The organism is Nostoc sp., from assembly GCF_036917095.1.
Lineage (GTDB): Bacteria > Cyanobacteriota > Cyanobacteriia > Cyanobacteriales > Nostocaceae > Nostoc.
In genome coordinates this window covers 57,672-141,584 of the sequence record NZ_JBALFH010000055.1, presented here as the reverse complement: position 1 = coordinate 141,584, position 83,913 = coordinate 57,672, and the positions used below count along the sequence as shown (strand labels likewise).

Below are 83,913 nucleotides of genomic sequence, written 5' to 3'. Positions count from 1 at the left end.
ACCTTCTATACCAAAAACATTTTGCTGAACGAGGGTATCCGCGCTTGGATGGCTCCTCAAGATCAACCCCACGAACAATTTGTATTCCCTGAGGAGGTATTACCACGTGGTAACGCTCTCTAATAGACCAAATATATTAGGCGGCACTGGACGCGACCAAGAATCTACTGGATTTGCCTGGTGGTCTGGTAACGCACGTTTAATCAATTTATCTGGCAAACTACTGGGTGCTCACGTTGCCCATTCTGGTTTGATTGTATTCTGGGCTGGAGCGATGACCTTGTTTGAAGTCGCTCACTTCATTCCTGAAAAGCCCATGTACGAGCAGGGCTTGATCCTGTTACCTCACCTCGCCAGTCAGGGTTGGGGTGTTGGTGCTGGTGGTGAAGTTATCGACACCTTCCCCTACTTTGTTGTCGGTGTACTCCACCTAATTTCCTCAGCCGTCCTTGGCTTTGGCGGTATCTATCATGCCGTTCGTGGCCCAGAAACCTTAGAAGAATACTCAGCTTTCTTTGGTTACGACTGGAAAGACAAGAACAAGATGACCAACATCATCGGATTCCACCTGATTATTTTGGGAATCGGTGCACTGCTGTTGGTAGCAAAGGCAATGTTCTTTGGTGGGTTATATGACACCTGGGCACCAGGCGGTGGTGATGTTCGGATTATTACCAATCCGACATTGAACCCAGCCGTTATCTTCGGTTATGTACTCAAATCTCCCTTCGGTGGTGAAGGTTGGATTGTCAGCGTCGATAACTTAGAAGATGTGGTCGGTGGTCACATCTGGATTGCCTTTATCTTAATTTCTGGTGGTATTTTCCACATTCTTACCAAGCCTTTTGCTTGGTCGCGTCGTGCATCCATCTGGTCTGGTGAGGCTTACCTTTCCTACAGCTTGGGCGCTCTGTCGTTGATGGGCTTCATTGCCTCCATCTATGTTTGGTTTAATAACACCGTTTACCCCAGCGAATTTTACGGTCCTACCGGTCCAGAAGCTTCTCAAGCTCAAGCTTTGACCTTCTTGATTCGTGACCAACGCTTGGGTGCTAACGTCGGTTCTGCCCAAGGCCCCACTGGTCTAGGTAAATACCTGATGCGCTCTCCAACTGGTGAAATCATCTTCGGTGGTGAAACCATGCGCTTCTGGGATTTCCGCGGCCCTTGGTTGGAGCCTCTACGTGGCCCCAATGGTCTTGACTTGGAAAAAATCAAGAATGATATTCAGCCTTGGCAAGCTCGTCGCGCCGCTGAATACATGACCCACGCTCCTCTGGGTTCTCTGAACTCCGTGGGTGGTGTGGCTACTGAAATTAACTCCTTCAACTACGTATCTCCTCGCGCTTGGTTGGCGACTTCTCACTTCGTACTAGGATTCTTCTTCCTAGTTGGTCACTTGTGGCACGCTGGTCGCGCACGGGCTGCGGCTGGTGGTTTTGAGAAAGGAATTAACCGTGATACTGAGCCAGTGATGTTCATGGACGACCTAGATTAGGTTGTAAGGTTTATTTCATCACTGACAGCTAAATAATTTAAAAGCTCTTGCGTAAAAGCAAGGGCTTTTTTTGTAGGAAAATTAGTAAACCTATTGATTAAACTGAACGACTTGCCAAGGTCATTAATATCATGAGCGATTCCAATTTTATAGATGCTTTACGATGGACATCTGAAGCTAAAGAAAAATTACAAAATATTCCCTTTTTTGTCCGCTCTCAAGCTAAAGCCAGAATTGAACAACTAGCTCGTGAAGCAGGACAAGAGATTGTGACAGCCGATTTGGTAGAACAGGCTAGGCTTGAGTTTGGACAATAAAAGATTCTGGAGGTTGTAACAATGACAGTCGGCAAAAATCGAGCAGACCGAGTAATGCTTTACGACATTACCTGGTAACAGTTTGAAAATCTTCTAAAAGACTTGGGACATCGGGCAGATGGCAGACGCGCAATTCGTCAGGCGGTGCGCGAATGGGTCAGAGAAGGCGGAAAAGGTGAACTATCTAGTCAATATAATTCATAATTACGAATTACGAACTTGTACTGAGCTTGTCCTGAGCGTAGTCGTTCGCGGTAACATTTCCGAAGGAGAAGGGCGTAGCCGAAGTATTACGAATTACGAATTACGAATTACGATCAACTTCCTCCCACATTCATTGCTGCTAAAAAAGCCTTCTGGCTCACATCTCTGTAAATTGTATTCAAATACTTCATTACCACATCACTTGAAGTTGAACTTACTGCATTTTCCTCTTCCTTGGCTAGTGGGATTGCTCCTAATACATCTAATACCATCTCATTAGTGGACGGCGCAATTACTACCAATGATGACTCTAATGGCTCATTGTATTGCCAGAAAGAATCGATGTTTACCGAGTATTTATTATTAGAAATTAATTCTTTAATATCGGGCGTTTTTGTGGTATTGGGTTGAATCTTGGCACTACGTAATTGGCGTAAATCGCTGATAATTTGCTCTTTGGTGCGTCCGCGCAATTGAAATAGTACAAAGGGGTCTTCACTGAAGCGATCGCCTAACTGATAGTACAGCGCACCAATGTGTTTACAGGGATTTGCTTTATCAGGACAAGAGCATTTACTCTGGACATCAGCAAGGGTAAATGGAAATATCGAAAGACCATTAGCTGTGAACACTTCTTCTATATTTTGTGGCATTTCTCCTGCTAGTAATTTGGCAGCAAAAATTGCCTTTTGGGACATGCTTTCAATTACATAACCCCACTGTTCATCGGTAAATGGTTCAAGGGAAAGGGAAACTTTATAAGGCTCTACTTCACTACCTTGCACCCTAGCCAATACTTTTGCACCTTTAAATTCGATGCTCAAAACATTTCCTTGACGAGCATAATTTCTGGCACGTTCTAAACGTTTTTTAAAACGATAAGAATCTAGCAAATCTAGCCATTGTTGTGACCACCATTCTCGACTTGCTTGTAATGTGTAATTAGTCATAAATCAATTTAAAATTCAAAATTATGGAATAGATGGGTTGATCTCGTTTTGTGACAGTTAAGTAGGACGGCGTAAATAATTAAAGGTTTGTAGTGAGGGCTTCAGCCCTCAAAGTAGGGCTGAAGCCCTCACTACAAACTAATTCCAAAAATTTTTACATTAGTTAATATAGTTTGAATTATTCTCACCGACTTACTTACTTCAGACTATAGCGTTTATAGTTGGGAGCATATCAGTTTCGCAAATATACCCTTGGTGGGAAATGTAGTTTTAACTTTATCAACACTTCAGTTTTTCAGCAAAACTTTATTCACATTAATTACTGCATTGCCGCATTTGTCCTGAGTTGAAACCACTTTTTGGTATCGTATATGATGATGCTCCTCAGTTAAAATTGATCGCTAAAGTCATGCTTTTGAAAAAGTTCACGGGATGATTGAAGTCAATTCGACCGATAATGTCTTGGATGTTGCGATCGTGGGAGCCGGGCCAGGTGGACTCTGTGCCGCTCATGCTTTAGCACGACTTGGCTTCTCGATCGGGGTTTTTGAGCAAGCCCGCCTGTTGCGACCAATTGGTGCTGCTCTGGGGATGGGCGATCCCGGCTATGCTGCCCTAGCCGAGATCGATGCCGAACTGGCGCAGCAGGTGCGGCTGTTGGCGGTGAATCCCAAACAGCAGATGTTGATGCGGCCAGATGGTGAGGTTCTTTTCGCTGATGAATCCCCGCTTGCCTGGACAGGCTTTACCTGGCTATGCTGGTATAACCTACAGACCTGTCTTTATAAAGCACTGCCCGCGACGGTATCACTTCATCTCAACCATACCCTCATCGGTTTCACTCGGACTTCAGTCCAGGGACAAGAGCAATTGCATTTGAAATTCCGTCAACAGGAAGATGTCTGTGCCCGACTTCTAATTGGTGCCGACGGTTACAACTCTGTCGTGAGAAGCATTACCGTTGCAGATGGTGCCCCTCTTTATACAGGAACCATGACTTGGAGGGGGATTGTAAAGCGGAAAAACTTGCCTCCACTTGCCACTCCCTTCGTTGAATCTGCTGGATTTCAACTTGTGGTTGGAGAAAAAAAGAACTTCTGGATAATGGATGCGGGTACGGAATTGCTTGCCTGGGGTGGCACAGCCCTACGTTTGAATCACTCGAAAAGTTCATCAGCGCTAGAGACGGTACTCCAAATATTTGAGCAATGGCCCCCTCTGGTTGAAAGTTTGATTAGAGCCACTGAGCCTGAGTCCATCATCGAAACTGGTGTCTTCGACAGGGACCCAGTGTCGCAGTGGGGGGACTTGAAACGTGTGACCCTTCTGGGTGATGCGGCCCACCCGATGCGGCCATCGTTGGGATTGGGTACAACTATGGCTATACAGGATGTGGTAGCCTTAGCTAAAGTTCTAGCCCGTACCGATTTAGGTGATGGGGAACAACTCGGCGTTGCTCTACGCACTTACGAGCAGGAGAGGATTGCCATTTCGGCCCCCTTACAGCGCATTGCCCGACAGGAGGGTGCTAATTCCCATGCTGAAGATCAGGCAGAGCAGCTCAAAGAAAGATTTTCAGCCGCCCTGGCAGCACGCAGACGGGCATCCCAGAAGCACTAAAGAAAAGTAACCAAAGCTCAAACCCTTTTTCTCCCTGCCCCCTGCCTTATCCCAATGGTAATTATTTACACCAACAGACTTAGTCTGTCACATTAAATATAATGGCTTTATAGTGGGTGGCTTTAGCCCTGAATTCAAGGACTAAAGTCCTTACTACGAATTTATTCTGCATCGTCGTCAATTACTGCACTGCGGTCAAGTAGTAGTAAGTTGCGAAGTTGGTCTGTATCCATTTCAGTTAACCATTCTTCACCTGCACCTACAACTTGTTCAGCTAGTTGTTTCTTACTTTCAATCATGTCATGAATTTTTTCTTCTAAAGTACCAGTGCAAACAAATTTATGTACTTGCACATTCCGGGTTTGACCAATCCGAAATACTCTATCTGTAGCTTGATTTTCCACGGCTGGATTCCACCATCTATCAAAGTGGAATACATGATTTGCGCGTGTTAAATTCAGTCCTACACCACCAGCTTTCAGAGAAAGAATCATAATCGGTGGCCCTTGAGGATCGTGTTGGAAACGATCGATCATTTCCTCACGTTGTTTTTTACTGGTGCTGCCATATAAAAAGAATATTTCTCGCCCAAGCTGTTTTTCTAAATAGGGTTTAAGTAATTTACCCCACTCAGCAAATTGTGTGAAAATTAAAGCGCGATCGCTTTCTGCTAAAACTTCTTCTAACATTTCTTCCAGGCGCAGAAGTTTGGCTGAATTATGTTGCTCTAATGTCGCCTGTTTCAAGTATTGTGCTGGGTGATTGCAGATTTGTTTGAGTTTGATTAGTAAAGCCAAAATCATCCCCCGGCGTTGCAATCCTTCAGCAGATTCTATCTCTACTAAAGATTGTTCTACAACTTGTTGATAAAGTGCGGCTTGTTCGCCAGTTAAACCACAAAATACCGTCATTTCTTGCTTATCTGGTAAGTCTTGAATGATGTCGCGATCGCTTTTCAATCGCCGCAGTATAAATGGTTGCACTAATGAACGTAATTGAGTCAAAGAAGCAGTATCACCATACTTTTCTATTGGCATGGCAAACCGCCGCTGAAAAAATTGCTTATTGCCTAAATAGCCAGGATTGAGAAAATCCAAAATAGACCAGAGTTCTTGCAGCCTATTTTCTACTGGTGTCCCCGTTAATGCAATGCGAAACGTTGCTTCTAATTCCCGCACTGCTTTTGACTGCTTCGCATCTGGGTTTTTCACATTCTGGGCTTCGTCTAAAACAATTATCTGCCAAGAAACACTTTGCAATGACTTGATATCTCGATGAAGAAGTGAGTAGCTGGTAACGATTAAATCGTGATTTTTCACTGCTTCTAAAAACGCTTTCCCTTTTGGGCGTTTGTCACCGTGATATTGCAAAATTTTCAGGCTTGGTGCAAATTTATTTACTTCCCTTTCCCAGTTACCTAAAACAGAAGTTGGACAAACTAATAGTGTTGGATTTTCTAGTGCATCCTGTTCTTTCAAGTGCAGCATAAAAGCAATGAATTGGACAGTGTTATGGCAAATAATATTGTTAGCAACAAAATTATGATGTTCGCTAACTTCAAAGTCATAAACCCATCCAGCATAATCTATGTCCTCTATTGATTCTATCCGGCAATAAAATACCTCTTGGTTGAGAAGACATTGCAAAGACTGTCTTGTTAAGCTCAACTGGTCTACATCTAGGTTGCTATAGGCTGTTAGGGTTTGAGTTGTCCACTTGGAAGGTTTTAGTAGCTGATACTGTTCTTGGGCTTCTCCACTAATAATGCGGCTCATCCCAACTATTACTCGCTGTAAACTATCTCTAGAAAATTGCTGGTAACCATTAATGTAAACAGTGTTGTGCATCCCAAAATGCCGCAATGGTAGTCCCCTTGCTATGACTGTTTTGGCAATCATATCAGAAGCAGGAATTCCTTCAATATTTGTGTTGCTGACCAGTTGACAAATTTGTTCTAATTTACTCTGTTTCTCTGAGTTATTAAAACCAATTTCTTGGATAAATCTGCGGGCAGAATTTCCTCCAATCACACCAATATAGTAAGTGCGTAAAGTGCGAGTTCCATTAGTAGCACACTTCAGTTTGGGCGATATTCGCAACCAAATACCGAAACGCCGCAGTAGTGCAGAAAGTTGCTGAATTAGTAAAGCTGAAGCTGTAGCAATTTCAATACTCCCCATACTCAAAACAACAGCAGATTCAGCATCAAAATAGTTTTGTAAAAATATCCGCACACTATCCAAGTCTGCCTGCATAATGAAGGGCGGAATAGATTTTTCTGCCGATAGTTTACCCCAAACATAACCTTTAGCTTCTAAGAATCGCCGATAGGCTTGGCTGTTAACTCGAAGAGCAGAAACTCTATTAGGGAAGGTAGAGATATTAGGGCTGTTAATTTTGAGGTTATAGCGCTTTTGAATCCGTTGGCAAGTCTGGAGTAGATCCTCTAATACTCTGGTATCTTTTTGGGATATTGTAACTCTTCCCACATCGGGTAGTTCATGTCCTTCAGCAATCTGCCAAGCAAGAAACTTGACTAAATCAGGGTCTTGTGGTTTTCCATTCCAGAGCGTTTTACCTGGGACACAAACGTAATCACCCACCTGTAAGTTATTTGTCCAACCTTTACTTGTCAGTAACTTATGACGATGAGTGATAGTGATATTACTACCGTCTTCTAGCGTGATTTTCCGTAATTTCTCGTGGACTTGCTGGCGATACAACCGTCTAACATTAGCCTGGACAATTTTGCCAGTTTTTTCATCTATAGAATTAACTAGTAATTGCTCTGTGGGGTTAGTCCAAAATCCTTCGCCGTCAAACTCTGTTTCTCCGGCGTGAGTTGTCCAGATTGTCTCGGCTGTGCTTAACAGTCCATTTACATTTACTAGAGTATCATTGGCTACACATTTACCCAATCCCATATCGTCGGCGAGACATGCACCCAAGCCCCAACGTTCCAAGAAGGACAGCCAAGCAGCACCACGTTCTTGATAGGGCCGCAACTGTCCTTTAAAGCCTGCTGGTGTAGGCAAAGGTGCGATCGCTTGATTATTACTTAACGCCCCAATCAACTCTTGCAATGCCCCAGATGCCTCAAAGCTGACCACTGGTAATTTTTCAATTACTTGAGTATCGCCTGTACTGAAACGCAAGGCATCTTCCAAGGAAAGCGCCATTTGGTCTTTGCGAGTGGTAAAAAATGTTTGGGCTGTCTTGATGTCCTGGGGGCGCAATTCCACCCACTCGCCGTTAATTTCTACTAGCGGACTATTTAAAGCCACAAGTTTATCAAACTCAGCTTTAGAAATAGTTTGTCCGCCAATTGCCAATTGCCATTGGAAATTTAGTAGACTTTGCAATCCTAAACGTCCCTGCTTTTTCTTTGGGGTTTCGGCAGTAATTTTCAAACCCAAACGGTTCGCCCATCCTTCGCGGTTCGCTAAACTGGGAGGCAAAATTACTCCCAAACCACTGTCTTCTAACCTCCAAGCTACAGCTTTGATAAACTCATAAGCTTGCATGGGGGTGAGACGAGAAGATTGGGGATATTCGGTTTCAAAACTGGGTGCGATCGCTGGATATAATCGGGAAGCTAACCCCAAACCTCGCAAAAATGTTTCCTGTGGTTGCTCAATTGTCCGATTTTCATAAACCAATCGTTCAACTGGATTGTTCCAAATAGTTGCCGCATCCACCAAAAACTCAGGATCGTCTGCCGCTTGCAGGAAATACGCCAATGTCCAATCTGTTTCGTCAGACTGCGGAGAACGCAGTTGAAAACAGGTACGAAATTGAGTTTTAAGAGTTAATTGATATTGTAGCGGCATAGTCCAAGCCTTCAGTGCCGCTTCCAGTCGTTCCACTTCAATGGCATCTGCATTCACTGTATGAGATGCGCTAGTTAAGGCTTGCAACCACTGTCGCACCCCAGATGGTAAAGATGCGATCGCTTTAGCTTCCATTGGAGGTTGGGAACCCACCAATCCTCGCACTTGGGCATCTATTGTGCTGTTAAGAAATCCCAAAAGTAATTCTTGAGGTTCGGCAGGAAAGTCTACATAGATTGAAGATTGAGAAGAGGCAGAGGGGCCAGGCGCAGGGGGCAGAGGGGAAAATTCTCCCTTGCTCCCTGCTCCCTGCTCCCCTGCCTCTTCGCCACTCCCCACTCCCTCTTGATAAGTACGACAAACCAACGGCATATCCGCAGAAAATTTTTCTAGGCGAGTTCCATCTACAGCACTGTCTAGAAGTACTTGCCATTTAGCAGCAAATGCACCATCTGATTGTCGAGCAATTTTTGGTAAAAACTTACACCGGGAGATTAAATCTAAACTCCATCGGGCAACCTGCGACCAAAAGCGTAAGTCTCCACCTAAAAAGGCATCTTCCTCTTTAGCAGCATTTAGGGGAACAGCAGCGAGAAATTTTACCGCCTCGCTGGGGTTAAGACAAAAACCCTCAACTCGCCACGGTTGCAAATATTGCGGGGAGTCTGTGTCTAGCCCCAAGCTGGCAGAATGCACGGGGAAAATCGCAGATGTTCCTTCTTTGCTGTCTTCAGGAATATAAGTTGGTAAAGCAATTATTTGCGAATGCGTTGGTAAACTAATCTCAGTGGTATTGGCTGCTTTGCGCGTTCGCCCAGTAGTAGCGATTGCAACTTGAGGTTGCTGGATGAAGTTGGTAATCGCCATTTTTTGGGAAGGCAACCACTCATTCAACTCAACTGATGTCATTGCCAATGGATGTAGTGCTATCTCTCCAGATCCATTAGGCTCAAAATTTACTCGTGGCGATCGCCAAGTTTCTCCCCAAATAAATAAACAACCCTTTTGACTTTTTAGTAACCAATTACCGTGTAAAATCGCCATTTGCTAATTACTCAGATTTTCGCAAAATTAAAGAATTCAAATCGTCAATATTCTAATTTTCCATTTTCACCGAATATCTTTCCGGCAATATTGCATATAATAAATAACTCAGTAATTAATCCGCATAAACATTATTAATTAATGGATTTTCCCTTTATTCAAGTTTTAAAAAGCGGGATAATAGTTGAACTAGATTATATGCATCCTCAAGAACAGGAGGTTGTAAGAGCATTACTCAATGTTGTAATTATTGAAGGTAAAACTTATCCCCAAAAGCAAGCTCTATCTCAGGCAGAATTTACAGCTTACTGGTTGAGTAAGGATGCCTTTGTTGTCAGGGCATCTGTTCGGGATGCTACACACAAGCCAAAAGAAATATTAGGGGCGTTTTATTTAAAACCAAACTTCCCCGGTCGGTGTTGCCATATTTGCAACGCTGGTTTTATTGTACAACCTGAGTTACGCGGTCAGGGTATCGGGAGGTTCATGGGAGAGGCAATGCTCTTGATAGCAGCAAACCTTGGCTATGAAGCAGTAATGTTCAATTTGGTCTTTGAAACTAATATACCTTCAATTAGACTTTGGCAGTCGTTAGGATTTGAAATCATTGGGCGCATTCCGCGTGCGGCGAAGCTAGGGGATGAACAAGTGGTAGATGCACTGATGATGTATCGCCCTTTAGGTTGAACTACTTATCTATCTTTGTATGTACTAGAAGTCAGTCATAGTGCATAAATGTTAGGATTGCCACAGAAAGAGAATAGCGAAAGAGAAGGAAAAAAAACTGAATGGCAGAAGTTGACAAGTCAATATCCTTCGATGGAAGGGATATTCGACTGAAAGTAGGCCTACTAGCTCCCCAGGCTGGTGGGTCGGTTTTGATAGAATCAGGGGATACATCCGTTTTAGTGACGGCTACGCGATCGCAAGCCAGAGAAGGCATTGATTTTCTTCCGCTCACAGTAGATTACGAAGAAAGGCTGTACGCCGCTGGTAGGATTCCCGGAGGGATCATGCGCCGAGAAGGCCGTCCACCAGAAAAAACAATTCTCACCAGCCGTCTTATAGACCGTCCCATGCGTCCCCTGTTCCCCTCATGGCTACGGGATGATCTGCAAATTATTGCCTTAACGCTGTCGATGGACGAGTTAGTTCCACCCGATGTGTTAGCAGTTACAGGCGCTTCAATCGCTACCCTAATTGCCCAAATTCCTTTTAATGGGCCAATGGCAGCAGTACGGGTTGGTTTAGTGGGAGATGATTTCATTATTAACCCCACCTATGCAGAAATTGAAGCCGGAGACTTGGATCTGGTAGTAGCAGGTTCTCCACATGGCGTGATCATGGTGGAGGCGGGAGCCAATCAGTTGCCAGAGCGAGATATTATCGAGGCGATTGACTTTGGTTATGAAGCAGTGCGGGACTTAATCAAAGCGCAGCAAGATTTAGTAGCAGAACTGGGTCTAGTAATAGTGCAAGAAGCACCACCAGAAGTAGACCAAACGCTGGAAAACTATATCCGCGATCGCGCTAGCAGCCAGATTAAGAAAATCCTGTCTCAATTTACTTTCACCAAACCCGAACGCGATGCAGCTTTAGATGTCGTCAAGGATGAAATTGCCACGACGATTAAGGAACTGCCAGAAGAAGACCCAATTCGAGTTGCTGCAACTGCAAATAACAAGGCACTTGGTAACACTTTTAAAGATATTACCAAATACTTCATGCGGCGGCAAATTATCGAAGATGATGTTCGCGTTGATGGTCGTAAACTCGATGAAGTGCGTCGTGTTTCTTGTTTAGTTGGTGTCTTACCAAAACGAGTCCACGGTAGCGGTTTATTTAACCGGGAGCTAACTCAGGTATTATCCACTTGTACTCTAGGTACACCTGGGGATGCCCAAAACCTCAACGATGATATGCAGCTAGACCAACATAAGCGTTATCTGCATCATTACAACTTCCCGCCGTTCTCAGTCGGGGAAACCAAGCCAATGCGTTCTCCAGGAAGGCGCGAAATTGGCCACGGGGCATTAGCAGAGCGATCGCTAATTCCTGTGTTACCTTCAAAAGAACAATTTCCCTACGTGATTCGCATCGTATCGGAAGTACTTTCCTCCAACGGTTCCACCTCAATGGGTTCAGTCTGCGGTTCCACCCTCGCCCTCATGGATGCTGGTGTACCAATTCTCAAACCCGTCAGTGGCGCAGCAATGGGGCTGATTAAGGATGGGGATGAAGTGCGAATCCTCACCGACATTCAGGGCATTGAAGACTTTTTGGGCGATATGGACTTCAAAGTTGCTGGGACGGATACCGGGATTACCGCCTTGCAAATGGATATGAAAATCCCTGGTCTGTCGTTGGACGTTATTTCCCAAGCCGTCCACCAAGCCAAAGCAGCCCGGTTGCACATTCTGGAGAAAATGCTCGCCTGTATTGATACACCGCGGACTGAAACCTCTCCCTATGCCCCACGTCTGTTAACAATCAAGATTGATTCAGACATGATTGGTCTGGTCATCGGGCCTGGAGGCAAGACTATTAAGGGCATTACAGAGGAAACTGGTGCAAAAATTGACATCGAAGATGATGGCACCGTGACAATTTCCGCTGTGGATGAGAACAAGGCGAAGAGAGCTAGAAACATCATCCAAGGCATGACCCGCAAGCTGCACGAAGGGGATGTCTACGCAGGGCGCATCACTCGGATTATACCGATAGGTGCATTTGTGGAATTTCTGCCTGGAAAAGAAGGGATGATCCACATCTCACAACTAGCTGACTACCGCGTTGGCAAAGTTGAGGATGAAGTAGCGGTGGGCGATGAAGTGATTATCAAAGTGCGCGAAATTGATAACAAAGGTCGGATTAATCTCACCCGCTTGGGTATCCATCCAGATCAAGCAGCAGCAGCAAGAGAAGCTGCGGCGGTGAATCGGTAACTCGATTTGGGATTTTAGATTAGATAAAATCTAAAATCCGCGATGCCTACTGTGAAGGCATCGCCGTATGCTTCTCTAATTAATTGCAAAACTATTAACTTGATACCACTAAGACAGTTAATAAATTTTTTAACCTTGCCTATACTTTTTGAAAATAAATATATTACGAATACATTATTTATATTATTTTGACAACTCGTAATTTGAGTATTTTTAACTACACCTTTTATCTATTTACAAATTTAGCAGATTGCCCGATCATAACGACATAAGGAAAAATGTGATAAACAACACTTTTTTGTAAAAAGTCGTAGTTTATGTAAATTGTCCTATGAATATTCTGTTAAAAATATCATGGTTTTAGTTCAAACGATAAATAAACTGACATCAACTCAAGTCCCCACACTCAATGATTGCAGTTCGCAAAGCCTACTCAACTACTTTGAGAATGCTTGGGAACTTGAAGAAATACTCATGAAAAGTTTGGTTGGGGAAGAAACTTTTTATTTTAACCCCGATCCTTTAAGAAACCGTCTAATTTTTTATCTTGGCCACTCAGCAGTTTTTTTCATCAACAAGTTAATTGCTGTTGGTTTAATAAAAACTCGAATTAATTCACAATACGAAACCCTATTTGAAATCGGAGTCGATCCAGAAACACCGACAGAACTTGACGAAGCTATCCAGGGGGTTAGTTGGCCTGATGTAGAAAAAGTTTGGCAATATCGGGACAAGGCACGAGAGGCGATCGCAAAAGTTATTCAAAATACTTCCCTGGATCTCCCGATTCATCAACAGCATCCCCTCTGGGCTTTGTTGATGGGAATAGAACATAGTCGGATTCACTTTGAAACCTCTTCGATGCTGGTGCGTCAATTGCCTATTGAGCGCTTAAAACGTCCCCAAGGCTGGAATTATGCACCTAGCAACAGTAATATTCCCAACAATGAAATGCGCCAGGTTCCAGGTGGTGTGGTGAAACTAGGAAAAGCCAAGGACGATCTTACCTATGGTTGGGATAGCGAATATGGCGATCGCACTGTTGAAGTGAAACCATTTTTAGCTAGTCAATATCTAATTACTAACGGAGAATATCTGAAATTTGTTCAAGCTGGTGGTTACAATAATCCAGACTACTGGGATAGTGAATCTTGGAATTGGAAGCAACTCTACAACGTCCAGCATCCCAAATTCTGGATACCCTTCCAAGATGGCTACCGCTATCGAGCCACATTCGACGAAATAGACTTACCCCTAGACTGGCCTGTAGAAGTCAATTACTACGAAGCGATCGCATTTTGTCGTTCTCAAGCCCCAGAAATGCGCTTGATGACTGAAGCCGAATGGAATCAAGCCTTACTTACCTCTGAGGATAAGCAGTTATCAAGCAACTATAATCTCAACTTACAATTCATTTCCCCCAGCCCAGTGGGAATGTTCAAAGCAGCTAATAGTGCTTCTGGACTTTACGATCTCAGAGGAAACGTCTGGGAATGGTTAGGAGACACATTCAACGCCCTACCAGGATTTGAACCTCACCCCCTTTACGAAGACCAAGCAGCACCCTTTTTTGATGACAAACATCAGATGATGCTCGGCGGTTCTTGGGCTACTAATGGTTCAATGGCATTACCAAGCTATCGTAACTGGTTTCGTCCTTACTTTTATCAACACGCTGGTTTTAGAATTGCTCAAGATTTGGAAGCTGTGTCATGAACTGAATGTATTGAATATTGAATATAGCGATCGCAAAATAAACTCAAGACATTTAAAAGCAAATTACTCAGGGCTAAGGGACTTCCAACTAAAAAAATGAGCCTAAATCAAGGAGTCTAAGCCAATTGAATCCCAATGACAGCACCATTGACAAACCATCTCTAGAAATCAACGCTTCTCGCCAGTTTAGCGCTTGGCTGTACGAGCAAAACCTCAGTTTGTCCTTTACTACCTATCAAGCGGGAAAGTTGTTCTTCATTGGCTTGCAACCAAACGGCAAATTATCTGTATTTGAACGCAGCTTTGAGCGGTGTATGGGGTTGTATGCCAATGGCAACAGCCTCTACATGAGTTCCCTGTACCAACTGTGGCGATTTGAAAACATTATCCAACCCGGACAAAACCACCAAGGCTACGATGCTCTCTATTTGCCCCAGATGAGTTATGTGACAGGAGATTTGGATATTCACGATATCGCTTTGAGTAAAGCAGAAGAGAAAGATTTAGAATCACAGAAATTATTATTTGTCAATACTTTATTTAGTTGTTTGGGAACAGTCAGCGAAACCCACAGTTTCGTACCCCTATGGCAACCAACTTTTATCAGCAAGCTGGCGGCAGAAGATAGATGTCACTTGAATGGGTTGGCAATGCAGTCAGGAAAAGCCAAATACGTCACTGCTGTCAGCCAATCGGACGTAGCAGAAGGCTGGCGGGAGCATCGGGCAAATGGCGGCTGTGTCATTGACGTAGAAAGCAATGAAATCGTGTTGCAAGGGCTATCTATGCCCCACTCCCCCCGGTGGCATCAAGACAAACTCTGGCTGCTCAACTCAGGCACGGGAGAGTTTGGGTTTGCTGACTTAAAGCGAGGAGTATTTGAACCAGTCGCCTTCTGTCCGGGATATCTGCGCGGTTGTGCATTTTATGGCAACTTTGCAGTAGTGGGAATTTCCCAACCCAGGCATAACAAGACCTTCAGCGGTTTGCCCCTAGATGAGAAATTACGCCAGAAAAACGTTGAGCCTCGCTGTGGATTACTAGCGATCGATCTAAGAAGCGGCGATATTGTCCATTCCCTGCGAATAGAAGGGGTGGTGCTGGAATTATACGATGTGGTGGCACTTTTGGGGGTACGTCGTCCAATGGCGATCGGGTTTCGCAGCGACGAAATTCGGCGGGTGATAACGATGGGATGAGAACAATTAAAAAAAGGCAGGGGAGGCAGGGGGAGAAATCAAAGTTTAACCCAAGCGTATTGCCGTTAAGTAATCAAGCGGACATGATATAACTCCTCGGCCTCAATAGGTTTAGCTAAATGCATCTGATAACCTTCTTGTATAGCTCGCATCTTATCTTGTGCCCTAGCATCATCTGTTGCGGGAATATTTCCCCCTAGTTCGCTAAAGGGGCGAATGGGTAAAGGGGGGACTCTTCAGAAGTGGGAGCTTGACTGTAAACGTCGCTCCTTGTTCTTTACCCGGACTATTTGCGTGGACAGTACCGCCATGTAATTCTACTAAATGACGCACGATCGCTAATCCTAGCCCTAATCCACCATAGGTTCTAGTGCTAGAACTATCAGCTTGACGAAAGCGATCGAACACGTAAGGCAGAAAGTTTGGACTGATACCAATGCCTGTGTCACTCACTTCAATTTGGGCATATTTATCCGTTGTCTGTTCTCTTTCTTGACCAGTGACTATTGACAATTGCACCTCTACCCGTCCTCCTACGGGTGTGAATTTAATGGCATTAGATAGCAGATTCCAGATGATTTGCTGCAAGCGATCGAAATCCCCGGAAACTAAGAATTGAGAATTTTCGCCAAGCTTGCTGTCCTCTAAGTGTTGATTAGTTTGGGATTGTGCTTCTGGAAATTCTAGATTTTCGCGATTGATTTCTAATCCCAAATCTGAATTTGGCGTTTCTTTCGAGGGAGTGAGGGAAAATCTTAAATCGATTTCCTTCGACTGGGCGGCTAGACTAACAGTCTCGATCGCTGATTCAATTATGGAAACCAAATTACAAGTACAGATATTGAGGCGTAACTTCCCTCTAATCATCCGCGATATATCCAGCAGGTCTTCAATTAGCTGGGTTTGGGCTTTGGCGTTGCGCTCAATTGTCTCCGTAGCCCTAGCCATTAGGGTTTCACTGAGCTTGCTTCGTTGCAGTAATTGCGCCCAGCCAAGGATGGCATTGAGGGGCGATCGCAATTCGTGGGACAATACCCCCAGAAACTCATCCTTCATCCGGTTGGCTTCTTGCAACTGCTCGGTTTGTTGTTGCAAAGAAGCAATTAAACTAGCCCGTTCCATTGCGATCGCGATTTGGTCGCATACTGCTTGCATCATCCCCTTTTGATTATCGGTGAAGCTTAACCGAGTACGACTGCCAAAAGAAAGAGTACCCAACAGCCGTTCTTGGGCAATCAATGGGTATGCATAATAAGCAGTAATGCCTAAAGAGCGAATCAATTCTGTTTGCGAGTCAGTGGATTGCTGCACATTCTCTAGAGCAATTGCACAACGCTTTTGGGCGACAGTTCCACAAACCGCTTCACCAAATTCCAAGGACTTGATTTGGTTTGCCAGTTCTGGGGAAAAGCCGTTGTAAGACTCTAGCCGCATTACCTGAGAGTTATCCTCAACCAAATAGTTAAAGTAAATATCTAAACCAATTTGATCTGAAAGTTTTTGGTAGACGCTATCGATTAGTACTACTGGTTGCTGACTCGATAATAAATCGTTGGCTGTGTCAAATAGTAGCTTTAGCCTTTTGTAACTTAATGAGAGGGCTTTTTGTGCATCCTTGAGGTTGCTGATTTCTTGAAACACTAAGATACAGGTAGCCGGATGACCGTGCATTGCTGGCAAGGTATCAGCAAATACTAGTAGAGAGCGCACGCCAGTGGGAGTGTGCCAGTCCACCTCCAATCCATTCAGGCGTTCGCCACGGGCAACCCGCACTCCTGGCATTTGCTCATTGGGAATGCGATCGCCAGCTGCATCTGTATAGTAGTAAACTGTGTGATAATCTTCAGCGGGTATACCTTTGGGAAATTCACCCCCAGCTAATTCGTTCGCAGAGCGATTGGCAAAAGTTACCCGCGCCGTTCCTGGTTCGATAAACAGCAACGGTCTTGGCATCAGATTTAATACATCCTCCAGCCATTTTTGCTGATTTAGGAGTGCTTCCTCTGCCTGTTTGCGTTCCGTAATATCTAAAAATGCACCAACGCTGCCTCTGGTTTTACCCTCTTCGTCAAACAAGGGTGCAACGTACTCCAACAGTTTGACGATTTTTCCATCTTCATGGACGACATCAAGTTCACAATCCAGAACTTCAACACCACGAGCAGCAGAGTACTGCATTGGAAGTTCCTCTGTTGACAGTTCCCTTCCCTCGCGGTAAATTTTAAAGCTTGTCGGTCTTTCATCTAAGGGAGCGTTGAGGGAAGCATTTGTATCTGAGGATATTCCCAACTGCTTGGCAAAAGAAGGGTTGACCTTGATATTTTGGCATTCTGGATCTTCGGCAATGCCAATTCCAATGGGAATTACCTCCAACAAAGTTTGTAACTCAGTAATGCGGCGCTGTAGATCCCTGTTTAGTTGTAAGATTTTTTCCTTGGCCTGCTTTTGTTCGCTAATGTTGCGAGTCACAGTTGCTAAGGCAATTGGCTGACCTGTATTGTTATCAGTAACAGTAAAGATGTTGCAATCAACTGGTATCGGTTGACCTGTTTGGAGGTGGCAAAAGCAGAACTCTCCCTGCCAGCGCCCTTCTGATAGCACCGTTGGCAGTATATATTTTTGAAAATAGGCTTTGTCTTTGGGCATGACGTAATCTAAGACTACTTTTTGCCTGATTTCATCAAGGCTGGCAAGCCCTACCAGCTTTTGACCTGCATCATTTATATAGAGTAATTGACCTTCAAGAGTAGCGATGCCAATAAAGTCAGAGCTATTTTCTACCAGCGAGACTAATTTTTGTTGCTCTGCTTGTGCTTGCTTGCGTTCGCTCAAGTCGAGGATAAAGGCTACTGACTCTTCCCGGTTTTCTCCTAGTAGCACGTAACCAATTAAAACCGGGATGCGGCTACCATCCTTACAAATATATTCTTTTTCGTAGGGCGTACAAGCGGCGTTGGTGTTTCCTTGTGCTTCGGCGACACCTCGCTCATCCAAGTATAGATACTCTGGTGGTGTGATATTGCTCCAACTTAACCTACCTGCTAACAAATCCTCTCGCGTGTAACCAATCATCCTCAGAAATTCGTCGTTTGCCTGCTGGATACCGCCATACACGTCGCCAAACAGAATGCCGATGACGTTAGCATCTACGAAACTTCCTAGTTTAGCTTCGTAGGTTCTTAGCGCTTCTTGGGCAAGATCGCGTTGATGGCTGAGACGTTCAATAACTGCCGCACTTTGCCAAATTAAAATAGTAAAAATTACAATCAGGACGATCGCAAACACCGATACTGCAAACGCCGGATCGTATTGTCCTGCCCGTTGGCCTTCAACAATTATCCACCCCAATCCAAAAGGTACTGCGATCGCAGCAATTAATAAACGTCGTGCAAGTAAGCCGCCGTAGGTATCACTTGTAACTACCCTCATTAACCCCTGTTCTGCCCGCACCCAGAGAATGCCCATACTTAGTAAGAGGAACAACACCGCCGTGTGTAACGCCATTGATGTTGTATAAGGGGCAAGTCCGTAGAGCACCTTCACTTTGTAGGCATAGCCCATGAGCGCCTGAAAGGAAATTAAAGTAGCGATCAGAGCGATAATCTGGGCATACCAATAACTGCGGTGGGTTTTTGGATGAATCAAAATTTGTAGGGGGACGCTGACTAGTATAAAGTTCAGTGCTGTGTTCACCCCCATTCGCCCCGGATGCGATGTCGCTATACTAGTTCGCGAATCACGAAACAGTAACTCGTCAATGCCGAAATTCCAGCCAAACAGATATTGACAAAGTGTGAGCGCAGCAATTGTGGTGACAGCTATTGCACAGACCCTGGAAATTAGAAGAGCAGAAGAGAGGGTGCTGTGGGGAGAATTTTGAATTGTTCTGTTCCCCTTGCTTTGGGTTCGCTCCTCCCTGCCTTCTCCTTTTACAAATAGCCACAGCGACACACCACACAGCCCAAAACACAGCGCTGTGTTGGCTTTCATTGTGGCAGGACTACCGGGGAAGCCGCGCTTAAGAACTTCAATGCCAAAGCACCAGCCAACTAGTACCAAGCCGCTAACAAAAACAGCGATCGCACTTGCGACTTTTGCCACAAGTGAATTTGTAGGGATTTTAGATAAATCTTGCAGCCGCAAGCGGTTAATATTTAACATTTATTGTTCTCTAACCGCATCTATCTAGGGTAGTAAATTTACTTATCTCTTACGGTTTAACCATTTATATCTTTTGTATTTTATGTTACCCCTTGACTTTTTTTTCATCTATCTCTATGCATATTTTTTCTTGCACAATTTACAGTAGGAAATAATCGTGGTTGGACTGGGGACTAGGGAAAAGTTTTCCAAAGTCCAATTCCTAGTAAGTACCCAATTCGTATTTCAAAATTGCAGAGTATGCCGCTTATCATCATCTTGGAAACGTTGCTCTCCAACATCAACAAGTTCTACAATCGCTTCACGCGGTGCAGGTGTACATTTCCCAACTCTTGCTCCAATTTCCACTACTGTTTGGTTTGTCTCTGTAAATACCCTTGTATTTGTTAGCGAAAAATTCTTATCTTGATACTTCTTTGTCTGCCCATCATCTTCAAATAGCTGATATTCGTTATTACTAGACCAAATCCGTAATCGGATCTTATTGAGTGGCGCTCGAATGACGTATTGTCTAACAGGTTGCATGGGAGCGATCGCACCGCTACGGACATACAGTGGCATTGTTTCTACTGGTTCATATTTCAGACCAGGGTCAATGATGCTACATTTATTTTTATGCCGTTGAATTACGATAAAAAATCAGTGATAATTTTTGCAATTTCAGCAACATGACTATAACCCAACCCATGTCCAGCTTCTTTAATAATTTTAAGTTCTGAACCAGAAATTTTGTTATTCAAAATATTACTATTGACAGGAGGAATTACCAAATCGCTATCTCCAGTCATGATTAAGGTAGGTGCTTTGATGCCTTGCAATAAATTACATATATCGTGAGCATGGTGCGCCTGTAATTGCCTTATATAACCATCTGATTGACTGTGATAGGGTAAGGTTTTTCTGAAAAAATCTTCTGCATTTTTCCGGTTATTAGATATAGCTAAGTATGATGCTGGAAAAAGAAGATCCAATAAATTTCCTTGAAGATTTGGGTTAAAATCGCTACAATCTCCACCTGCCATTGTGCAGGTCAATATCAATTTATCATACTCTAAGGCTGGTGTCGCTTCAGCTTCAACATCAACTTTTCTGCTGCTAATTCTCCAAGTTTTTGCTGTACCGCTGAACGATTTTTTTGTACTACATCTCTAGATATTTCTTCTGTTTTATTTGCTAACTGTAGAACTTCAGCTAATAGTAGTGATTGATCGCGCTCAGTTACATCTTTAGATAACTTTATTTTTTCTATTTTCTCTTTTTCTTTTCCTAATTCTTGTGTGGCTCTTTTCAATGTTTGTTCAGCATATTTATTTGGTACAACATCGCGTATCCAAGCATCACCAACCATATTTGCTGTTGCTAGCCAAGAAGAGATATTTTGTGTTTCTTTGTCCATATCTTCTACGGACGTTTTACCACTGTAAGAAGCTAACAATGTCAGTATTAATAAACAATTAATTACAGATCCTAATTTACCAGGCTCTGCCATTTTTAGACTCTCCATCGCCAACACAAATATATTTTTTTAATTACATTGGCAACAATGTACATCTCTCTAGGGGAATATTTTGTAAGTAATTATTTAAACTCTAATTTTATTTGTTTTCTAAATTGCATTGTATTAACGTAGATTAACTTGAAAAGTTAAAATAATGATTTGCTTTTTAGTAATTTCTAGTAATATATTACGACTCCAAAGTCAAAAGTTTTACAAAATCATCTATTTTTTTTAACCTATACAAAAAATTGATAATTTTATCCCCTATTTAGCAGATTTTTATGTCTATCATGATGCAGATACGTTATTTACAATTAATAGTCTAGGCTTATACAATAACAAGCTGGAATAAACATCTTAGCTTGGTTGTGGCAAGGTTGAAAGACACATAAAGGCACAATCATAGAAGGGAAAATATCAAAATGTTTTTCCTTCTTACTTTATCATTACTCTTACCTCCATAATCTTCTTTCCAGCAGAAATAAGTTAGGCTTGAGACTCTAAAAAAATATGCGAAACGACTCTGGTAAAACTATTTCTATTTGGATGACAACGGCAGAAGTCCCAGATCAACCCCTGCTTACCGAAAATACTCATGCAGATGTGTGCGTTGTCGGTGCTGGGATAGCAGGGATGTCAACTGCCTATATGTTAACCCGCGAAGGTAAGTCAGTAGTAGTGCTAGATGATGGCCCCATTGGTGGTGGTCAAACGGCAAGAACAACGGCACACTTATCGAATGTGCTGACTTATCGCTACCACGAGCTTGAGCAAATGCACGGTAAAGAGGGCGCAAAACTGGTTGCTCAAAGTCATACAACAGCAATTAATACTATAGAGGCGATCGCTACCCAAGAAAACATTAACTGTGACTTTGAGCGACTTGACGGCTATCTCTTTCCCCCAGACCTAAAATCAATAGATGAGATTCAGCAGGAGTTAGAAGCAGTACACCAGGTTGGACTCACTAATGTTGAAATGGTAAAGAAAGCACCGTTGACTGGCTTTGATACAGGAGTGTGTCTACGCTTTCCCCAACAAGGGCAATTTGACCCGCTTAAGTATCTAGCTGGACTTACAGAAGCAATTGAACGCCGTGGCGGGAGAATTTATACGGGGGCGCATGTAGAAAAAATCAAAGGTGGTTTACCTGCCCGCGTTGAGACAAGCAGTGGTAAAGTTGTAACAGCTGATGCTGTGGTAGTAGCGACCAACTCTCCCATCAGTAACTTAGCTACTATGCACTTCAAGCAGGCTCCATACATCACTTTTGTCATCGGTGCAAAAGTACCTCGTGGTTCTGTTCCCAAAGCACTTTACTGGGATACCCTCGACCCTTACCATTACGTAAGATTACAAAGCTTTGACGAACAATATGATGTATTAATTGTTGGTGGCGAAGACCACAAAACCGGACAAGCTGACGATGCCTCTTCACGGTATGCCAAACTCCAAACGTGGACGCAAGAACGTTTCCCGATGGCAGAGGAGATTATATTCCGTTGGTCGGGTCAGGTAATGAATTCTGATGATGGTATTGCCTATATTGGCAAAAACCCCTTTGATGAAGAAAACGTCTACATCGTCACCGGTGATACAGGCATAGGAATGACCCACGGCACGATCGCGGGGATACTCTTAACTGACTTGATTTTAGGGCGAAAGAATACTTGGGCAGAGCTTTATGACCCATCGCGTGTGAGAATTGGTGGAGTAGGTGATTTTATCTCTGAAAATCTCAACGTTGCTGCCCAGTATTTAGAGTGGGTGACACCAGGCGATGTTGATTCCGTGGAAAAAGTTCCTCCCGGTACAGGTGCAGTTGTGCGGCATGGTTTGACAAAAGTCGCAGCTTACCGAGATGAAAACGGCATACTGCACGAACATTCTGCAATCTGTACTCACCTCAACTGTATCGTCGCCTGGAATTCCTCAGAAAACACCTGGGATTGCCCCTGTCACGGTTCGCGGTTTGATACGCAGGGAGAGGTAATCAACGGCCCAGCGATTAATGGGCTGACATCAGCGGAAAACAAGTAAAAAGTGCAGGCTATAGCTTTATTCTGACTCGAAAGAACTGCTTAAATTTCCATATATTTGAGATCGGTGATATCATGTCCGCATAAATAATTATGCTAATCCAGTCATTACTCACCTCCCCGCAAGTAGCTACGGTGTACACACAAGTCTTACCGCAGCCATATCTTTGTTAATAAATCTCGCACTGCGTTTCTATTCCGCCTCAGAATGAATTCCGAGTCTCAGAGCTACTGTCCACTAAGCGTGGACTGGATTAATCATTTAGTCCACGCTTAGTGGACTTTAGCTATGAGCCGCTGAACTTCAGTTCTGGGCGGGATATCGGTGAGTGTGACAGTTTCACTTTGACAAAAATGTGGGTAGAGGACGACTTATATATACACGGTCGCCTTTACAAGGGGGGTAATCCGACTTGTGTGTACACCGTAGCCGCAAGTAGGGAGGGCAGACAAAGCATAGCTTTGGCGAGGTGGGGTTCTTCGGGTTTAATAAGCAATCAAGCGGACATGATATTAGAGGTCAAATATTCATAAATATTTTGTTGAGTGGGCTGTTTGCCCACTTTTTTATTGTCAATCTCGTAAATATACGGGAACTTCTTATTCTCAGTTATGGTCACCTTATGTCACCTTGAACAGTAAGCAGGTTCCCACTGTAACCGATCGAGCGCGGACGTAACCTAACGCAGGCATCGCAGCCCTCTATGTCTAATTTAACTTACCCTAACTCTTCGATAAGCCACCGTTCGCATCTAAAGCTGCGTACACTTACTATTATCCATTACCAGCTTTTCTTGCATTGTCTTTATATATACAATAATTATAATTTCTTAGTCAAATTAACGCAGACTTAAAACACTTTCAAATCTTGACAATGGATGTCCGCTCATGGAAAAATTTGGCGCTAATCAACCAAATATTAGCATAACTCTTTATATATACACTAAAACTTTATGATAGCTATATCAAACGGCATACTACAGATTTTTGCGACCAAAACCCTATATACTAAATTAGACTTTGAGAAATTTGAGAGTTTTGTTAATTGCAACACCAAAAACTATTAATTTTTAGATGAAATACTAGCGTATCTTATAGTCTATAGTTTTTAAGGTTTAGTCAAAACTATATCCAGTAACATCAAAAAGCTGCAAACTTCATGTGGTGTAAAATCAAGCGGGGAGTGAAAACATGAATTTACGTAGAGATGCATTGCAAATCCTTAAAGAAACTAGCCGAACTTTTTATATCCCAATTAATCTTTTACCGCCAGGATTGCAAGAAGCAGTAGCATCAGCATATTTGTGTATGCGTGCCATTGATGAAATTGAAGATCATCCCGAATTAGATAACGCTACTAAAGTAAAGCTGTTAAGAACGATTAGCCTGACATTACAGGCAGGAGTTGATGGCTTTGCGACAGATGCTTTCTTTGCAGGATTTAATGGGTATGAGAATACCTTAGAAGAAGTCACTGTGAGGATTAGAGAATGGTCGCTGTTAGCACCAGATACCATTGCACCTCGAATTTGGGATGCCACTGCTGCAATGGCAGACCGGATGGCTTACTGGGCAGAAAGAAACTGGAAAATTTACACAGAATCTGATTTGGATCGTTATACCTTTGGGGTTGCAGGTGCAGTGGGATTGTTACTATCGGACTTATGGAGTTGGTACGATGGAACGCAAACTAACCGTATGCAGGCAATTGGGTTTGGTCGGGGTTTACAAGCAGTTAATATCTTGCGTAATCATACTGAAGATTTAGGGCGTGGGGTAGACTTTTTCCCAGAGGGTTGGAGTGCAGAAAATATGCAAGAGTATGCGCGGCGCAATCTAGCCCTGGCAGAAGCTTATACCAAAAACCTTCCTACGGGCCCAGCCTTAGATTTTTGCCAAATTCCCTTAACCTTGGCTAATGGCACTCTTGACGCCCTTGCTAGCGGTAAAGAGAAACTTAGCCGCAGTGATGTTTTTGCACTTATCGAACAGATGATTAGTGTAAACATGAAAGCCAGCTAATAGTCTCTTAACGACTAATGGAGATGATTCTAAATTACCTCCAAATTTGGGCATCCAAAATCCTACAGCGATTTTCTGTAGGAGAACCAGTCCAGTGAGGCTGCGCGGTCTTACGCCAAGGGCGATCGCGTAGCCTCTTCTCTATGAGAGGCTGCGCTAACAAGCCCGCGAAGGATATCATTATGAATTAGGAATTGCTATAAAGTAGCCTAGATACTATTTAACAGCCCAAGTATAATAAACATTTGGTTTTGGCGATCGCCTTACGTAATTTTAGGTAAACTTTAGAAACTCTTCAAAGGATCTCCAGCAAAAATTACCTGGCAATAGTTGATTAATATCTAAATAATTGAAAGAGAGTATAACACTCACCGTGATTATTCGTGCAGCGAGTTGACAGTGCATGAGCTACTGCTTAAATCCTACCTGTCCCAATCCAGAAAATTTGGTATATAACCAAAGGTGTCAGTCTTGTGGCTCGCAACTACTGTTGCGCGATCGCTATCAGGTGATCAAACCATTAGGTCAGGGTGGCTTTGGAGCAACCTTCTTAGCCAACGATCAAGGCCTACCAGGAGAACCGAGTTGCGTAATCAAGCAATTACGCCCATCAGGAAGCGCCCCCCACGTTTTACAGATGGCTAGAGAACTCTTTGAGCGAGAAGCCAAAACTCTAGGTAAGATTGGCAATCATCCCCAAGTACCAAGATTATTAGACTATTTTGAAGATCATGAACAATTCTACTTAGTTCAAGAATATATCAGTGGTGATACCTTGCAAGAAGAGGTCAAACTTAACGGCATCTTGAGCGAGACTGGAGTCAAGCAATTTTTGAGCGAGACTTTGCCACTGTTGCAATACATCCACGATCAAAAGGTGATTCACCGTGATATCAAGCCAGCCAACTTAATTCGCCGCACTCAAGATGCCAGAATGGTACTCATCGACTTTGGTGCCGTCAAAAACCAAATCAGCCAAAGTGGGACAAGTCCATCAGGACAGACAGCATTAACTGCATATGCCATTGGGACTCCAGGTTTTGCGCCTCCAGAACAAATGGCTATGCGGCCAGTCTACGCCAGTGATATTTATGCACTGGGGGTGACATGCATTTATTTATTGACTAGCAAAACTCCTAAAGATTTAGATTACAATCCCAACACTGGCGAGATGATGTGGGAGCAACTTGTGCAAGTGAGTGACCACTTGAGCAATGTATTGCGAAAAATGTTAGACGTATCTGTACGTAATCGCTATCAGTCTGCGGCAGAAGTTCTCAGAGCATTGGAAATAGAACCATACTTAGATAGTTTAGCAAAGGGTTTACTGATTAAATCTGATAGCGGATCTAAAGAGCGAACACACAACCACCTGGAAAATTCTGCTGTTTTGTCTAATAACCCTTCTACTGCTGTTACTAGTGCAGGAGTGGCACAGGTAGCGGCAGCAATTCGTGCTAGACGAGCCAAGGCAGCAGAAGCGGGTGGATTACACCAGGGTTCTGGGATAGCCAAATCAACCACTTTAGCTAACAGCAACAGTAATGGTTCGCAAGTTCAAAATTCTAAAATTGAACGTAAGTTAGATACCCAAAGTTTATTAACAGCTTATCTGAAGGGAAGACGGGATTTTGCCCTTCATAATTTAAGTTTGCTGAATTTGCAAGGTGCTGACTTATCTCAAACAAATTTCCATTCCGCTCAATTGCAAAAAACCAATCTCCAGGGAGCTAATCTCTACAATAGTGACTTTGGCAGAGCCAGTCTCACTCGAGCAAATCTTAAGGACGCTAATTTGAGCAAAGCATACTTTAACCATGCTGATTTAGAAGGGGCAGACCTGCGAGGTGCAGACCTCAGCAATGCTTATCTCAGCAACGCTAACCTTCGAGGAGCTAATCTGTGTGGTGCTAATCTCACCAATGCCAAAATTTCTGATGAGCAGCTAGCACTAGCAAAAACAAATTGGATGACCATCCGTCCTAATGGTAAACGAGGTTTGTTGTAAGTTAAAAGTTTCAATTTGGGAGCCACTTGCTTGCTCTGGTGAAGAGAGTTAAGCGAAGTGGCGTGATTTTTAGATTGGGTGACTTAATTTTGGATATTAGATTTTAGGCTATTTTTATGGATGAATAGTTTTTCTTGAAACTGATTATTTAGATTAGGCTTTTTAAACTATCTATTAGTTATATCAATTCTGTATGAAGATGCGCTAAATCATATTAGGGCTGAAGCATAAGAAAGAAAAATGTAGACGTAAAGCGGCTTGCCGCAGGCTACCGCAAAGGACACAAACAAAGAAGAAGCCAAGGAGATTTAGCGCAGCCTCACAAAGAAATGGTCTTATATTTTTCTTAATATTTTAAAACATTTGTTTTATAAGAATAACAAAGCTTATATTTCCTCGCTAGCTTGGAAAATTAGCCCTGATTATTCTCGATAAAACTCAGATGTATTTATAATTAACTAAATAAATATACATAGCTTGCTTTTGTATTAAGTATAAAGCTACGGGTTTAGAGGCAGGAGGCAGAAAGTATTTATATTTGATGCGTGAGTGCTGCATTTTCTACCTCACTCATAAAAAGAAAACTGCTGTAATCGTTAGGTTGAGCGATAGACATCGCTCTCGCAAATGTTAATAAAGATCCAGCTATATAGCGAAAATACGCAGATGCTTAGTAACTTTTCATCAAATCTTCATGGTTTTTATGTGTTACAAATATCAAATGATTATTTACAATAAACAATAAAGGATAATAATACTTTTTTAAATCATTTCTATGCTTTTCATGGCTACAAAGAACAGGGAATCTCGCACCTAAAACTTGTAAAACCTAACGCTTTTAAGCCACTGAAATTTTTAGATGGCAGCAGAAAGTGAAAAATCAATTATCCCTGATTGTATGGTAAAGCAGAATATTCATAACCGAAATCAGGTAATACAAGGTTTACGTATAATGGCTGACTTTGCACAAACGGAAATAGAACGGCGATTAACTTTATATCAGGTATTCCTCAAGTTGTATGAACATCACAGCAGCCTTCTAGATGAAATTCTTCAGCTAGAAAATCTATCTCAACCGTCGTTGACGAGAGTAAAGGGATGTTACGTACATGGTGTAGTGGATACTTCTGCTGTTTATTTGATGACTAATTTGTGCGACAATCAGACCCAAAGTTTACGGCAGGCACAGCAAATCTGGACGATAGGTCGTAGTAGCAGCAGTGGTATTTGCATTACTGATAGTCATATGTCTCGTCGCCACGCTGCTATTCAACATATTGACGATCGAGGTTTCTACTTAATTGATTTCAACAGCACCAATGGCTCGTTTGTGAATGGCGATCGCGCTTTTGAACCGATCAAGCTCAAAGATGGCGATCGCATCCGTCTAGGGAGTCTGACTTTTAGCTTTTTCGCGAATTATTCGTGCCGCGTTTTGCCAACTGTAGCAATGGAGTTATTGATGCAACTTACGCATCGAAAGAGCGATAATCAAGTAGAAATACTTGATTATCTTCGGGACAGACCAAAACCTTTGACTGAAAAACCAGATGATAATTCAGAGATTTTCAGAAATCCTGAGCTAGTTGAGAAGTTTGAACATTGGTATGACAACTTCAGTTCAGAACAAAAATCAGAAATTTTAGACCGCTTTTTTAGCAGACCAATACCATAGAATCCCAGCTAAAAAATTGGAAATTATAGCAATCTTTCAATTGCATTAAATATACACAACTCGTAGGGCACAACATTTTGTGCGCCTTCTTTTAACTGATTCCAATAACAAAAGCCATAAAAATAAAATGATTGCTCGTCATATAGCGGCAATCATTTTCTTAGGCTTGCTATAACTCATCAATACTTTGCAAAAGGTGGGTTAGCTGTCTATGTAACCCACTACATATTAAAAGTTGCAGATAAATCCGCATTCCTTATTCTTCTGGCTCTAAATCGACGTCTTCCTCTTCATCTTCTTCACTGGCTTTAGCTACAGAGTTAGCAGAAACAACAGCACCTTTATCTAGCTTTTCTCGCACCAGTTTCTTAATTTCTTCAGCAAATTCAGGCTTTTCTTCTAGATACTTAATGGCGTTATCTCGTCCTTGGGAGATATTATCGCCGTTGTAACTATACCAAGCTCCTTTGCGGACAATAATGCCAGTTTCTTCTGCTAAGTCAACAACACAACCCAAGGTAGAAATACCTTTACCAAAAATAATGTCAAATTCCGCTATTCTGAAAGGCGGCGCTACTTTATTTTTGGCGACTTTGACTTTAACGCGATTACCATATTCATCTGTACCTTTTTTCAAGGTTTGAATTCGGCGAATATCCAAGCGCACCGAAGCGTAAAATTTCAATGCGTTACCGCCAGTAGTCGTTTCTGGGCTACCGTAAGTAACACCGATTTTTTGCCGCAACTGGTTGATGAAAATTACTGTACAACCAGATTTACCAATATTGCCAGTAATTTTACGTAGGGCTTGGCTCATTAACCGTGCTTGCAGACCAACGTGGGCATCACCCATATCGCCTTCAATTTCAGCACGGGGAACCAGTGCTGCTACTGAGTCAATTACTACAATATCAACAGCAGCAGAGCGAACAAGCTGATCGACAATTTCCAAAGCTGATTCGCCAGTGTCAGGTTGGGAAATCAGCAAATTGTCAATATCTACACCCAATGCCGCAGCATAAGTAGGGTCAAGGGCGTGTTCAGCATCAACAAAGGCAGCAATACCGCCATTTCTTTGCACTTCAGCGAGCGCATGTAGCGCTACTGTTGTCTTACCGGAACTTTCCGGCCCATAAATTTCAATTACCCGACCCTTGGGTAAACCACCACCCAATGCTAAATCTAGGGTAAGCGCCCCACTGGAAATGGTCTCCACCCGCATCCGGGTAGCATCGCCCAGGCGCATGATTGCTCCTTTACCAAAGCTGCGCTCAATCTGGTTGAGCACCATAGTCAGTGCTTTTTGCTTGCCTGAAGTATCGGTGTTGATAGCCATTTCTGCCTCTAATGCCTCTAAATATATGGTTTTAAGGAGTGTTGCTCTGGGAGTTTGAGTAGAACAGATATACTATTTTAACCAGAAAATTCTGGAATAGGACTTCTCAAATCAAAAAAGGGATATGACAAGATCGTAACCCGATCGCTACCAAATTAGGGTAGTCTTGCACAATGATACCAACTTGCATTCAGAGATAGCCTTTTTTGGCTGGGTAAGCAAGGGATTTTAAAGAAAAAATTACCTAAACAACTGACCTTACGCAGTGTACATAGTTAGACTGCTTGATTTTGGAGTATTATATTGAGCCAAAATTGAGATGAGAAGAGTTATCTGCTAAAATATAGTCAAAATGTCTAAAATAGTCAAAATTGCTATGCAGACCTACACTCTCACAGATGCTCGTAACAAACACGGTGAGGTTTTTGATAAGGCTGCTACTGAGCCAGTTCTACTAACCAAGCAATCACGGCCTAGCCATGTGATTATTTCAGCAGAGAGCTACCAAAAATTAATTAATCGGTTGGAAGAATTAGAGGATATGGTTTTCGGTCAAGCTGCTGAAGTTGCTCTGAGTCAGTCCAAAATGATTGGTACAGAGGCTTTTACATCTGCATTAGAGCATTTAGCTAATGGCGAAGCTTGATGGTCTAGCAACTGTTCTTGATTTTCTCAACGGTTTACAGCCTAAAATAGCAACACAGATTGCAAAAAAGGTTTTGGCTTTGAATGTTGAGCCTTTACCCGCTGATAGTGAGCAGCTATCTGGTTATCAGGGTTTATATCGAGTTGATAGTGGTGAATATCGAATTATTTATAGGTATTTTCCCGATCGCGATTTAATAGAAGTGATTTTAGTCGGTAAGCGCAATGATGATGATGTCTACAAAAGATTGAAGCGTTTACTGGGTTAACCTTTGGTTTTCATTAAAATGCTAGAATCTCTCCAGCACAAATGCTTTCAGCCATGTTTGATGACTTTTGACTTTCCCGACTCTCTCATTCTCGATACAGCACTTTCAGTATCTGGATTAACTGACTATATCCGCTTGCTGTTAGAGCAAGACGAACAATTGCGGCAAGTTTGGGTAACTGGCGAAGTTTCCAGCGCTAACCACCATCGCAGTGGTTTATTTTTTACGCTGCAAGATACCGATCGCACCGCCGGAATTAAATGTGTGGTATGGAATAGCCAATTACCAAAACTCGCCCAAATACCCGTTCCTGGCGAGCAAATAATCATTTTGGGCAGTATTCGCGTCTATCCGCAACGGGGAGAGTATCAGTTATCAGTTTGGCAGACTCTACCTGCTGGTGTTGGTTTACAGGCGTTGCGCTATCAACAACTAAAAAATCGTTTGCTGGCTGAGGGGTTGTTCGATGCTCAAAGAAAGCGATCGCTCCCCACTCACCCCCAAACGATCGCTGTTGTCACTTCAGCAACGGCGGCTGCTTGGGGTGATATTCAAAAAACTCTCAAGCAAAGGTATCCAGGTTTACACGTTCTATTTTCTCCGGCTACAGTACAAGGCGAGCAAGCACCGGAATCCATCGTTAAAGCAATTGAGCGGGTGGAAAGAGATGGACGCGCCGAAGTGCTAATTTTATCGCGGGGTGGTGGCGCGGTTGAGGAGTTGGCTTGTTTTAATGATGAACGAGTGGTGCGATCGCTGGCTACTTGTTCTATTCCTGTAATTACTGGTATCGGGCATCAACGAGATGAATCTTTGGCAGATTTAGTTGCAGATGCTTGTGTACATACACCGACTGCGGCAGCGGAAATGGTTGTGCCAGCACTTTCAGAATTGTATACTGAGCATCGGGGGCGAGTTGTAGCTTTAAATGAGGCGGTGCATGACTTTGGGGAAACTGCTGAGAATAAACTGCAAGTATTGCGGAATCGTTTGCGACGTTTGCGGTTAGATCGGCAAGTGCAGCAGGAAGTGGAAAAGCTCGCTTGGAAGCGTCAGCAATTGGTGCAAATTACGACGGGGCGATCGCAGCAAGCAACCCAGCATCTAGAATTGTTGCGGCAAAAGTTGGCAAGTCTTGACCCGAAAGCGGTGTTACAGCGTGGTTATGCGGTGGTGAGAAAGGAAGATGGAGCGATCGCTCGTTCTGCGGCTCAGTTGGCTGTGGGGCAAGAGTTAGTGATTCAGTTGGGGCTAGGTGGGGTTAAAGTGAAGGTTGTGGAAGTAAACGAACCGCAGAGGCACAGAGGGCACAGAGAGGTTGATGGTTAAACGTAAAAATGCTTCTAGTTCTGATTCGATGGAGGGTTGGAATTATGAGGCAAAGGTTATTGAAATAGAGGGAATCATCGCTCGGATTGAATCGGGTGAGTTGGAATTGGAAGCGGTGTTTGAGCAATTTGCAAGTGCTGTTGAGTATTTGCGTCAGTGCGAAAGTTTTTTGCAGCAGCGACAGCAACAGGTAGATTTGTTGATTGAAACTTTAAGTGATGAATGAACCACTATGTTTTTCTAAAAGAATTCGATCGGCGATCGCTTGAGCAAACAAACAGTCTGCTCAGGATTGGCAAATTGGAATTATGATGATGAATGTAGCTCCCTGCCCCGGTTTGGAAACACACTGCAATGTTCCTTTGTGTTTTTCAACCACAATCTGATAACTTATGGAAAGTCCCATACCTGTGCCTTTACCGACAGGTTTTGTAGTAAAGAATGGATCGAACAATCTTTGCTTAATATCAGCAGGAATTCCGGGGCCATTATCTGTGATTTTAATGACAACTTGTTTGCTTTCTACCAAAGCAGTGCAAATCGTAATGGTAGGAGTTAAAAGTTGGTGTTGAGTATTCGCTTCTTCTAGCGCATCAATAGCATTGCTCAATAGATTCATAAACACTTGGTTGAGTTGTCCGGCATAGCACTCGACTAACGGTAACTCTCCATAAGCTTTGACAATCTCAATGCCAAGAGAGTCAGGTTTCGCTTTCAGCCGATGTTGCAGAATCATCAATGTGCTATCAATACCCTCATGAATATTGACTTCTTTCATCTCGGCTTCATCCATGCGGGAGAAAGTGCGTAGAGAGACAACAATTTTTTGAATGCGTTCTGCTCCAACTCGCATGGAATAAATAAGTTTGGGTAAATCTTCTACTATAAACTCCAAGTCCATTGCGTTGGCTTCTTCTTGAATCTCATAATGGGGGTTTGGGTAATGTTTCTGATAAAGTTCTAGGAGTCTGATTATATTTTTGGTATATTCATTTGCATGGCTAAGATTGCCGAAAATAAAGTTAACTGGGTTGTTTATTTCATGGGCAACACCTGCCACCAGTTGCCCCAATCCTGACATTTTCTCCGATTGAATCATCTGGGTTTGGGTGTGCTGGAGTTGTTGCAGGATTTGCTCTAGTTCTGCTGTGCGCTGGTACAATTGGGCTTCGGCGCGTTTGCGTTCGCTAATATCGTGGATATTGGCAAGAATCACCTTTTTACCATCCAGAATAATTCTGGTAAGTGTGATGTCGGTATCAAAAACTTTACCATCCCTGAATGTTTTGCTTTTCCACTCAAAGTTAACGGTTTCTCCAGTTAATGCCCTTGCCCAAAAGTCTGGAGTAAGGTGAAAGGGATTATCGGGAGCAGAACAGTGTTCCAAGACAGAGATTTGTGTAATTTTCTCTTTGTCTAGTTCATAGAGCTTTAAGGTCGAATCGTTAGCATTCAAAATCACACCATTCAAGTCGTGAACAAGGATGGCATTATTAACGCTATTAAAAATAGTGCGGAGATTTTTCTCAGAAGTTTGCAGAGCAGCTTTGGCAGCTTGACGTTCGACTTCGGCGCGTTTGCGATCGCTAATATCAATCACCACCCCATCCCATACAACCAAGCCATCAGCTTGCAGTTCTGGGCGAGAAACACATTGAATCCATTTGATCTTGCCGGAAGGAGTCACAATTCGCCACTCGTGATTAAAAGGCGTTAACATTCGAGCAGAATCAGCAACTAACTGTTCTAGCGTTGAGCGTTCGTCTGGATGCGCCATGAGGTGAATGTTGTGTACCCCTGCCATCACAGCCTTTGGATCGACCTCATATAGGTCATAGCAACCCGAACTGACGTAGGGTGTTGAGGAAGAGCCATCGGCAGTCAGAAGGAATTGGAATACCAAGCCTGGAATATTATCAGCCACCTTCTGGAAGCGGGCTTCACTGGCACGCAGTTCTGTCAGTGTTTGTTGTGTCTGCTCATAGAGGCGAGCATTTTCTAGAGAAATGGCGGCTTGAGCACATAACAGGTTAAGCAGTTCGATGCGATCGCTAGTAAATGCCCCAGTTGTCAAGTTATTCTCCAAATAGAGGATACCTGCGAATTCACCTCGATGGAGAATCGGACTACACAAGATGCTTTTTGGCTGTTGGTTCAAAATGTAACTATCGCTGGCAAAGGCTGGATGAGTTGTTGCATCTGACAACACCAGAGGTTGTAAGGAATGTTTGACGCGATCGATTACTCTCAGAGGAATTTCCTCGCTTTCCTCCACTGGAATTCTTTGCAGAACGATGGGTTGAGTATTAGCGCTGACACTGCCTTGAATCAGCAAGCGTTCGCCTTTGGTGTCGCGTAGCGAATCGCTCCACAGCAGCATTAACACGCATTTTTCTGCCCCAGCATTTTCAATCACTATCTGAAGCAGCATCATTAGGAGTTTTTCTAATTCAATTTCACCAGAAAGAGTTTGAGAGGCTTTGAGAACAGTTGTCAGATCGAGTAATTCTGAAATACTGCTTGAGCTAGAGGTTTGGGTAGAATTAAAAGATGGGGCAAAAATTGTGTCAGATAGTCTAAGTAAAGGTTGCGGTTGTTGCACAATTGCGGCTAAAAGCTGAGGATAGCGCTGTTCCAAATCGGCAACTTTAGCTTTAGATCCCCAACGGGCGTAACAGTAGTACGCTTCTTGCATATATGCTTTGGCGAGTTTTTCTTTGCCCCAGTCGAGGTAGAATTTGCCTGCAAGTTCATTGCTTAGTGCTTCTTCTTGGATATATGCATTTGCTTTGGCGGAGGCGATCGCGCGATCGTAGTAATCCATTGCTTCATACTTCTGCCCCAATACCCGATACTGCTCTGCTTCAACCAAATAAAATTTGTGTAAATGGTTTGTAGGGGCGTGGTTTGCCCATTCTTTCAGCTTCTTCTGGTTGCCAACAACTTCCTGGGGTAAGCGATCGCATTCCTTACCTTGGGCATTGGGTAACATTGCCAGATGGGTCAAAGAATCGTAAAAGTGAAATACCGGAATCATGAAACAGCCGGATACACCATTCAAATATTGTTTGGCATCAACTGCTACTTTTGTTGCTTGCTCCCACTCATTGAACAAGTAACAAAGAATTAGTTTGTTGATATACAGTGTTCCCATTGCATACAGATCGTTAGCCTGCTGATGTTTGGGCAACATCATTTGTTCGTCATAGACTACACCTTGAATTTCCCAAGCACACTTACTCTGTCCCAGTAGATTTAAAACGGATTGGTAAAAGACTCTCAGATAATTGTGAGCAACTTCCTGTTTGAGTTGAGCCAATGCCTGAGTATAAACCTTCATCTCCGGTTCTAAGATTGACAAATCTTTTCCGAGAAAATAGGACAACGAACAATAATTGTAGGCACAGTAGGCAGCATATTCTAAAGTACCGATCTCCAGACCGCTATGATATCCGTCGAGCAAAGGAGCGAGTGAATCTTGAATATGATGTTTCCAGGGCTTGACGAAGGGATAAACCATGTTAATCGTGCTGGCTTTAAATTCTCTACTCTCGAAGCGTGATAGTAGTTCCATTGCCAGTTGACCAACGCGATCGCCTAAATCTATTTCTCCTATACCACACAAAATTACTCCATACCAAGCATAAGCCTGTGCTGATACCGCAGCATTACCATATTCAACTGATAACCTAACCTGCTTGCACACGATTAACGGCAGTAATTCTGGAACCGCTTGATAGACTGCTGCTGTCACAGTCGCTAAAATTCGGATTGTTGCCAGAGCTTGCAAGTCTTTCATCTCTGGCAGTTCCAAGAAATCTTCTAAATGTTTTCCTTTTAATACATCTTGAGTCTGTTGCAAACTTTCAGTTATATCTGCGTCAGTCGGCTGCTCTGAAAACGACACTCCAAATAATTTCAAAGCAGAAAGAGCGGTTTTAATAGCTTTGGGCTGTTGACTCTGGGCTACATCAGCCAAAATTCTCACTTCATAGACCTTTACTTTATCTAGTAATTGACGAGCATTTTGCACTACCTCGTCAACTATCCGCTCCATTTGCTTAAAATCACCGCTGAGACAGGCTACTTCTGCGGCTAAATCATGGAGAGCTAACGTTAAATCATAGCATTGCCGCCAACAATTTACCGTGAGAAGTTCTATGCCTTTAGTAGCGTATTCAATTGCGGCGACGTAAGCGGTTGCAGATTTCGCTCTTTGTGCAGCAGCTAGATTTAGCCTTGCTAATCTCTCGCGTTCTGTTTCTAAGACAATTAAATCGGCTCCTTTATTTAATTGATTAACAATCTCGAAGATTTTTTCCTCTTTTTCCGTTTCGCTCATTACACTTAAAAGCAATCGGCCAATTTTTAAGTGCGTCAGTTGTTTTTGGTTATCGGGAATCAGAGAATAAGCAGCTTGTTGGACGCGATCGTGCAGAAATTTGTAAAAAACGATCGCTTTATTATCTGCTTTGCTCTGTTTATTCTCCTCAATCAACAACTCTGATTTGGACTGATAAAACTTGTAAATATTATTGCTGGGAATCACTACTCCTTCCTGAAGGGCTTTCCACAAGTCAGTAGCAGTTTCAGCTTGCGACTTCTCATAGACAATTGCCAGCCTTGCTAAATCAAAAGAGTTACCAATGCACGCTGCCAGTTTCAGGACATTTTGAGTGGTAACTGGCAACTTCTGCAACTGCACTGCCATGAACTCTACCACGTCATCTCTTAAAGAGAGCGATCGCACATAACCAATATCACACTGCCAATGCCCAACTTGAGGATCGAACTCAATGGCTCCGTCTTCATGTAGTGCCTTGAGAAACTGCGTGCTGAAAAATGGATTCCCTTGGGTTTTTTGATAGACTAGCTGGGTTAAAGGTTGAGCGATCGCTGCTGGACATTGCAATGTATCTGTAACTAGCGAATTTAAACTTTCTTGACTCAAGGGAGCCAGTGTGATTGTATTGACTGTAGTCCCAGCTTTCTTGATTTCTTCTAACTTCAAGGTCAACGGATGAGCCGGCGACACCTCATTATCGCGATATGCACCAATCAATAACATGAAACCGCGTTCTCTTTGTGCAATCAACACCTGAATCAAGTTCAGCGATGCTGAATCTGCCCATTGCAAATCATCTAAAAATATCACCAAGGGATGTGTAACTGTGGTAAATACTTGAATAAATTTTTGGAACAACAGATTAAAACGGTTCTGGGAAGCATTACCTGAAAGTTGCACAACTGGAGATTGTTGCCCGATAATCTGCTCTAATTCAGGAATTACTTCGATAATTACTTGAGCATTTTTCCCCAACGCTGTCAGAATCTCCCTCTTCCATTGCTTTAATTGGGTATCACTTTCGCCTAACAACTGCGCCATCAAGTCACGGAAGGCTTGTACAAAGGCACTGAGGGGAATGTTGCGGTTGAACTGGTCATACTTGCCTTTGATAAAGTAGCCTCGTTGCCGGACAATCGGCTTATGTACTTCATTCACTACTGCCGTTTTACCAATGCCGGAGAATCCCGCTACTAATATGAACTCCGATGTTCCATTGGCAACCCGCTCGAATCCTTCTAGTAATATTTTGACTTCTTGCTCCCTGCCATAGAGTTTTTCTGCGATTACAAAGCGATCGCTTATATCTCGCTCTCCAATCGGGAAATGCTCAATCTTCCCTATTTCGTTCAGTTGTTTTATGCACAGATGCAAATCATGTTTTAGTCCCAACGCACTCTGGTAGCGGTCTTCGGCATTTTTCGCCATCAGCTTGCGAACGATCTCTCCCACAACCAAAGGGATCTCAGAGTTGATATCGCACACGCTAGGAGGAACTTTTGCAATATGACAATGCACTAACTCCATCGGGTCTTGAGAATCAAAAGGCACTTTTCCTGTCAGTAGCTCAAAGAAACTTACTCCCAATGAATAGAAGTCACTGCGGTAGTCAATTCCCCGGTTCATGCGTCCTGTCTGTTCTGGTGACAGATAAGCTAGAGTCCCTTGCAGGACATTGGGATTTTGGATTTCGGTGGTTTCTCTCGGTAACAAGGAGGAAATGCTGAAGTCTATCAGCTTTAATAGCTTGGTATCCGGGTGAATTAGAATGTTAGCGGGTTTAATGTCTTTATGAATTACCCGTTGTTGATGTAACTGGTGGAGAATATCTGTCAGTTGTAGGGCTATAAGTAGAAATTGGTCTAAGTGTTGCGGCTGTTCTTTTGTAAATTGCCGCAGTGATACACCACCAAAATCTTCCATTACCAAAGCATACCCATTATTATAAGGTTCTAGGCTGTAGGGCTTAATAATCCCAGGACTGTCTAAGTTTTTGGTCAGCGCATATTGGTTACAAAACTGTACTAGTTCGCTGAAGCTGGGGTATTCCCGTTTTAAGAGCTTGAGCGCAACTGCTTGGTTATCTGCTTCTCTGACTGCCCGATACACAAGTGTGCGCGAACCTGAGTATAGTTGCTCTCTAATTTGGTAGCCTACCAGTCTCACAGTTATATCCACTTTTGCGCTCATCACTTTTTCAGGGAATTCTTTTATTCAAGTTAGAATTCCCCACATGGCATTTTGTGTAACAAATTTTGGCAATTCTTTACTTTTTAGATGTATCGCTTGTATGAGAAACTGCACGTTAGCGTAGGCGCAGCCCGCCGCAGGCATCGCTCTGCGGCGGAGTTGGCTGTGGAACCAATACGGTTTGGCAGGAAAGAGGATTAGGGAACTCCAAAAAATAAATTATCCAATTTCTGGACTTCACTACGACCTTCCCTCCCCCTGCTCCCTGCTCCCTGCCCCCCTTGCCTCTATAGCGATGGTATATTTTTTTATTTAGAAGTCCCTTATTGTTCAGTATCAGCACCTGTGTTTGCATTGTCCTTTAAGAGCACTTCTCGAATAATGGCAGAGCGCTCCCAGGCAGACTGCGCCTCCTCTTTCAATCTTTGTGCCGCCAAGGTTTGGTTGTGAGCCTCCATCCTTGAAGCCATACGATGTGATAAAGAAGCTTTCTCTTCCAATGCCCTCAAAGCGATCCATAGCGCCTCCTCTATGGCATCAGACTGCGTGGCCAGCAAAGTTTTTGCTGAATATGCATGACCCGTGCGGCACCGGAAGCGCAACAAATTTCCCTCTTCGACTTCCCAGAGGATACCACCGCAGTCAGGACAGCCAAAGGTTGATGGTTTACCAGGTCGATCGCTTTCGTTTTCTACTGCTTTTAAATTCAATTGCGCTATTTCAGTTTCAAACTCTATCTTGCTAGGTATGGGATTTTCTGGTTCTATTTCCATTGGTATATTAACTAAACCTATCAAAATAGAAGGAATATCTGAAAGTGGCGCGATATGGTCAATATCCTCTACATTTTCGATCGCATTCCGTGGCATATCAGGATACAAAGCATCGTCGGGATTTTGGACAATTGCCACACCACCCCGCATTTTTACAGCCAGTAATCCCGCTGTGCCGTCGTCAAGCATACCTGTTAGCAGCACAGCAATTACTCGCTGCCCATAGGTTCGCGCTGCACTGCGAAACAATGTATCTATAGCGGGACGACTACGGTTTTCTTTTGCTCCCCGCGTCAAACGCAAATATCCTCGTTCTACCAGTAAGTGGTAGTCAGGCAAAGCAACATAAATCCGACCACGAACGATAGCTTCGCCGTCCTGAGCGTGAGACACTGGTAAGTTACCAGCGCGACTTAATATTTTTGGCAGAACACTCGTGCTGTGACTGGATACATGAAGAACTATAATCACAGCAGCATTGAGATCGGGTGGCAAGTGCTTGACTAGATAAGTTAGCGCCTCAACTCCGCCTGCTGATGTTCCAACGACAATAATATTGTATTCAAGCATTAATGTAATGATTTCACCAACATAGCAGCGTGGGCAACAAAAGCACATTTACTGCCAGTATTGAGAATAACGCAGCCAAAGAATTTGCTCACCTAGCTTTCAGAGGATTTATTTTGCATTTGAGGAATATAACTTTAGACGAATAGCACGAAATGCAATTTTGCGTGTCTACAAGGGTTTTAAAATCGCGCAAAATTATTTTCATCCCGCCATTATGCAAAGTCTGTTTTCTTTAGGCATTGCCAAGAAACAGGACTATCGCAAAATCTTTACATAAATGAGGATTTTAGCACTATTTTAAAAATAGTAATATCTCTATGATAACCTGCGGAATGTGGGCTTTAACTCTATCCTCTTAATTCACGATGTCTCAGCAACAGCGCACTCTCTTAATTGTCGATGATTCCTCAGAAGATCGAGAACTCTATCGGCGGTATTTGCTGCGCGATCGCGAATATTCTTACACTATCCTAGAAGCAAGGCTGGGACAACTTGGGCTAGAACTTTGGCAGCAACATCAGCCTGATGCTGTGTTGCTTGATTATCGACTGCCCGACATGGACGGACTGGAATTTCTAGCACAATTGCAACCCTCAATACTACAGCCTTGCCTACCTGTGATTGTCGTCGCTGGGCAGGGCAATGAGGCGATCGCAGTTAAGGCGATCAAAGCGGGCGCACAAGATTATCTTGTCAAAGAGCAAATTACCCCAGAAGGGCTGCAAATAGCAGTCAATGGGGCAATTGAAACAGTGCGGCTACACACCCAACTACAACTGCGGATTGAACGAGAGCGCGTAGTCGTACATATTACCCAGAAAATTCACCAATCGCTGAATCTGGATGAAATTCTCCAGACAACCGTAGGCGAAGTACGAGAATTTCTGCACACCGATCGCGTCTTGGTTTTTCAGTTAAAACCTGACGGGGATGGCACAGTAATCGCAGAATCAGTTGGTGCAGAATGGCGAGCGCTGCTCTCCCACACTATGTACGATCCCTGCCTCGCTAAGAACTACCTTGCATGGAATCCACAGGAAACTGTCAGCTACGATACCGCCTTTGTCGAGAATTATATCCAACGCTATCGTCAGGGTTACGTAACGGCAATATTTGACATTCAGGATAGCACTATCGATCCCTGCCACGTTGAATTGTTGGCTCAGTTTCAAGTGAAAGCTAATCTGGTCGTACCGATTATTTACGATGACTACTTTTGGGGGTTGCTAATTGCTCATAACTGTGCAAATCCTCGAAGGTGGCAACCCCTAGAGATTGACTTGCTCAAAGAACTGGCGATTCAAGTTGGCATTGGAATTCGGCAGGCGGAACTCTATCAGCAGGCACAGAATGAACTGAGCGATCGCAGACGAGTAGAAGCAGAATTACGGGAGAGCGAAGAATGGCTACGATTGGCACTATCAGCTTCTCGGATGGGAACATGGAACTGGAATATCCAAACCGGAAAAATTTCCTGGTCGGATAACCTGGAAGCCTTATTCGGACTGGAACCAGGAGAGTTTGATGGCTCATTCGAGATGTTTGTGGCGCGGTTGCACCCTGACGATCGCGATCGCTTGCTGGCAGCCGTTGATCGTGCGATCGCCACCGGAGAAGACTATGACATTGAATTTCGGGTAGTATATCCCAACGGTACGATTCGGTGGGCACTAAGCCAGGGCAAGGTATTTTACGACCAACACGGACAACCGATGCAGATGGCGGGTATCGATCTAGATATCACCGAACGCAAACAGTCAGCCGAAACTCTGCGCGAGAGTGAGGAACGTTTTCGGCAGCTTGCAGAAAATATTGATGCGGTGTTCTGGATCAAAGAAGTACCGGAAAATCGAGTCAGCTATGTTAGTCCTGCATATAAACGCCTGTGGGGATTGAACCCGCAGGAATTGTATCAAGGACAACAAGCGTGGGTCGAGCGTATCCATCCAGAAGATCGAGAAGCAACAGACAGAGCGTTTCATGAAAAAGCTGTCGTCGGTCAATTTGATCAAGAATACCGGATTATTTTACCCGATGGTAGTATTCGCTGGGTTCACGATCGCTGCTTTCCCCTGCGAGATGAAACAGGAGAAATTTATCGGTTTGCCGGGATTGCCGAAGACATTAGCGAACGCAAACAGACAGAGCAAACCCTGCGAGACAGTGAAGAACGCTTCCGCACCTCAGTTGAAAATATGCTGGACTGCTTTGGCGTATACCGTGCTGTGAGGAATGAGCAGGGAAAGATTGTCGATTTTCTGACTGAATATGTCAATGATGCGGCTTGTTTCAACAATCAAATGACTTATGAGCAGCAGATTGGGCGGGGGTTGTGTGAATTACTACCAGGGCATCGTGAAAGTGGACTATTTGATGAGTACTGCCAGGTAGTAAAAACAGGGCAACCGCTCGTTAAAGACAGCCTAGTTTATGAGGATGAGTACGGAGAACAACGCTTAGTTAAAGCGTTTGATATCCGCGTAGCTAAATTTGGAGATGGATTTGTTGCCACCTGGCGAGATATCACCGTTCGCCAACAAACCGAAGAAGCCTTGCGCCAGAGTGAAGAATTTAAAAACCGTATTTTGGATAGTAGTTCTGACTGCATCAAGGTATTAAGCCTCGATGGGCGGCTGCTATATATGAATACAGGTGGACTGTGTTTGATGGAAATTGACGACTTAAATTCCTATCTGAATATTGAATGGCTCTGTTTCTGGGAAGGCAGCTATCGGCAACAGGCAGAGCAGGCACTCGCTGCCGCGAAAACAGGTGAAGTCAGCATTTTTCGCGGATACTGCCCAACCGCAAAAGGCACTCCCAAATGGTGGGAAGTGGTCGTTAGCCCAATTCTGGATGCTTCCGGGCAACTAGAACGAATCTTATTGATTTCACGAGATATCACAGAACGTAAAAAGACAGAACTCCTATTGCAGGAGAGCGAAGCCCGGTTGAAACTGGCGTACAAAGCTACGCAATCGGGAGTATGGGATTGGGACATTATCCGCAACAGCGCTCATGTATCTGAAGAGTACTGCAATCTATTCGGGTTTGACCCAACCACAGAGGAAGTCAGCTTTGAACAGTGGTTAAGTCGCCTGCATCCAGACGATCGCAACTTTGCCAATGAAATAGTGAGTCGTACCATCCAGCAACAGCAAGAGTACTATGAAACTGACTACCGCATTTTACATCCTGATGGTATTCGCTGGTTAGCAGCTAGAGCTAAGGTTTTTTATGATGCTGCGGGCAATGCAGTACGGATGCTGGGCAACGTGCAAGATATCACCGATCGCAAACAGGTAGAGGAAGCATTACGCCAAAGCGAGGAACGCTATCGCTGCTTGGCAGAATTAATTCCACAATTAGTCTGGACAGCCAACACAGAAGGAGCGTTACTCGATGCCAATCAGCGTTGGTTAGAATACACAGGATTAACGCCAGAACAAGCCCACACAGTCGGCTGGAAAGAGGTTGTGCATCCAGAAGATGTACTTATTCTGGCTCAAAAGTGGAGCGAGGCAGTAGAACAGGGTACTTCTTATCAAGCTGAAGGTCGTATGCGGCGCTCAGATGGTGTCTATCGCTGGCATCTACACCAAGCAATTCCGCAAAAGGATAAGCAAGGTCAAATTGTCAAATGGTTTGGCAGTGCAACTGATATCGAAGCGCAAAAACAACTCGAAGCCGAACGCGATCGCCTATTCCAGCTAGAGCAAGCCGCGCGGGCGGAAGCAGAACGTGCCAATCGCATCAAAGATGAGTTTCTTGCCATTCTCTCCCACGAATTGCGATCGCCTCTCAACCCCATTCTTGGCTGGACAAAACTACTGCAAACTCGCAAATTTAGTGAAACGAAAACAGCCGAAGCCTTAGCCACCATCGAACGCAACGCTAAACTGCAAACTCAACTGATTGATGATTTGCTCGATGTCGCCAAGATTCTGCGCGGCAAACTCAGCATCGATGCGACTCCTGTAAATTTGGCATTTGTGATTGAATCTGCGATCGACACGGTAAGAACCGCAGCTGTTGCTAAATCAATTTTGTTGCATCCGGTGCTGCCGAATATTGGGCAAGTCTCTGGAGATTCCAACCGCCTGCAACAGATCGTTTGGAATTTACTTTCTAACGCGATCAAGTTTACCCCTAACGGAGGACGGGTAGAAATCCGACTACAGCAACTCGATAATCAGGCAAAGATTATTGTCAGTGACACTGGCAAAGGCATTAATCCTGAGTTTCTCCCATATATTTTTGAATCATTTCGTCAAGAAGATGTCTCAATTACTCGCAAGTATGGGGGGTTAGGATTGGGGTTAGCGATCGTTCGGCAGTTAGTTGAGGCTCATGGCGGCACGATCGCGGCTGATAGTCCAGGTGAAGGCTTTGGAGCCACCTTTACAGTCCAGTTGCCACTGCTGAATGTTGAACCGGAAATCAAGCAGACAGATAAGTTGTCACAACAAGCACTAGAACTTACGGGGATTCGAGTCCTGACAGTTGATGATGACCCTGATGCCCGCGAGCTATTAACAGTATTGCTTACTGAATACGGAGCGCAAGTCCTGACTGTTTCCTCTGCGGCAGAAGTCTTGGCAAACCTGGAGTCCTTTCAACCCGATGTTTTAGTTAGTGATATTGGGATGCCCGAAGTTGATGGTTATTCCTTGATTCAACAAATCCGAACTTTAACCCCCGAAAAAGGGGGACACATTCCCGCGATCGCTTTGACTGCTTATGCCAGAGTTGATGATTACCAGCAAGCTATAACCAGTGGCTATCAACGGCATGTTACCAAGCCCCTCGATCCAGAAGAGTTAGTTCAAGCTGTGGTGGCACTTGCACACAGTAAACCATCCCATTCCTTAAAATAATTCCGTTTAAGTACTTATTTGCTGAATAAACTTGCGTAAGGCGATCGCCACTCTCAACAGGCGGAATGTTGTGGAGAGGTGTTGACTGCGATCGCAACCAGTAGAGGAGTTTAAATTGATTGTATTCTTGTAGAGACGGCGATTCATCGCGTCTCTTGCCTGCAATTCATCGCGTCTCTTGCCTTAACCCAACAGTTTCCCACATCTCTACATTATTTTTCGGTGTTACGTCTCTGTAAACATCGCTCAAATTTAAATATTAGTTATTAAAGTTTGAACGTTTGCAGCTAATGCTCTTCCATATATAAGAAACGCTTAAACATTTGTAGCAAAGGTATAATACTTTACAAAAAATTCTCTTCCATATATAAGAAACCTTTAAGCATTTGCATGAATCATTGTAATGTACTTATAAATCTATTTATTACCTGAAATATAACAGTGAAAGCAGTTTTTGCAGGAAGGAGTATTTCTCCTATATATTTGCTGGCTGATTTTTTTATTAAAGCAGACTACATCTATGCTTTCTTTAAATAAGTGCAAATTTGATGTTAAAGCAAAGCATAAGAGATGATTATGGCTAAATTCCTTTTTATAACAGATTTGGATGACACCCTCGTGTATCGCACAGTGGGCGATGACAGCGCCTTAGCAGAACTAAATCAACTGCTAAGTCAACATCGCCAAGAATACGGGACTAAAATCGTTTATTCTACCGGGCGATCGCCTGTACTTTACAAAGAACTCCAAGCTCAAAAAAATCTTTTGCAACCCGATGCCCTCGTTCTTTCTGTAGGTACAGAAATTTACCTGGATGGTACTGATACTCCAGACTCAGGTTGGTCAGAAATCCTCTCTCCGGGATGGGAACGAGAAGCTGTATTATCTATTACCCAGAAATATCGTGAGTTAGTTCGGCAACCAGATTCAGAACAGCGTCCCTTCAAAGTGAGTTTTTTTCTAGAACAAGATTCATCTGCGAATGTTCTACCACAACTTGAAGCCCAGTTGCAGAAATCTAAATTAAATGTAAAGTTAATCTACAGTAGCGGTATTGACCTTGACATTGTACCCCATAGCAGCGATAAAGGTCAGGCAATGCAGTTTTTACAACAGAAGTGGAAATTTGCAGCAGAACAAACAGTTGTCTGTGGTGATTCAGGTAATGATATTGCTTTATTTGCTGTAGGCAACGCACGAGGGATTATTGTGGGGAATGCCCGAAAAGAGTTACTCCAATGGCACAATGAGCATCCCTCTGAACACCGCTACCTGGCAAAAGGTTTTTGTGCAGGTGGAATTATTGAAGGCTTAAATTATTTTGGTCTCTTGTAATGATTAGTTATTTAAAAGGTATAGTCGCTGGTATCCAAACAATTGGCGCTAATCGCGTGATTCTAACTCTGGAAGTGAATGGCTTGGGGTATGATTTGCAAGTTCCTCAACGGCTAGCAAACCAGTTACCAGAGTCAGGAGGAGTAACGCAAATTTTTACCCATTTCCAAATTCGTGAAGAAGTGCCCTTTTTATATGGCTTTGCTTCACCAGCCGAACGCGATTTATTTCGTCACTTGCTGACTGTCACCGGCATTGGTGCAGCCTTAGCGATCGCCCTCTTGGACACTTTGGAACTACCAGATTTAGTCCAAGCAATTATCGCCGGCAATACACAAATCTTAATTCAGGCTCCCGGTGTCGGTAAAAAAATCGCTGAACGCATCTGTTTGGAACTAAAAAGCAAATTAGTCGAATGGCGCAAATCAGCCGGGTTCTTCGTCGCCACAGGCGGGCCAGCTCCAGGAATTCTCGAAGAGGTGCAAATGACCCTCTTCGCCTTGGGATATACTGCCCATGAAGTAAGTCACGCCCTGCATGTAGTAAGCGAAGACATCGGACTACCCAAAGATGCTTATGTCGAAGATTGGATTAAACAAGCGATCGCTCATCTCAGCAGCGAACAAGTTTAATAGTCATTAGTCATTGGTCATTAGTCATTGGTCATTTGTCATTAGTTATTAGTCATTAGTCATTAGTTATTAGTTATTTTCCCCCTGCTCCCCTGCTCCCCTGCCCCCCTGCCCCCCTGCCCCCCTGCTCCCCTGCTCCCCTGCTCCCCTGCTCCCCTGCCCCCCTGCCTCCCAATGACTGACCCTTATGCTTGGCTAGAACATTCCTTAGCAACAATTCATCGGGCAGACTGGTATCGTTCGGTACAAACAATCGACGGTCGTCCGGGTGCAACGGTGGTTTTAGCTGGGCAAGAGGTAATTAATTTTGCCAGCAATGACTATTTGGGATTGGCTGGGGATGAGCGGTTAATAGCAGCTGCAACTGCTGCGATCGCAGAATTTGGAACTGGTAGTACTGGTTCTAGATTACTCAGCGGGCATCGGGAATTGCACAGGGAATTAGAGGAGGCGATCGCATCTACCAAACAAACCGAAGATGCCTTGGTATTTAGTTCCGGGTATCTAGCCAATTTGGGTACAATTACTGCCCTTGTTGGCAAGCGTGATTTAATTTTATCTGACCAGTACAATCATTCCAGCCTGAAAAATGGAGCGATTCTCAGCGGTGCAGTATTTGTGGAATACCCGCACTGCGATCTTGCAGTATTAAAAACTCAGTTGAGTCAACAGCGACAAAACTACCGACGCTGTTTGATTCTTACTGATAGCGTCTTCAGTATGGATGGCGATTTATGTCCGTTGCCAGCACTGTTGGATCTGGCTGATGAATTTAACTGTATGCTGCTAGTTGATGAAGCTCATGCCACTGGGGTACTAGGAAAAACTGGCGCTGGGTGTGTCGAACATTTTGGATGTACGGGAAAGCCGTTAATTCAAGTTGGCACTTTGAGTAAAGCTTTGGGTAGTCTAGGCGGGTATGTGGCAGGAAGTAGTGCCCTAATTGACTTCTTGCGGAACCGCGCACCTACTTGGATTTATACCACTGGACTTTCACCTGCTGATACGGCGGCGGCTTTAGCAGCAATCAAGATAGTGCAACAAGAACCGCAACGCCGTGCCCAATTGTGGCAAAATGTACATCACTTGAAAAAGTTACTGCAACAACAGTTACCCAATCTAAAACTATTACCTTCGGAATCACCTATACTATGTTTTCAATTGCCTAGTGCAATAGATGCCCTTAAAGCTGGAAAACAGCTAAGAGATGCTGGCATTTTTGCCCCAGCAATTCGTCCCCCCACAGTGCCGACAAGTCGGATTAGAATCTCTTTAATGGCAACTCATGAAGCAGCACATATTGAGAAATTGGTAGCAGTGCTGAAGGATGTCATTGCCGCAGGCTAGGCAGACGAGAGTTTGTGAGCCAGCGACTTCTAGTCTGAGGGCAATTCGCCAAAACGGGATGCTCCCCTATTATGTTCCCGGACGAGAGCGAATACCATCGGGTATATGATAGCGATCGCCTAATATTTCTAACAAAGGGCCATGAACGTCAAATTTAACCATACTTACCGACGCGACCAAAATATTCACCCGATAGCGATAGCGTCCCAAATCAATTCCCAGTAAACTGCAAAGCATAATCCGAATCGTGGCTTTATGGGAAACTACTAAAACATTCCCTTGGGGATGTTTTTCTTGAATTTCAGCAATTACAGGCATAGAACGGTTAGCAATATCTACCGCAGTTTCTCCACCAATGGGTGCATTCCAAGCCGGTTCTGTCAACCATTTTACATAGTTTTCTGCGTAATTCTCTTGGGTAAACGATTTACTTTTCCTTTCCCATTCGCCGTAACTACCTTCTCTAAGTCCGTCACGCAACTGCATATCCATACCGATAGCATCACAAAATGGCTTGGCAGTTGCAATTGTGCGCTTCATCGGGCTAACATAAACCCCCTCCCACTTCAATTTTTGATAAACATCGGCAAAACCGGATGCCATCTGCATACCTTCAGAAGTCAACTCCGCATCAGTTTCACCGCAGAAATTACCACTTTGACTAAAAGTAGTTTCTCCATGTCGCAGTAAATATAAATTGAGTGTCATAGCTTGTATAGCGATTGGAATAAAAGAGTTTGTGCAAAAATAAAATAGCATCAATCTCGCAATCGAGTATGTGACACCAGGACAAAGTAATCAACCAAAAAAGTCAATCAACCACAAACTTTTGTCAACGAGATCAAAAGTAGCGGTTTCAGCTAGTACTCTAGTTTGAGCCGGGATACGGATACCGTTAGCGAATTCCTCAAACAGCTAAACTGAACCGATTGAGACCTTTCTGAGCAATTTTATACCCAGATGCCTAGTGTAACTGTCTCCCAAAATAGCATCTGACTTTTCACGGTATCTGGAAAACCTCACTTCAAAGTCTCTCTCCTAAAAGGAGAGAGACTTTGAATTTTCCCCCTTCCCGCATCGGGAAGGGGGTTAGGGGGTTAGGTTTTTCGTGCACTTTTCCACATAACGTGAAAAGTCAGAAAATAGCATCGGCTCTTTAGACAAGATTTTTGGAGCCAATGATAATTTGCTTTTCGCTATGCCGATTGAGTTTTGCCGAGTTAACTCTATTCCTAAACCCTCCTTCACATTAGGAATATTCGCTCTAGGTATCTGGAGTACAAGCAAAACAATTTTACGCAAACACAAACAGAAATAGACAGTCAAGTAAGAGTCTCTGTTTGATTGCGATTAATTTTAATTCAGCTCTCAAAGTCAGATTTGATGTTTGAGATAGAACTAGAAGACATATCGGATATTTAAAATCATTTTTATTTTGGCATTTGTTATAAATTTCGGTTACTGCATTTCTTAGAATTGAGTATTTACGAGCAGCAAACCGATGTTATGGATATAGAATATTGTTGTTAAATTCTGACTTTGATTACTATATTAACGGGGAATTAACCTCTCACAAAAGAAGTTTTCTAAATAAAAATCTATCTGGAGATAAATTACTAAAATTTGGAAACTAGCTTAGGCTATATACAGCCTTTGCAATAAGTATTGGTTGTTCCAAAACATTTTCATGCCCCATATTCATTCTTCCCTGTTACTGCGTTATGGCACTACTGTATTAATTGTTGCAATTACATTAGTGCTAATGCTGATACTAAACCCCTGGTTAAGTATGAGTGAAACTCCTTTTTTGCTGTTTTTTAGCGCTGTAATGGTAAGTAGTTGGTATGGTGGTTTGAAGTCAGGGTTGTTAGCAACGGGCTTGTCTGCGTTACTGAGCAATTACTTCTTTCTCCCTCCAGCTTACGATCTCAGTTTGGACTTATCCAATTTTGTGCGAATTGGGTTGTTTGCATTACAAGGATTCCTCTTTAGTATCTTATGTGAGAGATTAAAGACTGCTAAAAAACGGGCTGATGAAAATCTCCAAAAGCTGAGAGTTAGTGAGGAGCGATTTCGATTAGCATTAAGTACTTCAGATATCGCCATCTGTCAGCACGATCGCGATTTACGATATCAGTGGATTTATAATCCTCAAAATCTAGACACTATTGAGGAAATTTTAGGTAAGTCTGATGATGAAGTATTTCCAGCTTCAGTAGCAGAGCAATTGAGGGCAATTAAGCAGAAGGTACTAGAGACTGGTGTTTCAACCCGTGAAGAAGTTTATTTAACAATTTGTGGAGAAGACCGTTACTACGATTTGCTGGTTGAACCACTAAGGGATGTAGACAATAGCATTCAGGGTATTACCTGTGCAGGTGTGAATATTACTGAGCGCAAGCAGGCAGAACTAGAAAAAGCCACGTTGCACCAGGAACTTCAGCAAGCGATTCACCAAAAAAACGAATCTCTGGCGTTACTCAATGCTTGGGTTACTAGTTCGCCAGTGGGGCTGGCTTTTCTCGATACTGAACTTCGCTACATTCATGCTAATGAAGCATTGGCAGCTACCAATGGTGTACCGCAAAGTCAACATATTGGTCGTACCTTTAGAGAAGTACTACCGGAATGGGCAGCGCAAATTGAGCCTGTTTTTGAGCAAGTGATGGAATCTAGGCAGCCCTTGCTTAATCAGGAAGTAAGCGGTGAAACATATCCACTTGGAGTATATCGTTATGGTCTTGTCAGCTATTATCCGGTGTGTTTACCGGATGGGCAGTTATTAGGAGTAGGCATTAGTTCAATTGATATTACTCAACTGAAACAAACTGAGCAAGCACTGCAAGAAAGCGAAGCGAAGTTTCGCAGTGTGGTTGAGTCTAATATGATTGGTATTGGCTTCTGGGATAGAGACGGTAGGATTACAGATGCTAACGATGCCTTGCTAAACATGGTGGGTTATACCCGTGAAGAATTACTTGCCGGAGAACTTCGTTGGCAAGACCTAACTCCTAAAGAATACCTGCCACTCGATAAGCAAGCACTAACTCAATTTCAAGACAATTCCTTTTGCACCCCCTTTGAAAAAGAATATATTCGTAAAGACGGTTCGCGCTTCCCGATTTTGGCGGGTGGTAGCCACTTTGAAGGGACTATAGATCGAGGAGCTTTTTTTGTTCTTGATATTACAGAGCGCAAGCAGGCTGAAGAAAGACTTCGCCATATCGCCCAAATTAGTAGTTTACTCTCTACTTCGCTAGATTACGAAGAAACCTTAGAACAGATTGCCAAAATCTCAGTTCCCCAGCTAGCTGATTGGTGTAGCGTTGATATTTTAAATGAAGATGGTTCTATTCGCCGCCTACCCATTGCCCATGCAGACCCATCCAAAACGGAGTTAGCGCGTAAACTTCAGGAGTATGCCACAGATTACAAGGGTGCAAGTGCAATTACTAGAGTACTGCAAACCGGGCAAAGTGAATTAATCTCAGAGATACCTGACTCGCTATTAGTGGCAAGTACTCAGAATGAAGAACACTTAGAACTTGTTCGGCAATTGGGGATGAAGTCTGTGATGATTGTGCCGTTAATCGCACAAGGGCGAGTCCTCGGCACTATTAGCTTTGTCAGCACCCAATCAAACCGTCGCTACGATCGCACTGACCTAACTTTAGCAACAGATATTAGCGATCGTGCTGCTTTAGCAGTGGAAAATGCCCGACTTTATCGAGATATGCACCTGGCTTTAGTCCATTATGCGGAATCTCTATCTCTTCTAGATGCGCTCTTAGGTGCTGCTCCCGTTGCTGTATGCTTTTTGGATCGGGAACTGCGATATATCCGAATTAATCAAGTTTTCGCTGACATTAACGGTTTGACCATAGAAGAACATCTAGGACGCAAATTTGGGGAAGTGTTGCCAGCAATGGCGGCTGAGTTGGAGCAACAGTTACAGCGCGTTTTAGATACTGGAGAACCCCTGCTGAATGTAGAAATCAGTGGAAACACAAGGGAACAACCAGAACGTTACGGTTACTGGCTGGGCAACTATTACCCAGTCAACAACGCAATGGGAGAAACGGTAGGAATTGGGATTATTTTGGCAGATGTGACAGCAGCAAAGCAAACAGAAGTTGCCTTACGGGAAAGCGAAGAAAGGTTCCGGGCAATGTTTAACCAGGCAGCTGTTGGCATTAGTTTAATAGCGTTGGATGGACGATTTCTTCAGGTTAATCCTGCCCTATGTGAAATTACTGGATACAGCCATGAAGAGTTAATTCAATTAAACTTTCAGGAAATTACCCACCCTGACGATTTAGAAATTGATTGCGAAAATGCTCGGCGAGTTTTAGCAAAAGAAATTAGTGGTTATTCTCTAGAGAAGCGTTACATCCGCAAAGATGGTTCCATTGTTTGGGTAAACCTAACTTCATCAGTAGTATGGGATGCTAACGGACAACCAAAGTATGCATTGGGCATTATTGAAGATATTAGCGAACGGCTTGCCGCGCTGGTCGAACAGCAAGCTGCGCTGCGCGAACGCCAACGAGTTGAAGCCACACAACAGTTTTTAGTTGAAGCCAGCACCTTACTAGCTGCCTCATTCGATTATGAAATCGCTTTGAAAAGTGTGGCTAATCTAGCAGTTCCCACCCTAGCTGACTGGTGTATTGTAGATGTTTTCCAGAAAGATTGGTCAAGTAAACAAATTGCGATCGCAATTGCCGATCCCACAAAACAAAATATATTAGACGAAATTCGACGGCGTTATCCACCCAAAGCTAGAACAAAACAGCTTGTGGAGCAGCTAGGATTGGGAATCTCTATCTTTTATCCCGAATTATCTGACTATAATTTTGTCCAGATGGCTCAAAATGAGGAACATCTGCAATTGTTGCGAAGCCTGGGTATTCGTTCTCTAATGGTGATTCCAGTTCGTTCCCGCGGGCAATTATTTGGAGCAATCTCTTTTTTTACAGCCGAGTCAGGCCGACACTACAAACAAACAGACTTGGCTTTAGCAGAGGATATTGCTCGTCGGGCGGCAATAGCGATCGACAACGCCAGACTTTACCAGGAAACTGAACGGTCTGTCAATCGCACCATACTTTTGCAAAGAATAACTGCTGCCTTTTCGGAAGCCTTAACTCCCCAACAGGTAGCCAATGTAGTGGTGAACCAAGGCATTGCCGCCTTGGAAGCGACTGGTGGTTCCGTTGTCTTACTTACTGAGGGAGGTACTACCCTAAAAGTTGTGCAAGCAATTGGCTATCCGCAAACGCTTATAAATACTTGGGCAACTTTTCCCATCACAGCACCTAACCAAATAGCAGAAACAGTCAGAACTGGGCAGCCGGTTTTTTTAGAAAATTTAGCAGCCATGATTGCTAGATATCCCGACTTAGCAGATGTTGTGACTGTTATAGCGAATAATGCCTGGGCTTCTATTCCCTTGGTAGCAGAAGGTAAAGTAATTGGGGCTTTGGGATTAAGCTTTACTCCTGGACAAATATTTAATGAAGAAGACCGGGGATTTATGTTGACACTAGGACAACAGTGTGCTCAAGCGATCGCCCGCGCTCAACTTTACGAAGCCGAAAAAACTGCAAGGGCACAAGCCGAGACAGCCAACCGGATTAAGGATGAATTCCTCGCTGTCCTTTCTCACGAACTTAGAACTCCCCTGAATCCGATTTTAGGGTGGGCGAAGTTACTCAGAACCCGCAATTTTGATGAAGCCACGAGAATCCGGGCATTGGAAACAATCGAGCGTAATGCCAAATTACAAACCCAACTTATTGGAGATTTACTTGATGTTTCGCGGATTTTACAAGGTAAAGTCAGGTTAAATCTCTATGCAGTGGATTTGAAAGTAGCGATCGCAGCTGCACTAGAAACGGTGCGTTTAGCAGCCGAAGCCAAATCAATTGAAATTAAAACGGTGCTAAGTCCTGATATCGGCAAAGTTTTGGGTGATGGCGATCGCTTGCAACAAGTAATGTGGAATCTCCTCTCCAATGCCGTTAAATTCACACCCACAGAAGGACGAGTAGAAGTGCGTTTAGAGCAAGTTGGGTTAGAAGCCCAAATTCAGGTGATTGATACAGGTAAAGGAATCAACCCAGAATTTTTGCCCTACGTCTTTGATTACTTCCGACAAGCAGATGCCAAAACAACCAGAGTATTTGGTGGATTGGGATTAGGACTGGCAATTGTGCGCCATCTCGTAGAACTTCACGGTGGTACAGTTCAGGCAGATAGTCCCGGAGAAGGACAAGGGGCTACCTTTACAGTCAGACTGCCTTTGCTCAAAAATTCTGAATTGCGAGTCAGTAGTGCTGAGGCTTCTCAACCAGAACTTAGTACTGACGACACATTACTTGCTGGAGTAAAAATTCTGCTTGTAGACGATCAAGCTGATGTGCGAGAGTTTTTTAGCTTTGCGCTAGAACAATATGGCGCAACTGTAACAGCAGTTGAATCAGCAAGTGAAGCGCTGGAAATACTAACTCAATCAAAGCCAGATATTCTGTTAAGCGATATTGGAATGCCCTTGATGGATGGCTATATGTTGCTGCGCGAAGTGAGAAAATTACCGCCAGAACAAGGTGGGCAAATTCCCGCGATCGCTTTGACTGCTTATGCTGGAGAAATTAACTACAACCAAGCAATGGCAGCAGGATTTCAAAAACACCTACCGAAACCCGTCGATCCCGTGGATTTAGCTAGTGCGATCGTTAATCTCATCGAACAAAATCAATCTTGAAGCAGGCAGGAGGCTTGCTCAAAGAAGAGGAAAAGGGGCAGGGGAGAAAGATACTGGAATTCATCTACAAGAAGGGTTTCAGAGCAAATAAATTTATTTATGAGGTTTTCCCCCTGCCCCCTGCCTCTTCAGTCAACCAATGGGGCGATTACCAGGATTGACTGCATGAATATATTCACTACCCGATCGCGGTCTTCCTCTTTTATAATCAGCTTCTTCTGGTTTACCCCATCCTAGCTGCAAAATCATTTCCAAAAAGCTAGAATTTTCCCACTTGCACAAACGTGCCCATTCTGTTCTTTGAACAATTCTCTCTACATCAGATGTGACTATTTGTTGATACTGTTTACTATTATTGAAACTCAAATATAAATCCATCCCTTTAGAGACTTCATGCCAAAATTCTACGATGGAATTTTTAGCAGATTTCAATATCTCTAAGTCACTGGCGAGGGCGATTAACTCGGTGTCTACTTCGGGATAGTTCAAGTTTTTACCTTTGACTGTTACCTCCCGCCAGATAATACCTGAAACTTGATTTTCCCTTTGATAGTCATGAATTGCAGTTTTGAAATCTTGATAGGCAGTAAACTGTTGCAGCCCATCAGTTTTGAGAAACTGGTCAATTACAGGATTGCCAGAGACTGTTATTTCTAATTTTAGGCGTTTTCCCTTGAGGCAGGCTTGGCGTTCAGCTGCCAAAATTTGAATTAGCTCTTGGGTTGTGTAAACCTTTGACATCAGAATACACTCTAGTTAGTCATTGGTCATTGGTCATTAGTCATTAGTCATTAGTCATTTGTTACGGACTATAGACTATGGATTAACTTTTTAATCTGTTAACACAGATATTTCAATATTATGCTTTGACCTCGGCAGAAATGTAGTAACAAGCACTAAAAATTAGGGCAGACCAATTTGGTCTACCCCATAAGTTATCTAGCTAACTCACTACTGAATTCATTGAAGGCTCGCCGCTTTAGCAGTGCTGTTTCGGTGCGTGGTAACAAATCAAAGATTTTGCGAAATTGATCGTCTATCTCTTCAAAAGCTACTTGACCTTTCTTATTCAAAACTACCTCACCTGATTTATTAAACACCACGACTTGAGGAACACTCCCAGAATAGTAATATCCTGGTTCTGTAGGGTCGTAAGTCTGTTTAGGCGGGATAGAATCTACATTAATCGGCATAATTTCTGCCACCCGGCCATAGAATTCCTGTACTCGTGATATGGAAATGGCGTATCTTTTGGAATCGCTGCTGTCATCCAAATAAAAAGCCAAAAATATAGGTTTATGTTCCGCTAAAGTCTGTGCAAGTGTCTGTCTGGGAGGAACCAATGAACCATTGCCAGCATAAACGACAAAGATGTTGCCATCATATAAATCATTATTGAGACCAGCAGATGCAGGTTGCATACTTATAATGAAAAGACTTACAAGCAACAACAGGCATTTGGACAACCACCTTCGCCAGCCAGTAATTCGTTTATGTAAAAAAAGAAACTTTGTGCTATTCATCAAAAGGAACCTTGCAAGCTACTACTTGTCGTGAGTTTGTGCTGAATTCGGCAAACTGGGCTGGATATGTAATTACGCCCACGCTCTATTTTTTAAGATAACGCCTACTGAGATTATCTCTTGTAAGTGGATGATGGAGATGAACGGAGTTCTGAAGTGGATGAATCCAGTTCTGAAGTGGATGAACTAGATTCTAACTCTCCCCTGCCCCCTGCCCCCTGCCCCCTGCCCCCTACCTCCACTCCCATTTCCTGCAACTTAATTTTGAGACTGGCTTTTTCAGCCAGGATTCGCTAAACTCACAAGATTAAATTTGCAATTAAATACTTTCAATTAGCAACTGCCAGAAGACTAGGATACTGATGTGGGAAACAAAATACAATTCATAGATAGGCTGCGACTGGGTTTCGCGGTGTCAGTGGCAAAAAGTGTGACCTTTATAGTGCGATCGCTGCGTCTGGGTGCTGCTAGTGTATTACCAGGCTCGATTGCTCGTCGCATTGAACCCCGACTCTTACAATTATTGAGTCAGCAAGTTAAAAACGGGGTGATTTTAATTGCTGGTACTAACGGCAAAACCACTACAGCGCTGCTTTTATGCACGATATTAGAACGCAAGGGTTTTCGGGTCACTCATAATTCTACAGGTGCAAATCTGGAAAATGGCTTGATGACGGCGCTGTTAGAAAGCACCAACTTACTAGGTACGCTAAATACTGATTACGCCATTTTGGAAGTTGACGAAAATATTGTACCAAGAGTATTAGCGCCACTCCAACCGCGAATCATTCTCTGTTTAAACTTGTTCCGCGACCAACTCGATCGGTACGGCGAAGTAGATACAATTAGTAAGCGTTGGACAAAAGTTATTTCTACGCTACCACCAGAAACGGTAGTAATTCCCAATGCTGACGACCCAACTTTATCTAACCTGGGTCAGCAGTTACCTCAACGGGTGTTATTCTTTGGCTTGAATGAACCAGAACATTATTTAGAAGCAATTCCTCACGCTGTTGATTCTATTTATTGTCCCAAATGTGGGCATTCTCTAGATTACAAGGGTGTTTATTTGTCTCATTTGGGAGATTTTACTTGTCCCAAGTGTGGTTTTAGTAAAAGTAAACCGACTCTCGAAAGTAGTGAATGGTCGCAAATTCTAGTTGGTTTGTACAACAAATACAATACATTAGCGGCTGCTACTGCGGCTATTGAGTTAGGAGTTGATGAAGTAACAATCAGAGATACTATTAATACCTTCCAAGCTGCCTTTGGTCGGGCTGAAGATTTGGTAATTAATGGTAAAAGGGTGCGAATATTGTTATCAAAAAATCCTGTGGGAACGAATGAAACCATTCGCGTAGTTACTCAAAGCACAGATAAAACCACACTGATAGTTTTGAACGATCGCACACCCGATGGCACTGATGTATCCTGGATTTGGGACGTGGATACCGAGAAATTAGTCGAACGTGGCGGGACTTTAGTAGTGAGTGGCGATCGCGTCTATGATATGGCACTACGTCTACGTTACAGCCAAAAGTCGCCTGAGAGTAACTTAAATTTAATTGTGGAAGAAGATTTGCGACAAGCGATCGCAACTGCATTAGAGCATACACCAGAGAATGAAACTCTGCATATTCTGCCCACTTACTCAGCCATGCTAGAAGTGCGAGAAGTTTTAACTGGTCGTAAAATTCTTTAAATTTGTCATTGGTCATTTGTCATTTGTCATTTGTCATTTGCGATCGTCCCATTCCCCATTCCCTAAATTTATGAGTTCTCAAAATTTAGAATTAACAATAGGTTGGCTTTATCCGACGCTGATGAGTACTTATGGCGATCGCGGTAATGTAATTACTATAGAACGTCGCGCTCAATGGCGGGGATACGATGTTAAAGTATTACCCCTGGATCAAAATGCCACAGCCGCAGATATTAAAACTGTAGATGTAATCGTTGGTGGTGGCGCACAAGACCGTCAGCAAGAAATTGTCATGCGTGATTTGCAAGGTGCGAAAGCTGACGCGATGCGCGAGAAAATCGAAAATGGAACTCCGGGAGTATTTACCTGTGGTTCACCCCAATTACTGGGACATTATTATGAACCAGGCTTAGGACAACGGATTGATGGTTTAGGAATACTCGATTTAGTTTCCGTGCATCCCGGCGAAAATACTAAACGCTGTATTGGTAACTTGGTAATTGAAGTGACAGCTTCACGCCTAGCGCAAGATTTAAAAGAGATGACGGGTAGCACGCCGTATTTGGTAGGCTTTGAGAATCACGGCGGACGTACCAAACTGGGGAAAGTGGAAGCATTGGGGCGAGTAGTGTATGGCTTGGGAAATAATGGTGAAGATGGGACAGAAGGAGCATTTTATCAGAATGCGATCGCTACTTATTCCCACGGCCCTTTGTTGCCGAAAAATCCTTTTGTTGCCGATTGGTTAATTCAAACAGCACTGCGGCTAAAGTATCAGCAGGAAATTACCTTAAAACCTTTTGACGATAGCCTTGCTGCACAAGCACGAGAAGCGATGTTTAAGCGATTGAAAGTGAGTTTACCAAATACTGCTGCGGCGAAAGTTTAACCTAAGTTTGCTGATTAAGCCTCTCTCCGAGTCGGGGAGAGGTTTGGAGAGGGGTCAAATTTGACATCAAGCAAGAGGGCAAAGTATGACTCAAGCCTTAACCAAACAAGTAACATTTGATGAATTTATCGCCTGGTATCCCGAATCTTCAGACAGGCATTATGAACTACATGATGGGGTAATTGTTGAAATGCCTAAGCCAACAGGGAAGCACTCAGAGATAGCCGGGTTTATCAATGGTTCTTTGTTTATTGAAATCACCCGTTTGTCCAGCCCTTGGTTTATCCCTAAAGAATGCGTCATCAAGTCACTTAACACTGATTCAGGTTATGAACCAGATGTCATCGTTCTTGATAGACAAGCTGTCAGGAATGAACCTCGTTGGAAAAAAGAATCTATCATTACGCGTGGTAGTTCCGTCAAGTTGGTTGTAGAAGTTGTTTCAACCAACTGGAGTGATGATTATGCTTTGAAGCTAGAAGATTACGAGTCTTTGGGCATTCCTGAATATTGGATTGTAGACTATCTAGGTTTAGGTGGTAGGCGCTTTATTGGCAATCCTAAACAACCAACAATCTCGATTTACCAACTAATTGAAGGTGAGTATCAAGTTAGGCAATTTCGGGGAAATGACCGCATTCAGTCGCTAGCTTTCTCAGAGTTGAATTTAACTGCTGAACAGATTTTTCGGGCTGGAGAAGCCGCGTAAAAAACGGCTAAAGAAGTAATAGAACCATTAAAGACTCGTCCGCGAGTATCAAAGACTCGTTTACAAGCCAATCTAAGCTATTGGTAATGATAAATTATTTTTAGAATCAGTAAAAATTATTAGCGCTCGTTTCATATTACACAGGTTAGTAGATTGCTTTGATATCTTGCAGCATTCTTAATTAGTAGCCGCGATCGCCTGAAACTCGAAGTTCTAGGAACCAATAGCCAAAGCCACTCAAGTGGACTAAAACCTAAGTCTACAAAAAATCTAGTCCTTTTAAGACGACTTTTGCTATCAACTAGAGGTTTCTAAGCTGTGGCGGTTGTTGGGATTAGTGCAAAATATTAGTGGTTGCGAAATTGTCCAACGAATCAGGGGCATTACATATAATTTTCGTTAATAGGTGAACCTCAGTATGGCAGACACGCCTCGACGTTTCCTTAAAAAAATTCGAGAAGCCAAAGAGAAACAGTTTAAAAAATTAAATTTAAGCAATGATTGGCGTACTGATGACAAGGAAAAATTAACAGAGATTCCGACTGAGGTGTTTGAACTGGAATGGTTAGAGGTTTTGGATTTAAGCGACAACCAATTTACGATGCTGCCAGAAACCATTGACCGCCTGCAACACCTCACTTCCCTGTATTTAAGGAACAACCAAATAACAACGCTGCCAGAAGCGTTCGCCCACCTGCCACAACTCACTTCTCTGGATTTAAGGTTCAATCAATTAACGACACTGCCAGAAACCATTGACCACCTGCAACAACTCACCTACCTGGATTTAGGTCACAACCAATTAACGACACTGCCAGAAGAGATCGCCTGCTTGCAACAACTCACTTCCCTGAATTTAAGGAACAACCAAATAACAACGCTGCCAGAAGCGCTCGCCCGTCTGCCACAACTCACCTACCTGGATTTAAGCCGTAACCAATTAACGACACTGCCAGAAGCGATCGTCCACCTGCAACAACTCACCTACCTGGATTTAAGCCGTAACCAATTAACGACACTGCCAGAAGCGATCGTCCACCTGCAACAACTCACCTCCCTCTATTTAAGCGACAACCAATTAACGATACTGCCAGAAGTGATCGCCCGCTTGCAACAACTCACCTCTCTGGATTTAAGGAACAACCAAATAATGACGTTGCCAGAAGCGATTGCCCGCTTGCAACAACTTACCTCCCTAGATTTAAGGAACAACCAAATAACGACGCTGCCAGAAGCGATCGTCCACCTGCAACAACTTACCTCCTTGAATTTACGCTTCAACCAAATAATAACGCTGCCAGAAACGATTGCCCGCCTAAAACAACTCACCTACCTGGATTTAGGTCATAACCAAATAAGGACACTGCCAGAAACAATCGCCCGCCTGCAACAACTCATTTTCTTGGATTTAGGCCACAACCAAATAACGACGTTGCCAGAAGAGATCGCTTGCCTGCAACAACTCACTTCCCTGAATTTAAGCCACAACCAAATAACGACGTTGCCAGAAGAGATCGCCTGCTTGCAACAACTCACTTCCCTGGATTTTAGCTTCAACAAATTAACGACGTTGCCAGAAGAGATCGCCTGCCTGCAACAACTCACTTTCCTGGATTTTAGTTACAACAAATTAACGACGCTGCTAGAAGCGATCGCCCGCTTGCAGCAACTTACCTCTCTGAATTTAAGCAGTAACCAATTAACGACGTTGCCAGAAGAGATCGCCTGCCTGCCACAACTGACTTCCCTGGATTTAAGCCACAATCAAATAACGACGTTGCCAGAAGCGATCGCCCGCCTGCAACAACTCACTTCCCTGTATTTAAGCTTCAACCCCATCGAGAAGCCACCGCCAGAAATTGTTGCACAAGGTATTGAGGCAATTAAGGATTATTTCCGACAACTAGAAGTAGAAGGTAGAGATTATCTGTGTGAAGCAAAGTTAGTAATTATCGGCGAAGCAGGAGCAGGGAAGACAACACTGGCGAACAAAATTGAAGACCAAAATTATCAACTTCGAGAGGAAGACACTACAAAGGGAATTAAGGTCATCGAGTGGGGTTTCCCAATGGAAAACGAGCGAGAATTTCGAGTCAATATTTGGGACTTTGGGGGGCAAGAGATTTACCATGAGACTCACCAGTTTTTCCTAACCAAGCGTTCCCTCTACGTTTTAGTGGCAGATAATCGCAAGGAAGACACGGATTTTTATTACTGGTTGAATGTAGTAGAACTGTTGAGTGATAACAGTCCGTTGCTAATCATCAAAAATGAGAAGCAAAACCGCCACCGTGAAATTAATGAACTCCAGTTACGGGGTCAGTTTACTAACTTGAAGGAGACTTTATCAACAAACCTTGCTACCAACAGAGGTTTAGAACTAGTTTTAGAAAAAATCAAGCATTACGTTAAAAGCCTGCCCCATATTGGCAGTCCGCTCCCCAAAACCTGGGTTAGAGTCCGGGAAGCTTTGGAAAGTGACGCACGCAATTACATTAGCTTGGATGAATACCTGAGCATCTGCCAACAAAATGGGTTCACCCAAAGAAATGATAAGTTGCAGTTGAGTGGCTATTTGCACGATTTGGGAGTATGCTTGCACTTCCAGGAAGACCCACTTTTGAACAAGATCGTCATCCTCAAGCCAAAGTGGGGAACTGATGCAGTCTACAAAGTGCTGGATAATGAAAAGGTGATTCGCAACCTGGGCAGTTTCACACGGTCTGACTTGGCAAACATCTGGTGTGAAGACGAATACGCTACGATGCATGATGAACTATTGCGCTTGATGATCAACTTCAAACTGTGCTACGAAATTCCTAGAAGCAAAGGAAAATATATTGCCCCACAACTCCTATCTGCTAATCAACCCCCCTATAACTGGGATGAAACCAACAACCTGATTCTGCGTTACACCTACGAGTTCATGCCCAAGGGGATCATCAGCCAATTCATCGTCGCCATCCATGAGTTGATAAATGAACAACAATGTGTCTGGAAAAGTGGCGTTGTTCTCAGCAAAGATCAGACGAAGGCAGAGGTGATTGAATATTACGGCAAGCGGGAGATTAAGATTCGAGTTTCAGGTCGTCACAAAAGAGATTTGATGACCATAGTTACACATGAACTCGATAAAATTCATGATTCGTATAAGCGACTGAAGTACAACAAGTTAATTCCCTGTAATTGTGTCACTTGCAAAGATAGCCAAGAGCCACACTTTTACCAATTTGAAATATTGCGACAGTTTGTAGCCGATAAACAAGAACGCATTCAATGTCAAAAAAGCTATCAAATGGTTGATGTCTTAGGCTTAATTGATGATGTGATGGACAGAAGGGAGTTACTTCAAGCAGAACAGCAGATGAGTAGCGATTTTCTACCTAATTCCTCAAAGACAAGAAGGGAAAATGTCCTTGTAACAATTAATAATGTAATTCAGCCATCAAAGCAAGAGAATAATTTTATGACAGAACCATCTAAACAGGAAGAAAATTCTCAGCCAGAAGACATAGTTAAACTTCCGTTTGCGTTTAGAAATGGAATGTTCTATTTATTTGTATTTGTAGTTGTATTTTGTCTAATTGCATTTTTTGGTGGTTCGCTACCGTTTCATTATCTAGCTTTAGCAATTATTGGTACAGCAATATTTATCGTCTTAATAGGCGTTCTGCAACTCCGCCAAGATGACCGCCTTTCTGAAAAATCTTTTGTAGATTTAACAAAAATAGTACTGGAACAGTTGCCTTTAATTAGTAATATTATTAAGCAGTTTCAAGGCAATAAATAAAAGTCCCGGCGAATGGAATTCGCGGCTATACAAACGAAGTCCACCTCTGCGGACTAAGAAAGAATTGAGAATTTGAAACCCACGGAGGTGGGTTTTGCCTGTGTAGACGCGGTTTTTAACCGCCCTTTTCACTGGCAACGAGTCAAGAATTATTCTTCACCTTTCTCCTGAAGGAGCGATCGCCAATCTTCAATCGCCTTCTCCGTCCACAACCAATTTTTACCTAGTTCATCTACCTGGAAATTTACTGGATCGGACTTGAGAACCATTTGCCGCAACTTGATCGCTTCATTCAGATATTGTGTCTGCTTACCATTAGATTGACTAAGTGCAGATTTATACAATCCAAGAGCTAAACCAGCATAGGAAGTTAAAGCATCTTGGGGTACTGTTGTCTTTGTGGATGTTGAGCCTGTGTTCTGTTCTTTGAGGGCTAAATTCAAAGCTTTGAACCAAGAATCATTGGCTCGATTTAGATTTCCTTCTGTGTAGTAGGCAAATCCCAGAGCGTTATTATACAAAAGCGATTCTGGTTTAGCTTTTGCAGCAGTTTCCCAGTAACGACGGGCATCATCGACGCTATAGTTAGCATCTCTAGTTTGGATAGACTGCCACGCTAATCGTCCCTTGTAAAAATTGACAGATGGATCGTCAGCTTGTTTATTGGGAATTAGTTTAAGGGCAGTTTCAGCCGCAGCCAGTGCGCCACGATTGAGTAGTTCTTCTACAGCTAATAACCCACCTTGCAAGTCGCCCTGACTCAATTTTCCCGTAGCGGTGGCGGTGACAATTCCAGTAGGTGCAATCTGTAAGTCAATATTTGGCTGCTTTTGATTGGGTAGAGACTGGGCGGGAATTACTGGTATTTTAGGGATTGCTTGGGGCCGATTTTGCCACCACCAATTTAAACCGATCGCAGCTGCTACACTGATTCCTACAATTCCCACAATTGGCCACAGCTTGCGGCGTCGGGTACGAGGTGTTGGTGGGGCTGGTTGCGAGCGCAAAAAATCAGCAGAATTTTGCCAATTTCCCTCAACGTTTCCAGCAACTTGAGGTGGCGGTGCTGGGGCTTCTCCCCACAAATTTGCTTCCCCTTGCAAAGAAGTCATTTCCTCGGAAACCTGCATTTGCTGAAGACTATTTTCGTCAATTTGTCGATCGACTTCAGTTGGAGGTTTTTGGTTATCTAGCTGACGAAACAAATCCGAAACTATAGCAGAATCTTCTGCATAGCTTGGGTCATCATACTCAATTTCATCAACAAGATCGCCCCAAGTATCTTCACCTAGCCAGTCCAACCCAGAATCACGCGCCAAACCAGAAGGAATCATTTCCTCCATTCCTAAAGGCATCTCGGTATCATCGCCCATAGCGGAATACATCGTGGAAGTTGTCCCTAAAGGCGAACTGTACTGATTCAGCGACTTTGCATTTTCGGATAACTCAGTTTCCTGGCTCAAGAAACCGTCAGATTCTGGCTGGAGATATAAAATTGGTAATGCCCAGTACATCTGGTGAGAACCATAGGCAGAAATTAATCCTTGGCGCACCCGACTGACGCACAAATCTACTGGATATCCCTGGCTCAAGTTGCGGTAAAACAATTGTGTAAGCGTCAACGCCACTTCATCAGGAATCCGTTCTGACATAGCCAAAACGCTTCTGATTCCGCGCTTCACCAGGCTTTCTGCGAGATTTCGTTCGCCAGTATCTCCAGAGGGATCGGACGCAGCTGTGTACGCTCCCAAGCAGGAGTTAAATACTGCCATTTGGATGTTATTGTTGACAAGCAAACCTGCCAGATCGTCGCCAGTCAAGATTTCCGTTAAGCCAGTTCTGCGACTAGCAAGATAAATTTCTCCGCCATTAGCACCTAAATTACTATGACCAGAGTAGTGGAGAACGTGGTATCTGCCTTGTTCTAGGGCTTGCGTCAGTTCTTCCCGTCCTGGTTGGTCTAACACAGTCAGTTCAATTTGTGGAAAACGATTGCTACCTTCAGCAATCCGTGGTATGCGATGAAGTTCTGCTTGCAGTTTGATAGCTTCCTGTTTCTGTAAGTCAAGACGGACTTGATCTGAAGGGGAAGCAATTACCATCAATACTTTTACACCACCTTGTTCTAGTGGCGTGGGCATATTTTGCGATCGCAAAGGGGAAGCCCCTAAAATTCCACTTTGGAAGCGAGAAAAAGCCACATAAGGGCCAGTAGCCAAAGGGCGATCGCCTGCGTGCATCACTTCCCAAGGCAGACGAGCTAATCTAGTCTCTTTTAGCCCCAAGCGCAAGCGTAGTACTTGTTGATGGTTCTGGGCAATACCTTGGGCAGTAATCCAACTATCTCTGAGAGTGCCTTGAAATAGGGCGTTATAAAATTGTTGACCTAACGCCACCAAATTAACAGAGTTTCTGGCAATATTGCTTTCGTGCCCACCAGAGGCAAATATATCTCCCTGCAACACCGACTTCAACGGGTCATTCATCAAATGCCCAGCAGCTACCAACCAATCAGCTACAGGCCAAGTCACCAGTTCTTCTGCCAATGGCACCCCAGGCGCGACTTGTTCTGTCCGCACCAAGTAATCATCTTGCCCTACAGGAGTTACCGAAATGTGGAATTCCTGGGTCACAGTTTCTCCTGTCCGCCTCCTAAATCTGGTTTGAAACGCGAAAGTTTCAAGTCGATTTTTCGCTCCTTCTGATAACTTAGATGCATCCTACCCCTGAATGTTTCTGATTCTAGTTGTTTTGCTTTTTCTGCCTTTACAACTTTATCCGGATCGGATTACTTGGGCCTAGAACACTTAATTGGTAGATGCACCTTGATCTTCAACTCCCCTAGTTGGCTAACACCCACTGGGGGTTTTTTTCAATTTTGGCAAACAACAGCAACTTTTGACGCAGATATTCTCTACCAGAAAATAGTACTTAACCCTAGAATACTTGATTAATAGATGGATGTACCTCGATCTTTCACTCCCTTAATTCGGTTAATATCCACTCTTGTTTTTTTTGACACACGACAACAATCAAGTTTCTAATAAATTTATCCGGAGCATGGTGGTTAAACCTAGAACATTTAATTGGTAGATGCACCCTGATAACTAGCTCCCCTGGTTGGCTAAAACCCACTGGGGGTTTTTTTATGAAGGAAGTAAGTACAAAACTTACGCACTAAAGGCCTGAAACCTATATCTAAATGAGCTTACGCCAGTTGATTCTCCTGTTCAAAGACGCTCTTGTTAGCAAGCTTTAAGAGTCGGGGAACCCTTTCAGTAGTTCATACTCTACGCTTTCCTACCTTGCTACCGCTACGCTAAGACCAAGGTACTGGCTCCCCTAGAAAAAGAGGGAACTCTAAAAGCCAACTTTTTCAGGGGTTTGGGGGATCTCTTGTGCATAAGTCCTAAAACAGCAATCATCCCCCACACACCCATTTTTTAAGGCAGCGCACCGATCGTGTAATTGGTAGGTCTGTCCTGATAACTAACCCCTCTGAGGTTTTTTTTCTGATAAACAAACAGTAACAACTTTAACCTCTGCTAATTTATCCGGTAGCGACCCATTTACTTTAGAAAAGATTATTGGTAGATGCACCCTGATAACTCACTCCCCTAGTTGGCTAACACCCACTGGGGGTTTTTTTCTAGTTACGTAGGCGTAGCCCATGCTATACATTGCCATCAACCCTAATTTAGTTCATTTTCTCCGGAAGATGCTGGCTGCCCCTAGAAAAGATTATTGGTAGATGCACCCTGATAACTCACTCCCCTAGTAGGTTAACACCAACTGGGGTTTTTTTATTTAAAAAAATAATTGACCTTTGTACAAATTTATCCGGAGTAGGGTGTTCAACCTGAGAACAGTTAATTGGTAGATGCACCCTGATAACTAACTCCCCTGGTCGGCTAACGCTCGCTGGGGGTTTTTTTTGGCTTAGATGCGTAGCGATCGTTAGACATCACCCTAGAATTTCCTGCCCACATAACTGCAATGCACCACAACTCATGTTGCTACTGCTGGTAGACCTTGACTATCCTCCTGTTGCCAGGATAGATCGTAACCCGCTCGCGCAATCCCTGAATCGCTTTCTTTTTATTGTGAGTTAGAGATGCCACTTAAAAATGATTGCTATGATATTTAATCATATTCTTAATTTTTTTTCTACATTTTGACCCTTAACTCTTTGTCTGCCAGCAATTATGCTGTCAACTTCACCTCATAACTTCCTGGCCAACTACATAATATTTTTCGTTAAGAGCCTTAGCCTTCCAAAAAATTGCCCTCCCTACTAGAAGCAGGGAAGGAGGAAAAAATACTAGTAGTCTGGCAAGTCAACTTTGCATGGTGGTTAGCAGAGGGGCAGAGGGGTAGAGGGGAAAGAACTTGGTATTTGCCTCTCCTCTGCTCCCCTGCTCCCCTGCTCCCCTGCTCCCCTGCCGACCTCCACCCAGCAATTTTGGGTTGGCGAACTACTAGTTAAGGGTTTCAGCCTGAAGTTGACACTAATGACCAGCTATATGGTAATATTTCATGGCATTATGCTAAAAAACTTTGCCTAAAATCAAAGAGTCGCCAACCCATGAGTTTAGCTGTAATTAAGTTCTCTTCAGAAGAGTGCGGCATTTGCCACAAAATGTCTTTTTATGACAAAAAGGTGGCACAAGAACTGGGTTTAGAATTTATCGATGTCAAAATGCAGGATACGACTGCTTACCGCAAGTATCGCAAGATTTTATTAACTCAGTATCCCGATAAATCAGAAATGGGATGGCCTACTTACATCATCTGCAATTCTCCAGAAGGGGAATTTCAGATTGTGGGTGAAGTAAAAGGAGGTCATCCCAAAGGGGAGTTTAGAAGCCGTCTTCAAGAGGTTCTGAATTCCACAGCTAATCAGAACTAATTACCTCAAAAGATTTGACCTCTAGGACAGGGCCAATCATGGCAGTAGTCATGATATCTTCACGCACCTGTCCTTTTACTTTTGCTTTTTGTCCGGCTTTGAGTAAGTCTTTGTCAGCCCCTCTGAGGATTTCGTAAGTAACGCCCTCTTCTGTAACTAACGCCCATGCGCCTGTGCCAATATCACGGCGTTCGATTGTACCTTTAAGTGTAATGCTCATAAGAGTGCTGAGTGCTGAGTGGGGGAGACGCGATTAATCGCGTCTGTACAAGAGTTAGGAGTAAAGACGCGATTGAATCGCGTCTGTAAAAGAGTAGGAGTTATAAAAATTTATTCCCCATTCTCCATTTACGCAATTTTTTCTTCATTTTTCAATGCTAAACGAGCAAGTCCATAACAGACTAGGGCATTAGCAATGAGGAAGAAGCGTGCTAAGTAACCACTTCCCAAACCCCAAACTGCTGGGTCGTAAAGCGCACTTACTGTCAAGCACGCTGCTACACCTAAAGTTGAACCAATGGCAAACCATTTCCAACTAGGATGTCCCAGCAGCAATGCCATTAACACAATGGGAATCAGTACGCTAGCAAATAGGGGATTCAACGCATCAGTTCCCTGGAGGGTATTGCCTAGTTCGGGAATTGAACTGCCCAAAACCCGGAAAGGCCATTGGGGAAGATCAAAAATATACATTCCCTTGAGGAAGAATAACCCAGAACTGCCAGCAATTAAGCCACTGGATAAAGACCAACTCCAAGTGAAGGGGAAATAAACCCGTAAGAACCAAGCCAGCAAATAGGAACCAACTACCATTAAAATCTTGGGTAACAGTGCTATTGCACCACCATCAATCCAAAAGCCGGGGTTAAGATAGCCGCTATCCCGTAACCATCGGAAAAAATCTGGAAAACTGATTTGTCCGCTAAAGGCTAGTTTGACTGCTGCTTCTGCATTGAGTTGTCCAGCGCCATAATAGTTCAAACCATCATCTTGGATAACTCGTGCCGACTGCTTGAGGACTTTTAACACTTCATCTGGTTCTTTGATGCCAGCAGCTTTGATTAATGCCGCAACACCAGCAACGTGGGGAGAAGCCATGCTTGTACCCTGGAAGCCCAGAAATACCCCTTCGCCCTTTTCATCGATAGTTTCTTGGAGAATCTTACCAGCTTCACTACCACCGGGAGCAGAGATATCTACCCCAGCACCAAAGTTAGAATAGGGCGCTCTTTCGCCATCTGGGCCAATTGCCGAAACACCGATGACGTAGGGATAGCGGGCTGGATAGCTTGCCCCATTGGCGTTTTCATTTCCGGCTGCGGCGATGATAACTACACCTTTTCTATGGGCATACTCGATCGCTTCTTTCATCAACTTGCTTTCACCGCCACCGCCTAAGCTCATATTAATCACATCTGCGCCTTTATCAGCAGCAAATTTAATCGCTTCGGCAATATCGGCGACAGTACCGCCACCATATGAACTGAGTACCTTTAGTGGCATCAGACTGGCTTCGTAGGCAATTCCAGCTACGCCATATTTGTTATTGGTGGCTTGGGCAATAGTTCCGGCAACATGGGTACCGTGACCATTATCGTCTTTGGCTTCTTCTCGGTCGTTAACAAAATCATAGCCTTTGACGAATTTTGTCTCATACAAGTCGCGCACTTTGGTAATCCCGGTGTCAATAACCGCAACTGTGATGCCGCTACCTTTGGTTTGACTCCATGCGCCTTCAATGCCGATTTTGTGCAAGTTCCACTGCTTGCTGTAATATTGGTCATTGGGGCCAGTTAATGAAGGACTTGCTTCTTCATCTTCTTGGGGGTTTAAAAATTCTCCAAGCCAAGCTGCTTTACCTGGTTGTGGAATCTTCCTGTAGATATAATTTGGTTCAATGAATTCTGTAGCTTTGGCAAACTGAGATTTTTTCAGTTCTTGGAGTCGCTGGCGATCGCCTTTGACAATATACACATTATCTTTTTTGGAAAACTTGTTGTCTAATTGGGGTGTAACGTTATATTGTTTGGCGATCGCTTGCAGATCCTGTTCCACCACAAGAGATGGAATATCTTCCCGAAAATCAAGCAAAATCGTCTCAAACTCTCCTTTAGCTGCCAATCCCTGAAAATTCAGGAAACCAAATATGGCAGATCCCAGCCCAATGACAAACAAGCACAATAATATAAGCTTTCTCATATTAACTCATCACCGCTTTTTGCCAGTTTGCTCACTACCATAACTTATCTCCATCCTTTATTGGTAGATTTTGCACTTTTAGTTACAAGTTTCACTCAAGATTCAGGACTTTTTTAAACGATGGAACGTGGTCTTTTGTGGTTGCCCCTATTAGTAATTTTTTTCTGGTTGGCTTGGCAAGGCTCGAAGGAGTATCAAAAAGTCGAAGCCTATCGCGCTTGGGCAGAGCAATTTGAACGGGCTAAGTACGATATTTATTCTGTATTAGGTCAAAAAGGCAACAATCTAACTTGGGGAAAACCCACGCCTAAAGGGCCTATTCAACTAGAAACATTCTCTTTGCTTGATGTTAAACAAATCCACCTTTTAGTAGACGACAAATCAGTAGATGTGGATAATATACCAGATAAAGGTCGTTCTATAGAGTTAGAATTTCAGTTTACCGAATCTAGTAACTCAGTGCGGGTTCCGTTTACAGAAATCCCTTTGGCAGCGGAATGGGGTAAGTTTTTGCTCTCTGTATTACAAGATTTGCGATCGCAACAAAATCAGTAGTTATTTGGGAACTCCAAAAAATAAATTATCTTTCTTTATGCACTCTACGCAACTAGTTTCCCTTGTTCCTTGGGAATAGGATGTTTTTTATTTGGAAGTTCCTTTAACCAGTTGTGTAGGGGTACGGCATTGGAAATCTTTACTTTTAGTTCATCAGTTACTTTGAGCCACAACGTAGCTGAAGCATGTATTGTCTTGATAAGTTACAAAGCGAACTAAAAGTGACTTCAAGAATAATCAGCGTTTCCAGTGGAGCGATCGTCGATGAAAACCTGTATTGTTTGGAGTATTATGTGTGCGCTCATGGGTAATGGCTGTTTGAGTGGCTGTTACTAGTCGTCATATCTGCGATCTCCAGAAGCAAATCCGTCTCCTCAAGGTGGACTATAGCAGATGATGACTTCAAATTATTAGCTTGGAGTTTCGAGTTCTCAGATCGAATGAATAGAAGTTGCGCTTACCTTGACAGGAATTAAAGTGTAGAGAAAGCTTATAAAATGAACTTAGTTGCTCAATACCAAATCTTTCCTCTCTACTTATACTCGCTGTGACGAGCCTTGGTCATCGGAAAACACAATTAAATTGTCATAAAAGTCGTAGAAGCCTGAGCCAAGAGCGTTGTGGCACTAATCCCATCCAACTTTGCTAACACTTGGTTGTCAGAACTATTTAAAATGAAGGTTTGACTTCCTTCGTTCTGTATCAACAATTGACCAAACTTAAGACCACCTGATAAGGCAAGCTTGTCTTTACCTATTTCAAAGTCAGTAATGGAGTCCGTACCCTCGCCAGAAGCCAATACAAAGGTGTCAGGATTGTAACCGCCGGTAAGCACATCGTTGCCTTTACCACCGTAAAGCCAGTCGATGCCTGCACCCCCGTAGAGTTGGTCATTGCCAACACCACCGAACAGGGTATCGTTACCGTTATCACCGTAAAGCAGGTCTTTGCCACCATTGCCATAAAGTTGGTCATTACCATCTTTTCCCCAGATGCGATCGTCTGGTTCGCCTCCCGAAAGTTTGTTATTTCCTGCATCACCGTTAATGCCAGTAGCAGGTCTAATTGTGCCGCTAATAGCAAAATTAAAGGGGCTTTCGTCACTATCGTTGTTGTTTAAACTGAAGCTACCACTATAGTCACCAGGTGTGATGGTCTTGAGTACCACCGATATGTTGGTCGAAGCATTAGCAGCCACGCTCTTCGGAAGAGTACCGACCAAACTAAATCCGTCGGGAAGTTCGAGATTACTCAGATTGAGTGCGGCTGTACCGATGTTCTGAATAGTAAAGGTTTTGGTCAGGGTATTACCAGCGCTGGTGTTGCCAAAGGAAATAGCACCAGTGCTGCCATCTGCAATCTTATATGCGCCATTGAGAACTTGAATTTCTGGAGCAGGAGCGGGTTTAACTGTGCCACTAATCGCAAAGTTAAAGGGACTTTCGTTACTATCGTTGTTGTTTAAACTGAAGCTGCCACTATATACGCCGACTGTAGTGGTATTGAGTACCACCGATATGCTGGTGGAAGCATTAACAGCCACGCTCTTCGGAAGAGTACCGACCAAACTAAATCCGTCGGGAAGTTCGAGATTACTCAGGTTGAGTGTGGCTATACCGGTGTTCTTAATAGTAAAGGTTTTTGTCAGGGTGTTACCAACAGTGGTTTCGCCAAAGTTAATTGCGGTGGTGCTTTCATCTGCAATATCAACTGTGCCATTGAGAACTTGAATTTCTGGAGTAGCGATGGTGGTTCGGGGGGCTTCGTATGCACCAACATCAATCACTGCAATGCCATTACCATCGCCATCTTGGGGAACGTTCTTAGTGACGCTATTGAGGGCATTGGAACCAGTATCAATTGCAGGACTTCCAGATTTGAGCCTAAAGTCACCATCCGCGACATTAACAAACAAGGGATCTTTACCCAAAATAAAATTAGTTCCTGCTTTGTTGTACGGATCGGTGTTGTAAATCAAATTAGAATCAGCCTTGATTCCTGTTGACGAAGAAGTGACAACATATGAAGAACCATCTTCTTTGGCGTACATCAGGTTATTCAAGACTTGTGTTGCGCTTGATTTATTGATAAAAATCTCGCCAGTACCTGCTAAGTCAGGATGTTGTGAGTTTTGGTAAGTTGTATTGTTCACCACATCGACATTAGCACTGTTATATACCTGGATACCCGCTCCACCATTCTTGTAGGATATGTTATTGGTAATTAATGTTTTCCCCTTATAAGCCTCTCCATCTAAACCTGCAACATTTCCATTATCAATCATAATGCCATGTCCTTCGGTGACTTCTCCCGCTCCAACCCAAGGAATGTAATTGTAATTGTTGTGCGTAATGTTTCCTCGAATAATATTTTTATAAATGCTTGTATTGTCATCTGAATTATAGTTTTTAAGTAACGAAATTCCTTGTGTCCCATAGAAGGAATACCACCCACATTCAGATACGACGTTATTCTCAATAGTGATATAATCTGCTTCTACTGTTGTGATTCCTCCGCCGGAAAATTTGGAGACATTATTATTTCGAAAAACAAGGTGAGTGGAATGCTGACCTGAAGAGTCGGTTGATACGTGAATGCCGTTTCCATTTGTCAGTACATTGTCTTCGTTATTATTCGAGGATTGAGCTTCCGCTAGAGTAACTCGATCGTTAGCTCCAATAAGTGTTAGACCTTCGATGACGATGTAGGAAGAGCCTGTGATATCGATAGCATTGAAATTGGCCGATTTGAGTACGGGATTGTGACCAGGATAGGCAGTGAATGTGATGGGTGCCGACTGTGTACCGTGTTTTTTATTGATACTAAGGATTGCTTTGGTAGGGTAGTTTTTCTCTTCGTAAGTACCATTCATAACGTAGACGGTATCACCTGCCTGCACGAGGTTGGCGGCTGCTTGAAGGGTGCGAAATGCTTGACCCTCTTTTAAACCATCATTTTTATCACTGCCTGTTCCAGAAACGTAGTATGTTTTGCCAGCCATAGTTTTACTCCGAATGTGTGTGTGTAAGGGAAATTGGTAGTACGCTCTCAGCAACTTTCTTCAGTTGCTAATTGAATGGGTCATTTATCTCGACTTTTCAGGGCAGTCAAATCTGTGCGATCGCGGCTTGAAATCGCATCGGTTATAGAAATGCTGTTGTAAGACTGAAAATTTTTGTCCTGTCAACCGTCGATGCTTAAACCAGGGATGTCGATACCGTCAATCGTTAGTATTTTATTGAGGGCGATTGGACGATTTGCACGCAGAGAAGGCAGCGCAATATCTGCTATATTCGATAGGATGATTGCAAATTCGCATAGTAATCCCTCGAAACTTTAGCCGTTGTCTTAAGTCAGAAGGTTGCCAAATCGGCATGATAAAATTCACCCCTGACTGATAATTAGGGACTTAAAGTTACAGTGGTCAAAGTTGAATTGGTTGAAACTTTAGTAAGTTGACCTCTTAACTTGAGGGAACTAATGTAACAACTTAGTTGAACCTGTTGTAATCGGTGTAACTGAGCCTTGTGAACTTAGTTAAAAGTAACCTTTACAAATAGTGATTGATATCAGTAAATACCCAGAACTTGGTTCGTTTTTTTACAAAAAAAGCGAAAAAACTATGGAGCGTCGTGCTGGAGTCCTGTTAATTTCCAGAGTGATATGGGTATGGAGAGCGCTTTGTGCGAGGATTTGATGAAGTTTATCTCAATGTTTTTTGGAAGCGATGTCTTCTTTATGAGACGCTACGCGTAGCTTGCTTCCTTGTAGGGGTAGCCCGCTCTACAAGGAAGCAAGCACAATCTCGCCAGTAAGTAGATTGTTTTCAGGAGGCAGAAGATAAGCTGTTAAGCATTTAATTTGCACATTGAGATCGCAGGGGGCAGGGGGCAGGGGAGAGGGTTTGCAGCTTTTATTACCATGAGAATGGTGCAATTTAAATGACGATTAGCTTAGAAGGGAAGAGGGTGTTAGGGACTTCCAGAAATTAAATTATTCAATTTTGGGAACGACTATTAATCGTTAGATTCTTCCTCCCCTGCAACGCCAGCTCGCCAAAGCGATGGGATATTTTTTTAGTTGGAAGTCCCTTAACCTAGTTCATCAATCTTTGAGATAGTTTGGTTTGATTGCCCCAACTTACTTAATCTTCATAACTATGAACGCTGAAATAAACTCCAGAATACCTGTTGCTTTAACCATTGCTGGTTCCGATAGCGGTGGCGGTGCAGGAATTCAAGCTGATTTACGTACCTTTGCTTTTCACTGTGTCCACGGTACTAGCGCTATAACCTGCGTCACGGCACAAAACACTTTAGAAGTGAAAAGAGTCGATGCCATGCCAACAGAGGCTGTTGTGGCGCAAATTCAGGCAGTAGTTGAGGATATTGGCGTGCAAGCTGCCAAAACGGGAATGTTGCTCAATCAGGAAATTATCTTTGCTGTTGCCCAGCAGGTGGAAACTTTACAAATCGATAATCTAGTAGTCGATCCAGTAATGGTGTCACGTACGGGCGCACAATTGATTGATGATGATGCTGTGAAGACTCTATGCCATGCCCTTATTCCCAAGGCGGTTATAATTACGCCGAATCGCTACGAAGCCCAGATTTTAAGCGGTTTACAAATTAATTCCTTGGAGGATATGCAAGCCGCTGCTGAAATTATTCACAAGACTTTACGGACTAAAGCTGTTTTAGTCAAGGGCGGAGGTATGCAGGGAGATTTGCGTGGCGTTGATATCTGGTTTGATGGGGACAAGTTGGAAATTTTGACTTGCCAGCAAATAGAGACAAAAAATACCCACGGTACTGGTTGTACACTTTCGGCTGCGATCGCTGCTAATCTGGCTAAGGGAAAAGATTTGTGGCAGGCAGTGCAAGAGGCAAAGGAGTATGTAACTACTGCGCTCACTTACGCCCTAGATATTGGCGAAGGGCAAGGTCCTGTAGGACATTTCTTCCCATTGTTACGAAATTAACCTCATGGTCAGTTATTCAAGGGGGCTGGGGAAGAAATATGCCCAGTAGGGGCGGTGTTTTAACCTTCTTTAAGATTGAAGAAATCTGCCCACAAGAAGCGGGGTTTCAGCCCAATCCCCAATCCTTAATCCCCAATTCCTAATCCTTAATAAGAAATCTTTGCCCTTTCGGCATTTTTCTATTATTCTTGGGCATAGTTTCAGGGCTGACTATCTCTGTTAGCATCTCTGTACGACCTACTTACCTTGATTTTTAATACCAAGCCCCCGATGCGAACAACCATAGGTTCTGTTCACAGGAATTCGCCAACACCGACTACTCAAGCCTACCCTCCCTCTGTACCACTATCTGTATACAGGGAATTGTCAACAGAGTTGCAAGCAGCACAGGTGAAGCTACATGCACTTACCACCCAAAATCAGCAACTAGCACAAGAAAATCAACTGCTACGCCAAGAAATTAACAGAGTCGTTGAGTCTTTTTCTCACTTGCAAAATTTTGTGGGTTCCCATTCTACACCTAGTTATCACAAAGCTACCCAAGCTTCTGGCGACGTTAAAAGTGCCGCCAAACAGCCAGTAACCCAAGCGCGTCCGCGTCAGCAGGTTTCTCGCCATCCATCTGTTGCCCCCAAAGCCCCGCCCCAAAAAAGCCGCCACCAAGACTTTTCTACACCTGTAATGGAAATGAATTTCCCGATACCAGAACCAATTTTTATAGAAGAGCAACAAGTAAGTTATTATTCCACTACTGAGCCAGATGCCAAGGGACTTAATGGTTGGTGGTTAATTATCACCATCTTGTTAATCATGCTTACTGCCTTTAGTGCTGGATATTTTATTGTGCGTCCCTTGTTTGAACATCAGAAACGCTAGTTGACACTCCCACAGTCAGCAGCAGCTTTGCAGGCTACTGAGCAATTTCTCTGCAATGACTCTCTAAATATCTGAGCATCTCTGCTAAATGGCGGAGTTAATCTATTTTTAGGTTATAAAAGCTACATAAAATGCTAACTTGACAGTAACTTGTTTATCTTAGAACCTCAAAGATTATCTAATTAATAAATCCTTGCTGGTTCTCATATCCCAAACCCTCAAGCAAAGCATCTACACTTCAAAAAAGTGGTAATTATTACATATGTTTTAGGAAAAGCACTGCTAGTTACAGCTTCAGACAGCGGATCTGGTTAGATATATAAACGAAGCTAGTAGAAATCAGGAATCAAGAAGATGAAAAAAGTAGAAGCTATTATCCGCCCATTTAAGCTAGATGAAGTGAAAATTGCCTTGGTTAATGCTGGTATTGTTGGCATGACCGTTTCTGAAGTCCGGGGGTTCGGACGGCAGAAGGGTCAAACTGAACGGTATCGTGGTTCTGAATACACCGTTGAGTTTCTGCAAAAACTCAAAGTGGAAATTGTAGTTGACGACAATCAGGTTGATATGGTAGTAGACAAAATTATTGCCGCTGCCCGCACTGGTGAAATCGGCGATGGGAAAATTTTCATCTCGCCTGTTGAGCAAGTGATTCGGATTCGTACCGGCGAAAAGAACACAGAAGCAGTTTAAAAAAGTTATGAGTTAAGAGTTAAAAGTTATGAGTTGTGAGTCAGGACTAATGAATGAAGATTTAGCAGAATTCATAAATCCTAACTCTTGTACAGACGCGATTAATGAGCCAGCGCGTTGCGGTGAGGGGGTCGCAGTCTTGGCGGTTCCCGTCGATTGCGAACCCCCGAACCCGAAGGGGGGTTCCCCCCGTTGTAGCGACTGGCGTCGCGTCTCTCCTAACTCTTAACTCTCTCTAGTTGCGGAAGTAAAGCTGTAAAAGCCTTGCCTCGATGGCTAATTGACCTCTTCAACTCCCGTGTCATCTCAGCAAAGGTCAATTGCAACTCTTGCACATAAAAAATAGGGTCGTAGCCGAAACCACCATCACCACGCGGTGTATGGAGAATTTCACCGCGACAAATACCTTCAGATTGTAATGCGATCGCACCATCAGGACGAGCGATCGCTACTGCACAAACAAATTGAGCTTGCCGATTTACCTCATCTCCTAATTCCCTCAATAGCCTAGCAATGCGTTCTGAGTCGGTTTTCGCGTAACGTGCAGAATACACCCCTGGTGCGCCATTTAGGGCATCTACTTGCAAGCCAGAATCATCAGCAATTGCCCAGTTCCCTGTGGCTTTAGCGATTTGTGATGCTTTCAAACAAGCGTTAGCAGCAAAAGTTTCGCCTGTCTCTTCAATTTCCAATTCTTCCGGTTTGAGGGTTAATTCCCAACCAGAATTTTCTAGGTAAGCTTGCATTTCCTGCAACTTACCAGGATTTCCTGTGGCTACTACAAGTAATTTAGTCATTGGTAAGTAAGTCATTGGTAATTAGTCATTGGTCATTTACCAAGGACAAAGGACTAATGACTAATGACTAATAATTAATTTTACTCCGCCCACTGTTTCGCCCAAGCAAGAGTTTGATGGACTTGCTCAATTGTCGCGGCTTCGCAGTAGAGGCGTAAAACTGGCTCAGTCCCGCTAAACCGAATCATTAACCAGCTTTTATCAGCTAGGCGATACTTGTAGCCGTCAATTGTTTGGCAATCAATTACTGCTTTCCCTACAATTTCCGTTAAAGGTTGGGTTTGCAGTTGTTGCAAAAGACGCGATCGCACTTCCATATTTGCTAAGGGTAAATCAATGCGATCGTATGCTGAGGTAAACCCTGTTTGTTTCTGCAAGTAGCGATAATACTCACCTAAATCCAAACCAGATTCTACAATCGCCTCTAGGACGTATAAAGCTGACAGCAGGGCATCGCGTTCGGGAATATGGCTGCCATAGCCAATTCCGCCTGACTCTTCGCCACCCAGCAACACTTTGGCTGCTAACATTCTGTCAGCGATGTATTTATAACCAACTGCCGTCTCAAATACTGACAGGTTATGTAGTGCTGCCACAAGGGGCATCAAGTCGGAACCACTAACCGTTTTGACTATTTCACCACTAAAGCCGCGCCGCAGGGTTAAGTGGTCGATTAATATCGGGATTAAGGCTTGGGAACTTAGGAAGTTGGCTTCTCCATCTACTGCTGCAATGCGATCGCAGTCTCCATCAAATACCAACCCCACTGTTAAACCTGATTTATCGGTTTCTCGGTGAGTCTTGATGACTTCAAATAGCTTTGAAAGGTATTTAGGCAAGGGTTCCGGCGCACCGCCACCAAATAGGGGATCGCGATCGCTATTGATTTCTTTAACCTGATTGCCTAGTAGTTTCGCCAATCCGCCAGCCGCAGCGCCATGCATGACATCGGCAAATAACGTTAATTTACCAGATGCGATCGCTTCTCGAAGTTTGGCGATATCAACTTTACGTTCTAGCGCTTGGGTATAACTAGGCCAAGGATCGAATTTCTCTTGCTTGCCTGGGGTAGCTGCTAGAGGTACTCCCACCGCCAACTGATCTTCTATCTCTTTGGTGACTTCTGGCGGTACCGATCCACCAAAATAACCCTTGACTTTTAAACCCAAATATTTACCAGGATTATGGCTGGCTGTAATTACCAGTGCCCCTAAAGCATTAAGTTCTTTTGCCGCCCAACTATAAGCTGGGGTTGGGGCATAGCTCTCGCTCAGTAGCACATCAAATCCCACAGCACTGACAGTATCGGCAACAGCACGAGCAAAGTCTTCAGCCATGAATCGGCGATCGTAACCGACAATTATTGTCCGGCTACCTACCGTAGAAAAATACGTATCATATAATACTTTTGCGGCAACTGGCGCGACCAGGGCTAGGCGTTCAAAGGTGAACTCATCACCAATAATGCCCCGCCAGCCGTCTGTACCAAACTTGATTGAGTTAGTTACAACTGGCATCTAAGTATCCTAACTGTCTACTTGAGGATTCTAGCATTTCTACAGTGTACAGAGTAAAAAAAGAATCTAGTAAAAATATGTACTAATAATATTCGGCTGTTTCAACACAAAAATGAGCGAATTTGTGAAATGGAGTGCGTAGACGCGCAGTGATTTGTCTTCAGACAGCGCCTTTTGGCTCACAAATCTGCCTTTGTAGACTTTTCATATAGTACGCAGGCTTGTTTATCTAGGGGCGAATTCTAATCGCTAAATATTCAAGTATTATCCAGATTTGAATGCATTAGCTGCTCTACCTCGGCAGCTTTTTCGCTTAAATCAAGCTTTCTGTAGATTTGCAGACTTTCTGTTAAAAACTGGGTAGCAGTTACCTTAGTACCTGATTGATGATGTTGGGAGCGGTTCAGGTATATTTCGCCCAAGAGTTTACGAGATGAAGCTTCTAGTTCCCGGCGATTGTACTCCTGAAAAACTTGGAGGGATTCTTGGGCTAGTTCTTCGGCTCGGTCAAGATTTTTTAAGATGCTGACTTCCTGATAAACACGGGCGATATCAAGAGCTTCATCTGCTCGATTTACTGTCTGCCCCAATTCGGCAAGATATGTCAAGCCAGTATTATAATATTCTTCAAATTGGGTAATTTGTTCTTGGAGTGACGAGTCATCAAAAGACAACAGGCGTAAGCGTTCTGACCAGATTAAGCTCAAGATAATGTAGTCGTAAGCAAGATTTTCTTTATAGTCTCCTGTGGTATTGATTTGGATTGCTTGACAGATATTTTGTTCAGCTTGCGTCAGTAATTCAAAAGCTACTGCTCTATCTGAGGTATTTTTTGCTAACAAGCATTGACTGTTACCAAGTTGCCTATAACGTTGAGCTACACTCTCATCATGACCTAAGTGCTGATGAAGATTTCGACTTTGCTGGTAATATTCAATCGCCTTCGTGTAATCCTTTAAATTGCGGTAGCAACTAGCGATCCAAGATAGTTGATTAGCTACATTCTCCTCTAGACCCAATTGCTCATAAAGGTCATGGCTTTGTTGGTGGTAGGTGATCGCTTGTTCATATTTACCCCAAGATTGATAGATTCGACCTAATTGACGGTAAGTTACAGCTATCAATGATGTATCATTTAATCTCTGGCGTATGATCAAACATTGCTGCTGACACTCTAATGCCTGTTTATATTTGCCCCATTCTCGATAGCAAGTAGCTAGCCAAGACGACAAGTTAGCCACATCCTTCTCTTTGCCCAATTGCTCATAGAAGTCACGGCTTTGTTGGAAGTAAGCGATCGCTTCTTCATACTTACCCCAAGCTTGATAGATTTGACCTAATTGACGGTAAGTTACAGCTATCAATGATGTGTCATTTAATGACTGGCGTATGAGTAAACAATGCTGCTGACACTCTAATGCCTGTTCATATTTGCCCCAGTCGCTATAACAATCAGCCAGCCAATACCACTGGTTAGCGACATTCTCCTCTAGACTTAATTGCTCATAGATGTCACGGCTTTGTTGGTGGTAGGCGATCGCTTCTTCATATTTGCCCCATGCTTGATATATACGTCCTAGCTGATAATGAGCAAGAGCTATTCCGGTTTGGTCATCTAACTGCTGGCAAATTGCCAAATCCTTTTGCTCACACTCTACGGCTTGGTGATATTTACCCCAATCATGATAGCAATCAGCTAGCCGACACCACTGGTTAGCTATATCTTTGTCTTGATCTAATTGCTCGTAAAGGTCACGGCTTTGTTGAAAGTAGGCGATCGCTTCTTCGTATTTGCCCCAAGCTTGATAGATTTGACCTAATTGATGGTAAGTTACAGCCATCAATGATGTGTCATTTAATGTGTGGCGTATGATCAAACATTGCTGCTGAAACTCTAATGCCTGTTTATATTTGCCCCAATTAGCATTAGAAGCAGCTAGGCAGTACCACAAGTTAGCCACATCCTTCTCTTTGCCTAATTGCTCATAGAGGTTACGGCTTTCTTGGAAATAGGCGATTGCTTGTTCGTATTTTCCCCAACTTTGATGAATCCAGCCTAGTTGAAAGTAGTCCCTAGCTATACCTGTTTCATCTTCTAACTTTTGACGTTTTGCCAGACACTTTTGCTGAAACTCAAGTGCTTGCTCATATTTACCCCATTCCCCATAACAACCTGCTAAGTTGTACCACAGGTCAGCTACATCCTTCTCTTTACCTAATTGCTCATAGAGGTCACGGCTTTGTTGATAGTGGGCGATCGCTTGTTCATATTTACCCCATGCTTGATATATACGTCCTAGCTGATAATGAGCAAGAGCTATTCTGGTTTGATCATCTAACTGCTGACGAATTGCCAAATCTTTTTGTTCACACTCTACGGCTTGGTGATATTTACCCCAATCACGATAGCAATCAGCTAGCCGATACCACTGGTTAGCTATATCTTTCTCTTTACTTAATTGCTCATAGAGGTCACGGCTTTGTTGATAGTGGGCGATCGCTTGTTCATATTTACCCCATGCTTGATATATACGTCCTAGCTGATAATGAGCAAGAGCTATTCTGGTTTGATCATCTAACTGCTGACGAATTGCCAAATCTTTTTGTTCACACTCTACGGCTTGGTGATATTTACCCCAATCACGATAGCAATCAGCTAGCCGATACCACTGGTTAGCTATATCTTTCTCTTTACCCAATTGCTCATAGAGGTCACGGCTTTGTTGGTAGTGAGCGATCGCTTGTTCATACTTACCCCATGTTTGATATATACGTCCTAGCTGATAATGAGCAAGAGCTATTCCGGTTTGGTCATCTAACTGCTGGCAAATTGCCAAATCCTTTTGCTCACACTCTACGGCTTGGTGATATTTACCCCAATCACGATAGCAATCAGCTAACCAATACCACTGGTTAGCTATATCTTTCTCTTTACCTAATTGCTCATAGAGGTCACGGCTTTGTTGATAGTGGGCGATCGCTTGTTCATATTTACCCCACTCTTGATAGATGCGACCTAGCTGATAGTATCCTAAAGCTACATCTGATTGGTTTTCTAACTTCTGCCGTTTTGCTATATACTGTTGCTGAAATTCAACCGCCTGTTCATATTTACCCCATTCTCGGTAGCATCCAGCCAAGTTGTACCATTGGTTTGCTACATTCTTCTCTAAACCTAATTGCTCATAGAGATCACGGCTTTGTTGGTGGTGGGCGATCGCTTGTTCGTACTTGCCCCAACTTTGATAGATGCGACCTAGCTGATAGTATCCTAAAGCTACATCTGATTGGTTTTCTAACTTCTGCCGTTTTGCTAGACACTGTTGCTGAAATTCAACCGCCTGTTCATATTTACCCCATTCTCGATAGCAATTACCTAACCAATACAATTGGTTTGCTACATTCTTATCTAAACTCAATTGCTCATAGAGATCACGGCTTTGTTGGTAGTGGGCGATCGCTTGTTCATATTTGCCCCAAGCTTGATAAATTCGACCTAGTTCAAAGTAGGCACTAGCTATACCTGCTTGGTCTTCTAAGCGTTGACGTTGTACCAAGCACTTTTCCTGACACTCAAGTGCTTGTTCATACTTACCCCATTCTCGATAGCAACTAGCTAGCCAGTACCACATA

Annotated in this window: 50 protein-coding genes and 1 pseudogene (1 of these 51 cut by a window edge); 31 read left to right on the top strand and 20 right to left on the bottom strand. The window is 43.4% G+C overall.

Annotation, left to right across the window (positions count from 1 at the left end):
- The 3 genes and pseudogenes from V7L01_RS32800 to V7L01_RS32790 form a co-directional block, all read left to right on the top strand.
- Window positions 1-123, top strand: a pseudogene (locus V7L01_RS32800) (photosystem II D2 protein (photosystem q(a) protein)); the annotation flags it as partial.
- On the top strand, window positions 107-1,498 hold the full coding sequence (psbC, locus tag V7L01_RS32795) for a photosystem II reaction center protein CP43 (RefSeq protein WP_335042468.1): 1,392 nt from the start codon (window positions 107-109) through the stop codon (window positions 1,496-1,498). The pseudogene V7L01_RS32800 and the gene psbC, both read left to right, overlap by 17 nt.
- Window positions 1,499-1,629: 131 nt before the next feature.
- Window positions 1,630-1,815, top strand: coding sequence for a PCP reductase family protein (locus V7L01_RS32790; protein WP_190731868.1), 186 nt, complete (start codon window positions 1,630-1,632; stop codon window positions 1,813-1,815).
- Window positions 1,816-2,132: 317 nt separating this feature from the next.
- On the opposite strand, the gene V7L01_RS32785 is transcribed toward V7L01_RS32790, so the two are convergent.
- Window positions 2,133-2,969, bottom strand: a complete 837-nt coding sequence (locus V7L01_RS32785) for an SWIM zinc finger family protein (RefSeq protein WP_335042461.1) — start codon at window positions 2,967-2,969, stop codon at window positions 2,133-2,135.
- A 432-nt stretch (window positions 2,970-3,401) separates the two neighbouring features.
- Here V7L01_RS32785 and V7L01_RS32780 point away from each other — a divergent pair, with 432 nt between their 5' ends.
- Complete coding sequence (locus V7L01_RS32780) at window positions 3,402-4,589, top strand: FAD-dependent oxidoreductase (protein ID WP_335042459.1); 1,188 nt, start codon at window positions 3,402-3,404, stop codon at window positions 4,587-4,589.
- A 161-nt stretch (window positions 4,590-4,750) separates the two neighbouring features.
- On the opposite strand, the gene V7L01_RS32775 is transcribed toward V7L01_RS32780, so the two are convergent.
- Window positions 4,751-9,463, bottom strand: a complete 4,713-nt coding sequence (locus tag V7L01_RS32775; protein WP_335042457.1) for an SNF2-related protein — start codon at window positions 9,461-9,463, stop codon at window positions 4,751-4,753.
- A 141-nt stretch (window positions 9,464-9,604) separates the two neighbouring features.
- On the opposite strand from V7L01_RS32775, the gene V7L01_RS32770 reads away from it, so the two are divergent.
- From V7L01_RS32770 to V7L01_RS32755, 4 genes are all read left to right on the top strand, one after another.
- On the top strand, window positions 9,605-10,150 hold the full coding sequence (locus tag V7L01_RS32770; protein WP_335042455.1) for a GNAT family N-acetyltransferase: 546 nt from the start codon (window positions 9,605-9,607) through the stop codon (window positions 10,148-10,150).
- A gap of 101 nt (window positions 10,151-10,251) precedes the next feature.
- Window positions 10,252-12,408, top strand: coding sequence for a polyribonucleotide nucleotidyltransferase (locus V7L01_RS32765; protein ID WP_335042453.1), 2,157 nt, complete (start codon window positions 10,252-10,254; stop codon window positions 12,406-12,408).
- A gap of 354 nt (window positions 12,409-12,762) precedes the next feature.
- Window positions 12,763-14,124 carry a 5-histidylcysteine sulfoxide synthase gene (ovoA, locus tag V7L01_RS32760; protein WP_335042451.1) on the top strand — a complete coding sequence of 454 codons (1,362 nt, stop codon included), beginning with the start codon at window positions 12,763-12,765 and terminating at the stop codon, window positions 14,122-14,124.
- 125 nt (window positions 14,125-14,249) lie between these two features.
- Window positions 14,250-15,323 (top strand): TIGR03032 family protein, encoded by a 1,074-nt coding sequence (locus V7L01_RS32755; RefSeq protein WP_335042449.1) that lies wholly within the window; start codon window positions 14,250-14,252, stop codon window positions 15,321-15,323.
- Between the two features lie 204 nt (window positions 15,324-15,527).
- Here the strand turns inward: V7L01_RS32755 and V7L01_RS32750 are convergent, their stop codons facing one another.
- The 4 genes from V7L01_RS32750 to V7L01_RS32735 all read right to left on the bottom strand — a co-directional run bounded on the left by V7L01_RS32750 (window position 15,528) and on the right by V7L01_RS32735 (window position 20,973).
- Window positions 15,528-19,484, bottom strand: a complete 3,957-nt coding sequence (locus tag V7L01_RS32750) for a PAS domain S-box protein (RefSeq protein ID WP_442937061.1) — start codon at window positions 19,482-19,484, stop codon at window positions 15,528-15,530.
- A gap of 225 nt (window positions 19,485-19,709) precedes the next feature.
- Window positions 19,710-20,045, bottom strand: a complete 336-nt coding sequence (locus V7L01_RS32745) for a DUF5110 domain-containing protein (protein WP_335042446.1) — start codon at window positions 20,043-20,045, stop codon at window positions 19,710-19,712.
- A 65-nt stretch (window positions 20,046-20,110) separates the two neighbouring features.
- Complete coding sequence (locus tag V7L01_RS32740) at window positions 20,111-20,506, bottom strand: alpha/beta fold hydrolase (RefSeq protein ID WP_335042443.1); 396 nt, start codon at window positions 20,504-20,506, stop codon at window positions 20,111-20,113.
- 29 nt (window positions 20,507-20,535) lie between these two features.
- Window positions 20,536-20,973, bottom strand: a complete 438-nt coding sequence (locus tag V7L01_RS32735) for a hypothetical protein (RefSeq protein WP_335042441.1) — start codon at window positions 20,971-20,973, stop codon at window positions 20,536-20,538.
- Between the two features lie 519 nt (window positions 20,974-21,492).
- On the opposite strand from V7L01_RS32735, the gene V7L01_RS32730 reads away from it, so the two are divergent.
- The 4 genes from V7L01_RS32730 (at window position 21,493) to V7L01_RS32715 (ending at window position 28,726) form a co-directional block, all read left to right on the top strand.
- Window positions 21,493-23,022 carry an FAD-dependent oxidoreductase gene (locus V7L01_RS32730; protein WP_335042438.1) on the top strand — a complete coding sequence of 510 codons (1,530 nt, stop codon included), beginning with the start codon at window positions 21,493-21,495 and terminating at the stop codon, window positions 23,020-23,022.
- 1,190 nt (window positions 23,023-24,212) lie between these two features.
- On the top strand, window positions 24,213-25,043 hold the full coding sequence (locus tag V7L01_RS32725) for a phytoene/squalene synthase family protein (RefSeq protein WP_335042436.1): 831 nt from the start codon (window positions 24,213-24,215) through the stop codon (window positions 25,041-25,043).
- Between the two features lie 403 nt (window positions 25,044-25,446).
- The gene (locus V7L01_RS32720) at window positions 25,447-27,051 is read left to right on the top strand and encodes a serine/threonine-protein kinase (protein ID WP_335042434.1); all 1,605 of its coding nucleotides are present in this window, start codon (window positions 25,447-25,449) and stop codon (window positions 27,049-27,051) included.
- Between the two features lie 952 nt (window positions 27,052-28,003).
- Entirely contained in the window at window positions 28,004-28,726 is a 723-nt protein-coding gene (locus V7L01_RS32715) for an FHA domain-containing protein (protein ID WP_335042476.1), read from the top strand.
- A 256-nt stretch (window positions 28,727-28,982) separates the two neighbouring features.
- Here V7L01_RS32715 and recA read toward each other — a convergent pair whose 3' ends face one another.
- Window positions 28,983-30,062: a recombinase RecA gene (gene recA / locus V7L01_RS32710; RefSeq protein ID WP_335042431.1), complete on the bottom strand. Its 1,080-nt coding sequence runs from the start codon at window positions 30,060-30,062 to the stop codon at window positions 28,983-28,985.
- 352 nt (window positions 30,063-30,414) lie between these two features.
- Here recA and V7L01_RS32705 point away from each other — a divergent pair, with 352 nt between their 5' ends.
- From V7L01_RS32705 to xseB, 4 genes are read left to right on the top strand one after another with little or no spacing between them, the layout of a single operon-like run.
- Complete coding sequence (locus V7L01_RS32705) at window positions 30,415-30,708, top strand: type II toxin-antitoxin system Phd/YefM family antitoxin (protein ID WP_334721689.1); 294 nt, start codon at window positions 30,415-30,417, stop codon at window positions 30,706-30,708.
- Entirely contained in the window at window positions 30,695-30,976 is a 282-nt protein-coding gene (locus tag V7L01_RS32700; protein ID WP_335042428.1) for a type II toxin-antitoxin system RelE family toxin, read from the top strand. The genes V7L01_RS32705 and V7L01_RS32700 overlap by 14 nt, the downstream gene beginning before the upstream one ends.
- Window positions 30,977-31,036: 60 nt before the next feature.
- The gene (gene xseA, locus V7L01_RS32695) at window positions 31,037-32,305 is read left to right on the top strand and encodes an exodeoxyribonuclease VII large subunit (RefSeq protein ID WP_335042426.1); all 1,269 of its coding nucleotides are present in this window, start codon (window positions 31,037-31,039) and stop codon (window positions 32,303-32,305) included.
- Window positions 32,298-32,531, top strand: a complete 234-nt coding sequence (xseB, locus tag V7L01_RS32690) for an exodeoxyribonuclease VII small subunit (RefSeq protein ID WP_335042424.1) — start codon at window positions 32,298-32,300, stop codon at window positions 32,529-32,531. Before xseA ends, xseB begins: the two co-directional genes overlap by 8 nt.
- A gap of 60 nt (window positions 32,532-32,591) precedes the next feature.
- Here xseB and V7L01_RS32685 read toward each other — a convergent pair whose 3' ends face one another.
- Both V7L01_RS32685 and V7L01_RS32680 read right to left on the bottom strand, forming a co-directional pair.
- Window positions 32,592-38,840 carry an ATP-binding sensor histidine kinase gene (locus V7L01_RS32685; RefSeq protein ID WP_335042422.1) on the bottom strand — a complete coding sequence of 2,083 codons (6,249 nt, stop codon included), beginning with the start codon at window positions 38,838-38,840 and terminating at the stop codon, window positions 32,592-32,594.
- Window positions 38,841-39,163: 323 nt separating this feature from the next.
- Window positions 39,164-40,183 (bottom strand): chemotaxis protein CheB, encoded by a 1,020-nt coding sequence (locus tag V7L01_RS32680; RefSeq protein WP_335042419.1) that lies wholly within the window; start codon window positions 40,181-40,183, stop codon window positions 39,164-39,166.
- Window positions 40,184-40,548: 365 nt separating this feature from the next.
- On the opposite strand from V7L01_RS32680, the gene V7L01_RS32675 reads away from it, so the two are divergent.
- Window positions 40,549-45,060, top strand: coding sequence for a PAS domain-containing protein (locus V7L01_RS32675; RefSeq protein ID WP_335042414.1), 4,512 nt, complete (start codon window positions 40,549-40,551; stop codon window positions 45,058-45,060).
- Between the two features lie 6 nt (window positions 45,061-45,066).
- Here V7L01_RS32675 and V7L01_RS32670 read toward each other — a convergent pair whose 3' ends face one another.
- Complete coding sequence (locus V7L01_RS32670) at window positions 45,067-45,207, bottom strand: hypothetical protein (protein WP_335042411.1); 141 nt, start codon at window positions 45,205-45,207, stop codon at window positions 45,067-45,069.
- Between the two features lie 429 nt (window positions 45,208-45,636).
- Here V7L01_RS32670 and V7L01_RS32665 point away from each other — a divergent pair, with 429 nt between their 5' ends.
- The 3 genes from V7L01_RS32665 (at window position 45,637) to bioF (ending at window position 48,374) form a co-directional block, all read left to right on the top strand.
- Entirely contained in the window at window positions 45,637-46,395 is a 759-nt protein-coding gene (locus V7L01_RS32665) for a sucrose-phosphate phosphatase (RefSeq protein WP_335042409.1), read from the top strand.
- Window positions 46,395-47,027 carry a Holliday junction branch migration protein RuvA gene (ruvA, locus tag V7L01_RS32660; protein WP_229469791.1) on the top strand — a complete coding sequence of 211 codons (633 nt, stop codon included), beginning with the start codon at window positions 46,395-46,397 and terminating at the stop codon, window positions 47,025-47,027. Before V7L01_RS32665 ends, ruvA begins: the two co-directional genes overlap by 1 nt.
- Before the next feature lie 174 nt (window positions 47,028-47,201).
- Window positions 47,202-48,374 carry an 8-amino-7-oxononanoate synthase gene (gene bioF / locus V7L01_RS32655; protein WP_335042407.1) on the top strand — a complete coding sequence of 391 codons (1,173 nt, stop codon included), beginning with the start codon at window positions 47,202-47,204 and terminating at the stop codon, window positions 48,372-48,374.
- 69 nt (window positions 48,375-48,443) lie between these two features.
- Here bioF and V7L01_RS32650 read toward each other — a convergent pair whose 3' ends face one another.
- Window positions 48,444-49,082, bottom strand: coding sequence for a histidine phosphatase family protein (locus tag V7L01_RS32650; RefSeq protein WP_335042405.1), 639 nt, complete (start codon window positions 49,080-49,082; stop codon window positions 48,444-48,446).
- A 979-nt stretch (window positions 49,083-50,061) separates the two neighbouring features.
- On the opposite strand from V7L01_RS32650, the gene V7L01_RS32645 reads away from it, so the two are divergent.
- Window positions 50,062-55,140, top strand: a complete 5,079-nt coding sequence (locus tag V7L01_RS32645) for a PAS domain S-box protein (RefSeq protein WP_335042403.1) — start codon at window positions 50,062-50,064, stop codon at window positions 55,138-55,140.
- Between the two features lie 132 nt (window positions 55,141-55,272).
- On the opposite strand, the gene V7L01_RS32640 is transcribed toward V7L01_RS32645, so the two are convergent.
- Both V7L01_RS32640 and V7L01_RS32635 read right to left on the bottom strand, forming a co-directional pair.
- Window positions 55,273-55,881, bottom strand: a complete 609-nt coding sequence (locus V7L01_RS32640) for a hypothetical protein (RefSeq protein ID WP_335042401.1) — start codon at window positions 55,879-55,881, stop codon at window positions 55,273-55,275.
- A 194-nt stretch (window positions 55,882-56,075) separates the two neighbouring features.
- Complete coding sequence (locus V7L01_RS32635; protein WP_335042399.1) at window positions 56,076-56,663, bottom strand: thylakoid membrane photosystem I accumulation factor; 588 nt, start codon at window positions 56,661-56,663, stop codon at window positions 56,076-56,078.
- Between the two features lie 364 nt (window positions 56,664-57,027).
- Between V7L01_RS32635 and V7L01_RS32630 the strand changes: the two genes are divergently transcribed.
- From V7L01_RS32630 to V7L01_RS32615, 4 genes are all read left to right on the top strand, one after another.
- Window positions 57,028-58,365 carry a Mur ligase family protein gene (locus V7L01_RS32630; RefSeq protein WP_335042397.1) on the top strand — a complete coding sequence of 446 codons (1,338 nt, stop codon included), beginning with the start codon at window positions 57,028-57,030 and terminating at the stop codon, window positions 58,363-58,365.
- A gap of 70 nt (window positions 58,366-58,435) precedes the next feature.
- Complete coding sequence (locus V7L01_RS32625) at window positions 58,436-59,254, top strand: type 1 glutamine amidotransferase (protein WP_335042394.1); 819 nt, start codon at window positions 58,436-58,438, stop codon at window positions 59,252-59,254.
- Between the two features lie 85 nt (window positions 59,255-59,339).
- Window positions 59,340-59,963 (top strand): Uma2 family endonuclease, encoded by a 624-nt coding sequence (locus tag V7L01_RS32620; protein ID WP_335042392.1) that lies wholly within the window; start codon window positions 59,340-59,342, stop codon window positions 59,961-59,963.
- Window positions 59,964-60,381: 418 nt separating this feature from the next.
- Window positions 60,382-63,753, top strand: a complete 3,372-nt coding sequence (locus tag V7L01_RS32615) for a leucine-rich repeat domain-containing protein (protein WP_335042390.1) — start codon at window positions 60,382-60,384, stop codon at window positions 63,751-63,753.
- 149 nt (window positions 63,754-63,902) lie between these two features.
- On the opposite strand, the gene hetF is transcribed toward V7L01_RS32615, so the two are convergent.
- Entirely contained in the window at window positions 63,903-66,386 is a 2,484-nt protein-coding gene (gene hetF / locus V7L01_RS32610; protein ID WP_335042388.1) for a cell division protein HetF, read from the bottom strand.
- A gap of 1,952 nt (window positions 66,387-68,338) precedes the next feature.
- Between hetF and V7L01_RS32605 the strand changes: the two genes are divergently transcribed.
- Window positions 68,339-68,662 carry a thioredoxin family protein gene (locus V7L01_RS32605; protein ID WP_335042386.1) on the top strand — a complete coding sequence of 108 codons (324 nt, stop codon included), beginning with the start codon at window positions 68,339-68,341 and terminating at the stop codon, window positions 68,660-68,662.
- On the opposite strand, the gene V7L01_RS32600 is transcribed toward V7L01_RS32605, so the two are convergent.
- Window positions 68,649-68,882, bottom strand: a complete 234-nt coding sequence (locus V7L01_RS32600; protein ID WP_334689528.1) for a hypothetical protein — start codon at window positions 68,880-68,882, stop codon at window positions 68,649-68,651. The two genes, V7L01_RS32605 and V7L01_RS32600, sit on opposite strands and share 14 nt — an antisense overlap.
- A gap of 128 nt (window positions 68,883-69,010) precedes the next feature.
- On the bottom strand, window positions 69,011-70,861 hold the full coding sequence (locus V7L01_RS32595) for a S8 family peptidase (RefSeq protein ID WP_335042383.1): 1,851 nt from the start codon (window positions 70,859-70,861) through the stop codon (window positions 69,011-69,013).
- A 120-nt stretch (window positions 70,862-70,981) separates the two neighbouring features.
- Here V7L01_RS32595 and V7L01_RS32590 point away from each other — a divergent pair, with 120 nt between their 5' ends.
- Window positions 70,982-71,416, top strand: coding sequence for a hypothetical protein (locus V7L01_RS32590; protein WP_335042381.1), 435 nt, complete (start codon window positions 70,982-70,984; stop codon window positions 71,414-71,416).
- A gap of 577 nt (window positions 71,417-71,993) precedes the next feature.
- Here the strand turns inward: V7L01_RS32590 and V7L01_RS32585 are convergent.
- Entirely contained in the window at window positions 71,994-74,417 is a 2,424-nt protein-coding gene (locus tag V7L01_RS32585) for a choice-of-anchor D domain-containing protein (RefSeq protein ID WP_335042379.1), read from the bottom strand.
- A 1,158-nt stretch (window positions 74,418-75,575) separates the two neighbouring features.
- Here V7L01_RS32585 and thiD point away from each other — a divergent pair.
- From thiD to V7L01_RS32565, 4 genes are all read left to right on the top strand, one after another.
- A complete protein-coding gene (gene thiD, locus V7L01_RS32580; protein WP_335042377.1) occupies window positions 75,576-76,397 on the top strand; it encodes a bifunctional hydroxymethylpyrimidine kinase/phosphomethylpyrimidine kinase in 822 nt (273 codons plus the stop codon).
- 270 nt (window positions 76,398-76,667) lie between these two features.
- Window positions 76,668-77,273, top strand: a complete 606-nt coding sequence (locus tag V7L01_RS32575) for a hypothetical protein (RefSeq protein WP_335042375.1) — start codon at window positions 76,668-76,670, stop codon at window positions 77,271-77,273.
- Window positions 77,274-77,627: 354 nt separating this feature from the next.
- Complete coding sequence (locus V7L01_RS32570; RefSeq protein WP_012410794.1) at window positions 77,628-77,966, top strand: P-II family nitrogen regulator; 339 nt, start codon at window positions 77,628-77,630, stop codon at window positions 77,964-77,966.
- Between the two features lie 49 nt (window positions 77,967-78,015).
- Window positions 78,016-78,195, top strand: coding sequence for a hypothetical protein (locus tag V7L01_RS32565; protein ID WP_335042373.1), 180 nt, complete (start codon window positions 78,016-78,018; stop codon window positions 78,193-78,195).
- Here the strand turns inward: V7L01_RS32565 and rdgB are convergent.
- From rdgB to V7L01_RS32550, 3 genes are all read right to left on the bottom strand, one after another.
- Window positions 78,185-78,763 carry an RdgB/HAM1 family non-canonical purine NTP pyrophosphatase gene (gene rdgB, locus V7L01_RS32560; protein ID WP_335042474.1) on the bottom strand — a complete coding sequence of 193 codons (579 nt, stop codon included), beginning with the start codon at window positions 78,761-78,763 and terminating at the stop codon, window positions 78,185-78,187. The two genes, V7L01_RS32565 and rdgB, sit on opposite strands and share 11 nt — an antisense overlap.
- Window positions 78,764-78,843: 80 nt before the next feature.
- Window positions 78,844-80,280, bottom strand: a complete 1,437-nt coding sequence (locus tag V7L01_RS32555) for a phosphoglucomutase/phosphomannomutase family protein (RefSeq protein ID WP_335042371.1) — start codon at window positions 80,278-80,280, stop codon at window positions 78,844-78,846.
- Window positions 80,281-80,537: 257 nt separating this feature from the next.
- Window positions 80,538-83,913, bottom strand: the 3' portion of a protein-coding gene (locus tag V7L01_RS32550; RefSeq protein ID WP_335042369.1) for a tetratricopeptide repeat protein. Its footprint extends 3,149 nt past the window's final position; 3,376 of the gene's 6,525 nt are visible here — the last part of the coding sequence; the start codon falls outside the window, past its right edge — the gene reads right to left on this strand; its stop codon occupies window positions 80,538-80,540.

Excerpts from the sequence above, each read along its gene's own strand:
- V7L01_RS32790 (WP_190731868.1), top strand. The coding sequence starts at position 1,630 with ATGAGCGATTCCAATTTTATAGATGCTTTACGATGGACATCTGAAGCT.
- V7L01_RS32785 (WP_335042461.1), bottom strand. The coding sequence starts at position 2,969 with ATGACTAATTACACATTACAAGCAAGTCGAGAATGGTGGTCACAACAA.
- V7L01_RS32780 (WP_335042459.1), top strand. The coding sequence starts at position 3,402 with ATGATTGAAGTCAATTCGACCGATAATGTCTTGGATGTTGCGATCGTG.
- V7L01_RS32775 (WP_335042457.1), bottom strand. The coding sequence starts at position 9,463 with ATGGCGATTTTACACGGTAATTGGTTACTAAAAAGTCAAAAGGGTTGT.
- V7L01_RS32770 (WP_335042455.1), top strand. The coding sequence starts at position 9,605 with ATGGATTTTCCCTTTATTCAAGTTTTAAAAAGCGGGATAATAGTTGAA.
- V7L01_RS32765 (WP_335042453.1), top strand. The coding sequence starts at position 10,252 with ATGGCAGAAGTTGACAAGTCAATATCCTTCGATGGAAGGGATATTCGA.
- ovoA (WP_335042451.1), top strand. The coding sequence starts at position 12,763 with ATGGTTTTAGTTCAAACGATAAATAAACTGACATCAACTCAAGTCCCC.
- V7L01_RS32750 (WP_442937061.1), bottom strand. The coding sequence starts at position 19,484 with ATGTTAAATATTAACCGCTTGCGGCTGCAAGATTTATCTAAAATCCCT.
- V7L01_RS32745 (WP_335042446.1), bottom strand. The coding sequence starts at position 20,045 with ATGCCACTGTATGTCCGTAGCGGTGCGATCGCTCCCATGCAACCTGTT.
- V7L01_RS32740 (WP_335042443.1), bottom strand. The coding sequence starts at position 20,506 with ATGGCAGGTGGAGATTGTAGCGATTTTAACCCAAATCTTCAAGGAAAT.
- V7L01_RS32735 (WP_335042441.1), bottom strand. The coding sequence starts at position 20,973 with ATGGCAGAGCCTGGTAAATTAGGATCTGTAATTAATTGTTTATTAATA.
- V7L01_RS32730 (WP_335042438.1), top strand. The coding sequence starts at position 21,493 with ATGCGAAACGACTCTGGTAAAACTATTTCTATTTGGATGACAACGGCA.
- V7L01_RS32725 (WP_335042436.1), top strand. The coding sequence starts at position 24,213 with ATGAATTTACGTAGAGATGCATTGCAAATCCTTAAAGAAACTAGCCGA.
- V7L01_RS32720 (WP_335042434.1), top strand. The coding sequence starts at position 25,447 with ATGAGCTACTGCTTAAATCCTACCTGTCCCAATCCAGAAAATTTGGTA.
- V7L01_RS32715 (WP_335042476.1), top strand. The coding sequence starts at position 28,004 with ATGGCTGACTTTGCACAAACGGAAATAGAACGGCGATTAACTTTATAT.
- recA (WP_335042431.1), bottom strand. The coding sequence starts at position 30,062 with ATGGCTATCAACACCGATACTTCAGGCAAGCAAAAAGCACTGACTATG.
- V7L01_RS32705 (WP_334721689.1), top strand. The coding sequence starts at position 30,415 with ATGTCTAAAATAGTCAAAATTGCTATGCAGACCTACACTCTCACAGAT.
- V7L01_RS32700 (WP_335042428.1), top strand. The coding sequence starts at position 30,695 with ATGGCGAAGCTTGATGGTCTAGCAACTGTTCTTGATTTTCTCAACGGT.
- xseA (WP_335042426.1), top strand. The coding sequence starts at position 31,037 with ATGACTTTTGACTTTCCCGACTCTCTCATTCTCGATACAGCACTTTCA.
- xseB (WP_335042424.1), top strand. The coding sequence starts at position 32,298 with ATGGTTAAACGTAAAAATGCTTCTAGTTCTGATTCGATGGAGGGTTGG.
- V7L01_RS32685 (WP_335042422.1), bottom strand. The coding sequence starts at position 38,840 with ATGAGCGCAAAAGTGGATATAACTGTGAGACTGGTAGGCTACCAAATT.
- V7L01_RS32680 (WP_335042419.1), bottom strand. The coding sequence starts at position 40,183 with ATGCTTGAATACAATATTATTGTCGTTGGAACATCAGCAGGCGGAGTT.
- V7L01_RS32675 (WP_335042414.1), top strand. The coding sequence starts at position 40,549 with ATGTCTCAGCAACAGCGCACTCTCTTAATTGTCGATGATTCCTCAGAA.
- V7L01_RS32670 (WP_335042411.1), bottom strand. The coding sequence starts at position 45,207 with ATGAATCGCCGTCTCTACAAGAATACAATCAATTTAAACTCCTCTACT.
- V7L01_RS32665 (WP_335042409.1), top strand. The coding sequence starts at position 45,637 with ATGGCTAAATTCCTTTTTATAACAGATTTGGATGACACCCTCGTGTAT.
- ruvA (WP_229469791.1), top strand. The coding sequence starts at position 46,395 with ATGATTAGTTATTTAAAAGGTATAGTCGCTGGTATCCAAACAATTGGC.
- bioF (WP_335042407.1), top strand. The coding sequence starts at position 47,202 with ATGACTGACCCTTATGCTTGGCTAGAACATTCCTTAGCAACAATTCAT.
- V7L01_RS32650 (WP_335042405.1), bottom strand. The coding sequence starts at position 49,082 with ATGACACTCAATTTATATTTACTGCGACATGGAGAAACTACTTTTAGT.
- V7L01_RS32645 (WP_335042403.1), top strand. The coding sequence starts at position 50,062 with ATGCCCCATATTCATTCTTCCCTGTTACTGCGTTATGGCACTACTGTA.
- V7L01_RS32640 (WP_335042401.1), bottom strand. The coding sequence starts at position 55,881 with ATGTCAAAGGTTTACACAACCCAAGAGCTAATTCAAATTTTGGCAGCT.
- V7L01_RS32635 (WP_335042399.1), bottom strand. The coding sequence starts at position 56,663 with ATGAATAGCACAAAGTTTCTTTTTTTACATAAACGAATTACTGGCTGG.
- V7L01_RS32625 (WP_335042394.1), top strand. The coding sequence starts at position 58,436 with ATGAGTTCTCAAAATTTAGAATTAACAATAGGTTGGCTTTATCCGACG.
- V7L01_RS32620 (WP_335042392.1), top strand. The coding sequence starts at position 59,340 with ATGACTCAAGCCTTAACCAAACAAGTAACATTTGATGAATTTATCGCC.
- V7L01_RS32615 (WP_335042390.1), top strand. The coding sequence starts at position 60,382 with ATGGCAGACACGCCTCGACGTTTCCTTAAAAAAATTCGAGAAGCCAAA.
- V7L01_RS32605 (WP_335042386.1), top strand. The coding sequence starts at position 68,339 with ATGAGTTTAGCTGTAATTAAGTTCTCTTCAGAAGAGTGCGGCATTTGC.
- V7L01_RS32600 (WP_334689528.1), bottom strand. The coding sequence starts at position 68,882 with ATGAGCATTACACTTAAAGGTACAATCGAACGCCGTGATATTGGCACA.
- V7L01_RS32595 (WP_335042383.1), bottom strand. The coding sequence starts at position 70,861 with ATGAGAAAGCTTATATTATTGTGCTTGTTTGTCATTGGGCTGGGATCT.
- V7L01_RS32590 (WP_335042381.1), top strand. The coding sequence starts at position 70,982 with ATGGAACGTGGTCTTTTGTGGTTGCCCCTATTAGTAATTTTTTTCTGG.
- V7L01_RS32585 (WP_335042379.1), bottom strand. The coding sequence starts at position 74,417 with ATGGCTGGCAAAACATACTACGTTTCTGGAACAGGCAGTGATAAAAAT.
- thiD (WP_335042377.1), top strand. The coding sequence starts at position 75,576 with ATGAACGCTGAAATAAACTCCAGAATACCTGTTGCTTTAACCATTGCT.
- V7L01_RS32575 (WP_335042375.1), top strand. The coding sequence starts at position 76,668 with ATGCGAACAACCATAGGTTCTGTTCACAGGAATTCGCCAACACCGACT.
- V7L01_RS32570 (WP_012410794.1), top strand. The coding sequence starts at position 77,628 with ATGAAAAAAGTAGAAGCTATTATCCGCCCATTTAAGCTAGATGAAGTG.
- V7L01_RS32565 (WP_335042373.1), top strand. The coding sequence starts at position 78,016 with ATGAATGAAGATTTAGCAGAATTCATAAATCCTAACTCTTGTACAGAC.
- rdgB (WP_335042474.1), bottom strand. The coding sequence starts at position 78,763 with ATGACTAAATTACTTGTAGTAGCCACAGGAAATCCTGGTAAGTTGCAG.
- V7L01_RS32555 (WP_335042371.1), bottom strand. The coding sequence starts at position 80,280 with ATGCCAGTTGTAACTAACTCAATCAAGTTTGGTACAGACGGCTGGCGG.